At 62.9% G+C, this 111,628-nt stretch carries 107 protein-coding genes and 4 pseudogenes; 50 read left to right on the top strand and 61 right to left on the bottom strand.

Annotated elements, in window-relative coordinates:
• Positions 1-295: 295 nt before the first annotated feature.
• Complete coding sequence (locus CV102_RS21625) at positions 296-1,120, top strand: class I SAM-dependent methyltransferase (protein ID WP_148860103.1); 825 nt, start codon at positions 296-298, stop codon at positions 1,118-1,120.
• A gap of 185 nt (positions 1,121-1,305) precedes the next feature.
• On the opposite strand, the gene CV102_RS21630 is transcribed toward CV102_RS21625, so the two are convergent.
• Positions 1,306-1,848 (bottom strand): winged helix-turn-helix domain-containing protein, encoded by a 543-nt coding sequence (locus tag CV102_RS21630; RefSeq protein ID WP_148860104.1) that lies wholly within the window; start codon positions 1,846-1,848, stop codon positions 1,306-1,308.
• Between the two features lie 131 nt (positions 1,849-1,979).
• Between CV102_RS21630 and CV102_RS21635 the strand changes: the two genes are divergently transcribed.
• Entirely contained in the window at positions 1,980-4,256 is a 2,277-nt protein-coding gene (locus tag CV102_RS21635) for a heavy metal translocating P-type ATPase (protein ID WP_148860105.1), read from the top strand.
• Here CV102_RS21635 and CV102_RS21640 read toward each other — a convergent pair.
• The 9 genes from CV102_RS21640 to nosZ all read right to left on the bottom strand — a co-directional run bounded on the left by CV102_RS21640 (position 4,253) and on the right by nosZ (position 12,774).
• Positions 4,253-4,459, bottom strand: a complete 207-nt coding sequence (locus tag CV102_RS21640; RefSeq protein WP_148860106.1) for a heavy-metal-associated domain-containing protein — start codon at positions 4,457-4,459, stop codon at positions 4,253-4,255. The genes CV102_RS21635 and CV102_RS21640 overlap by 4 nt on opposite strands.
• Positions 4,460-4,647: 188 nt before the next feature.
• Positions 4,648-5,472, bottom strand: coding sequence for an ABC transporter permease (locus CV102_RS21645; protein WP_148860107.1), 825 nt, complete (start codon positions 5,470-5,472; stop codon positions 4,648-4,650).
• A complete protein-coding gene (locus tag CV102_RS21650; protein ID WP_148860108.1) occupies positions 5,469-6,140 on the bottom strand; it encodes an ABC transporter ATP-binding protein in 672 nt (223 codons plus the stop codon). The genes CV102_RS21645 and CV102_RS21650 overlap by 4 nt, the downstream gene beginning before the upstream one ends.
• 111 nt (positions 6,141-6,251) lie before the next feature.
• On the bottom strand, positions 6,252-6,836 hold the full coding sequence (locus tag CV102_RS21655; protein WP_148860109.1) for a nitrous oxide reductase accessory protein NosL: 585 nt from the start codon (positions 6,834-6,836) through the stop codon (positions 6,252-6,254).
• Positions 6,833-7,744 carry an ABC transporter permease gene (locus CV102_RS21660; RefSeq protein ID WP_148860110.1) on the bottom strand — a complete coding sequence of 304 codons (912 nt, stop codon included), beginning with the start codon at positions 7,742-7,744 and terminating at the stop codon, positions 6,833-6,835. Before CV102_RS21660 ends, CV102_RS21655 begins: the two co-directional genes overlap by 4 nt.
• Positions 7,744-8,706 carry an ABC transporter ATP-binding protein gene (locus CV102_RS21665; protein ID WP_148860111.1) on the bottom strand — a complete coding sequence of 321 codons (963 nt, stop codon included), beginning with the start codon at positions 8,704-8,706 and terminating at the stop codon, positions 7,744-7,746. The genes CV102_RS21660 and CV102_RS21665 overlap by 1 nt, the downstream gene beginning before the upstream one ends.
• Entirely contained in the window at positions 8,687-10,087 is a 1,401-nt protein-coding gene (gene nosD / locus CV102_RS21670) for a nitrous oxide reductase family maturation protein NosD (RefSeq protein WP_148860112.1), read from the bottom strand. The genes CV102_RS21665 and nosD overlap by 20 nt, the downstream gene beginning before the upstream one ends.
• Positions 10,080-10,844: a hypothetical protein gene (locus CV102_RS21675; RefSeq protein ID WP_148860113.1), complete on the bottom strand. Its 765-nt coding sequence runs from the start codon at positions 10,842-10,844 to the stop codon at positions 10,080-10,082. The genes nosD and CV102_RS21675 overlap by 8 nt, the downstream gene beginning before the upstream one ends.
• 28 nt (positions 10,845-10,872) lie before the next feature.
• Positions 10,873-12,774: a TAT-dependent nitrous-oxide reductase gene (gene nosZ, locus CV102_RS21680; RefSeq protein ID WP_148860114.1), complete on the bottom strand. Its 1,902-nt coding sequence runs from the start codon at positions 12,772-12,774 to the stop codon at positions 10,873-10,875.
• 336 nt (positions 12,775-13,110) lie between these two features.
• Between nosZ and CV102_RS21685 the strand changes: the two genes are divergently transcribed.
• From CV102_RS21685 to mobB, 8 genes are all read left to right on the top strand, one after another.
• Positions 13,111-13,443: a cupin domain-containing protein gene (locus CV102_RS21685; RefSeq protein ID WP_148860115.1), complete on the top strand. Its 333-nt coding sequence runs from the start codon at positions 13,111-13,113 to the stop codon at positions 13,441-13,443.
• A gap of 68 nt (positions 13,444-13,511) precedes the next feature.
• Positions 13,512-14,795 carry a P-loop NTPase gene (locus tag CV102_RS21690; protein ID WP_148860116.1) on the top strand — a complete coding sequence of 428 codons (1,284 nt, stop codon included), beginning with the start codon at positions 13,512-13,514 and terminating at the stop codon, positions 14,793-14,795.
• A gap of 265 nt (positions 14,796-15,060) precedes the next feature.
• Positions 15,061-18,579 (top strand): molybdopterin-dependent oxidoreductase, encoded by a 3,519-nt coding sequence (locus CV102_RS21695; protein ID WP_148860117.1) that lies wholly within the window; start codon positions 15,061-15,063, stop codon positions 18,577-18,579.
• 15 nt (positions 18,580-18,594) lie between these two features.
• The gene (locus CV102_RS21700) at positions 18,595-19,803 is read left to right on the top strand and encodes a 4Fe-4S dicluster domain-containing protein (protein ID WP_148860118.1); all 1,209 of its coding nucleotides are present in this window, start codon (positions 18,595-18,597) and stop codon (positions 19,801-19,803) included.
• 2 nt (positions 19,804-19,805) lie between these two features.
• Positions 19,806-20,594 carry a TorD/DmsD family molecular chaperone gene (locus CV102_RS21705; protein WP_148860119.1) on the top strand — a complete coding sequence of 263 codons (789 nt, stop codon included), beginning with the start codon at positions 19,806-19,808 and terminating at the stop codon, positions 20,592-20,594.
• A gap of 319 nt (positions 20,595-20,913) precedes the next feature.
• Positions 20,914-21,159 carry a DUF2061 domain-containing protein gene (locus CV102_RS21710; RefSeq protein WP_148860120.1) on the top strand — a complete coding sequence of 82 codons (246 nt, stop codon included), beginning with the start codon at positions 20,914-20,916 and terminating at the stop codon, positions 21,157-21,159.
• A gap of 2 nt (positions 21,160-21,161) precedes the next feature.
• Positions 21,162-21,785 (top strand): molybdenum cofactor guanylyltransferase, encoded by a 624-nt coding sequence (gene mobA / locus CV102_RS21715; protein ID WP_148860121.1) that lies wholly within the window; start codon positions 21,162-21,164, stop codon positions 21,783-21,785.
• On the top strand, positions 21,782-22,267 hold the full coding sequence (gene mobB / locus CV102_RS21720; protein ID WP_148860122.1) for a molybdopterin-guanine dinucleotide biosynthesis protein B: 486 nt from the start codon (positions 21,782-21,784) through the stop codon (positions 22,265-22,267). Before mobA ends, mobB begins: the two co-directional genes overlap by 4 nt.
• Before the next feature lie 46 nt (positions 22,268-22,313).
• On the opposite strand, the gene CV102_RS27430 is transcribed toward mobB, so the two are convergent.
• Positions 22,314-22,475, bottom strand: a complete 162-nt coding sequence (locus CV102_RS27430) for a DUF7560 family zinc ribbon protein (protein WP_148860123.1) — start codon at positions 22,473-22,475, stop codon at positions 22,314-22,316.
• A 326-nt stretch (positions 22,476-22,801) separates the two neighbouring features.
• On the opposite strand from CV102_RS27430, the gene CV102_RS21730 reads away from it, so the two are divergent.
• The 3 genes from CV102_RS21730 to CV102_RS21745 all read left to right on the top strand — a co-directional run bounded on the left by CV102_RS21730 (position 22,802) and on the right by CV102_RS21745 (position 25,891).
• Positions 22,802-23,197 carry an ArsR/SmtB family transcription factor gene (locus tag CV102_RS21730; protein ID WP_148860124.1) on the top strand — a complete coding sequence of 132 codons (396 nt, stop codon included), beginning with the start codon at positions 22,802-22,804 and terminating at the stop codon, positions 23,195-23,197.
• A gap of 486 nt (positions 23,198-23,683) precedes the next feature.
• Positions 23,684-24,751: a type I glyceraldehyde-3-phosphate dehydrogenase gene (gene gap, locus CV102_RS21735; protein ID WP_148860125.1), complete on the top strand. Its 1,068-nt coding sequence runs from the start codon at positions 23,684-23,686 to the stop codon at positions 24,749-24,751.
• A gap of 579 nt (positions 24,752-25,330) precedes the next feature.
• A complete protein-coding gene (locus CV102_RS21745) occupies positions 25,331-25,891 on the top strand; it encodes an HTH domain-containing protein (RefSeq protein WP_148860126.1) in 561 nt (186 codons plus the stop codon).
• 152 nt (positions 25,892-26,043) lie between these two features.
• On the opposite strand, the gene CV102_RS21750 is transcribed toward CV102_RS21745, so the two are convergent.
• The gene (locus tag CV102_RS21750; RefSeq protein WP_306438865.1) at positions 26,044-26,589 is read right to left on the bottom strand and encodes a universal stress protein; all 546 of its coding nucleotides are present in this window, start codon (positions 26,587-26,589) and stop codon (positions 26,044-26,046) included.
• Between the two features lie 30 nt (positions 26,590-26,619).
• Between CV102_RS21750 and CV102_RS21755 the strand changes: the two genes are divergently transcribed.
• Complete coding sequence (locus CV102_RS21755) at positions 26,620-27,066, top strand: universal stress protein (RefSeq protein WP_148860127.1); 447 nt, start codon at positions 26,620-26,622, stop codon at positions 27,064-27,066.
• Positions 27,067-27,120: 54 nt separating this feature from the next.
• Here the strand turns inward: CV102_RS21755 and CV102_RS21760 are convergent, their stop codons facing one another.
• Positions 27,121-27,567, bottom strand: a complete 447-nt coding sequence (locus CV102_RS21760; protein ID WP_148860128.1) for a universal stress protein — start codon at positions 27,565-27,567, stop codon at positions 27,121-27,123.
• 95 nt (positions 27,568-27,662) lie between these two features.
• On the opposite strand from CV102_RS21760, the gene CV102_RS21765 reads away from it, so the two are divergent.
• On the top strand, positions 27,663-28,286 hold the full coding sequence (locus CV102_RS21765) for a SagB/ThcOx family dehydrogenase (RefSeq protein WP_148860129.1): 624 nt from the start codon (positions 27,663-27,665) through the stop codon (positions 28,284-28,286).
• Here the strand turns inward: CV102_RS21765 and CV102_RS21770 are convergent.
• Positions 28,254-28,736 (bottom strand): Hsp20/alpha crystallin family protein, encoded by a 483-nt coding sequence (locus CV102_RS21770; protein ID WP_148860130.1) that lies wholly within the window; start codon positions 28,734-28,736, stop codon positions 28,254-28,256. The genes CV102_RS21765 and CV102_RS21770 overlap by 33 nt on opposite strands.
• 86 nt (positions 28,737-28,822) lie before the next feature.
• Here CV102_RS21770 and CV102_RS21775 point away from each other — a divergent pair, with 86 nt between their 5' ends.
• Both CV102_RS21775 and CV102_RS21780 read left to right on the top strand, forming a co-directional pair.
• Positions 28,823-29,695 carry a coenzyme F420-0:L-glutamate ligase gene (locus tag CV102_RS21775; protein ID WP_187433070.1) on the top strand — a complete coding sequence of 291 codons (873 nt, stop codon included), beginning with the start codon at positions 28,823-28,825 and terminating at the stop codon, positions 29,693-29,695.
• A gap of 91 nt (positions 29,696-29,786) precedes the next feature.
• Positions 29,787-31,265: an AMP phosphorylase gene (locus CV102_RS21780; RefSeq protein ID WP_148860132.1), complete on the top strand. Its 1,479-nt coding sequence runs from the start codon at positions 29,787-29,789 to the stop codon at positions 31,263-31,265.
• 411 nt (positions 31,266-31,676) lie between these two features.
• Here the strand turns inward: CV102_RS21780 and CV102_RS21785 are convergent, their stop codons facing one another.
• Positions 31,677-32,282: a metal-dependent hydrolase gene (locus tag CV102_RS21785; protein WP_187433071.1), complete on the bottom strand. Its 606-nt coding sequence runs from the start codon at positions 32,280-32,282 to the stop codon at positions 31,677-31,679.
• A gap of 121 nt (positions 32,283-32,403) precedes the next feature.
• On the opposite strand from CV102_RS21785, the gene CV102_RS21790 reads away from it, so the two are divergent.
• On the top strand, positions 32,404-33,699 hold the full coding sequence (locus CV102_RS21790; RefSeq protein ID WP_148860200.1) for a hypothetical protein: 1,296 nt from the start codon (positions 32,404-32,406) through the stop codon (positions 33,697-33,699).
• A gap of 368 nt (positions 33,700-34,067) precedes the next feature.
• Here the strand turns inward: CV102_RS21790 and CV102_RS21795 are convergent, their stop codons facing one another.
• The 4 genes from CV102_RS21795 to CV102_RS21810 all read right to left on the bottom strand — a co-directional run bounded on the left by CV102_RS21795 (position 34,068) and on the right by CV102_RS21810 (position 38,307).
• Positions 34,068-35,252 carry a methionine adenosyltransferase gene (locus tag CV102_RS21795; RefSeq protein ID WP_148860134.1) on the bottom strand — a complete coding sequence of 395 codons (1,185 nt, stop codon included), beginning with the start codon at positions 35,250-35,252 and terminating at the stop codon, positions 34,068-34,070.
• A 303-nt stretch (positions 35,253-35,555) separates the two neighbouring features.
• Positions 35,556-36,650 carry a glycerol dehydrogenase gene (locus tag CV102_RS21800; protein ID WP_148860135.1) on the bottom strand — a complete coding sequence of 365 codons (1,095 nt, stop codon included), beginning with the start codon at positions 36,648-36,650 and terminating at the stop codon, positions 35,556-35,558.
• Between the two features lie 97 nt (positions 36,651-36,747).
• Positions 36,748-37,704 (bottom strand): diacylglycerol/lipid kinase family protein, encoded by a 957-nt coding sequence (locus CV102_RS21805; RefSeq protein ID WP_148860136.1) that lies wholly within the window; start codon positions 37,702-37,704, stop codon positions 36,748-36,750.
• Positions 37,705-37,845: 141 nt separating this feature from the next.
• The gene (locus CV102_RS21810; RefSeq protein ID WP_148860137.1) at positions 37,846-38,307 is read right to left on the bottom strand and encodes a universal stress protein; all 462 of its coding nucleotides are present in this window, start codon (positions 38,305-38,307) and stop codon (positions 37,846-37,848) included.
• A 398-nt stretch (positions 38,308-38,705) separates the two neighbouring features.
• Here CV102_RS21810 and CV102_RS21815 point away from each other — a divergent pair, with 398 nt between their 5' ends.
• Both CV102_RS21815 and CV102_RS21820 read left to right on the top strand, forming a co-directional pair.
• Positions 38,706-39,950 carry a glycosyltransferase gene (locus CV102_RS21815; RefSeq protein WP_148860138.1) on the top strand — a complete coding sequence of 415 codons (1,245 nt, stop codon included), beginning with the start codon at positions 38,706-38,708 and terminating at the stop codon, positions 39,948-39,950.
• A 159-nt stretch (positions 39,951-40,109) separates the two neighbouring features.
• Positions 40,110-41,006: a universal stress protein gene (locus CV102_RS21820; RefSeq protein WP_148860139.1), complete on the top strand. Its 897-nt coding sequence runs from the start codon at positions 40,110-40,112 to the stop codon at positions 41,004-41,006.
• A 158-nt stretch (positions 41,007-41,164) separates the two neighbouring features.
• Here CV102_RS21820 and CV102_RS21825 read toward each other — a convergent pair whose 3' ends face one another.
• Positions 41,165-42,139: a sugar phosphate nucleotidyltransferase gene (locus CV102_RS21825; protein WP_148860140.1), complete on the bottom strand. Its 975-nt coding sequence runs from the start codon at positions 42,137-42,139 to the stop codon at positions 41,165-41,167.
• Between the two features lie 509 nt (positions 42,140-42,648).
• Between CV102_RS21825 and CV102_RS21830 the strand changes: the two genes are divergently transcribed.
• From CV102_RS21830 to CV102_RS21840, 3 genes are all read left to right on the top strand, one after another.
• Complete coding sequence (locus CV102_RS21830; protein WP_148860141.1) at positions 42,649-43,554, top strand: glycosyltransferase; 906 nt, start codon at positions 42,649-42,651, stop codon at positions 43,552-43,554.
• A 521-nt stretch (positions 43,555-44,075) separates the two neighbouring features.
• Positions 44,076-44,513, top strand: coding sequence for a universal stress protein (locus tag CV102_RS21835; protein ID WP_148860142.1), 438 nt, complete (start codon positions 44,076-44,078; stop codon positions 44,511-44,513).
• Positions 44,514-45,107: 594 nt separating this feature from the next.
• A complete protein-coding gene (locus CV102_RS21840; protein ID WP_148860143.1) occupies positions 45,108-45,932 on the top strand; it encodes a universal stress protein in 825 nt (274 codons plus the stop codon).
• 84 nt (positions 45,933-46,016) lie between these two features.
• Here the strand turns inward: CV102_RS21840 and CV102_RS26815 are convergent, their stop codons facing one another.
• The 3 genes and pseudogenes from CV102_RS26815 to CV102_RS26230 form a co-directional block, all read right to left on the bottom strand.
• Complete coding sequence (locus tag CV102_RS26815; RefSeq protein ID WP_148860144.1) at positions 46,017-46,373, bottom strand: MaoC family dehydratase; 357 nt, start codon at positions 46,371-46,373, stop codon at positions 46,017-46,019.
• Between the two features lie 155 nt (positions 46,374-46,528).
• Positions 46,529-46,648 (bottom strand): annotated as a pseudogene (locus CV102_RS27090) (YHS domain-containing protein); the annotation flags it as partial.
• Positions 46,649-46,846: 198 nt separating this feature from the next.
• On the bottom strand, positions 46,847-47,005 hold the full coding sequence (locus CV102_RS26230; RefSeq protein ID WP_187433072.1) for a hypothetical protein: 159 nt from the start codon (positions 47,003-47,005) through the stop codon (positions 46,847-46,849).
• A 420-nt stretch (positions 47,006-47,425) separates the two neighbouring features.
• On the opposite strand from CV102_RS26230, the gene CV102_RS21855 reads away from it, so the two are divergent.
• Positions 47,426-47,860 (top strand): universal stress protein, encoded by a 435-nt coding sequence (locus tag CV102_RS21855; RefSeq protein WP_148860145.1) that lies wholly within the window; start codon positions 47,426-47,428, stop codon positions 47,858-47,860.
• Between the two features lie 110 nt (positions 47,861-47,970).
• The gene (locus CV102_RS21860; RefSeq protein WP_148860146.1) at positions 47,971-48,630 is read left to right on the top strand and encodes a hypothetical protein; all 660 of its coding nucleotides are present in this window, start codon (positions 47,971-47,973) and stop codon (positions 48,628-48,630) included.
• A gap of 134 nt (positions 48,631-48,764) precedes the next feature.
• Here the strand turns inward: CV102_RS21860 and CV102_RS21865 are convergent, their stop codons facing one another.
• Positions 48,765-49,274: an HAD-IC family P-type ATPase gene (locus tag CV102_RS21865; RefSeq protein ID WP_306438866.1), complete on the bottom strand. Its 510-nt coding sequence runs from the start codon at positions 49,272-49,274 to the stop codon at positions 48,765-48,767.
• Positions 49,275-49,369: 95 nt separating this feature from the next.
• Positions 49,370-49,777, bottom strand: a complete 408-nt coding sequence (locus tag CV102_RS27185; RefSeq protein ID WP_342765783.1) for a heavy-metal-associated domain-containing protein — start codon at positions 49,775-49,777, stop codon at positions 49,370-49,372.
• Positions 49,778-49,899: 122 nt separating this feature from the next.
• Here CV102_RS27185 and CV102_RS21875 point away from each other — a divergent pair, with 122 nt between their 5' ends.
• Both CV102_RS21875 and CV102_RS21880 read left to right on the top strand, forming a co-directional pair.
• Positions 49,900-50,703: a universal stress protein gene (locus CV102_RS21875; protein WP_148860148.1), complete on the top strand. Its 804-nt coding sequence runs from the start codon at positions 49,900-49,902 to the stop codon at positions 50,701-50,703.
• Positions 50,704-50,778: 75 nt separating this feature from the next.
• Positions 50,779-51,540 (top strand): CPBP family intramembrane glutamic endopeptidase, encoded by a 762-nt coding sequence (locus CV102_RS21880; protein WP_148860149.1) that lies wholly within the window; start codon positions 50,779-50,781, stop codon positions 51,538-51,540.
• Between the two features lie 202 nt (positions 51,541-51,742).
• Here CV102_RS21880 and CV102_RS21885 read toward each other — a convergent pair whose 3' ends face one another.
• The 3 genes from CV102_RS21885 to CV102_RS21895 all read right to left on the bottom strand — a co-directional run bounded on the left by CV102_RS21885 (position 51,743) and on the right by CV102_RS21895 (position 53,738).
• Positions 51,743-52,135: a secondary thiamine-phosphate synthase enzyme YjbQ gene (locus CV102_RS21885; protein ID WP_148860150.1), complete on the bottom strand. Its 393-nt coding sequence runs from the start codon at positions 52,133-52,135 to the stop codon at positions 51,743-51,745.
• A 513-nt stretch (positions 52,136-52,648) separates the two neighbouring features.
• A complete protein-coding gene (locus CV102_RS21890) occupies positions 52,649-53,113 on the bottom strand; it encodes a pyridoxamine 5'-phosphate oxidase family protein (protein ID WP_187433073.1) in 465 nt (154 codons plus the stop codon).
• Positions 53,114-53,525: 412 nt separating this feature from the next.
• Positions 53,526-53,738 (bottom strand): YgaP family membrane protein, encoded by a 213-nt coding sequence (locus tag CV102_RS21895; RefSeq protein ID WP_148860152.1) that lies wholly within the window; start codon positions 53,736-53,738, stop codon positions 53,526-53,528.
• Between the two features lie 79 nt (positions 53,739-53,817).
• Here CV102_RS21895 and CV102_RS27095 point away from each other — a divergent pair, with 79 nt between their 5' ends.
• Together CV102_RS27095 and CV102_RS21900 are read left to right on the top strand one after the other, a co-directional pair.
• Positions 53,818-53,940, top strand: coding sequence for a hypothetical protein (locus tag CV102_RS27095; RefSeq protein ID WP_267903140.1), 123 nt, complete (start codon positions 53,818-53,820; stop codon positions 53,938-53,940).
• 25 nt (positions 53,941-53,965) lie between these two features.
• A complete protein-coding gene (locus CV102_RS21900; protein ID WP_148860153.1) occupies positions 53,966-54,415 on the top strand; it encodes a universal stress protein in 450 nt (149 codons plus the stop codon).
• Positions 54,416-54,448: 33 nt separating this feature from the next.
• On the opposite strand, the gene CV102_RS21905 is transcribed toward CV102_RS21900, so the two are convergent.
• Positions 54,449-55,666, bottom strand: coding sequence for a CBS domain-containing protein (locus tag CV102_RS21905; protein WP_148860154.1), 1,218 nt, complete (start codon positions 55,664-55,666; stop codon positions 54,449-54,451).
• 121 nt (positions 55,667-55,787) lie between these two features.
• Entirely contained in the window at positions 55,788-56,426 is a 639-nt protein-coding gene (locus CV102_RS21910) for a phosphoribosyltransferase (protein WP_148860155.1), read from the bottom strand.
• A 144-nt stretch (positions 56,427-56,570) separates the two neighbouring features.
• Here CV102_RS21910 and CV102_RS21915 point away from each other — a divergent pair, with 144 nt between their 5' ends.
• Positions 56,571-57,089, top strand: a complete 519-nt coding sequence (locus tag CV102_RS21915) for a DUF2267 domain-containing protein (protein ID WP_148860156.1) — start codon at positions 56,571-56,573, stop codon at positions 57,087-57,089.
• 58 nt (positions 57,090-57,147) lie between these two features.
• Here CV102_RS21915 and CV102_RS21920 read toward each other — a convergent pair whose 3' ends face one another.
• Entirely contained in the window at positions 57,148-58,410 is a 1,263-nt protein-coding gene (locus CV102_RS21920; protein WP_148860157.1) for an MgtC/SapB family protein, read from the bottom strand.
• 168 nt (positions 58,411-58,578) lie between these two features.
• A complete protein-coding gene (locus CV102_RS21925) occupies positions 58,579-58,893 on the bottom strand; it encodes a hypothetical protein (RefSeq protein WP_148860158.1) in 315 nt (104 codons plus the stop codon).
• Positions 58,894-59,106: 213 nt separating this feature from the next.
• Here CV102_RS21925 and CV102_RS21930 point away from each other — a divergent pair, with 213 nt between their 5' ends.
• Complete coding sequence (locus CV102_RS21930) at positions 59,107-59,547, top strand: DUF7539 family protein (RefSeq protein ID WP_148860159.1); 441 nt, start codon at positions 59,107-59,109, stop codon at positions 59,545-59,547.
• 9 nt (positions 59,548-59,556) lie between these two features.
• Complete coding sequence (locus CV102_RS21935) at positions 59,557-60,006, top strand: universal stress protein (protein WP_148860160.1); 450 nt, start codon at positions 59,557-59,559, stop codon at positions 60,004-60,006.
• A gap of 126 nt (positions 60,007-60,132) precedes the next feature.
• Here CV102_RS21935 and CV102_RS27285 read toward each other — a convergent pair.
• Together CV102_RS27285 and CV102_RS21945 are read right to left on the bottom strand one after the other, a co-directional pair.
• Positions 60,133-60,252 (bottom strand): annotated as a pseudogene (locus CV102_RS27285) (chloride channel protein); the annotation flags it as partial.
• Positions 60,253-60,588: 336 nt separating this feature from the next.
• Positions 60,589-61,398 carry a HesA/MoeB/ThiF family protein gene (locus CV102_RS21945; RefSeq protein ID WP_148860161.1) on the bottom strand — a complete coding sequence of 270 codons (810 nt, stop codon included), beginning with the start codon at positions 61,396-61,398 and terminating at the stop codon, positions 60,589-60,591.
• Between the two features lie 130 nt (positions 61,399-61,528).
• On the opposite strand from CV102_RS21945, the gene CV102_RS21950 reads away from it, so the two are divergent.
• The gene (locus tag CV102_RS21950) at positions 61,529-62,437 is read left to right on the top strand and encodes a universal stress protein (RefSeq protein WP_148860162.1); all 909 of its coding nucleotides are present in this window, start codon (positions 61,529-61,531) and stop codon (positions 62,435-62,437) included.
• A gap of 197 nt (positions 62,438-62,634) precedes the next feature.
• On the opposite strand, the gene CV102_RS21955 is transcribed toward CV102_RS21950, so the two are convergent.
• Together CV102_RS21955 and CV102_RS21960 are read right to left on the bottom strand one after the other, a co-directional pair.
• Positions 62,635-63,975: a TIGR00341 family protein gene (locus CV102_RS21955; protein ID WP_148860163.1), complete on the bottom strand. Its 1,341-nt coding sequence runs from the start codon at positions 63,973-63,975 to the stop codon at positions 62,635-62,637.
• A 78-nt stretch (positions 63,976-64,053) separates the two neighbouring features.
• Positions 64,054-64,488 carry a pyridoxamine 5'-phosphate oxidase family protein gene (locus CV102_RS21960; RefSeq protein WP_233710773.1) on the bottom strand — a complete coding sequence of 145 codons (435 nt, stop codon included), beginning with the start codon at positions 64,486-64,488 and terminating at the stop codon, positions 64,054-64,056.
• Positions 64,489-64,677: 189 nt separating this feature from the next.
• Between CV102_RS21960 and CV102_RS21965 the strand changes: the two genes are divergently transcribed.
• Together CV102_RS21965 and CV102_RS21970 are read left to right on the top strand one after the other, a co-directional pair.
• Entirely contained in the window at positions 64,678-66,075 is a 1,398-nt protein-coding gene (locus CV102_RS21965; RefSeq protein WP_148860164.1) for a hemolysin family protein, read from the top strand.
• Positions 66,076-66,252: 177 nt separating this feature from the next.
• Complete coding sequence (locus CV102_RS21970) at positions 66,253-66,609, top strand: DUF7344 domain-containing protein (RefSeq protein WP_148860165.1); 357 nt, start codon at positions 66,253-66,255, stop codon at positions 66,607-66,609.
• Positions 66,610-66,719: 110 nt separating this feature from the next.
• Here CV102_RS21970 and CV102_RS21975 read toward each other — a convergent pair whose 3' ends face one another.
• The gene (locus tag CV102_RS21975) at positions 66,720-67,598 is read right to left on the bottom strand and encodes a universal stress protein (protein ID WP_148860166.1); all 879 of its coding nucleotides are present in this window, start codon (positions 67,596-67,598) and stop codon (positions 66,720-66,722) included.
• A gap of 85 nt (positions 67,599-67,683) precedes the next feature.
• On the opposite strand from CV102_RS21975, the gene CV102_RS26440 reads away from it, so the two are divergent.
• The 3 genes from CV102_RS26440 to CV102_RS21985 all read left to right on the top strand — a co-directional run bounded on the left by CV102_RS26440 (position 67,684) and on the right by CV102_RS21985 (position 68,893).
• Complete coding sequence (locus CV102_RS26440) at positions 67,684-67,959, top strand: hypothetical protein (RefSeq protein WP_222863724.1); 276 nt, start codon at positions 67,684-67,686, stop codon at positions 67,957-67,959.
• A 36-nt stretch (positions 67,960-67,995) separates the two neighbouring features.
• Positions 67,996-68,400, top strand: a complete 405-nt coding sequence (locus CV102_RS21980; protein ID WP_148860167.1) for a universal stress protein — start codon at positions 67,996-67,998, stop codon at positions 68,398-68,400.
• A gap of 73 nt (positions 68,401-68,473) precedes the next feature.
• Entirely contained in the window at positions 68,474-68,893 is a 420-nt protein-coding gene (locus tag CV102_RS21985; protein ID WP_148860168.1) for a universal stress protein, read from the top strand.
• A gap of 111 nt (positions 68,894-69,004) precedes the next feature.
• On the opposite strand, the gene CV102_RS21990 is transcribed toward CV102_RS21985, so the two are convergent.
• From CV102_RS21990 to CV102_RS22005, 4 genes are all read right to left on the bottom strand, one after another.
• Complete coding sequence (locus tag CV102_RS21990; RefSeq protein ID WP_148860169.1) at positions 69,005-69,418, bottom strand: hypothetical protein; 414 nt, start codon at positions 69,416-69,418, stop codon at positions 69,005-69,007.
• Positions 69,415-71,181 carry a serine hydrolase domain-containing protein gene (locus tag CV102_RS21995; protein ID WP_148860170.1) on the bottom strand — a complete coding sequence of 589 codons (1,767 nt, stop codon included), beginning with the start codon at positions 71,179-71,181 and terminating at the stop codon, positions 69,415-69,417. Before CV102_RS21995 ends, CV102_RS21990 begins: the two co-directional genes overlap by 4 nt.
• Positions 71,182-71,257: 76 nt before the next feature.
• Positions 71,258-72,019, bottom strand: a complete 762-nt coding sequence (locus tag CV102_RS22000; RefSeq protein WP_148860171.1) for a proteasome assembly chaperone family protein — start codon at positions 72,017-72,019, stop codon at positions 71,258-71,260.
• Between the two features lie 86 nt (positions 72,020-72,105).
• On the bottom strand, positions 72,106-72,357 hold the full coding sequence (locus tag CV102_RS22005; RefSeq protein WP_148860172.1) for a hypothetical protein: 252 nt from the start codon (positions 72,355-72,357) through the stop codon (positions 72,106-72,108).
• Between the two features lie 143 nt (positions 72,358-72,500).
• Between CV102_RS22005 and CV102_RS22010 the strand changes: the two genes are divergently transcribed.
• Positions 72,501-72,971, top strand: coding sequence for a universal stress protein (locus CV102_RS22010; RefSeq protein ID WP_148860173.1), 471 nt, complete (start codon positions 72,501-72,503; stop codon positions 72,969-72,971).
• 9 nt (positions 72,972-72,980) lie between these two features.
• On the opposite strand, the gene CV102_RS22015 is transcribed toward CV102_RS22010, so the two are convergent.
• Positions 72,981-73,223, bottom strand: coding sequence for a hypothetical protein (locus tag CV102_RS22015; protein WP_148860174.1), 243 nt, complete (start codon positions 73,221-73,223; stop codon positions 72,981-72,983).
• A 121-nt stretch (positions 73,224-73,344) separates the two neighbouring features.
• Here CV102_RS22015 and CV102_RS22020 point away from each other — a divergent pair, with 121 nt between their 5' ends.
• A complete protein-coding gene (locus CV102_RS22020) occupies positions 73,345-75,168 on the top strand; it encodes an SLC13 family permease (protein ID WP_148860202.1) in 1,824 nt (607 codons plus the stop codon).
• Positions 75,169-75,197: 29 nt separating this feature from the next.
• On the opposite strand, the gene CV102_RS22025 is transcribed toward CV102_RS22020, so the two are convergent.
• Complete coding sequence (locus tag CV102_RS22025) at positions 75,198-75,614, bottom strand: pyridoxamine 5'-phosphate oxidase family protein (protein WP_148860175.1); 417 nt, start codon at positions 75,612-75,614, stop codon at positions 75,198-75,200.
• A 216-nt stretch (positions 75,615-75,830) separates the two neighbouring features.
• Here CV102_RS22025 and fer point away from each other — a divergent pair, with 216 nt between their 5' ends.
• Entirely contained in the window at positions 75,831-77,072 is a 1,242-nt protein-coding gene (gene fer, locus CV102_RS26825; RefSeq protein WP_148860176.1) for a ferredoxin Fer, read from the top strand.
• Between the two features lie 73 nt (positions 77,073-77,145).
• Positions 77,146-77,796, top strand: coding sequence for a hypothetical protein (locus CV102_RS22035; protein WP_148860177.1), 651 nt, complete (start codon positions 77,146-77,148; stop codon positions 77,794-77,796).
• A 325-nt stretch (positions 77,797-78,121) separates the two neighbouring features.
• Here CV102_RS22035 and CV102_RS22040 read toward each other — a convergent pair whose 3' ends face one another.
• The 4 genes from CV102_RS22040 to CV102_RS22055 form a co-directional block, all read right to left on the bottom strand.
• Entirely contained in the window at positions 78,122-78,880 is a 759-nt protein-coding gene (locus CV102_RS22040; protein WP_148860178.1) for a sugar phosphate isomerase/epimerase family protein, read from the bottom strand.
• Positions 78,881-78,953: 73 nt separating this feature from the next.
• A complete protein-coding gene (locus CV102_RS22045; RefSeq protein WP_148860179.1) occupies positions 78,954-81,758 on the bottom strand; it encodes a cation-translocating P-type ATPase in 2,805 nt (934 codons plus the stop codon).
• Positions 81,759-81,876: 118 nt separating this feature from the next.
• A complete protein-coding gene (locus tag CV102_RS22050; protein WP_148860203.1) occupies positions 81,877-82,248 on the bottom strand; it encodes a Zn-ribbon domain-containing OB-fold protein in 372 nt (123 codons plus the stop codon).
• 2 nt (positions 82,249-82,250) lie between these two features.
• Entirely contained in the window at positions 82,251-83,411 is a 1,161-nt protein-coding gene (locus CV102_RS22055; RefSeq protein ID WP_148860180.1) for a thiolase domain-containing protein, read from the bottom strand.
• 138 nt (positions 83,412-83,549) lie between these two features.
• On the opposite strand from CV102_RS22055, the gene CV102_RS22060 reads away from it, so the two are divergent.
• A complete protein-coding gene (locus CV102_RS22060; protein ID WP_148860181.1) occupies positions 83,550-84,278 on the top strand; it encodes an SDR family NAD(P)-dependent oxidoreductase in 729 nt (242 codons plus the stop codon).
• Positions 84,279-85,033: 755 nt separating this feature from the next.
• Here CV102_RS22060 and CV102_RS22065 read toward each other — a convergent pair.
• Positions 85,034-85,429, bottom strand: coding sequence for a DUF7522 family protein (locus CV102_RS22065; protein WP_148860182.1), 396 nt, complete (start codon positions 85,427-85,429; stop codon positions 85,034-85,036).
• Positions 85,430-85,832: 403 nt separating this feature from the next.
• Here CV102_RS22065 and CV102_RS22070 point away from each other — a divergent pair, with 403 nt between their 5' ends.
• The 6 genes from CV102_RS22070 (at position 85,833) to CV102_RS22100 (ending at position 90,075) form a co-directional block, all read left to right on the top strand.
• A complete protein-coding gene (locus tag CV102_RS22070; RefSeq protein WP_148860183.1) occupies positions 85,833-86,309 on the top strand; it encodes a pyridoxamine 5'-phosphate oxidase family protein in 477 nt (158 codons plus the stop codon).
• Between the two features lie 327 nt (positions 86,310-86,636).
• The gene (locus CV102_RS22080; protein ID WP_148860184.1) at positions 86,637-87,062 is read left to right on the top strand and encodes a universal stress protein; all 426 of its coding nucleotides are present in this window, start codon (positions 86,637-86,639) and stop codon (positions 87,060-87,062) included.
• Between the two features lie 74 nt (positions 87,063-87,136).
• Complete coding sequence (locus tag CV102_RS22085; RefSeq protein ID WP_148860185.1) at positions 87,137-87,625, top strand: universal stress protein; 489 nt, start codon at positions 87,137-87,139, stop codon at positions 87,623-87,625.
• 182 nt (positions 87,626-87,807) lie between these two features.
• On the top strand, positions 87,808-88,608 hold the full coding sequence (locus CV102_RS22090) for a ZIP family metal transporter (protein ID WP_148860186.1): 801 nt from the start codon (positions 87,808-87,810) through the stop codon (positions 88,606-88,608).
• A 319-nt stretch (positions 88,609-88,927) separates the two neighbouring features.
• Positions 88,928-89,317, top strand: coding sequence for a DUF2267 domain-containing protein (locus CV102_RS22095; RefSeq protein WP_148860187.1), 390 nt, complete (start codon positions 88,928-88,930; stop codon positions 89,315-89,317).
• Entirely contained in the window at positions 89,314-90,075 is a 762-nt protein-coding gene (locus tag CV102_RS22100; protein WP_148860188.1) for a class I SAM-dependent methyltransferase, read from the top strand. Before CV102_RS22095 ends, CV102_RS22100 begins: the two co-directional genes overlap by 4 nt.
• A 14-nt stretch (positions 90,076-90,089) precedes the next feature.
• Here CV102_RS22100 and CV102_RS22105 read toward each other — a convergent pair whose 3' ends face one another.
• Positions 90,090-90,977 (bottom strand): universal stress protein, encoded by an 888-nt coding sequence (locus CV102_RS22105; RefSeq protein WP_148860189.1) that lies wholly within the window; start codon positions 90,975-90,977, stop codon positions 90,090-90,092.
• A gap of 383 nt (positions 90,978-91,360) precedes the next feature.
• Here CV102_RS22105 and CV102_RS22110 point away from each other — a divergent pair, with 383 nt between their 5' ends.
• Complete coding sequence (locus tag CV102_RS22110; protein ID WP_222863725.1) at positions 91,361-93,514, top strand: hypothetical protein; 2,154 nt, start codon at positions 91,361-91,363, stop codon at positions 93,512-93,514.
• On the opposite strand, the gene CV102_RS26235 is transcribed toward CV102_RS22110, so the two are convergent.
• The 12 genes and pseudogenes from CV102_RS26235 to CV102_RS22165 all read right to left on the bottom strand — a co-directional run.
• Complete coding sequence (locus CV102_RS26235) at positions 93,515-93,661, bottom strand: DUF7503 family protein (protein WP_187433074.1); 147 nt, start codon at positions 93,659-93,661, stop codon at positions 93,515-93,517. It lies immediately after the preceding gene.
• A gap of 598 nt (positions 93,662-94,259) precedes the next feature.
• Positions 94,260-96,530: a bacterio-opsin activator domain-containing protein gene (locus tag CV102_RS22115; protein ID WP_233710778.1), complete on the bottom strand. Its 2,271-nt coding sequence runs from the start codon at positions 96,528-96,530 to the stop codon at positions 94,260-94,262.
• A 363-nt stretch (positions 96,531-96,893) separates the two neighbouring features.
• Positions 96,894-97,265 (bottom strand): annotated as a pseudogene (locus tag CV102_RS26840) (PAS domain S-box protein); the annotation flags it as partial.
• Between the two features lie 698 nt (positions 97,266-97,963).
• Positions 97,964-98,758, bottom strand: a complete 795-nt coding sequence (locus tag CV102_RS22125; protein WP_233710775.1) for a hypothetical protein — start codon at positions 98,756-98,758, stop codon at positions 97,964-97,966.
• A 1-nt stretch (position 98,759) separates the two neighbouring features.
• Positions 98,760-99,710 (bottom strand): NAD-dependent epimerase/dehydratase family protein, encoded by a 951-nt coding sequence (locus CV102_RS22130; RefSeq protein WP_148860192.1) that lies wholly within the window; start codon positions 99,708-99,710, stop codon positions 98,760-98,762.
• A 68-nt stretch (positions 99,711-99,778) separates the two neighbouring features.
• The gene (locus tag CV102_RS22135; RefSeq protein WP_148860193.1) at positions 99,779-101,068 is read right to left on the bottom strand and encodes a nucleotide sugar dehydrogenase; all 1,290 of its coding nucleotides are present in this window, start codon (positions 101,066-101,068) and stop codon (positions 99,779-99,781) included.
• A gap of 624 nt (positions 101,069-101,692) precedes the next feature.
• Positions 101,693-102,127 carry a hypothetical protein gene (locus tag CV102_RS22140; RefSeq protein ID WP_148860194.1) on the bottom strand — a complete coding sequence of 145 codons (435 nt, stop codon included), beginning with the start codon at positions 102,125-102,127 and terminating at the stop codon, positions 101,693-101,695.
• Complete coding sequence (locus CV102_RS22145; protein ID WP_148860195.1) at positions 102,124-103,011, bottom strand: ParA family protein; 888 nt, start codon at positions 103,009-103,011, stop codon at positions 102,124-102,126. Before CV102_RS22145 ends, CV102_RS22140 begins: the two co-directional genes overlap by 4 nt.
• A gap of 755 nt (positions 103,012-103,766) precedes the next feature.
• Positions 103,767-106,653: pseudogene (locus CV102_RS22150) on the bottom strand (UvrD-helicase domain-containing protein).
• Entirely contained in the window at positions 106,650-109,328 is a 2,679-nt protein-coding gene (locus tag CV102_RS22155; protein ID WP_148860196.1) for a PD-(D/E)XK nuclease family protein, read from the bottom strand. The pseudogene CV102_RS22150 and the gene CV102_RS22155 overlap by 4 nt, the downstream one beginning before the upstream one ends.
• Before the next feature lie 1,050 nt (positions 109,329-110,378).
• A complete protein-coding gene (locus CV102_RS26445) occupies positions 110,379-111,113 on the bottom strand; it encodes a hypothetical protein (protein ID WP_222863726.1) in 735 nt (244 codons plus the stop codon).
• Between the two features lie 218 nt (positions 111,114-111,331).
• The coding region (locus CV102_RS22165; protein ID WP_148860197.1) for a transposase at positions 111,332-111,628 on the bottom strand (297 nt) is incomplete at its 5' end.

The following is a 111,628-nucleotide window of genomic DNA, read 5'->3' on the forward strand; positions in this document are numbered from 1 at the left end:
GCCATATGCGTCGCTTCCTCACTCAACTCCACATAATCCCGGTCGAGACGGCAACTGAGCGGCGTCTAAACATGGCCCACAGCGTGTAGTTGTCAGTTGCAGATATTGTTATCAGCTAGATGGTTGTTCTAGACCACGTGACACACAGCGACGTATCCGGAACTGTTATGCTATTTGATAGCGTGTATCATTCAGCGTCTTCTCTAGGGTCTCCATGGTCACGTGGGCGGATCACCGGGACGAGAAGATGTACCACGACTGGCGACCGAAGTCGCTCGCAAAGAAGGTAAGATAAATGAAAGAAACAGAGTATGCTGGCGTAACGAAGCGTCAGAAAGAGACGTGGGCAACTGGCGATTTCAACGAGATCGCCCGCCAGAACGTGGTCATGGCAGAGGCGCTCTGCGAGGCGGCTGATCCACATCCCGGACAACGCGTGCTGGACGTGGCCTGTGGCAGCGGAACAGCGGCCCTGGTTGCGGAACGACGGTACTGTGAGGTCACAGGCGTCGATTACGTACCAGGATTGATCGAACGTGCGAAGACGCGTGCACGGGCCAACGGGCAAGCCGTCGACTTCCACGTTGGCGATGCCCAAGAGATGCCGTTTCCCGACGACAGCTTCGATGTGGTGCTCTCGGTGTACGGAGTGCAGTTCGCACCCGATCAGGAGCAGGCGGCACGCGAGATGCTTCGAGTTTGCAGACCGGGAGGCAAAATCGGCCTGGCGGGTCCGATTCCCGAGGGGTGGAGCGGTGACTGGTTCGCTGCTCACGCCCAGTACGTCCCTCCGCCGCCCGGCGTACAGTCACCCCTTCGGTGGGGCACGAACGAGGGACTCGACGAACTCCTCGGCGCTGGCACTCGATCGATCGAAAGTGAACGACGGACGGCGCTCCAATACTACCGATCGATCGACCATGCAGTGGACGTGTTCAGCACCTACTTCGGCCCGACGATCCGTGCGTTAGAGACGAGTGATTCGGATGCAAAAGAGCGCCTTCGGAACGACCTCAGGGATGTATTCAGCCGCTACAACCGTGCGACGGATGGGACCGCGATCATCGAGAACCAGTATCTCCAGACCGTTGCAACCAGTGCGCAACGAGCCCGAAAATAGCGAGAAACTCGACACCGCATATCCACAGGCGAAATCTGCACTCGAGCGAGATCTCGCACCTCGACTGAGCCGCCCCTGTGGGCAGTTGAAATGAAACGGGTTAGAAGTCGACCTGAGCGAGCCTGTACCCGCGAGAGAGACCGAATCACAGTTCCGACAGAGAACGGATCAGCCGGTACGGAGAGTCAGCGCAACTCGTCGAATCCCTCACCCTCGCTCAGTTCGATGAACGCACGGTTGAGGAGTTCTCGAACGACGAACTCCTCGTAGTGTTGGGTCTCACAGTACTCGCACGGCTTCATCTCTCGAGCGACCGCCTCGATCTCGTCGCCGTGTGCTCGACGGAGCGTCTCGACCAGTGCAGCCGTTTCTTCGGTGGCCGTTTCCTGCGCCGGAGCGAGCGTCTCCTCGGCGTCGTCCGGGAGTTCGTACGAGAAGATCCGCGTATTCGACCGGTAGTACTTCCTCGTCCCGCCACCGGCGTCTTCCAGCCGTGCGATCTCGACCATGTCGGCGTCTCGCAGCACGTTCACGTGATGGCGAACCGTCGTTTCGGCCTTGTCTTCGCCGCGACGGTGGAGTTCCTCGGTGATCGCCTCGATCGTCATTTCGTCGTCGGCCAGCATGTCGAGAACCTTGGCTCGGACATCGTTCTCGAGCGCCTTCGCTTTCTCCGGATCGGTCGTAATTACGTCCCGGATCGGCACCTCGGATTCGAGCAACGTCATCGTGGACGGATGCTACGGATACGACGGTAGTAAGAGTGTCGTTAGCTGTTTGATACTGGTCTTACGATTGGAATACCGCTATAATATTCGTCGTAACGGTTTCCCGTCCGAAGGACGAAAGCGAGGACACGATGGCGAACACCCAGGCACAGTACAACGTCGGCGGAATGTCCTGCTCGTTCTGTGCGGAGAGCATCCGCAAGGCCTACGAGCGGACGGACGGCGTCGAAGACGTCGACGTGAGCCTCGCCCACGAAGAGGTGCTGGTGTCGTACGACGACGAACTCGTGGACGAGGTGCAGATCAAAGACACGCTTCGCGACCTCGGGTACACGATCCGCGATCCGGACAAACGAACGCGGTTCGAGGAGCAACGGGCCGAACTCGACGATGCGAAGCGTAAACTCGTTCTCAGCGGCGCGGCCTCGCTCGTCCTCGCCGGCCTGATGCTCTACATGATCGGCAGGTACCGAATGCTCGAGCACGACTCGCTCTGGTACGATCTCCCGACGCTCGCCCTCACGCTGGGAGTGATGTTCGGCCCCGGACGGTACATCAAAGAGAAGGCCTACCACAGCCTCCGCCGCGGCATCCTCAACCAGCACGTGTTGCTGGAAGCGGGCGCGTTCGCCGGACTGCTGGGCGGGGTGCTCGGACTGACGGTCTTCCCGCAGTTTCCGACCGTCCACTTCTTCGCCGTCTCCGTGTTCGTTACCGCGTACCACATCCTCTCGGAGTACACCAGCCTCGTCGTCCGGACGCGGGCCTCTCGATCCGTCCAGGAGTTGCTCGACCTCCGGCCCGAGACCGCACGACGTGTGACAGAAGATGGTGACGTCGAAGAGGTCCCCGTCGAGGAACTCGACGTGGGCGACCGCGTGCGGATCAAGCCCGGCGAGAGTATCCCCGTCGACGGGAGCGTCCTCGAGGGAACGTCGACCGTCGACGAATCGGTAGCGACTGGCGAATCCATCCCCCAAGAGAAGGGGTCCGGAGACGAGGTCATCGGCGGGAGCGTCAACGAAACCGGAACGCTGCTGCTCGAAGTGACCGCGACCGGGGAGGACGCCTTCCTGAACCAGGTCGCCCGCGAGATCGAGGAAGCGCGGGCGATGAAGCCCGGGATCGTGCAACTCGCCGACCGCGTACTCGAGTACTTCGTCCCCGGCGTGCTGGTGATCGCCCTCCTCTCGTTCCTGTTCTGGCTGGTCGCACCGATCGCGTGGGGCGGCGAGCCGACCGTCCAGCGAGGTGCGTTCGCCGCCCTCGCCGTCCTCGTCCTCGGCTATCCGTGCGCGCTGGGGATGGCGACCCCCCTCGCGTTGATCCGCGGCGGCGGCAAGGCCGCCAACCGCGGAATTCTGATGCGAAGCGGCGACGCCTTCCAGCTCTTCACGGACGTCGACCGCCTCGTCCTCGACAAGACCGGCACGATCACCGTCGGCGAGCCGGCGGTCTCGGCGGTCGTCGCGGTCACCGACCGGAGCGAGCAGGCGGTGCTGCGAACGGCAGCGAGTGCGGAGGCCTTCTCCGAACACCCGCTCGCCGACGCGATCCTCGATCGCGCCGAGGAGCGGGGCGTCGAGTACGACGATCCGGAGACGTTCGAGAGCGTGACCGGGAAGGGTGTCCGCGCCACGGTCGACGAGAGGGACGTCGCGGTAGGAAAGCCCGGCTGGCTGTCCGAAGAAGGGATCGACCTCACGAGCGCTGCCGGCGAAGTCGATCGGCTCCAGCGGCGCGGGCTCACGGTCTCGGGCGTCGTGCGTGATGGCGAGGTGATCGGCCTGATCGGTATCGGCGACGAGATCAAAGCAGATGCCACAGCAACCGTCCGGCGGGCGACGGACGCCGGAATCGAACCCGTAATGATCACCGGAGACAACGAACGCACCGCGAAAGCGGTCGCCGACGAGGTGGGAATCGACCGCGTGATGGCCGGCGTGTTACCCGACGAGAAACGCGCCGAAATCGGCCGGCTGCAGGAAGCCGGCCACAGAGTTGCGATGGTCGGCGACGGGATCAACGACGCGCCCGCGTTGACGCAATCCGACGTCGGCGTCGCTATCGGCGCCGGAACGGACATCGCGATCGAGTCGGCGGACGTCGTGTTGATGGGCGAGCGACTCGGCGGCGTGATGGACGCCCACGAAATCGGAACGGAGAGTTATCGAAAGACGCGTCAGAACCTCCTGGCGGCGTTCTCGTTCAACGGGATCGGCGTCGCCGTCGCCACGACGGGCCTCGTCCACCCGATCTGGGCGATGATCGCGATGGTGCTCTCCGTCTCCGCCGTCCTCGCCAACAGCTTCGCCGGGCAACTCCTCTCGGGGGAGGGCGTCAGTACGGACTTCACCGTCCAGGAGCAGGACGTGGAGTCGCGGATCGAGGAAGCGCCGTTGGATTAGGCGGTAGCCTCGTACCCCGCGTCGCGGATCGCCGCGGCGAGCTCGTCGTCGGCGACGTCCTCTCCGGCGACGACTTCGACCGTGTCGGTCTCGTGGTCGGCTTCGACCCGAGTCACGTCCTCTAGCGCTCTAAGAGCACTCGTGACGTGCCGCTCGCAGCCGTCGCACGACATCCCCGTGACGGTGAGCGTCTTGCGTTCCATATTCGGAATGTAGCTGCCGAAAAGCAAGACTGTTGTGTCGAGACCCGATCACGATCCCTGCGAAATCTTCGGCTTCCCAGTCGATCTACCCCTCGAGAGGAGAGCCGATAGCCACCGTTAGCGGTACGAGTTGTATCGGCCTCGAAGTGATACTCAGAGTATAATTCCGCGAAAATATCATCTACCAGTTACGTCTCTATCGCGTCAAGAACGCTATCGTCCAACTGTTTCGCGTCGGTGAACACGCGGCGACTGATCAGCATCGTATTCACCACGACGGTCAGCCCGCCGGCGGCGAAGATCATGAGCATGATCACGAACTGGTACTGGGCCGCGTAGATCGGGTTCGCTCCGGCGATGATCATCCCCGCCATCAGCCCCGGAATCTGGACGATCCCCAGACTCTTGATACTGTCGAGGATCGGGATAATCGACGCGTAGACGCTGGTCGACACGTACTGATTGATCGCCCGGTCGGGCGAGCCGCCGACGCTCAGCATCGCCTCGATCTCCGGCCGGTTCGCCGCCAGTTCGCCCGTGAATCGATCCAGCACCAGCGAGTTCGTCTTCATCGCGTTCGCGATGATCATACTGCCGATGACGATGAGATCGCGCATCGTCGTCTCGATGGCCCCTGCAACCGTCATCATCACGATCACGAGCCCCGCACCGAATCCGATGGAAAGCACGGAGGTGCGAAAGACGCCGGGGATCGCGTCACCGCGTTTGTGCGAGATCCACCCCGCGACGCAGATCATGAACGCGAGGACGACCGTCGCCCACGCGAGGTGTGCTGCCAGCAACACGCCGATCACTGCGCCGGCCGCGACGACCTGCACCAGTCCCCGACCGGACGTGGTGAGGACCTCGCGCTCGAAGTCGAGTTCGCGGGCGTACACGACGCCCAGTACGATCGCAGCGAGCACGGTCGCCGTGAGGATCTGGACGAATCCGGTGATCACGACGGGATCGGTCGCCTGTTCGACGAACGTGTCGATCGTCGCTTCGGTCATCCGATCACGTCCGCCGGCGTCCCTTCCGCGGCGACGCGTCCGTCCACGAACTCGACGATGCGATCACCGAGCCGTTTCGCCTGCGCCGTGTCGTGCGTGACGAGCACGCAGGTCAGATCGTCCTCGCGAATCAGTTCGGCGAGCAGGTCCTCGATCTGGGCTTCAGTCGTCGTATCGAGGTGCGCGGTCGGCTCGTCGAGGAGCAACACCTCGGGGTCGACGTAGAGCGTCCGGGCGATGGACACGCGCTGTCGTTCCCCGCCCGAAAGGTCGTCGACGGCGCGGTCTTCGTACCCCTCGAGTCCCATCCGCTCGAGCAGCGCCGCAACGCGCTCCTCATCGACGGGTTCGTCGCGGACGCGCGCCCCGAGCGCGACGTTTTCCGCGACGGTGCCGCGGCTGAGGGCCGCGTCCTGCGGGATCAGCCCGATCCGCCGGCGTAATTCCTGGGGATCGATCTCCCGGTAGTCGGTGCCGTCGAGAAACACCGTACCGTCGGTCGGTTCGTCCAGCCGATTGAGGAGCCGGAGGAACGAGGACTTCCCCGATCCGGAGGGGCCGATGATCGCGACGACGTCGGACGTCGGAACGCGTAGCGAGACCGCGTCGACGATCCGATCGCCGTCGACGACCCGCGTGAGAGACTCCGCTTCGAGTTTCGGGACCATCGTGGTGGAGTACGTCGGCGCTCGGCCAAAAGCAACCGCTTTCGAACGAAATCGGGCGCTTATCGATCGGGTACTCCCGTTCGAGGGCAGTCACGTCGCGACCGACGGGATTCAGGCGTGTTCCGTAGACGAGAGTTCGTCCCACGCCCGGAGTTCGCCGCCGTGCTCCTCGACGAACGCTGTCGCGTCGTCTCGCCGCGAGAACGGGAAGAAATCCGCACCCATGGCGCCCTCGACGTCGCTGCCGACGACGTAGGAGAGGTCCGTCGCGTCGGCGAACGCGTCCGCCCCGACGTGACTCGAGATGTACGTCGTCCCGTCTCGCTCCTCGAGCCGGTAGTCGACGCTCGAGTAGTCGGTGACGAACGCCTCGCGGAGTTCCCACCCGCGGTCGAGACGCTCCTCGTGGGAGGCGACGAGTTCGACGAGACTGTCGAACCGGGCCGGGCCGTCGCGGTCGTCGGGGTTGCCGTCGGCGTAAAAGAGCTGGCCGGCGGGGCCGTAGTGGTCCTCGATCACCATTCCGCAGACGTCGCACGTCGCCCCGTCCGAGAGATCGATCGGGTCGGCCGGCTCCTCGGCGGCGTCGTCGTCCTCGAGACAGCCGGCTAGACCGACCGCGACGCCCGCGCCGATGGCGGCGAGGACGCGACGCCGGAGACACCGTCGATCGTGGGCGCAGCGCGAACTGGTCATAGTCGTCGTCTCCGTATCGCGAACGCAGCGAGCGCGATCGGAACGACGATCCAGGCCACCAGCGCCCCGACGAGGACCCCCGTCGAGAGGCCGGACTCGGCAAGCACTGTAGCGAATCCGGCGTCGCCGGCGGCCCCCAGCGCGCCGAGGACGAGCGCGCGGAAGATGCCGGTCGGGTTCGCGAGCAGCATGGCCGAGACGGCGCCCGCCGAGAGGTCGAACGCCGCGACGAGGCCGAGGCCGAGCAGGTCGTGGACGAGGACGAACCACGCCCAGACGAGCAGCGAAATCCCGAGCGCGTGGGTCTTCTCGCGGGCCAGCGTCGACACGAGGACGCCGACCGCGAGGAAGACGAGCCCGAGGCCGACGCTCGCGAGCAGAAACGTCACGTAGGCGTCGAATCCGGCGAGTCCGAACTCCCACAGCAGGAAGCCGCCGGCGATCCCGAACCCGACGACCGTCGCGCTCGCGAGCACGACCGCTCGCCCGAGCGCCGTCCCGACGACGATCCAGGCCCGCTCGACCGGCAGGGCGAACAGCGCGTGGAGCCAGCCGTTCTCCTCGCGGCCGACGACGGCGTCGTACCCGAACGCGAGCGCGACCAGCGGGACGAGGTAGACGGCGAGCACCGCGAGACTCGCAACGGTCCGCTCGAAGCCCTCGGGGCCGACGCTCGAGCCGCTGAACGTCGTTAGCCCGAGCGCGAACGCGGCGAAGATGGCGGTGAGCGCGACGGCCCACCGCCCCCGGACCGCGAGCCGGTACTCCGTCTCGGCGACGACGAGCAGCTGGCGGTACCAGATCCCGGAATCGCTCGCCCGGGACAGCTCGGCGTCCGTAGCCGACGCGTAGCCACCGTCCGGTTTCGGGGTCTGCTCGTCGGTCGCGGTCCGCTTGCGGTCGGTCATCACGTACTCACCTCCGTTGCGCCGGCGATCTCGTCGGGCGAATTCTCCGGCTCGCTCTCCTCCCGCTCGAGCGCCTCGTGGAACGCCGCCTCGAGCCCGGGTTCCCGGACCTCGAAGCGATCGACGAGGTCGGACTCGAACGCGGCGCAGAGCTCGAGCGCAGCGTCGCGCTCGCAGGCGACCGCGATCTCGCCGGCCGTCTCCGTCACGTCGCCGTACCGCTGAGCGGTCTCGAGGAGCCTCGTGCGGTCGCGGTCTGCCGACGGACGGACGGCCACGGTGACGCGCCCGTCGCCCGCCGTCCGCAACTCGTCGACGGAGCCGACCGCGCGGAGTTCCCCGTCCTCGAGGATAGCGACCGAGTCGCAGAGCCGTTCTACCTCCCCCAGGACGTGCGAAGAGAGGACGACTGTCGCGTCCGTCTCGCGGTCGATCCGTTCGATGATCCGGTGGAAAGTTGCGACGCCGCGCGGATCCAGCCCCGCCGTCGGCTCGTCGAGGACGAGCACGGGCGGTTCGGCGAGCAGCGCCGACGCGAGGCCGAGGCGTCGTCCCATTCCGTTCGAGTAGCCGGAGACGGCGCGGTCGGCCGCGTCGGTCAGCCCGACCGTCTCGAGGGCGTCGTCGATGCGCTCCTCGCGGGCTGCGATCCCGCGGATGCGGGCGTGGACCGAGAGGACCTCTCGGCCGGTCATCGCCGGCGGGAAGCCGGCGTGTTCGGGCAGGAACGCGACGCGCTCGCGGACGCGGTGGCCCGCTCGCTCGACGTCGACCCCGCCGACTTCGATCCGCCCCGAGTCCGGTCTGTCGTGCCCCACGAGGAGCTCGAAGAGGGTCGTCTTTCCCGCGCCGTTCGTCCCGAGGACGCCGAACGTCGATCCGGACGGGATCTCGAACGATGGCCCGTCCAGGGCGACGACGTCGCCGTAGCGTTTGTGGACGTCAGTTATCGTGATCTTCATAGTACTCCCTCCATTCGTCGTGGGCTGGTTCGGCGAGCGGTCGGTGGTCGACGACGCCGGGCGATTCGATGACGGGGAACGAGCTCTCGGCCATCCGGACGGCGTCGAACGCCGGGCTCTCCGCGAAGACGGCCGCCTGCGGGCGGTCGTGAACGACCGCCTCGACGGCGCCCGCGGGCTGGTGGCGGGTTTCGCTGGTGCCGTCGCCGTCGAGGTCGATCGCGCGGGCGTCGGACCAGTAGTTGCCCCGCTCGGAGTCGTTCCAGGTGATCTGTGCGGTCGTCGGCGCGTAGGCGGACTGATCGTTCGCGACGAAGCTGTTACCGACGACCAGTTCGTCGGAGCTGCCGGCCGTGAACTGGACCCCGACCTCGTTCTCGAGGATCAGATTGTCCGTGAGTTCGTTGCCGTGGGCGTTGTAGACGTAGAACCCGTTCCCGTTGGCGACGACGGCGTTGTCGCGGATCTCGCTGCGGTCGACGTCCTTGACGAGGATGCCCTGGCCGCTCGGCCCGTCGTTGTTCACCGCGACGTTGTCGACGATAGTCAAGTTCTGCGAGACCATCAGCGCGAAGCCGACGTCGTTGTCGAAAGCGACGTTCCCCTCGAGGCGGTTGTCGTCGGAGTACATGTAGTGGACGCCGTACCGGAGGTCCCACATCACGTTGCCCGTGGCGTCGACGCCCTCGGACCACGAGAAGTAGATCCCGTCGCGAACCGTCGTAATCTCGTTGTCCCGCAGTTCGGCCCCGTCGGCGCGGTCGAGGTGGATCCCGTTGCCCCGTTCGGACTGGGAGACCTCTTCGCGGCCGACGATCGTCGCACTCTCGACGGTGACGTCCTCGGCCTCGCCGATCCAGACGCCGTAGGTGGTGTCGGTGATCCGGACGTCCGCGAGGGTCGATCCGGAACCGTTGACGAGGACGCCGGCGTCCTCGTTACCGCGGTCGTGTCCCGACTCGCGGATCCACAGCTCCTCGAGCGTCACGTTCTCGGCCGCGACGTGCACGACGGTCCCCTCGCCACCCCCGTCGATCAGCGCGCCCTCACCGGCCGCCTCGAGCGCGAGATCGGCCGTCTCGACCGTGACGTGCTCTTCGAACTGGCCCTCGAGGACGACGGTATCGCCCGGCTCGGCGGCGTCGACGGCTGCCTGGACGGAGTCGAACTCCTCGCCGTCGACCGTCGCGACGCCGGGTTCGGCCGGCGGTTCCGCGTCGTGCGGATCCGCGACGTCGGGCGTCCAGCCCTCGACGGTCGCCTCGCGGTCGTCGGAGCCGTCGCTCGCTGCGACGGCAGCCGCCGCGAGCGAGACGACGAGCACTGCCACGGCGGCGACGACGAACCACGTTTCGCGGTCGACCCCCGCGCGGTCAGTCATCGCGGCTCACCTCCGCGTCGGGGTCGTCCGCGGCCGGCCGGGGCCCGTCGCTCCGATCGCGTCGGGTTCGGATCCACGTCCGGGTCCGCTCGAGGCGGTCCGAGACGATCGCCGGCACGTCGCCAACGGTCGCCGTCGAGTCCCGGAATGCGTAGGCCGCGACCAGCAGCGTGATCGCGACCAGCGCGAGGTAGCCGCCGGGACCGAACCAGGCGAGGCCGCTGATGTTGGCGATCTCGTAGGTGCCGAGCAGCGGCGGCGTAAACCCGTCGATGCCGCGCATCGGCGCGTCGGGATCGAGCGCGTGGCCGGCCTGGTAGAGCCGGTACTGGATCAGCGCGAACATCGTGACGAACACCGCCATCGTGCCGACCAGCTGGCAGGTCAGCCCGAGCTTCAGCTTGCGGACCGTCGGCGCGAGCGCGACGAAGACGCCGGCCGCGGCGACGGCGACGAACGCGAGCGGCCCGATCGACCACTCGGGTACCTCGATCGCCTTCGGGTGGACATCGTAGTTGGGATCGAGGTAGACCGGATCCGGATAGTAGAACCCGACGTACCGGTTGAGACCCTGCGTTTCGGCGACGTCGCCCTCGAGACGGGGGTAGGCGTACAGTTCGACGAACAGTCCGTCGGGGTACTGGGGTGCCTCGAGCGTGATCCGCCACATCGGGAGCGCGATCGCGACGAGCAACAGCGCCGCCGCTGCGAGCGGGAGCGCGCGACGGAGTTCGGTAAGTTTGTTGAGTTTTGACATGGCGGATGGGTGGGGTAGGGGTGTGTGGTCAGTCGGCCGGTTCGACCAGCAGCCGCGAGCGCATCTCGAGGTGGAGCGCGCTACAGAAGTACGCGCAGTACATCCAGTAGACGCCGGGCTGGTCGGCGGTGAACGTCACCTCGCGGGTCTCTTGCGGCGCGACCTTCACGTTGACGTCGTGCTGGGGGATCGCCAGCGAGTGGAGGATGTCCTCCTCCTGTTCGATGTTCGTGGTCCGAATCGTCACCTCGTCGCCCTCCTGGACGGTGATGTCCTCGAAGCCGAAGTGGTTGCGCTGGTTGTACATCTCGACGTGGACCTGATCGCCGTCGCGGTCGATGAAGTTCTCGTCGTCGTCGGGCGAGATGAAGTCCAGTTCGAGGTCGTCGGGGTCGTACACCGACGCGGGATCGAGCCGGTCGGCCCGGACGATCGACGCGTCGTGGGGTTCGGGGTACGCCGGCGTGTCCTTGACCAGTTCCATCCCGGCGTCGTCGTCGCCGATGTAGAACAGCTGGTCGTTCTCGGGGAAGACCGGTCCCACCGGGAGGAACCGGTCCTTCGAGAGCTTGTTGAGCACGATCAGCCAGTCTCCCTGCGGATTTCCGGTGTACGATTCGGCGGCGATCAGGTGGCCAGGGCTGTAGTGGACGTCGTGTTTCTCGATCACCGGGTCTTCGGAGCCCATCTCGGCGTCGACCGCGGCCTCGATGTCCCACTTGACGACCTGGGAGTCGACGAACAGCGTCGTGTAGGCGTGACCGCGGTCGTCGTAGGCTGTGTGCAGCGGGCCGTTGCCGACGTTGACGCGGCCGACGACGGCGTCGTTCGGATCGTCGGCCTCGTCGAGGCGGTCGATCTCGATAACCGTACAGGTCGGGTCGAGCTTTCCGGAGGCGATCGCGTACTGGCCGTCCGGGGTGACGCTCACGCCGTGGGGGTTCGTCGGCACGTCGATGTACCGGACGAGCGGCTCGCCGCCGTCGTTGAGCGGGCTGTCTTCGGTCCCGTCGACGACCGGAACGCCGTTTATCTCCTCGTACTCCCCGGCGTCGACGGCTTCCTCGATGGCTGGGACGTTGAACGCGACCACGTAGTCGGTGTCGGCCGACGTCATCTCCTGCTCGGTCACGCCCTCCTCGGTGTTGTAACTCGTCGTAAAGAACCACTTCCCATCCTTGCCGGAGTCGCCGTTGTCGAGGTTGCAGTCGACTCTGACGTCCCACTGGTGGTCGAACGACTCGGCTTCGATCGCCGACAGCACCGAACCGTACTCCTCGGGATCGTCGAGGTCCCGACCGTCGTTGGGGATCGGCACGCGGAGTTCGCCGACGCCGAAGACGAGCCGGGTGTCGGGCATCAGCGCGCAGGCGCCGTGGGTCCCTTGCTGGTTCGGCAGGTCGACGATCGCGTCCGTCTCGAAGTACGTCAGGTCGATCCGGGCCATCCGGCCGTTGGCCTTGTCGTTGACGAACATCCACTCGCCGTCGTAGGTGTTGTCGGTCTGGCTCGGCCGCGGGTGGTGGGTGTCCCCCCACGTGTAGCCGCCGGCCTCCTCGAGCATCGCCCGCGTCTCGTCGTCGTGGCCGTACCCGCGCGCGCTCTCGATGTTGAACACGGGAATGCGCATGAGCTGGCGCATCGACGGCACGCCGTAGACGCGAATGTCGCCGGAGTGGCCGCCCGACAGGAACGCGTAGTAGTCGTCGTGCTCGCCGGGCGGGACCTCGGTGTCGACGTCGGCCGCCGACTGCCTGTCGTCGTCGCTCAACAACCCCGTACAGCCCGCGAGCGCACTCATCGTGCCGGCCGCAGCGCCCGCTTTCATGAAATCGCGTCGTGGGATCCGCGCGAAGAGGGGATCCCGGTCGTCTGCCGTAGCTATCTCGGTCGGTCGGTCGCCGGATTCGGATGCGTGTGTATCTGTCATCGTCCTGGATCGGACAGGTCGCCGTTCAGTTCGGGTACTGCACCGTTTTCAGCACCGTCTCATTACAGATGATACTGGGAGGGACGCGACGTTAGGGCTGTTTCACATTCCCACCTGCCAGTAAAGCACGGGAACAGGTTCGGCCGAAACGTTACCTTCGATGACACGGTAGTTCTGTATCCACGAACGGACGATCCCCGTCTAGTACTGCCGGAGAAAGGTGATGTCTATGGAACCGCGGGCTGCCAGTTTTTCGTCTCCGTCCGACGATCCGAGGGCGCAGTCGAACTCCTTCGGGTCAATCCCCTTCTGTCCCTACCGAGAACGACGAATGAGATGGCCACTAACGACGACCACTCCGTGACGGAGACCGAACGCGCGACCCTCGAGGAACTAGAGGGATCATCACGCGTACAAGTGTTCGACGGGGAGCCCCGGACGATCAAACTCGCCCTCGACGCAGGAGAGCGCATCCCACCGCACCAGCACCCCGATCGACAGATCGTTCTGCATCTCCTCGAGGGGCGACTGCGGCTTACGGTCGGTGACGACGACCACGAGGTCGAAGCGGGCGAACTCGTCAGGTTCGACGGGGACCAGGAGATATCGCCGGAAGCGCTCGAGGAAAGTACCGCAGTGTTGGTCCTCGCGAAGCGCAGCGAAGAGTGACGACCCCGTGTTCCCACGCGTTGGGAACAGCCGCTGGGTGAAATACCGACCGCGCTGAACTACCGGCCATGAGCGCGGAGACACCACGTTCCGACGACGAGATCAAACGCGCGGTGATCGACCGGACGCGAGAGGTACAGATTCCCGGCGGCGACCCGGTCAGCGAACAGTTGCTCGAGGAGGTACGGGTCGAGGACGGAGTCGTGACGTTCACGATCGTCTTCGACCGACTCGATCAGCGGCTGAGCGAGCGCGTCACCGATCAGTTGCGAGGTGCCGGGCTCGCGACGGAAGGCGTCGAGCACGTCCGGCTCGAGGCCGCGAACGCCGAGGCACCGGAAACCGGGCTACCGGTCACCGGGGTCGACTCGCTGATCGCCGTCGGGAGCGCGAAAGGCGGCGTCGGCAAGACGCTCGTCACGGCTTCGCTCGCCCGGGCGCTCGACGAGGCTGGCCTCGACGTGGCCGTCTTCGACGCGAACGTCTACGCCCCCGACGTCCCGGATCTGCTCGGGGCGGAGGGGCCGGTCCAGCAGACGCCCTCGGGCCGGCCGGAGCCCGTCGAGGTCGACGGCATCGAGGTCGTGAGCCTGGAACTGATCGCCGAGGACGGGCCGGTCGCCTGGCGCGGGGCGATGGTCCACGACGTCCTCAAGGACCTGCTCGGGAACGCGACGTGGACCGACCGGGACGTCCTCCTCGTCGATCTCCCGCCGGGGATCGGCGACGCCGTCTACACCATCGTCGAGCAGGCGCCACTCGACGGCGCATTGCTGGTCAGCACGCCGACCGACGCGGGTGCGCGGGCGACGGAGCGGACCGGCGCGCTGTTCACCGCGAACGACGTCGAGACGCTCGGTGTCGTGCCGAACATGGCCGCACCCGAGGAGGGCAGCGGGCCGTTCGGTGACGACGGCCGGTCCCTCGAGGAGCAGGTGAACGAGGAGGCCACCGCGTCGATCGACCCGATCCCGTTCGATCCGGCGCTCCGGGAGCCGACGGCGTGTTCGTTCGCCGACCCGACGACGCCGGGCGAGGCGGCGATCGCCGCGCTCGGAGAGACCGTGGCGTCGTTCGTCGCGGAGCAAGATGGGTCCCAGGCGCCCGACGACGCGGTCGACCTGCGCGGGCTCCCGCCCGAGACGGGCCGCCGACAGGCGATCACCGAACTCGGGGTCGCCGACGAGCTCTCGGCGCTCCTTCGACACGACCCCGAGAAATTGGTTTCGGTCGTCGGAGACGCCCTCGAGTCGGACGGCCAACGGCTCGTCCGGGCGGACGTCGACGATCTCGGCCGCGACGGATGGCTCGTCGAACTCGAGTGCGAGCGCGCGGCGGAGCCGGCCGTCTGAGACGGCGGCTTTTCTCGATTCGCAGCGAGTGCATCACACGCTGGTGTCTCCAATTTTCCGACCCGATATAAATTCCCCCTATACCGTGGTTTCAGCGCCTGAGATACCCAGCGGCTGGGAACAGCCTCGTTCGGTTAAACGATAGCCGTCCCACAATCGACGTGTATGGAACACGGACGACCGACATCCGAACGGCGAAACCCGAGACTACGTACGGCCGTATCGTCCGCTCGACCCTCCATGGCTGCCCCCGTGGGGTGGGATCATGAGTGACAGCGAGGCGAGTGACAGCGAGGCGGAGTTCGAACTGACCCGCCGCGAGCTCGGTGCCGCGGCTGCCGGCCTCGCTGGTGCATCCGGACTCGGGCTCCTCGGCTACCGTCGGCTGACGGGAAGCGCCGAGGCCGACGACGCGATGAACCCGCTCGAGGAGTATCCGAATCGCGACTGGGAGGACCACTACCGCGACGTGTGGGAGCCCGACTCCTCCTACATGCTCACCTGTACGCCCAACGACACGCACAACTGCTACCTCGAGGCCAGCGTAAAAAACGGGCAGGTGACGCGGCTGGGTCCCTCGATGAACTACGGCGAGGCGACCGACCTCGACGGTAACCAGGCAACCAGTCGCTGGGACCCGCGCGTCTGTAACAAGGGCCTCGCGATGATCGAGCGCTTCTACAGCGAGCGTCGCGTAAAAGCGCCGATGGTCCGCGAGGGCTTCATGGAGTGGTACGACGAGGGCTTCCCCCGTGACGAGGACGGCTCGATGCCCGAGGAGTACGCCAACCGCGGGGAAGACGACTGGATCGAGGTCGACCACGAGGAGGCCTACGAGATCGCCGCCGAAACGTTCCTCGAGGTCGCCCAGCAGTACAGCGGCCAGAGCGGTATGGACGCGTTGCTCGAACAGGGCTACGACGAAGCAGTCGTCGAGCAGACCCAGGGTGCTGGCGTCCGCTCGATGAAGTTCCGCGGCGGGATGCCGCTTCTGGGCCCGATCAAACTGTTCGGCCAGTATCGCAACGCCAACTCGATGGCACTGCTGGACAACTACGTCCGTGACACGGGCGAGGACGACGCACTCGGCGCTGTCGGACTGGACAACTACTCGTTCCACACCGACCTCCCGCCGGGTCACCCGATGGTCACCGGCCAGCAGACGGTCGACTTCGACCTGGCAAACGTCGAGTATGCCGACCACGTGATCCTCTGTGGGATCAACTACCTGACGACGAAGATGGCCGACTGTCACTGGCTGACCGAGGCCCGTCTCAAAGGCACCAAGGTCACTGGTATCTTCACCGACTACAACGCGACGGCCTCGAAGTGTGACGAACTCGTCACGGTCCGGCCGGCGACCGACTCCGCACTCTTCCTCGGGGCTGCCCGGATCCTGATGGAAGAAGAACTCTACGACGAGGAGTTCGTCCGGAAGTACACGGACCTCCCGATGCTGGTCCGGCTAGACGAGGGCGAATTCCTCCGTGCGAGCGACGTCATCGAGGACCACGAACTCGGCGAACTCGAAAAGACGGCGACCGTCGCCGACGAGAGCGATCGGCCCGGCGTCGACGTCACGAACATCGACGAGCAGTTCATCACCGAGGAGATGCGCGAAGCGTGGGGTGACTTCGTCGTTCGGGACGACGAGACTGGCCAACTCGAGGCCGTCACGCGCGAGGAGGTCGGCGACGAATTCGACGTCGCCGCAACGCTCGAGGGGACGTTCGAGGTCGAACTCGCTAACGGTGAGACCGTCGAGGTCCGTCCGGTGTTCGATCTGATCCAGGAACACCTCATCGAGACGTGGGACACCGAATCGACCGCGGAGGTGACGGGGACGGCTCCCGAGGCCGTCGAGAATCTCGCCCACGACCTCGCCGACAACCAGGAGGAGACGCTCATCCTGACCGGGATGGGGCCGAACCACTACACGAACCAGGACAACAAGGACCGGGCCGCCTTCCTGGTCGCGTCGCTTACCCAGAACGTCGGAAGTTTCAGCGGGAACATCGGCAGCTACGCGGGCAACTACCGGGCGGCGTACTTCAACGGCGTCTGGCAGTACACCCAGGAAAACCCCTTCGACCCCGAACTGGATCCCGACGAGGACGCCGAGGTCGACGGGCGGTTCGACATGCAGTCGGCTCACTGGTACGCCAACCTCGACGAACCGCTGAGGGTCGAGGGCGAGTATTTCCAGGGCGACTCCCACATGCACACGCCGACGAAGTCGGTGTGGCTGTCGGGGTCGAACTCCTTCCTCGGCAACGCGAAGGGCGCCTACAAGATCATCGAGCAGATGCTCCGGAACGGCCGGATGGAGGCGTTCTTCGTCAACGAGTGGTGGTGGACGATGACCTGCGAGTACGCGGACATCGTCTTCCCGGCGGATTCGTGGGCCGAGCACAACGTCCACGACATCACGGCCTCCGTGACGAACCCGTTCATCGTCACGATGCCCGAGACGGGAATCGACCGGATCTACAACACCCGCAACGACGCCCAGCACTACAAGGGCGTCGCCGAAAAGCTCGCCGAGGTCACCGGCGACGACCGCTTCGAGGAGTACTGGCAGTTCATCGACGAGGACGAGTACAAGGCCAAGCCGTACCTCCAGCGGATCCTCGATCACTCGAACATGGCAAAGGGGTACGACATCGAGGAGTTGCTCGACGACGCCGAGGACGGCACCCCGGCGCTGATCATGTCCCGGACGTACCCCAAGTACGTCGGAAGCCGGCAGATCCAGGAGGACGAGCCGTGGTACACGAAGACCGGCCGGATGGAGTTCTTCCGGGAGGAAGAGGAGTTCGCGCAGGCGGGTGAGAACATCCCGCTGCACCGCGAGCCGATGGACTCGACGCCGTACGAGCCAAACGTCATCGTCGACGACAGCGACAGCCCGGTGATCGACCCCGACACTCCCGAGGACCTGGGCTGGAGCGACGACGGTGTCGGTGACACGAAAGCCCGACAGGTCCGGAACATGATCCGGACACCTGCCGAGTTACTCGACACCAACCACCCGCTGACCGAACTCGGCGAGGGGTACGATTACATCTACATGACGCCGAAGTACCGTCACGGCGCACACACGTTCTCGAACTCCCTGCCGAACATCGCGGTCTGGTGGGGACCCTACGGCGACATGGAGCGCAACGACGAGCGGATGCCGTTCTTCGGCGAGGGATACGTCGAGATGAACCCCGAGGACGCGAGATCCGAAGGATTCTCCGACGGAGATTACGTGTGGGTCGACGCCGATCCACAGGATCGTCCCTACCCCGAGTACGATCCGGACGACGAGGAAGGCGAGTACACCCGCGCGATGATGCGGGTCCGATACCAGCCCGGTCTCCCCAGCGGCGTCACCCGAAGCTGGATGAACCTGAACCAGACCTCCCACAAGAGCTACGAAGCGCAGGAGGAACGCGAGGACGGGATGGCCAAAGCCGAGGACACCGACTACGTGTCGCTGTACCGCAGCGGCGGCCACCAGTCGGCCACGACGTCGTTCTTCCGGCCGACCCGGCTGACGGACAACATGCCCCGGAAGGACATGGCCGGACAGAACATCGACCTCGGGTTCGGAGCCGACGTCCACTGTGCCAACGGCGCACCCAAGGAGGCGTTCGTCAAGATCGAGAAGGCCGAAGACGGCGGCACGGACGGCGAAGGAGAGTGGGAGCCCGTCGATAAGGGCATTCGACCGACCAACGAAGACGAAACGATGGACGAGTACCTGAGCGGCAACTTCGTGAGCACATCGGACGACTAACGAGAGTGAATTACAATGGCTGAAGTATACAACTGGCAGATCGGACGCGAGATGGAGTACCCCTACGGCGAGTCCCGACCGGAGAAACAGTGGGGGGCCGTCTTCGACATCAACAAGTGTATCGCATGCCAGACATGTACGCTGTCGTGCAAGACGACCTGGACCCACGGCGAGGGCCAGGAGCACATGTTCTGGAACAACGTCGAGACCAAACCCTACGGCTCCCACCCCATCGGCTGGGACAAGGAGATCCTCGACCGACTCGGCGTCCAGGAGTGGGGGAAAGAAGACGGCGAGTACGTCTACCAGGGCGACACCATCTTCGAGGCCAACGACGTCGACTGGGACGAGATGGCGCCCGACGACGATCCGGAGAACATGCACGGGCAGGACATCGAGGGCTACCACCCCGACAGCGAGGACTGGGCCCACCCCAACCTCGGCGAGGACGAGCCGGCAGGTGAGGACTTCGAAGCCGACACCCACATCCCGGAAGACGAAGAGACCCACCCGATGTGGTTCTTCTACCTGCCCCGGGTGTGCAACCACTGCACGTTCGCGGGCTGTGCCGGCGGCTGTCCGGTCCAGGCGGTCTACAAGCGCCAGGAGGACGGCATCGTTCTGATCGACGAGGAGAACTGCGAGGCGTTCCAGGAGTGCGTGCGAGCCTGTCCGTACGGCAAATCCGTCTTCAACCCGGAAGAGAACATCTCACAGAAGTGTGTGGGCTGCTACCCGAAGGTCGAGGAAGGGCTGGTCCCGCAGTGTTTCGAGAACTGCCTCGGGAAGATCCGCCAGCACGGCTGGGTCAACCCACCCGAAGAGGCCGACTCCTCGAACCCGATCGACTACCTGGTCCACGACGCCGAGGTCGCGCTCCCGCTGTACCCCCAGCTCGGCCTCGAGCCCAACGTCTACTACATCCCGCCGATCAACGTCCCCGACGACTACCTCGTACAGATGTTCGGTCCCCGGGTCACGGAGGCCAAAGAGACCTACCAGGCCGCCCGCCGCGGCGACGAGGAGTACCGCAAACTGCGCGGACTCCTCCACCTGATGGGGTCGACCGAGTGGCGCGTCGAGGAGTTCGAAGTGACCGAGGAGGAAGCGATCGGCTACGACGAGGACGGGTCGACGGTCGCCCGCGTCCCGATGGAAGAACCGCAGTACGAACGCGAGCGCTTCGACGAAGAGAACGACGCCTACCGCCTCGACATCACGTAACCATGACCGCAACCCAACACGTTCACCGCGCACGACTGTACAAGCTCGCCTCGCTGGCGTTCGACCGCCCGGACGAGGCCCTCGAGGAGGCGCTGCTCTCGGGAGCCTTCGACGAGCAACTGCTCGAGTCGGCCGCGGCACTCGGCAACGACGAACTCCACGAACACGCAGCGGCGGTCGTCGAGGAGAGTCCGACCGACTCGGACGCCATCGACGAACTCTACTCGAACTGGGCCGCTCTGTTCGGCTTCGAGGGGGGTGGCGATATCGACCAGTACCAGATCGAGTACAGTCCGGGGACGCTCGTCACGAGCACGGACGTGCTGGCGGACATCGCCGGCTTCTACAAAGCGTTCGATCTGTCGATGGACGAAGGTAACCACGAGCGCGTCGACCACCTCTGTATCCAACTCGAGTTCGTCTCGCATCTGGCCCTGCAGACGGCCTATCTCGAGGAGAGCGGCGACGAAACCGGTGTCGAAGTCGTCACCAACGCCCAGGGTGACTTCCTCGAGGACCACCTCGGTCGCTGGACCGGTCGGTACCGAGAGACGATCGAGGATGAGACCGACGTCGCGTTCTATCAGGCACTCGCCGCGCTGGTCGATACGCTCGTCGACGACGACGTCGACCGGTTCGACGTCGAGCCCAAGGAGTTCAAGGAGACACCACCGTCGCCGCTCGAGGGGCTCCACGACGATGACGGCGACTTCCGGTGTGGGACCTGTGGGTCGACGCCGTCCCCGTCGACCGGAGAGATGCCGATGGGTGATCGGGACGGACCCTACTGAGCGCCCCTCACCCCTCCCAGCCCGGTCTGCCTCGAGGACGACCGGCCCGACGAACCGCTCGATCGTCGGATCGTCGAACGCGATCGATCGTCGACCGGACCCGTCGCTCGCCCGGCTCGTGGCCGGCGAATTCCCGACGCGCGGGACCGTCCATCGGCTGCGTTACTGGCACCAGTTCAACGACCGAATAGAGACAGTGGCGTACCGATGACCGAACTTCGCTACCGAAGAAATCGATGGTGCCCGCGACCTCGTTAGCGAGCAGTTCGCACCACACGCCCGACCACCGGCATACTCTCCAACAATGACTGAACGACGTATGGTATCGACGACACTGACCGCGATCGTCTCCCGGTCCGCGATGCAGGCACACTCGCGAACGCTGGTGAAGACGCTCACCTACCGGGTGCTGATGCTGCTCGTCACGATCTCCGTGGCGTTTTTCGTCACCGGTAGCGCCGGGGACGCGATCAATATCGGCATCGCAGCGAACCTCCTGAAGACGGGAACGTACTACGGCTACGAACGGCTGTGGGCGCACGTCTCGTGGGGGGTGGAGGAGTAACGATGACGACCGGAATCGTCCTCGCGGGCGGTCGATCTCGGCGGTTCGGCACGCAGGACAAACTCACGGCAACCGTCGACGGTCGCCCGCTGATCCACCACGCTGCGAGCGGGTTCCCGACGGCGGTCGACGACCTCGTCGTCGCCTGTCGGACCGAACAGATCCCGAGGCTCGAGAGCGCGCTCGACGGGATTTCCCGTCCGATCGCATTCGTCCCCGATCGCGTTCCGGACCGCGGCCCGCTCGGCGGGCTCGCGTCGGCGCTGGACGCGACCACCAGCCGCTGCTGCGTCGTCGTCGCGGGAGACATGCCGCTCGTGACGGACGACTTCCTCGAGGTGCTCTGCTCGAATCACGAAGACCACGAGACGGAGTGCACCGTTCCCGTCACGAACGAGGGGCGGCTGCAGCCGCTCTGTGCGGCGTATCGCCGACAGCCGGCGAGTGGGGCCGTCGAATCCGCTCTCGAGGCGGGTGAGCCGTCCGTCTCGGCGGTTCTCGAGCGGCTCGAGGTAGAGACGATCCGGATCCCGGTGGCGACGGATCATCCGGAGCCGTTGACCAACGTCAACACCCCTGACGACCTTCGGCGAATCGCGGACCACGCGTCCGGTGAGAGCAAATGAACGTCCTTGGAATCGTCGGGCACAGCGATTCCGGGAAGACGACGCTCCTCGAGCGGCTGATTCCCGCGTTCGGCGCCCACGGACGCGTCGCGACCGTCAAGTCGATCCACCACGACATCGAGGTCGACACGCCCGGAACGGACACGCACCGACACGCGACCGCGGGAGCGGACACCGTCGTCGGAATAACGCCCTCACGAACGTTCGAGATTTCGCGCCAGGGGAAAGGAGACGACGAGTCGGCGGGAGAGCTCCCTGCACTCCGCCGCCAACTGCGGCGGTTCGAGCGCCGCGGCTACGACCTCGTGCTCGTCGAAGGATTCCGCCAGGCGCGATGCCCGAAGATCGTCGTCGGTGAGACCGTTCCCGACGGGACGGCGCCACAGATCATCGCCCACGTCGACGGGCCCGACGCGATCGATCCCGACGCGTTCGCCGCATCGTTCGGCGCGGCGGCGAAAACGGTCTCGTCCGCCGACTGATTCGGTTCGAACAATCTCGTTTCTGCGGATAAGATGGTATCGGAGACTACTGTGGCAGGTGAGACCGCTGCGACCGTGGCGCAAAGTCCGTCATCGAGACTGCCGAAGCGCAGACGGGACAGCCGTACGAAAGCACGGCGTCGCGTATCGCTTCGTCGACGTCGATCTGTTGGCTACACCCGGAACACGTGAACTGGAAGTGGGTCATGGTACTGTCGGTGGCTGGTGGTTGGTCGGAGCAGGGAGCAGGGACGCCGCGGATCGGAACGGGTGGCGTCTCGCGCCTGCGCGGTACGTCTGCCGCTCGTTACGTCTAGATGGATTCGAGCGCCCGAAGGTCTACGGCCCCGATATCCGGGGAGAGTTATAGTCGGGGTGGAGCGCACTCGAGTCGCCGTCCAGTCGAACGGCGATCCACCCACCTCGCGGTCGGCCCTTCGTCTGGCACCGCGGCGGTCGATACGGCCGGAGTATATAAACTACCCAGTATATTTTGGGTCCTAATTGGTGCCCGTCGACGCCAAAGTACGGAGTATGTCGAACACGTCTGTGACGCTGTCAGCCCGCGACGATTCCCCGACCGCTCGGCCGGCCCGATCCGACCGACAGACCGCCGATCCGCAAGCGATTCTCGCGGCGCTCGACGACGCCGACTGTCGGGACATCCTCGAGGAGACGGCGGACGAATCGTTGACCGCGTCCGAGCTCTCCGACCGGTGTGACGTTCCGCTGTCGACGCTGTACCGGAAGCTCGAGTTGCTAGCCGAGGCCGGACTCGTCGAGGAGCGGATCCAGATTCGGAAGAACGGGAAGCACACGAGCGAGTATCGGCAGGATTTCGACGACATCACCCTCTCCGTCACTGACGAGAGCCAGGTGGCCGTGAGCGTTTCACAGCTACAGACGGAGCGAACGATAGCCACCCGGTAAGTCGAAACGAGCGCTGCAAGACAGCCCGGTCTCGTTCGGAATCGAGCCGCTCGAGAAGCGTAGCGTTTCTCCGCGTCGAGGTCGGGAGTCGTGGCGCAGTTTCGAGCCGCCTGAAACTGGAGGCCGCGCTTGGGGACATCACGTCTCTCGACGAGTTCGAGACGGACCTGGAGTACGAACCGTCGGCGAAGGGCCGAGAGGCGATCACACTCCTCTCGGATCACCTCGACGAGATGGCCGAAGACAGCGTCCTCTGTACCCCGACGGTCGGCGCCTGTCCCAACCCCGTCGTCGAAGATCTCGCGGGAACGGTCGGGGTCGGCGACGTCGTCTCGGCTTCACGCTCGCCGTTGCTACCGGCCACGACGGTCAGCGATCGGTCGAACAGCGATTCGTTTTCGGCGACACATCCGTCATACGGAAACGATCCGGCTAGCCGACGGGTCCGGGCTAAGAACTTTATCAATGGCAGTGGCCCGCCTACCTATGAGCCACCGAACACACGACAGCACAGCAACGGATCCAGTTCGGATCGGCCTCAACGGCTTCGGACGGATTGGACGGAACGTCCTTCGAGCGTCCCTCGAAGACGACCACGTCGAAATCGTCGCCATCAACGATGTGATGGACGACGACGACATGGCGTATCTGCTTCGGTACGACTCCGTCCACGGCCACCTTGAAGACGTCTCCCGCGACGGTGACACTCTCGTCGTCGAGGGCCAGGAGATTCACCTCTACACCGAACGTGACCCCACGGCGCTGCCGTGGGACGAGTACGATGTCGACGTCGCCTTCGAGGCGACCGGCCTCTTTCGGACGCACGACGAGGCTAGCCAGCACCTCGAGGCCGGGGCCGACAAAGTGATCATCTCGGCGCCGCCGAAAGGCGAGAAACCGGTCCCGATGTTCGTCTATGGGGTCAATCACGAGACGTACGACGGTGCGGACGTCGTCTCAAACGCCTCCTGTACCACGAACTCGGTCGCGCCGGTCGCCCAGGTGCTCGACGAGGAGTTCGGCATCGAGACCGGCCTGCTGACGACCGTCCACGCCTACACGGGGAGCCAGAATTTGGTCGACGGGCCCAGCAGCAAGCGGCGACGCGGCCGTGCCGCCGCCGCGAACATCGTTCCGACGACGACGGGTGCCGCGATCGCCACTACGGAAATTCTTCCCGAACTCGATGGGAAACTCGACGGGATGGCAATGCGCGTCCCCGTCTTGAACGGTTCGATCACCGACCTCACCGTCGATCTCGAAGCCGACGTGACGAAAGACGACCTCGCCGATGCCGTCCGCGAGGCGGCCGACGGCGACCTTGCGGGAATCCTCGGCTACACCGACGAGGAAATTGTCTCCCAGGATATCGTCGGGTTGCCGTACTCCGCGTACGTCGACCTCGAGGGATCGATGGTGCTGGAGGACGGTCTCGTGAAGGTGCTGGTCTGGTACGACAACGAATACGGGTTCTCGGCGCAGATGTTATCGCTGGCGACGCATGTCGCCGCCGAAACAGGGCTCATCGATGCCGAGACGTCGGCGGTTCGATAACGGGACCGAAAACACGCCGGCGATCGAACTCGAGCGATACTGCCACGGCTGTCCGATCGCCGTCGCTCTATCCGGATTCATCGTTCTCGCGAATCGGTACGGCTACGGTCCGAGAGGAAGGTTCCAATCGGCCAATCGCTGGCTGTACTACTAGTCATACCCTGGCCCCTTACAGTACGCCACCACACGTTGTTCTGCGTTCGAGAGTGGTCTACTATCCGCTCCCGAAGAGATGGCGGCGGAGCCGTTCGTCGAGAAGCGGTCCGAGTTCGTTATCGCTCCAGATAGGTGCATCCCACCGGTCGACCGCTCTCGCGTGGTGTATGTGGACAGTATTCATTCAATCTTTATATTACCAGCCGGTGGCGCTTTCGTTGATGGCTACAACTCAACAGCGACCAGCAGTGCCAGACGGGTTCGGATCACCACAGACGAAACTCGTCTACTTGGCCCTCCGTACGACAGAAGCGTCGACGGTGAGCGAACTCCAACAGTTGCTGGGGTTGTCGAAACTCACGCTCCTTCCGATACTCTCGTCGCTCGTCGAGAACGATCTCGCTCGGCGTACGGAGGGAGGCTATGTCAGTCGATAACGTTGCTGGCGTCCCGGCCGTCGACGTCAGTTTCTCGGACGACGTCCGCGTCGACTGTTACGTCCGGACGTCCCTCCCGGGCGCGCTCGTCGAGACGGTCAGCGACGTCGTCCGGCGTCTGGAGCGAATTTGCGAACACGGCCCGCTCACCGAGTGTCGAATCTCGCAATGGCCGCGCGAACACCACACGACCGTCGCAGACGACGAGCACAGTCCGGCGCGAGACGAGCTCGTAACCGAGTTCGAGCGATGGGCGGATCGACGCGGATACACGCTCGAGCCGGCGTTTCGTCGAGAAGAGACCCCACCGCCGCCGCTCAGTATCGGCTCCGACGAACCGGAAGAACGGATTCGGGTCCCGATCCTGGCGCTCGCGCTCTACGAGAACGATCATGAGATGGAGCACGGAACGCTGCGTGGAGTGATCCCGTGCACGAAACGTTCAGCCACGGGCGAACAACGAACGTACTCCGTCGACGAGTGGCTTTCCGCGGTCGAAACGAGAGACGAAAGCGGATTCGATCGGACGCCCAACGTAGTCAAGTAACGTAACGGTCCGCCGACGCGGTTCCTAGATCTACTTACCGGGGCCAGTGGTCCGGGGATGTGGACAGCGTACGACCGCCGGAGCGGCGTCCTCGAGGAGCTATCGATCGTTCGGCGGGTACGGGGTGGGCCGGACGAGAAATTCGAGTCGCGTTAGGGTTCGTCGATTCCACGGTACGATCCATCTTCCAGCCGAACCTCGGGAATCGACGGCGGCGCGTAGTACCGGACGATGTGGACGTCGTACGTCGCGTTTTCGGCGACGCCGCCGGCGACGCTGGTTATCGGTTCGGCGATCTCGCCGACGTTGTCCGTCCCGAGGAAGACGACGGACGGGCGGATCTCCTCGGCGGTCTGTTTGATCCGGTTCGCGATCGCCGCAGGCGTTCGATCGTCGATTTGCTCGTGCCGGAACGTCGCTCCGGGTGCGATATCGTCCACTCCCTCTCGAAGCTTTGCAGCGACGTACGGGACGCTGAACGGTTCGTCTTCTCGAGTCTCGTACCAGCCGACGTCGATCGCGTACCCCTCGTGGTCCGGAACGACGGTCAGGGCGATCACGTCCTCCTCGAGCGCCTCGCCGTACTCGGAGGCCCGCATCAGTGCAGCTTCCGCCAGGTAGGTCCCGTCGAAGGGAACGAGAAACGCCATTTCGTCGGAGTCTTTGCTTCCGCTGGTGAACAATCTTTGGGGCGTCATCAATAAGAACGCTACCCACGTTGTGTGCTCATGAGCGATCGGATCCTCGTTCCACACGACGGAAGCGAGCAAGCGGACGCAGCACTTCGGTTTGCACTCGATACGTTTCCCGACGCGTCGGTCGTCGTCCTCCACGTCGTCGAACCGTTCGCGGAACACACCGACGCCGGCGTCGAAAACGGCGGGCGGTGGCGCGAGCGGGCCCGCGAGTTCGCGGAGTCGGTTTTCGACGACGTCCGGGACCTCGCCGCGGAGTACGAGACGACCGTGGACACGGAGTGGCGCTACGGACGCCCGCGACACGTGATCGTCCGGTACGCGACGGAAACCGACGTCGACCACGTCGTGATGGGAAGCCACGGTCGCGACGGAATCGACCGAATCCTGCTCGGCAGTGTTGCCGAAATCGTCGTTCGCCGGGCGCCGGTCCCCGTTACCGTCGTTCGAACGGAACAGCTAGACGAAGAGGAGAAGTAACAATCGGCTCCGTTCCGGGCAGTAACACGGAGTTCATCGCCGCAGATCGGTTCTTCATCGAACGATCGTAACGGGAACCTGTGCGCGGCGGACGACGGTCTCGGCGACGCTGCCGAAGATCGACCGCGACTCGTCGATCCGGCCGTGCGCGCCGAGCACGATGTGGTCGACGGGTTCGTCCGTCGCGTACTCGAGGACGAGTCGAGACGGATCGCCGATATCGGATTCAGTCGCGATCGATCGGTCGTAGTCGGCGGCGATCTCGGAGAGCTCCGCGAAGAGCCGGTCCGTCGCTTCGCTGACGGAAGCGAACCACTCGTCGGAACCGAGCATCGGTTCGTACGGCGACTCGAGATCGTCGTACGCGCCGGTGTCGGGTTCGAACAGGTCGACGACGTGGTAGGCCACGATCTCCGCGTCCGGAAACTCGCGCAGCGCGTACCGAAGCGCGCGCGACGACAGCGGTGATCCGTCGACGGGAACGAGAACCGTTCGTGACATAGGATCGGCTTCCATCCGGAGCGCCATAGCCTCTCGGGCGGGCGGCGGCCCCGATCGGGGGACGGTATTTTTTAGACCGGCGTGGCACTGGCGCTATGGCACCAGTCGAACTTCCCGAGCCCGAACCGGACGGACCGACGAGCGTCGAGCGAGCGATCGCGAGGCGAGCGAGCCGTCGGTCGTTCGCCCAGGCGCCGGTGACGATCGAGGATATTTCCCAGCTCCTGTGGGCGGCACAGGGGTTCACCCACGTCAGAGACGGCGTCCAGATGCGCGCCGCGCCGAGCGCCGGGGCGACGTACCCGCTCACCGCGTTTCTCGAGGTTCCCTCCGGCGGGAACCCCGAGCTGGAGCCGGGGCTGTACCGGTACGATCCGGGAAACCACGCGCTCGAAGCGACGCTGGATGAGCCCGTCCACGGCGAACTCACGGAGGCCGCGCTCGGACAGGAGGGCGTGCGGGATGCGCCGGCGACGATCGTGCTGGCGGCGAACTACGACCGAACGCGCGAGCAGTATCCGGACCACGGCGATCGATACGTCCACATGGAGGCCGGCCACGCCGCGGAGAACGTCCACCTCGTCTGCGAATCGCGCGAGCTACGCACCTGTCCGGTCGGGGCGTTTTCCGACGCCGAGGTCGCGAACGCACTCGAGCTTCCGGACCGACTCGACCCGCTATACCTGTTACCGTTCGGTCGGCGACCGACCGACTTGTAGCCGTACTCGGTCACGAACACGAGGGTCGCCCAGGTAACTCCACGGGAGTACGTCCACGTGCGTCGAGTGATCCGTCGGCCTTCGCTCGGGGGCGAGCCGAGCGCTGGAGCGGCACCGGACGCGGTCGGCCTTTATATCGATCATCTGTCCGTCGACCTCCGACGGCTCTATCTTCGGAAGCATAACCGTGAGCACGCCGTTCTTGTACGTCGCCTCGACCGCATCCGCGTCGACGGACTCCGGGAGCCGGACGGAACGGCTCAGCGATCGGCGTTCGCGTTCGCTTTTGATGGAGAATTCCTCGCGCTCTTCGGTCTCCGCTTCCCCATGCTCAGCGGTGATGTGGACCGTGGTATCAGCGAGTCGAAGATCGATGTCATCCCGCTCGAAGCCCGGGACGTCCGCCGTCAGGTCGAACTCGGCGCCGTGGTCCGCCAGGTCGATTCCCATTCCCGTCGGTCGTCGGGACGTCGAACTAGTTCATGTCCCACAGCCCCCATCCAGATATACGGGGCTCGCCGTGGTTCGTCGAGAGTGTGACCGAGCTAACGTACCACGGAGTCGATATCGGATTGCTAGAGGGCGGCGAAGACCTCGTCGAGCTGATTCTCGAGTCGACGTCCGACTCCCTGGGGCTGCAAGACGACGACGTGCTCGTCGTCTCGTCGAAAGTCGTCTCGCTCGCCGAAGAACGGATCGTCGACCTCGAGGGGGTCCCGGTCTCCGAGCGCGCGGAGCGGATCGCCGACGTGACGGGCATCGATCCCCGGGAGGTCGAACTCATTCTTCGGGAGTCGACGGTACTCGGAGTGATTCCGGTCGCGGAGATCGCCCCCGGGCGGCTGGAATCGTACGCAGTGAGTTCCGAGGCGGCGGCAGAAGCGCTCGAGTCGCTGCCGTCGCTGCTCGTGACGAACTGGAACGGGCGACTCTGTACGAACGCCGGGATCGACCTCTCGAACTCGCCGGCGGAAACCGCCACGCTGCTCCCGGCCGATCCAAACGAGAGTGCACGCCAGCTTCGCGAAGAGATCCGCGAGCGATCGGGAACGGATGTCGCGGTCGTGATCGCGGATACGGAGGTCAGTCACCGTGGCGGGAGCGTCGACATCGCGATCGGCTGTGCCGGTATCGATCCCGTCGACAGCAGTTTCGGCGCCACCGACCTCTTCGGTAACCCGAAAGTCGGCGGGGTGGACCTGATCGCCGACGAGCTCGCAGCCGGGGCCGCCCTGCTCTCGGGCCAGGCAGCGGAACGGACGCCGGTCGTCGTGGTCCGGGGCCTGGAGTACGAACCGAACGGCGGTATCGAGACGGACGCCGAACTGATCCGGTCGGGAATCTGGCTGACGTTCAAGCGGACCGTGCAGGTGAAGCTGGCCGAGTACGTGCCGTTTCGACGCTCCTGAAAACCCGCGGGCGAGCGACTCGCGCGATCCCTCCGGACGGAGCGCGGTCGCCCGCTACCGTTTTGGCCGCACGGGGTGTCCGAACGGACGAATGCAACTCGAGGCAGTTACGATAGACATCGGGACGAGCAGACCGCTCGTCCTGTTGAACACCGTCGACGCGGACGAACTGGGTGCACATCCGCTCGATCGCGTCCGGATAGAACACGACGAGGAGACGACGACAGGTATCGTGAAGCGAACAGACGAACTGGTCGAGCCGGGAACCATCGGTGTAACCGAGCCGCTCAGTCGCGTGCGCGGCACCGTCGACGTGACGCTCGCCGGGAAACCCAGGTCGGTCCGGTACATTCGCAGGAAGCTAGACGACGTCGAACTCCAGCCACACGAACTCGAGACGATCGTCCGGCACATCCACGAAGATCGACTGTCGGACATCGAGTTGGGCGCCTACGCCTCGGCCGTCTACACGAACGGCTTCTCGCTGGACGAGACGAAACACCTGACGGAAGCGATGAGCGACGTCGGCCAGCGGCTGACGTGGGATGCGCCCGTCATCGCGGACAAACACTCGGTCGGCGGCGTCGCGGGCAACTGCGTGACGCCAGTCATGGTCGCCATCGTTACGGCGGCGGGATTGACGATGCCAAAGACCTCCTCTCGAGCGGTGACGTCGCCGGCGGGAACGGCCGACGTCATGGAAGTTTTCTGTGACGTCGAGTTTACGACGGACGAAATCGAGTCGATCGTCACGGAGACGAACGGTTGTCTCGTCTGGGGCGGCGGCGTCGACCTCTCACCGGTCGACGACAAGATCATCCGCGCTGAGAACCCGCTGTCGATCGATCCGCCGGGTCAGCTCATGGCCTCAGTGCTCTCGAAAAAACGCAGCGCCGGCTCGACGCACGTCGTGATCGACATTCCCTACGGCGAGGGGTCGAAAGTCGAAAGCCTCGTCGCGGCGCGCAAACTCGCGGACGACCTCAAGCGAGTCGGCGATCACCTCGACATGGACGTCAGCTGTGCGATTACCCACGGGGCAGATCCGATCGGCCGCGGCATCGGCCCGGTGCTCGAGGCCCGAGATGTGCTCGCGGTGCTCGAGGGAGACGGACCCGAATCGCTCCGGTTAAAGTCCGTCCGCCTCGCGAACATACTGCTCGAGCACTGCGGCGTCGACGCATCGGCGGTCGACGCCCTCGAGTCGGGCCGCGCACTCGAGCAGTTCGGGCGGATCGTCGCCGCCCAGAACGGCGATCCGGACATAAAGTCGAGCGACCTGGAACCTGGAGCGGAGTCGACGACCGTCCGTGCGGAACGGTCCGGAATCGCAACCCGCGTCGACAACAGACAGCTCTGTGACCTCGCGCGACGGGCGGGCGCGCCCCTGGATACCCGCGCCGGACTCGTGATCCACCGAACCGCGAGTGAGCGGGTCGAAGACGACGACCCGCTGTATACGATCCACGCCGAAACGCCGGCCAAACTCGCGGAGGCGGAGGCCCTGGCCGACCGACTCGAGCCGATCCAGGTCCGGAGCAAAGCGGATGCGCTCGTCGAGCGCCGGTGAGAACCAAGGACCAGATAGCGCTTGGTTCGTCGGGTTCGCGAGCGTTCCTGTGTTCGCCGTGGAGGGCCTCGAGCCGAGACCGTGACGATCGAGTATCTCGATTACACGACCGTCGTCCCGTAGTCGTCGCCAGTTCTGCGATCTCTGCGAACAACTCGTCCGTCTCCGTTTGCAGCTTTTTTGGAACCGCTACCGCCACGATAGCGCCGTGACGGTGGTCTCGGACGGATCGATCACGTTGAGCGCGGTGATATCCGCGTCGGAAATTCGGTCGCGGCGAACTCGAGGGCACCCGCGCCGGGTCGGAATCGTCGACTGGAACGAGAACGTGCATAGCGCTCCGTTGACCTCCGAATTACAAAAAGCCAGCAGGTGGGCCACCCGGCGGGCGGTTCGTCGGTTTCGAGTCGATCACGTTCCCCGATAACGGGCGGGGACGTACGGAAGCAGTGGATCCGGGAGCAGCCCGACGAGGAACTCGGCGATGCCCGCGAGGCGTTTACGCAACAGCACGTAAACGGTCGACACGGCGACGAGTGCGAGCGCAACACCAGTGACGGCTTCGTTGCCGACCGCGACCAGCGCGACCGCCGCGAGGCCGCCGAGCAGCAAATCCTCGGGTGCACCGTCGTAGCGGATCACGCGGCGAGGAGAGAGCCAGCGGTCGTGGTAATGGCTGTAGACCGCCCGGTCGGAGGTTCCGTGCCAGGGTCGCAACTCGAGTCCACCCCCGAAGACGTCGGCGACAGCATGCAGCGACGCAGCGGCGAGTCCCACGGCGAGCGCGACCGTCCACGTCGACGGCGCAAAGAGGGCGAGCACGAGCGCCGGAGCCGTCACAATCGACGCGTAGACGGGGTAGTGAAGCGTCTTCCGGTGACCGGTATAGAGATCGAGATCCGGCGCCAGTCCGCCGACAAACCCCGCAGCGAACGCGACCGGGGCGGACTCGGGGTAAACTGCAAGCACGGGAAGCGCCAGCACTAGCCCCCAGAGCGCGTGCGTCGTCGCCATCATTGTGACCCGACGTAAGCGACGAAACCGTAAATACGTTTCTCGCAGGCAACGACTCACACATCGAGCGACCGAACGCCGGTCGAGGGGTAGGAACTTGGGTCTCCTCGACGAACGAGCGAACATGGAGTACACGGACGACCTCGGCGGGATGCTCTCGGAAACGGGGCCGAACGCGATCGTCGGCTGGCTTCTCGTCGGCGTCCTCTGTCTCACCGTTGTCGTGACCGTCCTCCAGGGAGCGTTCGACTGGGCGTTCATCGCGGTCTTCGTCGTCGCGATCGTCCTGCTGCCCGCGCTCGCGTTCCACGACCCGCTCGTGATGCCGCCGTGGGAACTCGTGGTGATCGCCGCCGTTCCGGTGCTATGGCAGGGGCTCCTCGGTCACGCGTTCTTGACCGACGTAGCGACGTACCTCGCGGTCGCCGCAGTGGCACTGCTGATCGCCGTCGAACTCCACCAGTTCACGGCCGTTCGAATGAACCACGGCGTCGCAATCGTCCTCGTCGTGCTCACGACGCTCGCGGTCGCCGGCGTCTGGAACGTCTTGCAGTGGCTCGCCGACGTCGTCCTCGGAACGTCGCTGCTGCTCGACGGCCGCTCCCAGAACGCGATCAACGCCAGCGTGATGATCGAGTTCATCTACGCCGGGGTCGCCGGAATCGGCGGTGGAATAGTCTTCGACCTGTACTTTCGGACCCGGGACCGATCACCGACCGAACGGACGTACGTCCCGCCGAAGCCGCTTCCGGACGACCACAAAGAGCCCAAGTCGGTGAAGCTCAGGGACCGACTCGGCATCCCTCCGCACCGACAGCGCCAGGCCAGTCGGGCGATGCAGTTCGTGCTCGTCGGCGTGTTCCTCTTCGGCCTCTACGCACGGGATCTGCCGACGATCGCCAACGCCGCCGTCGCACTCGCGATCACCTTCGTTCCGGCGATCCTCGAGCGCGAGTACGACCTACCGATGGACGCCGGGCTGGTCCTCTGGATTACCGCCGCGGTCTTCCTGCACGCGCTCGGTTCGGCCGGGTTGTACGACGCGGTCGATCCGTGGGACCACCTCACCCACGCGCTATCGGCGTCGGTCGTCGCCGCCGCCGGATACGCGTTCTTCCGGGCACTTCACGTCCACACGGATCACGTGTATCTCCCGCCGAAGGTGATGGCCGTGTTCATCCTGATTTTCGTGCTCGCGGCCGGCGTCGTCTGGGAGATCCTCGAGTTCGTCATCGACCAGAGCGCGATGGTTCTCGGACTCGAGGCCATCCTCGCCCAGCACGGGATCGACGACACGATTGTCGATCTGATCTTCAACGTCGTCGGCGCCGTGATCGTCACCCTGTGGGGGACGGCCTATCTCACCGACGTCTCCGATTCGCTCTCCGAGCGGCTCGAGTCCCGGTTCAAAACGGAGTAGCGGAGTTGCGGCGATCGAGGCGATCCGGGTTCGGCCGAGCGGTCGTCTCGGGGCGGGACCAGCCTACCGGACTGGGAGCTTCCACCGTAGCCGATTCGCAGGGTTTCGTGCGATCGAATCGGCCCTCTCGAGACCCGACCTCACGCATCGACGACTTGTTCACCTTGCGACAACTCCACATTTAATCGCCGTGGGAAACGGCAACGCGATATTTTCTCTCGAAACGTATTACAGTCATACAGTCGTAACGGAGCCAAAAGAGAGAGACGAGAAACGGTCACTCCGCTGGATGTAATCAGCTACTACTGGCTTCCGTGGAGATCGACTCTCCAAGTAACCGTTCTTTGAACCGATCGGTAACTCATAGGTTACCCGGAGTAGTCAGGAATGATCTCCAAGAACGATCCGATGTCCTCCCCGAGTATTTGCTCGGTCGCGTCCTCCGTCCGATCGACCTCCTCCCGAACGATCGTCTCGACGGCATCGGTGGCTCGAGTCGACGTTTTCACGTCGACCGCACGAGGCTGTCCGACGGGGGTTCCGATTTCGGATAGCAGCAGGACTTCGGCAAAGTCCGCGGAGAGGTCGGTAGCGATCCGATCAGCGGTTCGAGTTGCGACGACGTTATACAATTTGCCGACGTGAGTGACCGGATTCTTTCCAGCCGTCGCCTCGATGCTCATCGGCCGGTGGGGCGTAATCAACCCGTTGATTCGATTTCCACGACCGACGCCGCCGTCGTCTCCACTCTCGGCGGATAATCCGGTCTCGGAAATGCATACGTCCCCCTCGTCCGGATCGTCCGCCGCGTTCACGTCGATACGAACGTCTCGATCCGTTCGGGAGCGCACGTGCGAGTCGACGAGTCGTCGAATCTCCTCCTTCACGGCGAGGTACTCGTCGATATCTGCGACCTTCGAAGAGAGGATCGCCGTCGCGACGATTACGTGGAGTTCATCGGACGTCCGCGAGGCCATGATCTTGACGTCCTTTCCGGCCGCGTCGATCTCTTGCCATATCCGCGGCTCCAGCGTCTTGACGATCCGTTCCGTCTCCGAGAGCGGCGCGTACCCGACGCCGACGCTCGTATCGTTGGCGAGTACGTGTTCTCGTTCGAATAGCGCTCGAAGATCGCTCGACGTCTCGTTGAGATCGGCCGTGATCTCGACGAAGTCCATCGGTAAGCGGTCGAAGTGCGACTCGAGATAATCGGAGGCGGCACCCCGGGCGATATCGTTCACGGGAATAGTCGTCCCGTTCACGCGTGTCGTGGCCTGTCCGCCGAGGTGAACGGAAATCAGTTCGGTGAGCTCACCGCCGCCGAAGCGTGGCGTCGTATCGCCGGCGATGAGTAGCACGCTGTCGGTGTTGTGATGCAGGATGTGACCGACAGCCTCCCGATACCGGCGCGAGAGGGCGCGCGAAATCGCTTCCGCGATTCCATCGCAGATCGTGTCGGGATGGCCGATCCCCCTCCGTTCGACGAATTCCGACGGCCGAGACTGTATCGGATCTTCGTCCACCGACGCGATATTCACCGGATATTCGCTCATGGGTTGTCAAACGGGACCATTTACCTTCCCCGAGCGTCCGGTTAGAGAGGTTGACCATCGCGTCAGAGATGAGGTCTACGGGAGCGAGAGCCACGCGAGATGTATGGTCGAGGACGAATCGACGAGACCAAGTCCCGTCTTTGGCTCGTGCTTTCGATTACTGGTCCAGCCGTTCGCTTCGTCGTCCTGGAGACGAATACGCATCCGGATGTCGAGACCGTCCGCTCGCATTAGCCGCTACTGGCGGACGAACGAAACCGCCGATTCTATCGCCATCACGGCAGTTTGACGAGACGGCGTAGACTACTCGAGCCGGCGGCCGATCGCATCAGCACCGACGAGCGAGTCGCGAACGTCGTCCGGCGTCACCGGGACGGGCTCGTTGTGAATCGTCTCCTCCTCGGCACAGGCTGCCTCCGCGACGACCGCGAGGTCCTCGGTGGAGGGGTCCTCGAGACCGATCTCGGCGAGCGTCGTCGGAAGCCCGACCGCGTTCGCGAAGCCGGCGACATCCTCGACGAACGCGTCCTCACGTCCCTCGAGTACGAGCTGTGCCAGCGTCCCGATAGTGACTTTTTCGCCGTGTGTCGCCTCGTGCGTCGCCTCGAGCTGGGTCAGCCCGTTGTGGATCGCGTGGGCCGCAGCCAGGCCGCCGCTTTCGAAGCCGAGGCCGCTGAGCAGCGTATTCGCCTCGACGACGGCTTCGACGCTCTCGGTGACGGCGTCTCGTTCGACGGCCTCGACCGCCGATCGGCCGTGGTCGCGCAGCGTCGTGTACGCGAGCTTCGCGATCTCCTGTGCCGTTCGCGTCGATCGCGTCCCGAATATCGTCGTCGCGCCGGATCGATACGCGGCGTCGGCCTCGAACCACGTCGCCAGCGCGTCGCCGATCCCGCCCCGAAAGAGGCGAGTCGGTGCGCTGGCGATGACCTCGGTGTCGATCAACACGAGTTCCGGATGCCGTTCGTAAACGTGGAATTCGACGAACTCGCCCGCCTCGGTGTAGATAACCGCGACCGAACTCGTCGGTGCGTCCGTTGAGGCGACGGTCGGCAACGAGACGAGCGCGCCGTCGGTGTGCTCGCGAGCGGCTCTCGCCGTATCGATCGCTTTCCCGCCACCCATCCCGACGATGACGTCGGCGTCGTGGTCGGCGTGCACGTCGGCGACGCGCTCGATCTCTCGTTCGGAACACTCGCCCCGGAACTCCTCGAGTGCGACCTCGAGCCCGGCGGCCTCGAGACTGTCGCGAACGCGGTCGCCGAAGAGGTCGAGTACGAGTTCGTCGGCGAGGACGACGACCGTCTCCCCGAGCGGTTCGGCGTGCGTTCCGAGATCGTCGATGACGTTCCGTCCCTGTACGTACCCTGCCGGAGATCTGAATATCTGTGTCGTCACGTGTGGTCACCGTCCGGATGGTGATCGATCCGGACACCCGTCGTACACCTGCGGTCGACATATATCCCATCCTGTGTGAACGTCTGTCATTCGATTTTCACAGCGTGAGCGCGTTGGACGATTCCACGTACATCGAGAGACACCGTTCGCGAACGCCGATCTCGAGCGTCGCCGCGGCTAGCAGTTCGCCGTCGAGGCTAAACGCCACGGGTTCGTCTTCGAGTCCCTCGATCGACAGCGCCGACGCCTCGATCCGGGTGACGGGCGTCAACTCTCCCTCCAAAAGCTTCGAGATCATCCCCTCGTTGAACGACTCGATCGACGGCCGCTCCTCGAGAATCGTCACCTCGAGCAGGCCGTCGGTGACGGTCGAGCGGTCCCGACGGCCGACGTTCGGCAGCCGGAACGCGTTGCCGACCAGGACCAGCAGCGCACTGCCGCGCCACTCTTCGGTCGAACTGCCGGCTGACTCGCCCTGCTCGATCGTCACCCGGAGCGGAACTCCCTCGTATTCGGGAAGCAACCGGAGCGTCGTCAGCACGTACGCGAACACGCCGAGCCGTCGTTTCAGTTCGCCCGGCGTCGCCGTGTTCGCTTCGGCCGAGAGGCCGGCCAGACAGGTGTTCACGAAGGGGCGCCCATCGACGAACCCGACGTCGATCCGCCGGCGGACCCCGCCGTCGAGCACCTCGAACGCGCTGTCGACGTCGTCGACGCCGAGACTCCGCGCGAAGAGGTTGGCGGTCCCTGTCGGGATCACCGCCAGATCGACCGCCTCGAGCGTGTCCGCGTCGGCAAGTCCGGAGACGACCTCGTTGACCGTTCCGTCACCGCCGGCGACCGCTAACAGCGGGACGTCTTCGGCCGCCGCGTCGCGAGCGAATTCTCTCGCGTCACCCGCTGCTTCCGTCTCGCGAACGTCGAAGCCGCGCTCGAGCGCTCGCGATCGGATCGCGGGAGCGTGATCGCCAGACCCGCTTACAGGGTTGCAGATGAGCACTCGGTCGGGACCGTCGGCGGAGCCGGGGTGTCGTTCGTCAGTCCGTCGATTCATGCTGGGTAATCGAACTCGAGTCGCGACCGGATGTCATAATTTGGTGCATCGTCTCGGACGAAAGCGGCTGCGCTGTCGGAACGTCACGTACCCGTTCGTTTCGGTCCAGAAGGCCCAGTGAGCACGGCAGACGGGTAGATCTCACTCAGACGGCCGAACCGTGAGAACGGGAACGGGAGACGTCCGGACGACCCGTTCAGCGATGCTCCCGATCAAGACGTGGTCGAGTCCGGTCCGACCGTGGGTCCCCATCACGATCATATCGACGTCGTTTTCCAGCGCGTACTCGTTGATCGTTTCGTGCGGAATGCCCAGTTCGACGGCAGTCACTACGTCGACACCCATGCGTTCGGCTTCGTCCACGACTTGGTCGACGGATTTCTCCGCTTCCTGTTCCGCGTTTACGCGGAGCTGATCGCGCTTCAGTGTAGCCGATCCCTCGACTACCGAAAGCGCGTGAACCGTCGCATCGAGAGCGGCAGCGATCTCGATCCCGCGTTCGGCTGCCTGTTGCGATTCGTTGCTCCCGTCCGTCGGAACGAGGATGTCCTGATAGTTTTCGCGGGCACTGCTGTTGCCCTGTTCGGCATCTTCGCTTGTCATACTTTCACCCCATCATCGGATAACGACGCGACTGGTCTAAAAGGGATAGGGAGCCACGAGCGATCCGGATAAGGCGCCGGCGAGTTCGTGGGCGGTAGATGCGTATCGAGACCAGGAGGGACCGGGCGTTCGCTCGTATGTCGGCGAAGACGCACCAATTCCTTCTCCACGAGGACTCCAGTACAAAACCGATAGTAGCCAACGTTGGCTGGCTGGTCGTTCGGGATCCGGACGTCGGAGCCGGCAAACGAGAAGATTGACGCCCCGACGAGGGCGTTGTGACGGCCACGATTTGACGCGGTTTCCACCCGGACGAGCCGTCTTTCGTCCCCGTCTCTCGCGATCTCACATCCCCGCAACTGATACCATCGTCGTCGTTGTACCAACGGGTACGGACGATGCACGCTCCATCACTCCCGGATCGATCGATCGAGACGTACGCTGACGTGACCGGGCGCGACCGACTCGAGCGGCTCCGGTCGCTTGCCGACGCCCTGGGAGACGTCCGGATCCTCCACGTCAATTCGACCGCGACCGGCGGCGGCGTCGCGGAACTGCTCCGATCGATCGTGCCGGTGTGCAACGATCTCGGCATCGACACCGACTGGCTCGTCATGGACGCCAGCGACGACTTCTTCGAGGTGACCAAGGCGATCCACAACGGGCTCCAGGGTGAGGGAATCGAGTTGACCGAGGAGATGAAAGCGACCTACCGGGCAGTGAACGATCGAAACGCAGCCGAGATCGAGGACGAGTACGATATCGTCGTGATCCACGATCCGCAACCGCTGGGGCTGCTCGATCGGCTCGAGAAGACGGTGCCGAACGCGCCGATCGTCTGGCGCTGTCACGTCGACCTCACCGAGCCGGACGACGAGTACCTCGCGTTCGTTTCCGAGTACACGAGGCGGGTCGATCACGCGATCTTCAGCCGGTCGGCGTACGCAGACGAGATCGACGTTCCGACCACGAGCATCGTGTACCCCTCGATCGATCCGCTAACGGAGAAAAATCGCTCGCTCGACGAGGAGACGATGGCGGCCGAATGCGATCACTTGGATCCCCTCTCGTTCGAGGCACCAGTCGTCACGCAGGTCTCCCGGTTCGACCCGTGGAAGGACCAGTTCGGCACCCTGGACGCGTACCGGCGCGCTCGCGAGGAGGTCCCGAATCTCCAGCTGGTACTGGCCGGCGGGATGGCCGGCGACGATCCGGAGGGGCTCGAGTTGTACGAACGAGTCGCCGCGGAGGCGGTCGACGATCCGAACGTACACGTGCTGACCGATCTCCCGGACGCTACGGTAAACGTCCTGCAGCGTCGCTCGGACGTCGTCGTACAGAAGTCGCTGCGCGAGGGGTTCGGACTGGTCGTCTCGGAGGCCCTCTGGAAACGCACGCCGGTCGTCGGCTCGAGCGTCGGGGGCATCCCGCTGCAGGTCGAAGACGGGCGGAACGGCTATCTCGTCGAGCCGGACGACACGGCGGGCGCCGCGGATCGCGTCGTCGACCTGCTCGAGGACGAGGACCGTCGAACGGCGTTCGGAGCGAACGGTCGGGAGCACGTTCGCGAACGATTTCTGCTTCCACGTCAGCTCGCAGACCTCCTCGACATCTTCGTCGAGGTTTTGAACATCGATTCCTGACCGCCACGGAAAGCGCAATACCGGGCAACGGAAAGCTGACGCCGGACGGACGGACGGTCGTCGGTGACTGACGATCCGAATGCCACACCGCACGTTCGAGGTGGCGACGGTCGACGGCCCCACACCATTATCCGCTGCGACGGTGAAGGGAGTACTCCCATGAGCCGGTTCATCGACTCGATACTGATACCGACGGACGACAGCGACGGGGCCCTCGCCGGGGCAAAACTGGGGATCGCGCTCGCATCGCGGGTCGACGCCGACGTGCACGTCCTCTCGATCGTCCCTGCGCAGGACGACGAGCCGGCCGATGCCGACGACGTGCTGTTCGCGCACCTCGAAAAGGAGGCGGAGGAGGCGGTCGAAACCGTCGCGGAGATGGTCCGTTCGTCCGACGAGGAGCGAAACGTCACGACCGCGGTCAGGCGGGGGACTCCGTTCCAGTCGATCAGGGAGTACGCCAACCGGCGCGAAATAGACGTCATCGCGATGGGGACGAAAGGTCGGACGGGGCTCGACAGGTTCCTCCTCGGTAGTGTCACCGAGAACGTGCTCCGGACGGCGCGAACGCCCGTGCTCGCCGTGCCCCCGAACGCCGCCGTTTCTGCGATCGACGAGGTCGCGTTCGAACGACTGCTGCTGCCGACCGACGGCAGCGACGGCGCCGTGATCGCGACCGAGTGGGGAATCGCACTTGCGACCCACCTGGAATCGGAGATAAACACCATCTACGCCGTCGATACGAGCCCCTTCTCCGAGATTCAGGAGCCTGGCGATGTCCTCGACGAACTCGAACACCGGGGCAGAGAAGCGATCGAAACCGTACAGGACCATGCCGAAGACGCTGGCGTCACCGTCTCCGGATCGATCGCGAGCGGTTCTCCGGCGAACGTGATCCTCACGTACGCGACCGACCACGACGTCGATCTGATCGTCATGGGAACCCACGGCCAGACGGGGGTCGGGCAGTGGTTTCTCGGGAGCGTCACCGAAAACGTCGTCCGCCAGGCCGACGTGCCGGTGTTTTGTGTCCCGGTCAGCTCCGAGTCGCCGTGACCTCCAATCGGTCGCGGGCGGCGTCTCGTCGATCGAAAGGGGTCGACCATCCCTCCAGCGGCGAACACGGCACCGTAACTTTCCCACAGACCCGCGAACGAGTCGTTCGGCGGTCGTTCATCCAGGACAACGAATCAATGATGTGCGAAACAACGATCTCACTCGAGCGAACCGTCCGGAATCCGAGTGTACGCCCCGATCATCGCGTCGCGAAGGTCGAGGCCGCCGAGGGTAGCACCTTCGTCGATAACGGAGTCGCGCACAGTCGTCGATTCGACCGTCGCGTCTGGAAAGATCACCGCTCGCTCGACATCGGTATCGACGAGCCTCGCCTCGGGCATCACGTGAACGTTACTCCCGATCGTCGCGTTCTCGAGCGACGCCGTTTCGGCGATCCGCGACTCGTCGCCGAGGTACCAGGCGACGGCGTCGAGGTAACTCTCCCGAGTGCCGATGTCGAACCAGGTCCCCGTGAACGTGTACGCGTACGTCGGTTCCCGAGACTGGAGCCACTGAACGAACCAGCCAGGTTCGTCCGGATCGTTCCCCGCCTCGAGATACGTCGAGAACAGGGACAGCGTCTCTCGAGGGAAGGCATAGCAGCCGACGGAAACGCGCGTTCCCTCCGGTTCATCGGGTTTTTCCTGGAAGTCGACCACGCGATCGTCCTCGAGGTCGACTACTCCGTACGATGTGGCCCGATCCGGGGAACCGACGTCGTAGACGGCGACCGTCGGCGCTTCCCGTCGATCGAAAAAGTCGAGAAACGTACCGATAGCGAAATCGAAGAGATTGTCGCCGGCGATCACGAGCAGATCGTCGTCGATCCCTTCGCGATCGATCAGTTCCCCGAGAGCACCGACGACGCCGAACTTTTCGTCTTCTTCGCGCGTTTCTTCGACCGACAGGCGAGGTTTGTCGTACGCGCTGTCTTCCAGATGCGCTTCGAAGTCGGCGGCGAACCGTTCGTTGGTGCTGACGTATACCGCTTCGATTCTATCCTCCGTCTCGAGTTCGGCGTAGATCCGATCGATGACGGTGGTATCCCCGAGCGGGAGGAACATCTTCGGCCGGTGTCTCGTGATCGGCCACAGTCGAGTCGCGTACCCGCCGGCAAGTACGACGGCTTTCATCGATTCGGATCCCCGTTGAAGAGCGTTCGTTCGTCTCCGTCTCGACGGCCACCCACCGCCGGCCGAGCGGTGAATCGACGAAGCGATTGCTCACGCCTGTGTCGGTCGCGAGCACGGGGAGGAAGGATCGCTATCGAATCCTCGAACCGCCGGCGCGACCGTCCGCCCCGTTGCTCGAGCCCAGTAAACGGATTTCGATTCGTGCTCATATGTATTCGGGATAGGTCCCACCCATTGCCTCCCACGACGCCGATGGTAAACCTTTCATCGAGAGCGGCCGGCTCGAGCGGTCGGCTACAACTCGTCCGCACGTCAGATATCGTGACGCCGAGTCGGAGAATCGTGCCAGCGGATACCGGTCGAAGCCCGGGAGTAGAGCGTATATCGCCGCGTGAACCGGACGTCTCGGCGAACCTCCAGCCGAATCCGGCCAGCATTCGTATCGATTCCGCTACCAGGGTTTTATCAAGCGATCCGTCGACGAATACACTCCGCTATCGGTGATCAGAATGGCGAGTATCATTCTCCCGACGTTCGAATGGACGACCTCGTGCGAACAGCTGGCACGCCAGCTCGAGCCCGACGACGAACTCCTGGTGATCTGTGACAGCGACGACGATCCGATCGCGAGCGTCGACCTCCCTGACGAGGCGGAGCTTCTCGTCGCGGGCGAACCGGACGGCTGTTCGGGGAAAGCGAACGCCGTCGCCCTCGGGCTTGAGCACGCGTCCCAGGACCGGATCGTTCTGACCGACGACGACGTCGACCGGGACGACGAGTGGCTGGCGACGATCAAACGACTCGGCGAAGAACACGGGACGGTGACAGCGATTCCGGTCTTCCGCAGCGAGGGATACCCGTTCAAACTGTTCGAACCGCTGTGTCTTGTCGTCGGGTCGTTCGTCGTCGATCGAACCAACTGGTTGCTGTGGGGCGGCGGCGTCACGTTCGATCGACGGGAGATCGACCTCGAGGCCTACGTCGAAGACCTGCGACGGACCGTCTCGGACGACGCGTTGCTGGCCGAATACGTCGACGAAATCGTCGCGCCACGAGAACTCGTCAGCGAGGTCAGGGTACCGGGCGGGCCCCGCGTGACGTTCGAGCGGATCACCCGGTTCGTCAAGATCTTTTACCGGTTCGATCCGATCCGGACGCTATCGACGCTCGCGGTATTTCTCGCTGTCATCGCCGTCGGACTGTTCTTCCCGGTCGCCGTCGCCGTCGGCGTGACCGCCTTCGCGTACACCCGCTACCGGGCGCTCGGGGTCGAACGGTGGACGTGGTTGTTCGCAGTTCCGTCACTCGTCCTTGCTCCCGTCTTCGGCATCACTGGCATCGTTCGACCGACGTTCGTCTGGGGCGGTCGGCGCTATCGGTGGGACGACACGTTCGACGTGACCGTTATCGACTGACCGAAACTGGGGGACCGTTTTATCATCGGTCGCAACGACCAGTCGAGTATGGCACTGGACGAACTCGCGATCACCATGCGTCGCTTACGCTTATCGATCATGCATCGACCTACGCGGGGGGACGGGATGAATCCCGTCGCTCCGCCCACTCCGGGAACGGATGCGACCGCTTCGTGACGCCGGTGAGGGATCGTGACGCACAGGCTCGCAGATGCGGTTTCGACGGCCGCCGACACCTCCTCGACGCGTGGGATCGACGAATCCCGGACCAGATCCGACGGGTCGCCCTCGTTCGGATCGACGTAGGCAGTCGTGATGGTTTCGACCGCCGTTCGTGCTGGTTCCACGTTGAGCGTCGTCGCGGTTTCCGCGTCGACGTCGTCCACGCGTTCTCCCGCTCCGAGACTGTCGAGCAGTTCGAACGCTTGCCACCACCGCGAGCGACTGATGTTGACCGTACCAAGGTCACCGAAAATGCACGAAACGTCTTTGCACTTCGTAGCGTAGGTACGAAGCGGTCCATGTTCCAGAACATCCTGTGTCCGGTCGACGGCAGTGATGCGGCTCGAAACGCGGCCGACCAGGCGATCGAGATGGCCACGGAAATCGATGCGTCGGTTCACTTCCTGTACGTCATCGAGTCGAAGCCAACGTTTACCAGAGTTGGGTTAGCCGGACTGGAAGACGAATCGGTGTCCGAAAAATACGAATCACACGCCGAGCAGACCGTTCGAGACCTCGTTCACCGAGCGGATGAGAGTGGGGTAGAGGCCGTTTCCGCGGTCAAAAGCGGCCAGCCATACGCAAAAATCGTTGAATACGCGGAGAACAACGCGATCGATGTGATTGTAATCGGAGCCCATGGATACGATTGGGGAGGCGTGTCCGATGCGGTTCTCGGAAGTACCACCGAACGGGTGGCTCGTCGTGCGCCCGTCTCGGTCCTGGTGGCTCGGTAATCTGGCCCGGTCGCGGTTTGCTCGAACGGGTTTCGTATTACGCGTCCACCCACAATTCGAGTTGCCATCGTATTGGAACTACCCCGGCTCGTTTTAGTTCGACAGGGTGTCCTCAGACGTGTATGACCGAACCGAATCCGAAATCAGCTCGTGACGAGATGGCGCGGTCAGAGGCGAGTCGCGAACCCGGGCAGTGCTATGCCTGTGGCACCATCAACGATCCTCATTACACCTACTGTCGGGAGTGTATCCGCGACTTCCGAAATCTCCCCAGTGAATTCCGTCCTTCGACGCACGCTTCCTGGTGAATTGTGTGGATCCTTTCCGATATGGAGTGTAGCGTAATCGCGTGGAGCGGCCCACCCGGCAAACGCCTCCTCACAGGCACCCTCCCGAAGGATCTCCATGAGTTCCCGTCGGCGGACGGGTACAGTGGTCCGTGACTTCCTGGAATAGATATCTGCTACCGTGATGGCAGTCGCAATGCGCCCATGCGTCGGTTCCGTTCTCGAGGAAGGGCGTTCGTTCGACCGGTCGGTCTCCCGGAAACGACCCCGCTATATTACGCCGGTCGGGATCATACGTCGTGATACGATGTACGATCGGATACTGATCCCGACCGACGGAAGCGACGTCGCAGTCGCAGCGGCGGAGACCGGATTCGCGTTCGCACGACGGTTCGACTCGACGCTCCACGCCGTCCACGTGCTCGACGACGGCGATCCGGATCGAGGCGATCAGCTGGTAACGGCCGTAGAAGAAGCGAGCGTCGACCTCGATATCGAGACGACGACGGCCGTGCTCGAGGAGTCGCCGTCCGTTCACGATACGATCGTGGACTACGTTCGAGACAACGAGATCGATTGCGTCGTGATGGGAACGCACGGCACCGCACACCCGGACCGACCCGTGTTAGGTAGCGTCGCCGAGCGGACGATCAGGACGGCCCCAGTCCCGGTCGTGACCGTAAACGAGCAGACGGTGCCGCCGTCGGTGTTGGAGACGGTTCTCGTCCCGACCGACGGGAGCGAACACGCGCTGGAAGCCGCCGGTCACGGGACCGCTCTCGCGGCGAACGTCGGCGCGTCGCTTCACATCGTCAACGTCGTTCGCTTGAGGCTCGACGACCTGACCGAGACCGTCGAGGAACGCGAGGAGCGCGGTCGAGAGGCGATCGACGAGGTAATCGACGTGGCGAGCCGAGCGGGCGTGTCTCCGGTCGAAGCGTCGCTCCTGACGGGCGTCCCGTATCAATCGATCGTCGATTACGTGCGTACCCACGACGTCGATCTCGTCGTCATGGGAACACACGGGCGGACGGGTGTGGGACGACACTTCATCGGGAGCGTAACGGAGCGAGTCATGCGGCGAGCCGACGTCCCGGTCGTCGCGGTGAAAGACGACGAGCAACTCGAGTAGCGGAGTCCGTGCGCCCGACGGCGTCCGACGAGAGCGACGCGGCGTCTCCACATCGCGAGTACATTGCCCGCGTAGACTCCGGAGTCACTCGGGAAGATCGTCGAAAACGACCGTCGCCGTCCCGTGGACCACGAGTTTCTCCGCCTCGTTTTCGATACGGGTCGTGAGCCGATACTCGTCATCGCCGAGCGACTCGACGATTTCGCAGCTCGCGGTCAACGTCTCGTCGATGCCGACGGGACGTTCGAACTCGGGGGTCTGTAGGGTGTAGATCGTCACGCCGGGAAAACAGGCGAGCGCGGAACTGATCAGCCCGGAGACGAGCGTGCCGTGGACGATTCGACCACCGAACCGCGTTCGCTCGGCGAACTCCTCGTTGAGGTGGAGCGCGTTCGTGTCGCTCGTCGCTTCGGCGAACCGCCGAACATCGTCGTCGGTGATCGTCTTGGTAAACGCACCCGATCGCCGACGCCGACCGCCGCCGAATCGTCGATTTCAATCTCGAAGTCCCCTGCCGCCCGACCCGCCGGGAGACGCGAAACGGTCACACCCTGTCGCTCCTCGAGGTGCGGGTGCGGCTCGGCGAGGAAGCGATCCGGCTCCTGCTCGAACAGCTCACGACAGGTCTCCGAACAGAAGTAGTACGTCTCGTCGTTCCGGGTGACGGTAGCGTCCGCATCGTCGACGGTCATACTGCAAACGGGATCGACAGGCATCGTCTCAGGCGGAAATCGTTTCGAGTGCGGTTCGAAGCGCCGTCGATCGAGTCGGGAGCAGCGGACGGCCGAGCGTTCGAGTCGTCACGGGTCGCAACGAGACCGGTGGGAGCCGAGTCATAGCTCGAGGGAGGATCCCCAGTCCATATAGCTCGGGCCCTCTCCGGCGAACTACGAACGGTTACCCTGGTGTCGCGCTCACTGCCCCGTGTCTCGGCCGACTTCGATCCGGCGGCCGCTCAGTTCAATCGGCTCGAGCCTGTAGAGTCTGATATTGAGGTCGTTCTTCGGCCGCCCCCGGATTTCGAAGAGTGGGCGTTTCGCGGCCCCGTACTGCTCGATATCCTCGACCGTCAACTCCTCAGGTCGAATCTCCTCGAGTGAGCCGACCGCGATGTTACTCCGGTCGGCAGGTCACCCTTGAGCCGGACCGCGTCGGGGGTAATCGCGCGGACCGAATCCAGGCTCATCCGTCGTGGCCGGTCGGAGGCCTCATCGGTCGGCCGGACGAAAACGACGGGCTCCGCTACCGAGGTGACGACGCCGACCACTTCCCCATCGTCGTTCTCGACGTCCTCGTCTGTAAACGGTGCACATATAGCTGGATCTACCAGCAGTCGGTGCAAGCCGGTACTGCCTGCGTTCGTCGAGGGATTCGAAGCGCGCGAGGGCGACTGCGACGGGTATTCGTCCGGCGGTGCGGTTCGCGTCTCCGCCGCTCTCGGGGTACCCAGGGGGCCGAAGGACTATGACGACGCGTCTGGTACGTGTCACCTGATGTACGAGACCGTTCTGGTCCCGACCGACGGCGGAGAGATATCGATCACTGCGGCAGAGGAAGGCATCGAACTCGCAGACGGCACTGGAACCGTCCACATCCTGTCCGTGGTCGAGGAGTTACCCATGTACAAGCAGTCGGGAAAGGGAGCGAAAATCGACGACGAGGACAAATCGGAGGTGCGGGAGTATCTCGCAGAGGCCACCGACCGGATCGAAGCGCTGGCCGCGGATGCCGGGGTGGAGTCCACGACGACGATCACTGAAGGCGTCCCACATCGGGAGATCCTCTCGTACGCGGAGGAAACCGACGTAGATGCGATCGTTATGGGAAAACGAGGTCAGGGTGCCGCTGCGGACGATATACTCGGAAGTACGACGGAACGGGTCATCAAGGGCGCCTCCTCGACTATCATCGCCGTTCCCGAATCGTAACTGAAGCGTGGATTCGCGAGAACCGGCCGCGACCGACAGATGATCGCGCGTCGCCTCGAGTCACGAGCGGCGAATGAAGCGTTTTCAGCACCCGGCGCATCCGTCTACCTGTGACCGGGTCAGACTTCGACCGCGCCGCGACGCCGACGACGTGGTCGCTCGCTCTCGGCGGCCTCCGCGATCACGTCCTCGTCACCGTCGCCGTCCTCGCGGTCGCGCCCAGGTGGCTCTGGACGTGGGTCGTCCTCGTCCAGCCGGCGATCGCGCTCGTCGCTACGGCGTGGATCGGAACCGTTGCACTCGCCGTCTTCGCGGCAGTCGCTCTCGCACCTGCCGCAGTCGCGTGGTGGCTGGCGATCAGACAGCGACGGCTAGGATACACCGTGTCGCCGACGAGAGCCACGCTTCGAATTCGTCACCTGGGGACTGAATCCGAGGCCGCCCCCGAAACCGACGTCGTCGACCTTCGCGGCGTCGGCGGGATTGCCGCCGTGCCGCTTCGCGGCCGGGTCGCAGTGCGATTCCACCGGGGGAGGACTCGAGAGTCGGAGCCGCGTTCGGTGCCGAGAGTCGTCGTTGTTCCGGCCGACCGCTGGCCGGCGTTCGCGGCCGCCCTCGATCGCGCCGGCGTCTCCCTGCCCTGGGGAGAGCCGGCGGATCCGCAACCGCCTCTCGGAGTGGTGGCGATCGTCGCCGTCAGCGTGATCGTCCCGATAGCGGGGGCCACGGTCGGAGTCGTGCTCGCGTTCCGGTGGCTGATTCTTTTCTGAACCGCGGCGGAACCGGTCGAGAGCGGTTTCGGTTCCACACCGGATCCGGTCGTTCTCGCGGACGGTCCGGCTCGCACGCAACGAGTCCGTTCGGTTGGGCTGCCGAGAAAGCGGAGTTGAGGAGGGGTGAGCGATTACAGGTCGATCTTCCCGAGGCGCGTCGAGTTCGTAATGACCGAGAGACTCGAGGTGAATATCGCCACAACGGCGATCAGCGGGTGGAGGAGCCCGAAGAACGCGATCGGGAGGGCGAGCGTGTTATAAATGAACGCCCAGAAAAGGTTCTGCCTGATCTTCGCGAGGATTTTCTCGGAGAGCGTGAAGGCGTCGACGAGCGCGTCGAGCGACCCCCGAACGAGGCTGACATCGCTGACCTGGATGGCTATATTGGTTCCGGTACCGATGGCGACGCCGACGTTCGCCTGTTTCAGCGCTGGCGCGTCGTTGATCCCGTCGCCGACCATCGCGACGTCATGTCCCGCGTCCTGCAGCCCGCGGACCTTGTCGATCTTATTCTCTGGGAGCACGTTGGCCATGACGCGGTCGTGGTCGATGTCGACCTCGTCGGCGATCGCCCTGGCGGTCCGCTCGTTGTCGTCGGAGATCGTCCAGAGCTCGAACTCCAGGTCGTGTAACTCCTGGATCGCCTTGGGAGATCACTCCTTGATCGTATCGGCCGTATGATGAGGACGATAATCTCGTCTTCGACGCCGATGAGGACGATCGGTGCGGTGACAATCTACGCCCGGATCGCCAGCTGCCGGTGATCGCGGCGTTCCGCGTCCGCTTCTTCCGCCGCGAGCTCGTCCTCGACCGATGCGTCTCTGACGTCGTATCCGGCCGACTCGACGGCGTCGGTGAACTGATCGACGGAGACATCCGGGTCGTGGCGAACCTCCGCCCGTTCGGTGCCGAAGTTGACGGACGCTTCCTCGACCCCCACCACGTCTTCGAGCCGCTCCTCGATCGAGGAGGCGCACGTCGTACACGTCATTTCGGATACTTCGAGTTGCGTTCTCGTATGGTTATAACTTCTCGACGGGAAATTGGATTGAGAGGGTAGTAACTGCGCGGCCAAACCCCATCGATTGGGAATACACCACACGGTGCGAACGTCCACGGAACACCGCTCTAGGCGACTGTACACCCGGCCACGAACCGAACCCGAGGGCGACGGTGTCTGACGAGAGGATCGCCGTCAGCCGAACCTAGAGGTCGGACAACACTATGAAGGTCCTTGCAGTACCACGTCGTAGGGAGTGAGAACGGATGTATCAGGTTCTGGACCCGATCGACGGATCGGACGAGGCGTTCGACGCCCTGGCGTACAGTTTCGAGACGTTCCCCGACGCGGCCCACGTGCCGATTCACGTGATCAATCCGACCAAGAAGCGCTACGAGGGACCGGGACGGGCCGAGGGGTGGTTGGCGAAGGCCGAGCGAGAGGCCGAAGCGCTACACGAAAGGGCACACGAGATGGCCGATGATCGCGGAGTAACGATCGCAGAGACAGTGACCGAACGAGGGCCGCCGGCCCGAGAGATCGTCGCGTACGCCGATCGAAACGACGTCGATCACGTCGTCCTCGGCAGCAGGGGCCGCTCGAGAATCGATACCATCTTCGTCGGAAGCGTTGCGGAGACCGTTACCCAGCGAGCACCGACGCCCGTTACCGTGGTGCGAAACGTCGGTGACGACGACGCGCCGCCCGAACGGATACTCGTCGGCGTCGACGGATCCGAGCAGTCCTACGACGCGTTAGCGCTCGTCCTGAGCGAGTTTCCGACCGGGGACGTCACTGCGTTGCACGTCAGCGAGACGTCAGAGCGCGACGCCGACGCGATCCTGGACGAGGCACGACGGCGCGCGGACGAACGCGGAGCGACGATCAGGACCGAGGTGGAACGCGGCGACCCGTCTCGGACGATCGCCGAGTACGTCGCCGAACACGAGTTCGACCACCTGGTCGTCGGCCGTGCGGGCCGTTCGGGGTGGCCGCGAATACTGCTCGGCAGCGTGGCTGAATCTGTCGTGCACCGAGCCCCGGTTCCCGTCACTGTCGGTGACGGCTGACGGCGCCGGCTTCGCGGTGCGACGTTCACTCCGGCGACGAAAATACAAAAGGTTCCGAACGGAGTATCGTCCCGTATGGGGACGCCGAGTTACCGCCGCGACAGTTCGACGCGGGCGCTTTTCGAGGTTATCACCGTCACGATCGGCGCGATCGTCGCCGCGACGATCGTCGCGACGCCGATGCTGCTGGTCGCCGATCCGACGACGCGCGGCGGGTTCGTCGGACTGTTCGTGTTGAACTTCGTCGGGATGGCGCTGGCCGGCTGGGCTTACCTCGTCTACACCGGTCGCGGCCTCGAGTTCGTCGACATTCGGTGGCCGACGCGCCAGGATCTGGGCTACGCCGTGGGCGGGTCGCTGGCCGGCATCGGACTGATCGTCGGGTTCGGCGTCCTGCTCTGGGCCCTCGAGTTGCCAGCCGCCTCGAACGAGGTCATCGTCTTGATCGGGGACGATACGTCGCTGCTGCTCGCGTTGATTCCGTTGATCGTCCTGTTTAACGCACCCGTCGAGGAGTTCGTCTTCCGCAACGTCGTTCAAAAGCGACTCTACGCGGCGTACGGGCGCACCACGGCGATCGTCGTCGCCAGCGTCATCTTCACTCTCGTCCACACTCCCGTGTTCGCCCACCCGGAACCGTTCGCGACGGTCCTCTCACTGCTCGTCATCTTCCTCGGCTCCTGTCTCTTCGGCTACGTTTACGCGAAAACTGACAGCCTCTTCGCGCCGACGGTCGCCCACGCCGCGGTGAACGTCTTCCAGGTCGCCGGTCTCTACGTCTACCTCGAGTTCATGAACGGCGAGGTGCCCGCCGCGAGTGCGCTGTTGGGTCTGTGATCCCCACGGTGTGTCCCGGGACACGCGTCGGGAAGACCCCGGTAGGGCTTGCCGCCGCGGTGCTGGATGCCGACGAGCGCGTCACCTAGGTGAGCGAGGCGGCCGGCGATAGCGAGAGCACCATCCGGAACCCGCACGAGGAAGTGCTCGCGATCGCGGAAGAGCCTCGGCTCTTTCGCGGCGAACGGGGTTTCGAGCCCGATCAGTCGGCGACGGTGACGACCCTGAGCTGACGCGAGCGAGGGCCGTCGCACTCGACGAACAGAATCGACTGCCAGGTCCCGAGATCGAGGTCGCCGTCGGCGACCGGCACCGTGACGCTCTCACCGAGCAGCGTCGCGCGCAGGTGGGCGTCCGCGTTGTCGTCGATGGTGTCGTGCTCGTACCCCTCGCCGCGGGGGACGAGTCGCTCGAGGGCAGTCTCAACGTCCGACAGCAGTTTTCCCTCGGCTTCGTTGACGATGACGCCGGCGGTCGTGTGCGGTACGTAGACGGTGCAGATGCCGCGCTCGAGGTCGGTGGGAACGGCGTTCGAAACCTTCGACGTAACGTCGACAACGTCGACGCGATCGCTCGTTCGTACTTCGATCGGCATACCGCGTCTGCGCGGCCGAGAGACGTAACTGTTACCCCGGAACCCCGCCGGTCGTCTTCCTCGGCAGCGACGACGCGGGCCGGATCGTGACGCCGGTCACGACCGAGGGGCCGAGTTCCGAGACGAACCGACCCACATCGCTCTCGGGATCGGCGGGTTCCTCGTCACCGCGCTGACTCTCGTTCCCGACTTCGGCGGATCGTTACGACCGTTTCCTCCTTCAGTCTCCGATTACACCCGTTATTTGACGGGACATTATATTCTTTTTTACAGCAGTACATTTGTAACCGTTCGACGGTCTAAAATAGATCGTTACCGGCCGTGGAAAGCCGATCGTGGAGTTGCCAATAAATAGTATACCGCGACGATGACGAAGTTACAGGGCCCCAGAGAGGGAGCTGATGGCGTTCCGTTCTCGGAAGCGATACGATCCGCGAAGAGACGTCGGACTCTCGTCACCCGTCTCTGGAATAGTGATCAACCGAATGCTCCCCGAGGTTGTTCGGAAACCCATTAGACGACGCTCTCTCTGGATCCGACGAACTGACCGCGGCCCGTGATTTCGCTGATATCCAGTTCGTACCACACCGTCTCGTACTCGGAGAGCGGTTCGTTAAACACCTCGAGGGTCGCCTCTTCGCCCACCACCGAGAATAGCGTCGCCGCTTCGGCCAGGTCGGCGTCCGGAACCTGTCGGATTCGGCCCCGGATGACGACGCTTTTCCACTGATTTGGCGTGGCCCACTCGTAGACGGTGAGACTCGCGAGTTCCGTTTCCGAGACGAGAGATTGTTTCATGCTTTCCTCCCCAATTACAAATCGGAAAAAACACCGGTGGGAATCGCCGTCGTAGGCGAACGCGATCGGGATCGTGTACGCTTCGCCTTCCTTCGCGATGCCCAGGACGCCGAGCCCCTGCTCCTGGAGGAACGATTCGATCTCGTCAGCCTCTAACTCTACCCCGATATCCTGTGACATACCGATGCGTAGGATGGGCGATGACAAAAAATACGGCCTTGGGTTATCCCCCGCGGTAGCGGACGGCACGACCTCGAGTCGCATACCGTCGCTCGCGTCGGAACGGTAGCTTTTCGGCTCCGACTGAGAGCGTTATCTACGCTGCTCTCGGCACAATAGCGTATGTCGGTGACAGAATTCGCCAGGAAAGCGAGTGAGCGCAGCGCTGATCGACCCGGAGACAGGTGTTCCGTAAACGGCTCCGGCTCGACCGGCGAATCGCGTTTTCCCGTCAGATTCCTCGTCCGGGTGAAGGACGTTCGCGTCACTCATCGCGTCGCCGAACCGTCGAGCGTCGGTGATCGTTACCGCGACGTGAGTCGCGTACGCCCGGATCGGCGAGCTCGAGGTCGAACACCCCGTCGTGGCGAAACTACTCGCTCGTATCGATCCCGGCTGCTTCGTTGATCGGACACTTTCGAGTTGCACCCGTCACGAGCAGGACGGCGCCGACCAGCAGTGCCACACCGGTGACGATCAGGCCGATCTCCCAGAACCCGACTAACGTCGCGATTCCGGCCAGCACGAGGACGGTTCCGATGACGATTCGCGCATTTCGGTCCATTCCGCCGACGTTCGGTTGCACGGTGGTCCCCTCGATTACAGAAAGTGCCGCAGTAACAAAAAACCGATCAGCCGCTCTTCGACCAGTTGCCGGTACTGCCGTGCGACCCGTTGCATTCGGCGCCGAGATCGTCCGCACGCTCGGCCGGCGCACCCGCGAGGAGGCTGCCGTCCGGACGAACGCGATCGAAAACCGCGTCGATCGGTCTACCGCACCGATTTAACTCGCTCGGGACCGAACTACCGCTCATGAAGTTCCTCGTAGCCGTCGACGGATCCGAGGAAGCAGAGCGCGCCATCGCCTACGCCGCCGACATCGCGGACGCGATGGACAGGCCGATCACGATCGTCCACGCGATCGACCCGAACGTCTACGAGGAGGGGGGTAGCGACCCGATCTCGTCACTCGCGGACGCCGACCAGCGGCTAGTTCTCGAGAGTGTCGAAGACGCCGAACGCCGAGCGATGGACCTTCTCGAGAACGCAGGCGAACTCGCCGACGAATTCGGCGCCGACGCCGAGACCGAACTGCTCTACGGCGATCCGGTCACGACGATCGCCGACTACGCCGAGGACGGTGAGTTCGACGGCGTCTTCGTCGGTCACCGTGGACGATCGGAACGAACCGATCTCATGATCGGCAGCGTCGCGAAGGCGCTCGTCGAACGAGCGAGCGTTCCGGTGACCGTCGTTCGCTGAGGGCGTCGACTCGCGTCCGCCGACTGGCGGCGATCACTCCTCGAGTAGCCAGCCGAAGCGTTTCTCCCAGAACGCTTCGTCCGGCGGCTTCTTGGTCCGTCCGTGGGTTTTCTGGTCCCGGATCTGCCGTTCCAGCACGTCGCGCGCCTCGTTGAGCGCGTGGCTCGCACCGTATCCCTCCCCGGAGCCCACGTACAGTCCCTGGTCGGTGTGGAGCCGGATGCGAGCGAGAAGCAGCGGTACCCCTCGGCGTTTCTCGTCGTGCTCGTGGAGGTGAACCTTCGCGTCCAGCACGGTCATTCCGTGGTCCCGGTCGTCGAAGGTGTCGATCATCGCCACGATATCCTCGTAGGACGTGTCGTCTATCAGGTCGGTACCGTAGACCTGAACGGCCCGGTTCCCGCCGGCCTCCCACGTGAGCGACTCGAGTACGTCGGTCTTCGTAACGATGCCGTGTGGCGAGCCGTCGTCGGTGACGACCAGCGACGACCCGTCGATCTCGAACATTTCCTCGACGGCCGTCTCGAGGGTTTCGCTCGGCGCGATCGTCCGTACCGGGGCGACCATCACGTCCCGGACCGGGAGGTCGAGGATCCGCTCGAGTTCCCCCTCCCGGGCGCCGTAGCCGCCGCGGCGGGCGCGCGCGGTGCTGGAGGAGATCTCGCCGCCGAACGGGTCTGTTCCGCCCGCGTCACCACCCTGGCTCTGTACCTCGGACCTGACCGTCAGGGCGGTCACGTCGTACAGACTGAGGATCCCGGCCGCCGTGTCGTCCTCGACGACTGGCAGGTGCGTGATGCGGTCCTCGCGGAAGCGGTTGAGCGCGTCGCCGAGAGTCGAGCCAGGATGCAGCGAGACGAGGTCCTCGGAGTAGGCCTCGGCGACGGTCGCCGCGTCGAGATACGGCGCGACTTTCTCGAGGATCCCGTCGACGGTGACGGTCCCGATCAGGTCTCGACCTTCGAAGACGGGGAGCAGTCGCGAATCACTGTCGATCATGAGCTGTGCGACCTTTCGGATATCTTCGTCGGGGGTCAGTCGAGGGACGTGCCAGACCAGGGAGCCGAGCTTTTCGTTCGGCTGGCGGTGCGAGGTAGCGAGTTGCCGCCTGGTAACGACGCCCTCGAACTCGTCACCGCGGACGACGACTCCTCTGACGTCGGAATCCGCGAACGTCCCGACGAGCTTGGAGACGGTGGTTTCCGGTGAAAATTCGACGTACTCCTCCGAAACGATATCATCGATGTTCATGGTTTGTGTGGTATTGCCGGTCGGGTTCTCGACGTCGAACCCGCGCTGTTTGCGAGTGCATTCGTTGCTGAAGTTCAAATACTCGGTCGTCGTTCTCGAGGGCTGACTCTTCGCACGGCGGTCACGTCTCGAGATACGCCATTGCCTCCTCGTCGGACACCTGCTCGAAGTTCGTGTAGAACTGTCCGACGCCCCTGAAGTCGACGGGCGTCTCGAGACAGACGACCTCGTCGACCTCCGCTTCGAGTTCGTCGATGGTGTCGGGCGGGCCGACCGGTACCGCGAGGACGAGGCGCTCGGCGTCCGTCCGCTTGAGCCTCTCGAGGCAGGCCCTGACGGTCGACCCCGTCGCCACGCCGTCGTCGACGACGACGACGGTTTTGTCGGTCAGGTCGGGTTCCGATCGCTCTCCCCGGTAGCGGTCGGCCTTCCGACGGGCGTTCTCCGCTTCCACCTCGCGCTGTTGCTGGAAGTACTCGTCGTCGCCACCCGTACCGCGGAACGCCGCTTCGTTTCGCCAGACGCTGCCGTCGCTCGCGACGGCGCCGATGGCGTACTCCGGGTTACCGGGCGCCCCGATCTTCTTCGCGACGACAATGTCGAGCGGCACGTCGAGCGCGTCGGCCACCGCGCGCCCGAGCGGAAGTCCGCCCCGTGGAATGGCGAGCGCGATATCCGCGTCGATATCCCGTTCTCGAAGAGCCTCCACGAGTCGCTCCCCCGCTTCTGTCCGGTCTCTGAATCGTCGAGTCTCGTCCATCGAACAGTGGTGGAGGACGTGACGCAACTATATATAATTCCAAGGGTGCTTCCGAGAAGCAGACTGTCGTCGTCCCGGGACGTTCTCGCGACGGAGGACGTAACATGTAGCTTGACGTCTCTGGTCGACGACCGCGCTAGTACGATGAACTTCGACGAGTTCACGGGCAAAGTACAGCACCGACTCGAACTACCAGATACCGGCCGGACCGTCCGGGCGATCCGGGCGACGCTTATGACTTTGGGACAGCGGATTCCGGAGGGTGCAGCCGAGGACCTCGCCGCTTCGCTCCCGATGGAAATCAAGTGGTACATGACCGGCGCCGTCCAGGAGCACGGGCAGCGATTCGACTGGCAGGAGTTCATCTCGCGCGTCAGTGAGATCGAGGGCGACCGGACCGATCCGACGGAAGCCGCGTACCACGCCCGAATCATCGTCGACCTCGTTGAGTCGCTGGTGCCGCCGTCGGACTTTCAGCAGCTCCGCAACCAGCTTCCGGAGAGCGAAGACGACGAGAACTGGCGCAAGCTGTTCGAGGTGGTCGACGCCGGCGGGTGGAGCGACGCACAGGAATCCCAGACCGGCGGCGGTCCGCAACCCGAGACCGAGGCACAGCTCGACTCCGGAGCTGCGGGCGACGAACCGTACGACACAGAAGAGTAGCGACCCCCCGGACGAGATGCGACGGGCCCGGTGGGACGGTGCGCAACGCGGACACTGGTCACGCGAGAACGAAGACGACGAGTCCAGTGATGGCGACCACGGCCATCGGCGCTGCAGCCTTCGACCTCATCCGTCCGCTGACGAGTTCGACCAGTACTATTTTCGCGGCCAGGCTCGCGGTGATTCCCAGCACGACCATTCCGGCCGCCTGTTCGGCGCCGGCGGTCCCGTCGTTGAAAACCGTCGCTGCACTCACCGCGACGGCGGCCGACGACACGAGTCCACCTGCGAACGCCGTTGCGTACAACCCGAGGTTCCCGAACCACATCTCGGCGAACACCGAGCCGAGCAGGATAGCTGCGTACGCGACCGAGAACTTGGCAGCCGCCGTCAGCGAGAGCGGTGACTCGAGATCGAGGTCGAACTGCTCGTAGATGTTTCCCCTGTGCCACAGGACGGCAGCGATCGCGACGGTCAGTACGATCATCACGACGACCGGCTGCCAGAGGGCCCAGAGCAGTCCGGCCGCGAGGACGACGGCAATGGCAGTGTTTCGTACGATCATCGAGACGGTCGCCAACAACAACGCGCTCGAGGCCGCATCGAGCGTGTCGCGAGACTGGTTCGCGATCCTGGCGAGGACGCCGGCCGTCGCGAACGAGTTCGCGCCGCCCGCGAGCAGCCCGGTGACGGCCAGTCCCTTCGAGCCGCCCAGTTGACGCATCGATACGTACGAGGTGAACTCGATCAGTAATACGAAGATCGCGAACAGGAGCACCTCGCGGAGCACCAGGACGCCGAACGGGTCGATCGGGTCGTCCGGGGTGATCGGATACAGGATGAACACCAGCGCGCCGAGTTTCAACGAGTCCTGGAGTTCCTCGTCGGAGACCTCTTCGACGTAGCCGTGGAGCCGTTCTTTCTCTGCCAGGAGCACGACCAGCACGATGGCGATCGACGTCGACTCGAAAAACCGCCCGTAGCCGACGAGGAGTCCGAGCAACGCGACGAGAAAGACAGTGACGGAGGTCGTGAATCCGACCTCGGATTCCTCGGATCCGGACAGGGTGACCCGAACGTACACGATAGCCAGCGCGAACGCGGCGGCGAGCCCGAGATAGATGGCGAGAAACGCCGGAGACCCCTCCCGGTGGCCGACGTGTACCACGATCGGACCGGCGCCACACAGGAGTGCCAGCGTGCGCAGCCCTGCGAATTTCCGCGTCGGACGTCGCTCCCGTTCCAGGCCGATCAGCCCGCCCGTCGCGATCGCCACGAACACCCGAACCAGTAGCACCGGGACCGCGATCATGTCCGTCATCGGCGCTCCACTCGGCGAACCCGTCCCCGTCGACGTTCGTCCTCGCTCGCCCGTCGAGACATTCGTTCGTCAGTCACGTGGCGCTCCACGGACAAACAGGTCGCCGAACGATCGGGGACCTCGACGGGTCGGTCCATCGCCGGTGGTGGGGCCGGCTCCAGGGCGCGTTCACTCGTAGCTGATCCCCTGGATTTCGTACCGGTAGACCTTCGGCTCCGCCTTGACGAGGAGATACTGCGTGTCCCCTTCCTGTTCGAACCCGTGAAAGCGCGAGCGGGGGTTACCCGGATTCAACGAAGCCGACTGGTCCCCGAGACCGAACCGAAGCATCGCGTTTCGCTGGCGGACGTCGTCCGTCTGTTTCGCCTCGACCGCTATAATCTCCCCGGTGTTCCCGACGTCGACCGTGCCGGTGAGTTCCCACGTGTGATCGCCGTACTCCAGTTCCTTGCCCTTGATCTCGGGCCACTCCGTTTCGGCCATATCGACGAGTACTGTACAGAACCCAATCCTTCTTTCGAGTGTAAGAGAGATTACGTGTTTCTCGGCGGTCTCGGAGCTTCCGGTCCGCAAGAGGCGTCAGCGGGGAGGACGGGTCCGAACAGTCCTTCGAGACGAAGCGCGTTCGCGGGGGCGAGCGGTCGCCGTCGCGCTCGAGGACGTAGATTGATTACGCGCCTCGGAGACGCTCCACCTATGCCGACGTTTGCAACCGAACTGGAGGTGCTGGAAGAAGTCCGAGACCGGCTCGACGGCTGGCTGTACCGCGCTCGGGAACGCGCGTTCTCGGAACTCTTCGAGGGCGAAGACGCGTTGCTCACCGAAGAAGAGCTACGATTGCTCGACGAACTCGATTCCCGACTGAGCCGGGAACAGGGACGGGGGCTGTGGGACGCCGACGACTACGGCATCGTTCCGACTGGCACGATCGACGAGGAGAGCACGCCGCGCGTCGTCTGTACGACCCACCCACAGCTGCCGGCGGACGGCTACCCGGGCGAGGAGACCCTCGATGCGACGACGAAAAAGAAGCTGAACGACGCCCTATGGGAGTACTCGCAGCGAGTCGTCGAACTCACACAGCAGGAACTCGAGGAGTTCGTCTGGTCGGCGGACGTCGAAACGTGGGGGGAGTAACGAGCGCCGATGTACGACACGATCCTCATCCCGACCGACGGCAGCGCCACCGCAGAACGGGCGCTCAACGACGGGCTCGACATCGCGCGACGGTACGGCGCCACCGTTCACGCGCTGTCCGTGATCGACGTCGCCGAGCTGCTGGAAGTCGACTACCTCGGAGACCGGTCCGATTTCGAGGCGACGATCGAGCCCCTCGAGGACGAGGCCAAGCGCGCGGTCTCGACCGTCGAGGAGTACGCACGTCAACTGGACGACGTGGAGGTGATCACGGTGGTTCGCGAGGGCGATCCATACGAGACGATCGTAGCGTACGCCGACGACGTCGACGCCGACCTGATCGTCATGGGAACCCACGGACGGCGCGGGCTGCCCCGGTATCTGCTCGGGAGCACGACCGAACGCGTCATCCGCACGGTCGACGTCCCGGTGATGGCGGTGCGAACCCCCGAGGAGTGAGGACGCCCCGGTCGTGAAGAGCCGTCCGAGACGGGATCGGAACGACCGTCTCGGCTTGATGTCGACGCCGCGCTCGAGCAGCCCGGGCACGTAGATACTTCGTTCGTTGACCCGTCTCGAGACCGACCTGCTGAGGCGACAGGCGACGGCGAGCGATAGAACAATTCGGACGTCGACGGTCAACCTGTAGCTGATAACGATGGCGGAGAGGGGTGCGTGAGCGGCGCCAGCGGAGACTGCGCCCATTCCGACGGATGCCTAAGTGTGGGGGCTGGCGATCACGCCCGGAAACGCGCCGACGAGAATCTCGGGAAGGCAAACAACGACACGACCCCGACGTCGGTGCTCGAGGGTATTCTCGAGGCGCTTCGTCCAGTTCCAGATCGACGTTTCGCCGGGCGAACCGTTCCAGGTCCTCGAAGACGTCGTCGTGGAACCCCCAGATGCTCACCTCCACCCCCTTGATCTTGTCTTCGTACGGATGGTTGCCGCTCGTCAGCCACGTCCAGTCGAACTGTCCGGGACACCGGCTGGAAAGGTGTAATCACTTGCTGTGTTCATCGTCAGTGACCGATAGTCCGGCTACTCGCTGATTCGACAGCGATCGTCGTAGTCGACGTCGTCGACGGCTGTTATTCCGTCGGGTCCACAGACGGGACACTCGGGACGGCGTTCGAGCGGCGTCCTGGTAAACGTCGCGTCCGACGCGTCGTATCGCAACAGCCGATCGTCGAGCACCTCGCCGACTTCAAGGCAGTGCTTGAGTGTCTCCGTCGCCTGGAGACAGCCGATCGTCCCCGGAAGGGTGGGGAAGATTCCCATCGGTTCGCCAGAGGGGATCGCGTCGTCGTCCGGAGCTGCCGGCAGCAGGCACCGGTAGCAGGGTCCGCCGGGACGGAACGCCATCATCTGTCCCTCGAACCCGTACACCGCGCCGTGGACGAACGGGATCCCGGCGAGTCGAGCGGCGTCGTTGACGAGGAAGCGTGCGGGAAAGTTATCCAGTGCGTCGACGACCGCGTCGTATCCCTCGAGGAGCGACTCGACCGTCTCGGACGTCACTCGAACGGGATGTTTCTCGACGGTGACGTCGGGGTTGAGCGCGTCGACGAACCGGGCCGCACTGTCGACTTTCGGCTCTCCGATGTCGTCGACGCCGTGGACGATCTGCCGCTGCAGGTTCGATCGTTTGACGCGCCCCTCGTCGACGATCCCGATCGTCCCGACCCCGGCCGCCGCCAGGTACTGGATCGCCGCCGAGCCGAGGCCGCCCGCTCCGACGACGAGCACGCGACTCGAGAGCAGCGTTCGCTGATCTGACTCGTCGAACCCGTCGATCATGAGCTGTCGCGAGTATCGGTCTAACTGGCGAGAATCGAGCGAATCGCTCATACGGAGGGGTACGACGAGCGAGGAAATAAACGACCGCACCGGAGGCGGTCGACGCGGTACTCGATGGACGGACGTGTAACGGACCGTGGCTTTCCACAGAGCCAAGACGGCCGTCGTCGTAGGGGGCGCCATGTACGATGACGTTCTCATCGCCACCGACGGCAGCGACGTCGCAGCGAACGCCGCGACGGTCGGCATCTCGCTCGCACGGACGCTCGGGGCGACGGTCCACGCCCTGTCGGTCGTCGACGAACAGCGAGGGGACGACGCGGCGCGTCGCGATCGGCGCGAGGCGGACGCGGAATCGATTGCGACCGACGCGGCCGATGCGGGCCGCAACGCCGACTCGATCGTCCGGAGCGGCCGCCCCGCGACCGAGATTCTAACGTGTGCCGACGAAATCGGCGCCGGCCTGATCGTCGTCGGAACCCACGGGCGGACCGGGATCCGACAGGTAGTGCTCGGGAGCGTCGCACTCGAGGTGATCCGCGAGGCGCGCCAGCCCGTCCTCTCGGTTGCCCCGGACGCGTCGTGGGACGAGGGAGCGCGAGTCGACAACGTCTGTCTCGCGACCGACGGCTGGAAGGGATCGAGGGCCGCAACCGATCACGCGCTCTCGGTGGCCGAGGCCGCCGATGCAGAGCTGCACGCACTGTACGCCGTGGACGTACCGTCCAGCGTCCCAGAGATGCGGGACGGGTTCGAGGAACACGGCGAGAAAACGACGACGGACGTCGTAACCCGGGCCGAGGAGCGCGATCTCGAGGCGACTGGCACGGTCGTACACGGAACGGCCCACGAGACCATCCTCGAGTACGTCGAGGACGAAGCCGTCGACGTACTCGTTATGGGGACGGAGGGGAAATCGAACCTCGAGCGACTCGTCATCGGGAGCGTCTCCCAGCGCGTGGTTCCCAACGCGACCGTTCCCGTCCTTACCGTGCGAGCGACTCGTAACCGCCGAGCGGGCTCCGCCGCTCTCGTCGCGTTCGGGCCGGTACCGTTTCATCCACTCGCGGCTCCCGTAAGACAGCGTTAACGACGGCAACAACTGCTTGAAACACCGTTCTCCTATTACGTTCGTACATTCGTAACTATACCTCTCTCGAGAAAATGTACTCGTCGAGGGAACGAAACGGTCGTAACGGTCCGAGCAATGAGACGTATCGACCGACGAGGCGACCGCGCGGCCGCGCCGAGCGAAGCGGCGGTCGCTCGAGACGAGATGCCAGCGGCTCACCGATCGGCAGGTGCGGTGTGAACGACCACTCGATCGCCCGAACTCTCATCCCGCTGTTCGGCGACGACGTACTGGACTTCGACGACGACCGGATCATCCACGTGTGCGGCGATGCGCTCGTAGATCCGATCGCTGAGTTCCGGCTCCGGCCCCGGATCGTGTCCACTGATCCTGACGACGACGCGATCGATCGACCGAATCGGGTAATCGTCGTCGAGGATCACCTCGACGCTTTCCTCCCTGACGTCGTCGTATTCCGGATCCTCGAGCACCGCCGCGACTTCCTCGTCAGCGGTCGATTTCAGCTGGGTCGTCTGGAACTCGAGCAGCGTAATGCCCCCGAGAGGTGCCGCAAGCACCAGCAACGCGATCCCGAAGATCGTCGCGTATCTGATCGTCGGCTTCCGGGTCGGAGACACTTCGAACAGTCCCTGCGGTCGGTAGCCAGCGACCCACAGCGTGACCAGTGCAGCGGCGTTGATCGACAGGACGTTGACGACGACGAGGACGAACGCGCCCGCAGCCGCACCGTACATCCCCCAGCCAGCCGTGATCCCGACGGCTGCCGCGGGCGGGATGAGTGCCGCGGCGATCATCACACCGACGATCGCCTCCGAGAACCCCCGCGTGAGACTCAGGATGCCGGCGACGCCGGCACCCAGCGCGACCGCAAGCGAGAGGAGGTTCGGCGAGACGCGCTCTTCCAGTTCGGCGACGACCACGATGTCGACCCCTGCCGGCTCGAGCCCCCCCAGGCGAGCGAGAACGGCGATTCCGATCGACGCGGCGATGACGATGGCGACACCGACAACCTGGTACCTGAACCCGGTCGATCGGAGTTCGTCGTCGCCGGTGACGATACCGACGTTTGCAGCCAGGGCCGGTCCGATCAGGGGGGCGATGACCATCGAGCCGACTACCACCGCAGGCGAGTCCGACAGCAGCCCTGCCGTAGCGACGACCGAACTGATCAGCAACATCACGATATAGATCGAAAACGTCGGCGTGAGTTCGTCGGCTCTCGTCCGAAGTACCTGCCTCGAGGTTCGTTCTCCCCGCTGTCCACCCTGGCTATACCGATCTATCAGTTCGTCGAACTCCCGAGAAATGACCGTCTCGGCGTTAATGACGACGACGCGTGCGTCGTCGAGTCCAGCTTCGTTCAGTCGGTCGAGCACCGACTCGACGGCACGTGTCGGAAGTGGGAACCTGACGACCGCGTCGGCCCCGCTGGCGCTCGTTTCGTCGCTTACGACGTACTCGATTCCCTCCGCGTCGAGGACGTTGAGGACGGCCTGTCGTCGTCCCTCCGGCACCGTGATCTCGAGATACCGCATGGGACGATGCGACAACGGACGGAGGTATAACTCTACGTCGTCCCGTCCGATCGGGCGGTCCGAGAGTCAACAGGATCGTCACTCGGAGAGCGCCACGCCCGACAGCTCCTCCGCCCGGAGTTCGTACCACTCGAGGTCGACGTCGCCGGCGGCAACGTCGATGTCTTTCGCCACGCGATAGTACCACGCTTCGACGTCGTCGTCGATCTCGTCCTCGGAGAGCGGTTCGAACGATCCGCTCAGAACCACGCTCGTCCAGTCGTGCGGACCGTCCCACTCGTAGACGGTGAGACAGACCTCGTCGGTCGTCTCGATGAACTCGCGCTTCTTGCTGTCTTCGGCGAACCCGAGGTCCATGATCGCTCGCTCTTCGTCCGCGTCGTACGCGAACGACATCGGGATGCCGTACGCCCGGCGCTCCTTCGAGAGACAGAGCACACCCGTCGCCTGCTCGTTCAGGAACTCGGTGATCTCGTCCGCTGCCATCGTGTGGCCGTACCACGGATCGGTCATTGGTGACACCACTGGTACAGACCATGGAGACGCTTATAGAAGATACAGGAACCCGTCGACCGAACGGAAAGAGCGGTCGAGACGAGTATCATCAGTCGAGATGCTGTACTGGCATCGTAATTTGGTAGGGACGGCGTACGGCGCCCGCCCGTCACGCCGTTTTTTTATTACCCTCTCGTACAGCGACCGATGGGACTGGCAACTGCAGGAGCGCTCGAGCAAGCGGCGTCGTTCGCGCCAGTCGGACCGGAGCCGGCGGTCACGACCGTCGCGACGATCGGGCTGGCGACGCCCGCTCCAGAGCTACCGCTATGGCTCGTGACCGCTGCTGGCGTGCTCACGATCGCGATACTGATGGGAGTCTCGGGATTCTTTTCGTCGTCCGAAATCGCGATGTTCGCGCTGCCGAAACACAGGCTCGACGTACTCCTCGAGAGCGGAGCGCCGAACGCGCCCGTCGTCAAAGGTCTCCGCGAAAATCCCCACCGGCTACTCGTCACGATTCTGGTGGGGAACAACGTTGCGAACGTCGCCATGTCGAGTGTCGCGACGGCGCTGCTCGGGCTCTACGTCACCGAAGGGCAGGCCGTCCTGATCGCGACGTTCGGGATCACGTCGCTCGTGTTGCTCTTCAGCGAGAGCGCGCCGAAGTCCTATGCCGTCGAAAACACCGAGTCGTGGGCGCTCCGCGTCGCCCGGCCGATACGCTACGCGGAGTACCTCCTGTACCCCTTCGTCGTCCTGTTCGATAAGCTGACCCGCATCGTCAACGGGCTCGTCGGCGCCGAGACGTCGATCGAGTCCGCCTACGTCACCCGCAGCGAACTCCAGGAACTGATCGAGGCCGGAGAGCGCGCCGGGGCCATCGAACCCGACGAACGCGACCGGTTGCGCCGCACGTTCAGATTCGACGAGACGCCGGTGAGCGCGATCATGGTCCCTCGTCCGGACGTCGTGGCCGTCTCGACGACGGACTCGCTCGAGACCGCGCTCCAGACCTGTGCACACTGCGGGTTTACTCACCTCCCCGTGTACGAGGGGAGCCTCGACACCATCGTCGGGACGGTCCACGTCTGCGACCTGCTCCGGGAGCGGGACTACGGCGAGCGCGAATCGGACGAGATAGAGCTCACGGACGTGATGCGGCCGACGATCCACGTCCCCGAGACCATGCCAGCCGACGAGGTGCTCGCGGAGATGCAACGCGCACAGGTCCACCTGGCAGTCGTCATCGACGAGTTCGGGACCACGGAGGGGATCGTCACCACGGAGGATCCGACCGAGGTGATCACCGGCGAGATTCTCAGACCGGACGAACCGTCTCCGATTCGGATCGTCGACGAGCGGACGGCGATCGTTCGCGGCGACGCCTCCGTCGCGATGGTCAACGAAGCGCTCGATCTCACCCTTCCCGAAACGCCGAACATCGACACCATCGCCGGACTCGTTCTCGATCGAGCCGGACGCCTCCCCGAAGCGGGCGACCGAATCGCTTGCGACGACACCACGATCACTATCGAGGACGTCGACGACAGGCGGATCGTCAGCGTCCGGCTCACTCGGTCGGCGGCGGGCGACGAGCGATAGCACGGCCTTGGCGCCGACCCGATCCAGTTTCGTACGGCGCCGGACGGGTTCGTATACCGCCGGGTTCGGACCGCCTCCGACATCGGTCATCTCAGTAAACTGTTCGAGAGCTGCGGTGGTTTCACCCGGTGGGAATCGGATCAGGGAACTTTATCAAATCCACACGACGTACGAGACATGAGCGAGTGTCCAATCGTGGACGAAGATGGAAACGTACGTTGCACGTGTGACGTGGACGACCTTCTTCGACTCCTTGCAGACTCTCGTCGTCGGGAGATCGTCTCCGCGCTGGAAACACACGACGACAACTGGACCGATGTCGAGAACCTGCAGGGAACCGTACTCACCACGAGCGGGAAGGCAAACAGCAGCGACTTGAAAACGGAGATCCACCACGTCCATTTACCGATGCTCGAGGACCGGGGACTCATCGATTACGATAGACACAGCGAGACGATACGTTACTATCGCTGTGATTTCGTTTCGAACATGCTCGAGGCGATCGATGTGAGACGATCGCCCGTCGAGGGATAGCGTCGTCGCCTCGCCGCCGTTCGACCGGGTGGCCCTCTCGAGCGCGACGGTCGATCGGCTCCGTACTCGAGTTTGCGGCCGAGAGCAGTCGGTCGATCCCACTCCGGAACCTAGCTGACTGCCAGGACCGGGATCGCCGATCGACGGACGACGCGAGCCGTGGTGCTTCCCAGCAACCGGTCGGCGTCGACGGTCCGTCCCCGCGTCCCCATGGCCACGAGGTCGGCGTCGACTGCCGACGCACACTCGAGCAGTTCCTCGGCCGGGATGCCCCGACGGACCTCGGTCGTCACGGAGAGCCCCCGTTCGCGCGCCATGTCCGCGACCGTCTCCGTCGCGTTGCGTCCGCCCTCGGTGAGCAACCCGACGATGCTCCGCGGCGCGTCCTCGAGGTCGTACGGTGTCGAATCGACCACGTAGACGGCGTGGACGTCGGCGTCGTATCGCGCCGCGATCTCGAGTGCGTTCTCCGCGGCGCGCTCGGCGGCGTCGCTCCCGTCGGTCGGGATCAGCACCTGCTCGTACAGTCCGTCTTCTGACGCGGGTTCCTCGTCGTCTTCGGACAGTCGAACTGAGAGGACCGGCACGTCCGCGAGCGTGATCACGCGTTCGGTGGTACTGCCCAGCCGGGCGCGCTCGGCGCCGGTCCGACCGTGCGTCCCCATCACGATCGCGTCGACGTCGTGTTCGTCGGCGTACGCGAGAATCTCGCTGTGGGGGACTCCCTCACGCACCTCGCGGGCGGCCCGCAGGTCGTGCGCTTCGGCCCGATCCGTGATCCGGATCGTCGCTTCGAGCCCCCGTCTCTCGGAGGGGGCCCGGAACGCTTCACGGTCGTCGGCGCGCATCTCGTTCGGCTCGCTTCCGGTGTCGACGACGTAGAGGGCGTGAACGGTTCCACCGTACGTCCAGGCGAGGTCGGTCGCGTGCGCGATTGCCGCTTCGGAACCGGCGCTGCCATCCGTCGGAACGAGGATGGTCGTGAACATACTGGTTCGCTCGGTCCGAGCCCCTATCAAAAGCACTCCTACGTTCATCGAACGTGATCGATCCCCGTCCGAACGGAGCCGCGCGATGGTAGTCCTCGCCGTCGTCGCAACCGCGGATTCGGCGGGAACCGCTCGAGCCAAACGGTGCCTCCACGATCGACCTCAGAACGAGACGCACCTCGACTCGTTGGACGCCGTCGGTGTAATCGAGCGTCCGCCGAGTTCGCAGTCCCGCCGGCGTGATACCGGCCAGGAGCTGTTCCGGGATGCCGTCGAACCCTCTCCAGAAACACCCTCGGACGGCTCGAGCCGGGTCAGCTTCGACCAACGCAAACGGGCTCCGAGCGCGACGGGACTGTAACTTATTTGTCCCGGTCAGTGGTGGAATCCTCACAGTATGTACGAGACCATTCTCGTCGCGACGGACGGCAGCAGCCCGGCAAACCGCGCGGTCGACGCCGCGGTCGATATCGCGTCGACGTTCGACGCCGACCTGCACGTGGTTTCCGTCGTCGATACCAGCAGATACGGCGACTCGATGCTATCGGGCACGGAGGACGTCATCGACGAGCTCCGAGGGCGGGCCGAAGAGATCCTCGAGGACGTGGAGACGCGAGCAGACGTCGACGTGACTACCGAGATACGGCGCGGCCGGCCCCACGAGGAGATCGTCGGATACGCCGACTCGACTGACGCCGACCTGCTCGTGGTCGGGAATCGAGGCCTCGGCGCCAGCGGCCAGATCGGCAGCACCGCGGAACGCGTCGTCAGGTACGTCGACCGGCCAGTGCTCACAGTCTGATGCCTTCGATACCGACCTATCAACTCGATCGGTACTAGCTATTTGGCAGCTTTCGACGTGGATTTCGACGCCAATGTACGACACGATTCTCGTTCCGACCGACGGAAGTGATCCGGCAAACCGTGCGGTAGAACACGCACTGACCCTCGCAGACAAGTACGACGCCGACGTGCACACGATGTACTGCGTCGAGACTCACCGATACGGCGAACCCGCGCTGAGCAGCGCCGAAATCGTCCTCGACAACCTCGAGGACCGCGGTGCCGCGATGCTCGAGGAGATCAGCGACCGGGCCGACAACGCCGGGATCGAGTGTAACTGGAACGTGTGCCACGGCCAGCCCTGGGAGGAGGTCCAGGAAAAGGCGGCGGAACTCGACGCAGACCTGATCGTGATCGGCTATCAGGGACAGAGTCACACACGAACGAACAGGATCGGTAGCGTCGCCGAACGAATCGTGCGAACCGCGGATCGACCGGTCCTGACCGCCTGACCACATCTCGTCTCACTCACCTCGAGGGTGCGACGCCGAGCGGTCGTCGCTGCAGTCGTCGTGATCGGCGAAATGCCCGGCGGAGACGGACCGGGACTCCACACGGAGTGACTAGTAGCCAGGCGGGAGGAACCCAAGCGCGGAGAGCTGCCAGACGAATAACACGCCGAGAACCGCCAGGATCGTCTGATGGATCCGACCGGCCAGCGACCAGTAGCCGTTGTACCAGGCGACGGCGGCGCCGGCGACGGTGGCGGCGGCGAACGCGGCGATGAACGGCGGGAGCCAGAGCGCGAGGCGAAGCGGGAACGGCTCGGTTACGACTGCGAGTTCTCCACCACCGATGGCGAAGCCACCGACGAAGAGCGCGACGAACGCGAGCGAACTCACGCAGAGGGCGACCGCGGCTGCCCGCGAGAGCCACGCGGGAGCGGTGAGCCGACGACCGACCCCGCGAACGAGCCGTTCGAAGCGATCCCCGAACCCGTCACGGAACGACCGCGAGTCGTCCGGTCGAGCCGTCATTCCGATCCCTCCGTCTCGCTCTCGGAGGCCTCGGCGTCGCTCTGAGAAGCGATGTTCGTCGCTCGATCCTCGTCGTCGTGACGTCCTCGCCACCATCGCCACGCACCGAGGCCGCCCCAGCCGATCGTCGACAGCAAGAATCCGCCGAGAGCGATACCGGTCGCGCCGCCCGCGACACGCTGCCGCTCGTGAACCGGAACCGGCTCCCAGGAGAACTCCGCGTCCGAACTCCGGTATCCACGCACGACGCCACCGTCCTCGACCTCGAACGCCAGGGCGTCGTATCCGTCGACCTCGTGATAGACGTACGGCTCGGTTTCGACGAAGCGCTGCTGATCCTCGCCAGCGACGTCGAAGACGAGTTCTCCGTCACCGGCCGACTCGATGGTCGCCTGGCTCAGCCGGACGATGACCTTCCCGAGTTCGGATTCGGGTTGCCAGGTCGGCCCATACTCGTCCGCGACGCGTTCGGCTCGCTCTCCCGCATCCGGATCGGTCGGGGGATCGGCGGTGGACGCGTCGAATCCCAGGTCGTACTCGTCGACGAGTTCCGCGATCACCCTGCGTACGGCTTCCGCTTCGGTCTCCCCGCCTCGAGCGTTGTACCCGACGAAGATACCGACGTCGTGCTCGACGGAGAGGACGAGGTCGCTGAGAAAGTAGATCGTCGCTCCCGTGTGGGCCAGGGCGTCGTCCTCGGGTCTGCCATCCTCCCAGAGTCCGTACGCCCATCCGTTGATCGCCGGGTGTCGCTCGTACTGCCGTTCGTGCATCGTCCGAACCGTCTCCGGTTCGAGAAGCCGCGTATCACCGACCGTTCCGTCCTCGAGGTGAGCGCTCACGAAGGCCGCCACGTCGGTCGCGGTCGCGCTCATCGATCCCGCCGGCCGCCAGTTGATGTAGACCGGATCGGCGACCGCGAATCGGTCGCCGTCAGGCGTATGCGGGCTCGCGAGTTCACCGGGGTGGGTATCGGGAACCGGCTGGACGAACGTGCTGTGGTCCATCCCGAGCGGCTCGAAGATCTCCGACCGGGCGTACTCCTCGAACGTCGTCTCGTGGGCCTCCGCGACGACGTGACCGGCGAGCATGGCCCCGTAGTTGGAGTAGGCAACGGCTTCTCCCGGCGGTCGCCGCCGCTCGGGACGGTTCTCGAGCAGTGCGGTTTCCAGCGACGTGAGTTCGTCTCGGTGGTCCACGACGCCGGGATTTGGAACCCAGCCGAAGCCGGCGGTGTGCGTTCCGAGGTGACGGAGCGTCACCGGCTCCTGGTAGGTGTCCGGAATCTCGACCGCAGAGTCCGCGAGATACGCGTTCACGTCCTCGTCGAGATCGAGCGTTCCTCGTTCGACCCCCTGCATGACGGCCGTGAAGGTCACGACCTTGGAAACCGAGCCGAGCCGAAACAGCGTCTCGTCCGCTCGAACTGGCACGTCGGAATCGGCCGCGACGGTACCGTATCCCTTCGAGACGACCGTCTCTTCGCCGTCGACAACGGCGACGACCGCGCCAGGAGTTTCGTCGCCGATCCGTTCCGCCACGAGGTCGTCGACGAACTCCTCGAGCGCCGCCGGATCGTCGAACGTCCGCTCGCTCGTCCCCGAGAGCGCGCTCGGTGACGCGTCCGTGGGCTGTGATCCCCCGGACACTGTCCCGGCCCCGACGATTCCACTCCCCCCGAGGGCCGCGAGGAGGCGCCGCCTCGAGACGGAACGAGAGCGGCCACCGTCGAAAGCAGCCCCTTTCGGACGATTCGGAGCCATTTGTCCACATCCACGACGCTGAAACGGAAAAGTGTCACACCGGGAGTCGAGGGACGACCCACGCACGTATCACGGGTTACTGAAACATTCCGGTCGGCGTCGGCTGTTGCTGTCCTCCCTGCTCTTCGGCCATCTGCTGGTACTGCTGTGCGACCTGTTGCATTCGTTGCTGGACCTCGTCGGCCTGCTCGTCGAGCGCCGTCGTATCGATATCGAACTCGACGAGCGGCTCGAGCGCGGTCTCGATGACGGATTTGGCCGCCTGCGGATCCGGCAAGAACGGGTGGGAGCGAACGATCAGCAGGGCCGCCGGGATGTCCGCCTGGTAGCACTCCCGCACGAGCGAGCCGGTGACGCCGCCGACGAGACCCGGTTCGTCGGGAACCGGAATGTCAGCGTCGACGAGATCCCGCTTGATCGCTTCGGTCGTCCCGACGCCGGTTACCGAACCGATCTCGCCCTCGGATTCGGCGGGTGCCCCGGCGAGGAAGATCGCCCGGCTGAACTCGTCGGCGAGGTCCTCGAGCACGCACCGGGATAGCGGTTCGAACGCCGGTTGCGGGAGCGCGAGGTCGCTCTCGAGGGTCATCACCGCCGGATCGGAGCCGGCGTAGACGCGAACGAGGTCCTGGACGAGTCCGTTCTCGAACGTGACGACGGGTGGGAACTCCTCGGACGCGATGTTCCCGTAGTGGTCGAGCTCGAGCTGGTCGGTGATCTGATCGACGGCGATCGCCGCGACCAGCCCGTGGCCGGGCAATCCTTCGACGAGTGTCGGGGAGTTCGCCGAAACCTCTGCGACCTGTTCGAACGATGCTGATGGAGTATGGTCGGTCATCTGCCCCACGCTACACCGTCGGTCGTAGTATAAACCCGTTCCCGATCAGTTGATGCGTGCCGGACCCCCGGTCGTGACGAGAGAAGCTACCCGAAGTAGACGGCGAGCGCCAGCACGAACAGGACCGCGTGCCAGACGATCGCCGCCGCCATCCGTTTCGGCTGCCCGGTCGGCAGAGGCGGATTCCGAAACATCGCGTCGTAGACGAACACGGTCGCGACGAGCGCGCCGAAAAATATCCCGATGTGGAACTGGAGCGTCGTCACGAGGCCGAGCACCACCCCTCCTAGGAGGCTCGCCGCAATACCGATGAGTATCTTGTCGTGGCGGCTGATCATTTTCATCCCCTCTATCAGACGGTAACGGCTCGACCGGCCAAGAACCCTCGACCGTTCTCAGGAACCGGGAACGTAGCCGAACGGATCGCCCCGTTTGCACGAACGCCCGGTGGCTATTTGCTCGAACCCGAGGTACAGGACGTATGACGCGGACCGTCCTAGTCCCGACGGAAGGATCACCGCTCTCGATGAAGGCGCTCGAGACGGCGCTGACCGACTACCCGGACGCCGACGTCGTCGTCTGTCACGTCATGGATCCGATCGGCTCGGGTCTCAGTCTCATCGACGTCATGCGGCCGACGTTCGACGACGGCTCCCCTCCGGGGTCGGTGTCGCCGGAGTACTGGCGCGAGTGGCACGAGAAAGCGGAATCGAAGGCCCAGGCGGTCTTCGACGACGCGCGGGAGATCGCGGCGGAACACGACCGGAGCGTCGAGACCGTCCTCGAGTTCGGCGAACCCGACGACGTCATCCTCGAGTATGCCGAGGAGCACGACGTCGACCGGATCGTGATGGGTAGTCACTGTCGAACCGGCGCCGAACGGTTCCTGCTGGGCAGCGTCGCGGAGACCGTAGTCAAACGAGCACCGGTCCCCGTCATGATCGTCCGGTGACGCGACGGTTCAGTACCGACGTGGCGACTCCTCTTTCGCGTCGAACTCGAGGGCCTGCTCGTGGATCGACGGTCCGTCCTCGTCGTCGGGGTGCCAGCTAGTTCCCTCGCGGTCGAGGAGTTGTACGTCGGCACAGCGGACGCACCGGAGCGGGTAGACCGGACCGACCGCCTCCGTGACGACGACCTCGTGGTCCCACGGGTGGTGCCAGTCGTGGCCGTACAGCCGGCACTGCCAGTTCAGGAAGCTCATATATTGGCATACGGTCTCACGATGATTAAGCGACTCGGCGAGCGCTCGTCTCGGCGGGACGGAACTCCCTCGATCTCTGAATCTGGACAGCTTCATGTCCGATTCGGTAGACGAGGACGGTATGGACGTCTCGTTGGCGGCAGCACCCCCGGTCGAGACGGACATGCTCGTCGTCTTCGCGATTCTGTTCGTGACGCTCGTCCTGTTCGTCTTCGAGCCGATCCCGATCGATATCGCCGCCATATCGATCCTCGTCGTCCTCGTCGCGCTCGAGCCCTGGACGCAGGTCACCCCGGAGCTCGGCCTCTCTGGATTCGCAAACCAGGCGACGCTGACGGTTCTCGCGATGTTCGTCCTGAGCGACGGGATCCAGCGGACCGGCGCGATCCGCATTCTCGGGGACTGGCTGATCTCGCTAACGGGAGACGACGAGCGAAAACAGCTAGCCGCGACGATCGGCCTCGCCGGGAGTACTGCGGGCTTCATCAACAACACGCCGGTGGTCGCCATGTTGATCCCGATGGTGACCGACATCGCCGAACGAACGAACACGTCCCCGTCGAAGCTTCTCATTCCGCTCTCGTATGCAGCCATGCTCGGAGGGATGCTCACGCTCATCGGCACGTCGCCGAACCTCCTCGCGAGCGACATCTCCGGCCGTATCATCGACCGTTCGTTCACGATGTTCGAGTTCACGCAGCTCGGGATTCTCGTGCTGATAACCGGGGCGATCTACCTATTGACGATCGGGCACCGTCTCATCCCCGAACGGATCGACCTGGACACGGACCTCGCCGACCAGTTCCAGCTGCGGGAGTACGTCTCCACGATTCGGGTCACTGCGGACTCCCCGTTCGTCGGCGCTACCGTCGGCGAGATCGAGAACCGGATCGGCCGAGACCTCGAGATACTCCGCATCCTCCGCCGAGGGAAGATCATCCACCGGGATCTCGAGGACAGGACCGTCCGGGCCGGGGACCGGCTGCTGCTTCGCTCGAGCCGACGAACGCTGCTCGAGGTCACCACCGTTCCGGGCCTCGAGTTCGCGGCCGAACCCATCGCGGAAGAGTCGAACCCGGCCGTGGAAGGCGACCGGACGCTCGTTGAAGTCATCGTCGTTCCGGAGTCGGCGATAGCGGGCGAATCGATGACCGCAAACGAGTTCGGGCGGCGATTCGATAGCCCGATACTCGCGATTCGTCGCCAGGGAGAGCTCCTGGAGCAGCGACTCTCGACGACGGTGTTGCGCGGCGGAGACACGTTGCTGGTGCAGGCGGCGAGCGAAGCCCGCGAACAACTCATGACCGACCCGAACTTCGTCCTGGCCCAGGAAGTCGAACGACCCGACTATCGCCGGTCGAAGATACCGATCGCCGTCGGGATCGTCGCGTCCGTCGTGATCGTGGCCGCACTCGGCGTTCTCCCGATCGTCGTCACGGCGCTCGCGGGAATGGCGGGGATGGTGATCTCGGGCTGCGTGAAACCCGAAGAGGTGTACGACTCGATCGACTGGCAGGTCATCTTCCTGCTCGCCGGCGTGATCCCGCTCGGAATCTCGATGGAAGCGACCGGCGCCGCCGAATACCTCGCCTACCAGATAACGCCGTTAGCGGACGTCGTCCCGCTACTCGTCTTCGTGATGGCGTTCTACATGCTCACGGCGATCATCACCGAAGTCATCACTAACCTCGCGAGCGTCGCCCTGATGGTGCCGATCGCGGTCGACGTCGCCACCGAGATCGGGTCGGAACCGTTCTCGTTCGTCCTGGTCGTGACCTTCGCCGCGAGCACGGCGCTCATGACCCCGGTCGGCTACCAGACGAATCTCATGGTGTACGGTCGCGGCGGCTACGAGTTCACGGACTTCATCCGCGTCGGCCTCCCACTCCAGTTGCTCCTGGCGGTCGTCACGTCGCTGGGGATCGCCGCCTTCTGGGGCGTGTAACCGCACTCTGTCAGCAGGTTGGGCGACTGCTATCTCGAGGATCTACCGGTTAGTTCGTCGATTTCGAGCGTGTACCACTGCAGTTCGACCTCCTCGGGCGGATGGTCGAACACCGAGATCTCGACGTCTTTCGCGTACTCGTAGTAGAGTTCCTCGAGGTCGTGATCGATTCCATCGCTCAGTTCGTCGAGTTCTCCGGTCGCGACCACGCTCCGCCAGTCGGTGGGAGCGGTCCACTCGTAGACCGTCAGACAGCTTCGCTCCGTCGTCTCCAGGAACGATCGTTTCTTGCTTTCCGGGCCGAAGCCGAGATCGAGAACGAACCGGCCGTGGTCGCTGTCGTACCCGTACGACACCGGGATTCCGTAGGAGTGGCCCCCCTGGGAAAGCGAGAGAACGCCGGTTCCGCGTCCGTACAGGAACGCCTCGAGTTCGTCGTCGGTCATACTCGTCCCGTAACCATGTTCTGACATCGTTATCCCGTCTACCTCGAGTTTCCGTGCTAGACCGCGGGGATCGGCGTTGCTGACGAGGGTACCCTACGCGAACCGTGAGTATTAATCCGGGGGTGTATCACCCGTCGGTGGGACAGCCGATCCCGGAGCCGGTCCGGAAAGACACTAGAACTACTTCCGAACGGGTGTGGAAGAAGGTCAACCGAGATGTACGACACGATCCTCGTGCCGACAGACGGGAGTGCAGTCGCAGAGCGCGCAGGCGAGTACGCGATCGAACTCGCAGACCGGTTCGGTGCGACGCTTCACGCGGTTCACGTGGCCGAAGACGAGGGACTCATCGGCGGCAACGACGATGACGGAGAACAGGCCGTCGACGCGTTCGCCGACCGCGCAGCGAAACGAGATCTCGAGGTGACGACGGAGCACCGCGACCAGGACGCGCCGATCCACCAAGAAATACTCGACGCCGCAGACGGCTGTGACGCGGACCTCGTCGTGATGGGAACCCACGGCCGGAGCGGTCTCGATCGGTTCATCGTGGGGAGCGTCGCCCAGCGAACGTTGCGGGAGTCGTCCGTTCCGGTCGCGACCGTCCACGAGGAGACCGCCCTCGAGGCCGACGTCGAGCGACTCCTGGTTCCGACCGACGGCAGTCGCAGCGCGACGACCGCGCTCGAGCACGCCATCGATCTCGCGGTCGAGACCGGCGGGCGGCTCCACCTCGTTCACGTCGCCGACGAGACGCCGCTCGACGACGAATCGACGACCGTCGACGTCTCGAGTCCGGACGATGGCGACGAGATCGGGCTCGAGGCCGTCGACGATGCCGTGGCACGCGTTCGCGACTCGGAGCTAGACCGGGTCGACGTCTCGGTCCCCGGCGGCAGGGTCGACCAGCAGATCCTCGCAGCGGCGGCAGAACGCGACGCCGACTGCATCGTGATGGGAACTCACGGCGAGACCGGCCTGCGGCGCTACCTCCTCGGGAGCACGACCGAACGCGTCGTCCGCTTCGCCGGCGTCCCGGTGATCGGTATCAGCGCGCCCCGGGCAGAGACTGCGACGGTCGAATACCTCGATTACCAGGTCGTCGACGAACGGGGCTGGTCGCTCGAGGACGACGATCTCCTCGAGCGTGCTGCAGAAGCCGACCTCGACGCGGAAGCCCACGGCACGTTCGAGGTAGCACGTGACGAGTACGTACTGGATGCGGCCGAGGCTGCCGGCCACGACTGGCCGTTTCACTGCCGGGCCGGCGGCTGCGTGAACTGTACCGCGGTGCTGCTCGAGGGAGACCTCGAGATGGACGTCCAGCGGAGCCTTTCGGAGGAAGAGGTGGAAGAAAAGGGCTTCCGGCTGACCTGCGTTGCGACGCCAGCGAGCGATTCGCTCAAGCTCGTATACGGGGCAAAACACCTCGACGAACTGCGTGATCGCGTCGTATAGGGCACCTACCAGCAATAGCTTTATTTGAGCGATCGGTGTCCGTGTGGTCACAATTACGTGACACGACGATACCATGACAGCAGACACCAACAACGAACTCACCCATCATCTGGGCGTAGCGATCGGAAGCATCGTCGTGGCGGTCCTGTTGTGGGGCGTCGGATACCGCGGTCAGCGAGTCGTCGCCGCCGTTCCCTTTTTTATACTGTTCTTCGTGATGATTATCGGCCCGCTGGTGCGTATCAGGCCGTCGATCAGGCGTCGGTTTTCGGGGAACGTTCCCGTGAACTGGCGGTCGGAACTCGGAATCTGGTTCGCCATCTGGTCCGTCGTCCACGTGTTGTTCGTCTTTTGGGCCCGCGATTGGGACGTAATTGGGTACCTCGTCGACATGAGTCCGTGGGCGTTCGGTGCCAGCGTAGCCGTCCTCATCGCGATCGTGCTGGCGTTTACGTCCAACAACAGAGCCTACGACTATCTCGGGCCGAAAGCCTGGAAGTGGCACCAGAGTCACGGAACGTACGTCATCTTCTGGCTCGTGGCCGTCCACGGCTACGATCGGGCGTACCTCCGTCCGTACGAGGAGATGGGGTTTCCCTCGGACGATCCGCTCCACCTGCTCTATCTCGCGATGATCGTCGTGGTAGTCGTCCTCCACGTGGCCGCGTTCGCGGCAGTCGTCTCCGAGTACCGGAAGACCGGCGAGTATCCACCGGACCTGTGATCGGACGCCTCGGCGTGTCGCACCTCGGAGTCGTCCCGAAGACTCCTGCGGTGACACGCCGGCGGCGCGTTCTCACGTCCGGTCAGCACAGCCGCCTCGAGTCGATGTCGAGCCGTGCTCGAGGACCCCGTCTGTAGATGCTCCCCTGGTGAACGTGTCGTCTGGATTAGGATAGGCGTTTAGCAGAGCCGCTCCGAGGAGGATGTCGAGGTGGAGAACGTCCGGCTGACCTGCGTCGGGGAGCCGGCCAGCGACTCGCTCAGACACGTCTACAACGCGAAGTATCTCGATCGGCCAGGATCGGGTCGTCCGATGCGGTTCGGTGTTACAGGGCGCTGTCGTCCTCGAGCACCTCCCTCGCCCGCCCCGCCGTGTCCCGGAGCAGCGGGACATCGTCGGTAAAGACCTCGACCGCCACGGTACCATCGAAGCCGGCGAGGTGGTCGGCGACGACGTCGTAATCGATCTCGCCGGCGCCGATCGGCAGGTGGGTGTCGCCCCGGCTCCGCGCGTCGTGGACGTGGAGGTGCGAGACGAGGTCGCCGTAGCCCGAGAGGAACCGGTCGATGCCGTCGTTTCCGTCCTCCATGTACGCGTGACCGACGTCGAAGCAGACGGCCGTTCCCGTCTCGCGCGCGCTATCGCCGAGCACCGACAGCGGCAGGCCGCGCTTCTGGTGGCCGACGTTCTCGACGACGAGTTCCACGCCCGCGTCGGAAGCGGCCGCGTCGATCGCTTCGAGCTGGTCGACAAAGAGCGGCCGGAGATCCGTATCGTGTGGGTTCCGTGCCGTCCCATGGAGGACCGCCTTCCGTGCGCCCGCGTCGCCGGCCCACTCGAGCAGCCGCGTCAGGTAGTCGACGATCGCGTCGTTGATCTCGGAAACCGGCGTCACGACGACCTGCTTGAACGGGAGGTGTACGCAGAGGTCGGCGTCCGCGTCGCCGAGCGTCGTCTCGAGCCGAGTCGTGTCGATGGCGGCGGGATCGCTCCCTTCGGCGATCGAAAGCTCGGCCAGATCGAAGCCGTCGATCGTGTCGTCCAGTCGCTCGAGCGAATCGCCCACGGTGAGGCCAACGTCCATACGGACGCATACGGTGCCACCGACATAATGGCGATGACAGCCGGCGACGAAACGGGGACGAGCTGCGTCCTGCTCAGTACTGCTCGAAGTACCGATCCTGTACCTTCACGAAGACGGCCATCAGCAGCGCGAAGACCACCGCGGCGACGCCGATCTGGGCCCAGTGAACGAGGGCGAGCGGTTCGACGTCGAACAGGAGCTGGCCGGTCGGGGTGTAGAGCACGAGTAGCTGGAGCGTGACCGCGACGGCGACGGCGAGCACGAGCCACGGGTTCGAGAACAGCCCGAGCCCGTACCGGAACCGGATCGCCTGAATGCGGACGATTTCGAAGACGACGAACCCGGTGAACACCATGGTCTGTGCGAGTTCCCTGCCCGGTTCGTAGCCGGGACTCCAGCCGAGCAGCGCCCCCGTCACGTCGTAGCCCGGGATCAGCTCGCCGAAGAAGTTGAGGGTGAACAGCGGGAGCAGGCAGACCGTCATGAAGATCGCGATGCCGACGATCGACGTCACGATGCGTTTCGTGATGACGCCCTCCTCGGGCGGTCTGGGATCCCGCTCCATGATGTCCTCGGCCGGCGGGTCGACGCCCATCGACAGGGCGGGGATGCCGTCGGTGACCACGTTGATCCAGAGGATCTGGATCGGCGTGATGACGAGCCCGAAACCGACCATCGAACCCGTAAAGATCATCGTCACCTCGCCGCCGTTGCCCGACAGCAGGTAGTTGACGAACTTGCGGACGTTGTCGAAGATGCGTCGGCCGCCCCGCACGGCGTCTCGGATCGTCGCGAAGTTGTCGTCGAGCAGGACGATGTCCGACGCCTGTTCGGTGACGTCCGTCCCGCGGATCCCCATCGCGACGCCGACGTCGGCGTTTTTCACAGCGGGCGCGTCGTTGACCCCGTCGCCGGTCATTGACACCGTGTGGCCCTTCGCCTGTAACGTCTGCAGGATGCGCGTCTTGTGATCCGGCGAGGTGCGCGCGAAGATGTCGACGTCGTCGACGACCTCGGCGAGTTCCTCGTCGCTCATCTCCTCGAGTTCGGGACCCGTGATCACCCGCGTCGAGCGGAGGCCGACCTCCTCGCCGACGGCTCGCGCCGTCACCGCGTTGTCGCCGGTGATCATCACGACGTTGATTCCGGCGTCGAGACAGCCCGCGAGCGCGCCCGGCACCTCCGGGCGGGGCGGATCGAGCATTCCCTGCAGCCCGAGGAAGACCATCTCTCGCTCGAGGTCCTCGTCCGGATTCTCGGTCTGATCGTCCGGGACGTCGGGCCTGTAGGCGAAGCCCATCACGCGCAGCGCATCCTCGGCGAACGCCTCGTTTCTGTCCTCGATCTCCGCGCGGCGCTCCTCGGTCAACGCGACGATCTCGCCGTCGACGAGTTCACGGTTACAACGCTCGACGACCGTCTCCGGCGCGCCTTTCATGTAGGCGGCGGTCCCCCCGTCCGGCGTCCGGTGGACCGTCGTCATCCGCTTTCGCGCGGAAGTGAACTCGACCTCGCCGAGCCGGGGGTACTCCTCGGCGAGGTCCCGGTGGTCGAAGCCGGCCTTCTGGGCGGCGACGAACAGCGCGATTTCGGTCGGATCCCCGAGATACGCACGCTCTCCCTCGCCGGATTCCGCGGCCTCGGTCTCGTTCTCGTCGCGCTCTCGAGTTCCGACGTCGACGTTGTTACAGAGCAGCCCGCAGCGCAACACTTCGGCGACGCGTTCAGTTTCGACGGGGTCGCCGTCCCGGAGGAACTCGCCGTCGGTGTCGTAGCCGGTACCGGTCACCTCGACGGTCTCGCGGTTGGCGACGATCCGCTGGACGGTCATCTCCTCCTCGGTGAGCGTCCCCGTCTTATCGGTGCAGATGACGTCGACCGAGCCCAGCGCCTCGACGATCGGGAGCCGGCGGACGAGCGCGTTCTGCTCGGCCATCCGCCGCGCCCCGAGCGCGAGCGAGAGGGTGACGACTGCAGGGAGGCCCTCCGGGACCGCGGAGACCGCGATCCCCACCGCGGTCAGGAACACCTGTAGTGGCGGTGTGTCCCCGATGACGAGTTCCGCGACCGCGATGATCGCGACCGCGCCGACGACGCCGAGCGCGATGATCTTTCCCAGCCGGTCCATCTCGGACTGGAACGGCGTCTCTCGCTCTTCTGCTTCCTCGAGGGCAGTCGCGATCTGGCCGATTTCGGACTCGGGGCCGGTCTCGACGACGACCGCCGTCCCGGAGCCGCGCTCGACGACGGTGTCCTTGTAGAGCATGTTCTCGCGCTCGGCGAGCGAGGTGTCTTCGCCGACTTCACCGACCTCCTTCGAGACGCCGACGCTCTCCCCGGTCAGCGCCGCCTCGTCGACGCTCAGGTTCGACTCCTCGAGGATGCGGGCGTCGGCCGGAACGATGTCCCCCGACTCGACGAAGATCACGTCGCCGGGCACGAGTTTCGTGGCGTCGATCTCCCGCTTCTCGCCGTTGCGGCGAACCAGCGCGTACGTCGTCGACATCTCCTTGAGGGCCTGAATGCTCTGTTCGGCCCGGTAGTCCTGGACGAACCCGAACAGCGTGATGAAGACGACGATGCCCGCGATGACCCCCGCGTCGATCGTGTGTCCGACGCCGGCCATCACGATCGCGGCGACGATCAGCACCCAGATCAGCGCCGACGTGTACTGCTCGACGAGGATTCGAAGGGGGGAGGTTCCCTCTTCTCCTTCGATCTCGTTCGGCCCCTCGCGCTCGAGGCGGGCCCCGGCCTCCTCGGCCGCTAACCCTTGCGCCGACGTTTCGAGGTCTGCGTAGACGTCCTCGAGCGAGCGCGAGTGCCAGTCGGTGGCCGTCTCGGGCTCGGTTCGCTCGTATTGTTCTGACCGTGACACGTGTAGAGAGTTGCTTCCGGTAGGGTAGTGTTCAGTGACGATCCTCAGGGGGTGGGAACCACGATACTGTCGCCGAGTCTCAGCCGCCGGTCGGGCAGGTCTCGACGGCGGTAGCCGGTCAGTCCGTCGGCGAGAAGGTGACGAGCCACTCGTCGTCACCTCGTTGCTCGACGCCGACCGCGACCGTCTCGCCGAGTTCGACCTCGTCGGCGTCCCGGAGCTGCCCGGTGAGGCGGACTCCTTCGTCGAACGTCGCGATGACCACCGTGTACGGCGTCTCGTCGGCGAACGCCGGAATCGAGCTGAAGATTCGGGTCGACGACGTCACCGTCGCCGTCTCCGAAAGCGGTCGCTCCTCGAGCGTCCGGGTTCCACACTCCGGACAGACCGCTCGCGGCGGCAGCGCGACCTGATCGCAGTCCTCGCAGGCGAGGTAGACGGGCTCTCCGTCGGCGATCCCCTCCGCGAAGTCGACGAACCACGGCTGCACGATCACTCACCCCCTCGCAGCACGTTGACGACACAGCTCGCGCCGCTGCCCCCCACGGTGTGCGTGAGACCGACGGTCGGATCCTCGACCTGATTCGGGTGCCGTCCCTCGAGTTGTTTCGTGATCTCGACGATCTGGGCGACTCCCGTCGCGCCGACGGGATGGCCCTTCGCGAGCAGCCCGCCGGAGGTGTTGACCGGAATCCGGCCGTCGACGGCCGTCTCGCCCTCGACCGCACCGCGGGTACCCTGTCCGCGCTCGAAGAAGCCGAGCGCCTCGATCGCGAGGATCTCCGCGATCGTGAAGCAGTCGTGGAGTTCGACGACGTCGACGTCATCGGGTCCGATGCCGGCGCGCTCGTAGGCGTCCTCGGCCGCCCGTTCGGCGGCCCGCGTTCGTGCGAGGTCCGGCCGGTCCTGCAGCGCCAGCGAGTCGCTCGCCTGGCCGCTCCCGACGAACGAGACCGTCGTCTCGAGGCCGCGTTCCTCGGCGTAGCTCTCCGAGACGAGGACGGCCGCGCTCGCGCCGTCGGTGATCGGACAGCAGTCCTGCAGGTTTAGCGGCGTCGCGACCGGCGGCGAGTCCAGGACGCTCTCGACGTCGGTCTCCTCCTGGCGCTGGGAGATCGGGTTGGAGACGCCGTTCTCGTAGTTCTTCACCGCGACGGCGGCGAGTTCCTCCTGCGTCGCGTCGAACTCGTTCACGTAGGCCTGGGCCATCAGCGCGTAGATGCCCGGAAACGTGAGTCCGGCCTCGTTCTCGTACTCGTTGTCCGCGGCGTTGGCCAGCGCGTCGGTGACTTCCTCGATCCCGCTCGCGGACATCATCTCGACGCCACCGACGAGCGCGACGTCGGCATCGCCGGCCCCGATCGCCTGGGCGCCCGATCGGGCGGCCGAACTCGCCGACGCACACGCGCTCTCGGTTCGCATGGAGGCGGCCTGTCGCGCGCCGAGGTAGTCAGCGAGCATCGCCCCCACGTGGCCCTGATCGTCGGTGACGTCGCCGATGAAGTTCCCCGCGTACAGTTCCTCGACGTCGTGTACCGACAGGGAGGCGTCCTCGAGTGCCTCGAGTGCGGCGTCGGTGAACAGTTCTCGAGTTGACGAGTCGGGGTGTTCGCCGAACGGCGTGCTGGCGACGCCAGCGATCTGAACGGTCATGCGGCGGTCCCTACGACGATTTCGCTCTTAATCCCCCCAGCAATAGGTACTCGGTCTAACTGGTACGCGGCGAAGACGTATCGATTACCGAGCCGATGCCAATCGCTTTATTTGTACTGGGTGTAGCCAGCGATCACAATGCTCGAAGACGATATTGCGATCGTTACCGGTGGCGCTATCGGTATCGGAAAGGCGATCGCCGAACGGTTCATCGAGGACGGAGCAACGGTCGTCATCGCCGACGTCGACGAAGAGCAGGGGACGGCGGTAGCCGACGAACTCGGCTGCCAGTTCCACCGCTGTGACGTGCGCGAGTTCGACCAGGTCGAGTCGCTCGTCGAGGAGACCGTCGACGAGTACGGTCGGCTCGACGTCATGGTGAACAATGCCGGCGTCGGGAGCGAGACGTCGGTCGAGGAGATGGAACTCGAGGAGTGGAACGCGGTGCTCGAGACGAACCTCGACGGCGTCATGCACGGAACGAAAGCCGCGTTGCCGCACCTCACGGAGTCGAACGGCTGTATCATCAACCTCGGCTCCATCTACGGGCTCGTCGGCGGGAAAGGCGCCGCCTCCTACTCCGCGGCGAAAGGCGGCGTCGTCAACTTCACCCAGCAGGTCGCGATCGACTACGCCGACCAGGGCGTTCGCGTCAACAGTATCTGCCCCGGCTTCGTCGAGACGCCGATGACCGAAGATCTGCTGGAGTCCGAACGGTTCTACAGCTTTCTCGAGCAAAAAACGCCGATGGATCGTCACGGACAGCCAGAGGAGATCGCGCCCATGGCCGCGTTCCTGGCCTCTGACGACGCGTCGTACATTACCGGCGCGAACATTCCGGTCGATGGCGGGTGGACCGCGTTCTGACGAGTTCGCTACCGTGTTCGAATCGGACAGTTGACGTGGTCACATGCCGTTCCGAACACAGTCGGGCCGACAAGAGCAGTCGCTTCCGCCCTCGTTCATGCGGGCTGTTCTCGGTTTTCGATAGCAAAGAGATAGAGAAAGGTTACGATAAGACCGAGTTGAACGATCCCGTCGACAACCCCGAGAGCGGACAATCGGGTTCCGTTGAGTATCCATACTGTTACTAACGTTGTTACGTAGATTACACCGATCAGATACAGTACTGGATTCCAGAAGACCGTAAAAAAGACGATGACTCCTGCAAACAAGCCCGCGCCCATAAGCAGAAATTCCGTCTGTCCCGTCACGAATCCGGCGTAAACGTGGAGTCCGCTCGTAATCACGCCGAGAACGACGACGAGAACGCGTGCGGGTGTCCACTCGATCGGGCGCCGGACCGGTCGCGTCGGTGTGATATCGTTTCGGCTCACACACTATTTTCGACTTCCGCTCCAAAGAACGATGGGGCGGTCTCTCGGGATACCGTTCTGTGTCTCGAGACTGACGGTACACCGACGAACCCATAGTACCAACTGAAACGGTTTACACACCGATCGCACTGTCCGCGGTTCTCGCTTGCGTCGCTCACGGGTCGTTCCTCCCCGTTCGCGTTCCCATCGTGCGACCGGGTGTGCACTGACGTTCAGTGGCTACTATATCGAACCGGTTTCGGGGAATCTCGCTTTTTCAGGCCGCTACACTCCGTGATAGCGTTTTCAACTCGATCCATCAGGTATCGTTTCTTCGAGCACGGTCCTGATAGCAGTTGCCACCTCGTGAAACTCGTTCATGTTTAGCGGATCGGTCGTCACGTAGACACCGTGTTCGCCGACGATAGTCCGGGTTACGTATCCCCACTCGAAGACGCGAATCGTGAACTCGTAGTCTCCGAGTTCGGAGTTGCCGTACGTCTGCTGTGACGTGAATCCGAGTCGTTCGTTCGCGACGAACCTATCGATGTCAGCGTCGCGTTCGAGATCGTCGCGCAAGTAGAGTTGCTCGTGATCATCGGCCGTGAAGTACGTGATGCTTCGAAGTTCATCGCCGATCGCAGTCCGACAGACGCTGACCAGTTCTTCTCCAAGGTCGTCAGTGGATACGGACGACGACATGTGATCACATACCGTCGTGGGGGATATATAACCGGGAGGCGACTGCCGAGGGGTGGGTGAAGACGACGATCGAAAGTGGGAGTCGACCACACGAAGAGCGTGTCTTGGCGGGTGTTGTTGTCATGGATGTTCAGTAGTTTGTACGAACGGAGTGCCGGAAGCCGGCCGTGGAGTACCGCTGTGAGGATCCCGAGCCGTACGAGGTCCGAACCAGTGACGAGTCGGCGGCCGAGACGGACGACCTTCGATCGATGCTCGAGTTTCGGATTCCGAAGTGAGGGTGGGACTCTCGGTTGCGAGCCAAAAGAGAGGATCGTCGGCGAGCCGTTCCGTCCACACCGGTGACTCTCGTCGCGAGCGACGCGTGTAAGCCTTTTTCGTGTCAGCCGGAGTCTACCAGGACATGTCAGTCGACGAACTGCAGGAGTACGGACTGGTCGAGATGGACGACAGAGAAGTTCAGGGCTTCCTGTCCAGCCAGAAGACGGGGGTACTCGGCCTCCCGGAGGAGAACGGTCCCTATCTCCTCCCGCTCTCGTTCGGGTACGATGGCGACAGCCGTCTCTACTTCACGTTCCTCCTCGGATCTACGAGTCGAAAAGAGACGCTGAGCGAGGACGCAGACGCCGCCAGCTTCCTCGTGTTCAAAGTCGATACGATGTACAACTGGGAGAGCGTCCTCCTATCCGGAACGATCGCGTCCGTCCCCGAATCGGAGTGGGACGACCTCGAGGAGATCCTGAGCGACGCGTGGCGCCCGAGCCTGTTCGAGACAGCCACCCTGTCCGGCGCAATCAAGGTCTACGAGTTCCGGATCGACGATCGAACCGGGATCAAACACCAGGGGCTACCACCCTCCTTCGAACCGGACAGCGAGTAGTGTCGAGACGAAACCGAACACCCGACTTAGGTGACTCTCAGGACGGGAACGTTCGATCGGCGAACGACCCGCGCCGTCGCGCTCCCCAGCAACGGGCCGAAGCCAACCGATCGCCCGCGAGTGCCCACCGCGACGACGTGGGCACGCGTTCGGTAGTGCTCCCGACCCAGCGGGGCACGATCGTCACACGATCGTCGTCGCTGTCGACGACCCGTGGACGGTATCTCCATTATCGGTAGCGATCTCGGAAAGTTGTGTCTGGATCGAATTCCCGGAAACTGGTTTTCGTGTTGGCGTATTATACTGGCAGGCAACGTACCATCGGACATGAGCCAGCAAATCCTCGTACCGTACGACGGCTCGCCACCATCGAAGAAAGCGCTCGAGTACACCTTCGAAACGTTCCCTGATGCGAACGTAAGCGCGCTGTACGTCGTTCCAGCTCCCGAAGGGTACTGGGCCGCATTCGAGGATCCGGAAGAGCGGATTCCGAACGCCGACAAGGCCCAGGATAGAGGACGCGACATCCTCGACGAAGCGACGGAGATCGCCGCCGAGCACGACCGCGAGCTCGATACCGGGTTCGAACTCGGCCAGCCGGATCACGTGATCGTCGAGAAAGCAGCGGACGAACAGTACGACACGATCGTCATCGGGAGCCACGGCCGGGAGGGGATCTCGCGAATCCTGCTCGGCAGCGTCGCCGAAAAAGTCGTCCGGCGATCGCCGACGCCCGTCGTCGTCGTCCGCTAACCGCTCGCGAGGGCGATTCGACCGGTCAGAACAGCGGTACGCTTCGCCAACCAGTAGTCAATTCACGATCGAAGATGTCCGCAGACGATCACGCCGCCGACCCGATCCGAACGATTCTCGTCCCGACCGATGGGAGCGACGCCGCCGGCACGGCGCTCGAGCGAGCGCTCCAGTTCGCCGAACCCGACGACGCGACCGTTCACGTGCTCTCCGTCGTCGATACCACGACCAATCCGATGCGATTCGGCGTGGCGGAAGTCGCCGAACTCGATCGAGCCACAGAAGAACTCGTCGACGAGATCGTCGACGCCTACGGCGACCGCGACGTCGAGATCCGCGGGGCGATCCGGCGCGGTCGGCCCGCCAGCACGATCCTCGCGTACGCCGAGGAGAACGAGATCGATCTCCTCGTCGTCGGACGGACGGGGCGTGACGGAGTGGCGGACGCGCTCCTCGGAAGCACTACCGACCGCCTGGTCCGTCAGGCGTCGATCCCCGTGATCGTCGTCCCGGCGAGCGGGACCGTCGGCAACGAGAACCGGGAGATCCATTCTCGAGACTGACCGACGGTCCGTCGAGAAACCGCCCCGATGATCGAGAAACGGGACCGAAATCGACCAGTTCACAGCGTTCGAAACGCTGTATCGACACAGTCGATCGGACCGCCGACTTCGTTGGCACGCGAGTTGGCGTTCATACGTGGTGAAATCAACAGCCGTAAGCCGAGCTATCGACGAAACACAGTATGATCGGGCAGGAACTCGGACTGGTGGTTGCTGCAGGGGTGTTTACCGCGATCGTCTGCGGGTTCGGGACCCTGCCGTTCTTTTTCGTCGACGAGATCAGCGATCGGGTGACCGTCGCACTGTGGGGACTCGCGGGCGGAATCATGCTGTTCGCGTCCGTGTTCGGATTCATCGTGGAAGGACTCGGAGAGGGGACGATCGCGCAGGTCAGTACCGGCCTCGTCGTCGGGATTGCGCTGGTCATCGTGGCTGATCACCTCATCAACGATTACGAGTTCCAGCCGCGGGAGATGCCCGACGCAGACTTCCGGAAACTCGTCCTGATCGTCGGCGTGCTGACCGTCCACAGCTTCCCCGAGGGGGTCGCACTCGGGGTCGCGTTCGCCGACCTCGGCGTCGAGGGCGATCTGATCCTCGGCGGACTCGCGATTCCAGCGCTCGCCGTCTTCATCACGATCGCAATCTCCATCCAGAACATCCCCGAAGGGTTGGCCGTCGCAATTCCGCTGCACACCTACGGCGTGCCGAACTGGAAGATCTTCGGCTGGGCCGTCTTCTCGAGTATTCCACAACCGATCGGTGCCGGAATCGCGTACGTGTTCGTCACGATCGCACGCGAGTTTCTGCCGTTCGGCTTCGGGTTCGCTGCCGGAGCGATGATCTACCTCGTCCTGCACGACATCTTCCCGGAAGCTCTCGATCACGGGTCGGAGCTCCCCGGCAGAGGGCGCCGCGAACTGGTGGTCGGAATCGGCTTCGGAATCGCGATTATGGTCCCTATCCTGCTTCTCACGGAGTAGGGGGGCGAATCGTGACGCCGCGTCGCTTCTGATCGGCGAAGGTGACAGCGGGTCGCTGTCACCACGCCTACCTTTATTTCGACCGGGGGTGTATCTCGCAGCGTCTCGAACGCGAAACCCACCGGACGCGTCGATCGAACCGCCTGACGACTCGGAGCCAGATGCCGATCACACCGCTCGAACCGGCGTGCTACTCGAGCCGGCGTGTTCGTTCTCACGTCCGCGCGTACTCGGCCGTACGCACTACGTCCGTACCGGTCGCCGTCCGATACGCGCTGGAACGGCAAGCGTCCGAACCCCACCGACGGAGGATCCCACCATGAACTACAAGGAATTCATCGGACAGGTCCAGCACAGACTCGAGTACGCACAGTTCGGCCAGGCCGTCCGGGCGACCCGGGCCGTCCTGACGACACTCGGTGAGCGACTCCAGGAGGGCGAAGCGACCGACCTCGCCAGCCCGCTCCCGATGGAGATCGACCGCTACCTGACCACGGCGGACCACGGACAGCGCTTCGACTACCAGGAGTTCCTCGATCGGGTCGCCGACCGGGAAGGCGTCGACCGGCCGGACGCCAACTACCACGCCCAGCAACTCGTCGCACTCGTCGCCGAGATCGTTCCACCCGGAAACATCGAGAAAGCCCACAACGGCCTTCCCGAGGACTTCGACCCGCTTTTCGAACTCGCCGAGGCAGCCGAAGAGTGACCGACGGACCCGCGCCGGGGACGGACAGCGAATCGGGCTTCCGACGCGCGGAGAGTGAGACGACGACCGGCGCGCCGCCGGGACCGATCACCCGCGTCCCCAGACCGAAAGAAGCCGCCCGCGACAGGTACGACGCGCTCAGTCGCTGGTACGACACGGTCGCCGACCCGTTCGAGGCGCCGGCGCGGACGACGGGACTCGAGTTGCTCGCCCCTGCGCCGGGCGAGCGCGTCCTCGACGTCGGCTGCGGAACCGGGACCGCCCTCGTCGCGATCGCTCGAGCCGTCGGAGCGAACGGGAGCGCCGTTGGGACGGACGGAACCGCCGTCGGAATCGATCTCGCCGACGGGATGTGTCGCGCCTCGCGACGGGCGCTCGCCGACGCCGGCCTCGATCCCGGTACCGTGATCGCTGGTGACGGCTCGACCCTGCCGTTCAGGGACGACACCTTCGACGCCCTCTTCGCGAGTTTCGTCCTCGAACTCTTCGATACGCCCGAGCTCTCGGTCGTTCTCGAGGAGTGGAAACGCGTGCTCGCTCCGGACGGGCGACTCTGCGTCGTTTCGCTGTCCCGTCGGGGGGACGGTCCGACCACGTGGCTCTACGAGCGACTCCACGATCTGGCGCCGGCGTCCCTCGACTGCCGGCCGATCTACGTCCGTGAGACGCTGCTCGAGACCGGATTCCAGATCGTCGAGACGCGGGACGAGTTCGTTTGGCGTCTGCCGGTCGAAATCGTCCGCTGCCGAGTGTCGTAGGATTCGGGAGCCGCTCAGTTGGACGCGGGAGCGCCGCGAACCAGGGTAACGGTCCGCTGCGACCGGCGGGCGACCCGTTCCGCGACCGATCCCGTGATTAGCCGGTCCGCGAGCGAGCGCCCGTGACTGCCCATGACGATCTGATCGTAGCCGTTCGCCTCGGCGAAGTCGACGATCTCCGCTGCCGGCTTTCCGGACACAGTCTCAGTAGCGATCGTCGGCCCGAGTTCGTCGGCCAGCGTCGCCGCCGACTCGAGAATTCCCTCGGCGCGTTCCTCGTGATCGCGTAGCACCGCCTCGAGGTAGGTCCCCTGAACCGCCTCCCGCGGACGATCGAACGGCAGTGTCAGGACGTGAAGCGCAGTGTGTGAGGCGTCGGGGAACGTCTCGAGTGCGTACGCGAGCGCCGCTTCGGCCTGTTCCGACCCGTCGACCGGGACCAGAATCTTGCCGGGGAGTTCGCGGTCGCGAATCACCGTGGTCGTCTCGGGGACAATCGTCGTCGAAACCGGCGACCGACGCACGATCGCTTCGCTCACGTGTCCGAGAAACGGACGCGTGATGGGCGATTCGCCGTGACTCCCGAGCGAGACGTGATCGACATCGTTCTCCGTAATGGCCTCGAGAATCTCGGTGTGTGGCGTGCCGGTTCGACGGACCGTCCGTAGCTCGCGATTGTGCTCGTCAGCGCGGTCGGCCGCGCTCTCGAGAACCCGCTCGGCGCGCTTTTGCGCGCGCTCTACCGGTGACTCGGGCGACCCGACGGTCGCGGCGTGATCGTGCGTGGGATCGACGACCGAGAGCGCGGTGAGTGACGCGTCGGGAAACGACGCGAGGCAGTACTCCAGACCGGCGAATCCGTGATCCGAGCCGTCGACTGGAACGAGGACGTGCTGTGGCATGGTATCTTCTCCGTGGACGGTGGCGAGCGCTGACTCGCCCACTTCGGAGTGTTACGTATCACGTCGATTCGCATAAAGCCAGAAGGGGGATTCCGTCGCTTCGAGAGGAGCCGCGGTCACCGGGAGAGCGTCATGCGCACCCCCTCCACGATGCCGAGAGCGTCGTCGGGAGTGAGAAGCGCGACGTCTCGAGATAGCGTGTTCGATCGCGGATCAGCCACAAACTCGACGTACTCTGCGCTGCAAGCCGATACCGGGTTCGTGTCCCGCAGTTCGAGACCGGAGTTGGAACTGTCTGAAGAGTAAATTGAATTGATTTCTTATACATAGATATCCGTTATTATAGAATAGTACATTTACCTTGCTGGTTCCTTACGTAGGTAATGAGTATGCCGAACGAGTCGTATACTAAACAAGATGGAACTGACCTGCCGAAAGACGTGTTGTTTGGGTCAGTGAAAAGCGGCTACGGCGTCGAGGTTCTCGATCGAATCGATCGTAATCGATATCTTCTCTGGACGGCTGACACCGTCGCCCCCGAAGCAGTAGCCCCAAACCACTTTTCGTTCCCAGTTGACGCGGCTATTTCAGTAGCGACAGAGGGCATCACACTGCCGACCGTCGTGCCAGTATGCGTTCGAGACGGGGCGGGATCGTTTATAACAAGCATAGAGCAGTCTGCGTCGGAAACACTTTCCGAAGGGGTCTATAGCCTCGAACTCGCCGCCCCAATCAAGCTCTATCTCCGGGTAGACAGTCCCGTCACCGTTTCGTCGAATTTGATGCAGACCTATATCCATTTCAGCGACGAGACCGAGGTGTTGATCGGAGCGCGCTCGCTTCACGAAGAGCCAGCCGCAACCATTACCACGACCGACGACCCGCGAGACATGATAGCTGCCGTGTCGACGTTCGCGTCGGCGCTCAAGACCCAGAGCCCCGAACGCTCGTTCCCTTCGAACCGCGGTCATCCTCCGATGGTCGAGCGCGGGGAGAAGTTACATATTCCGGCCGGTATGGAGACCCCAGACGCGAGTATTCGGCTCGAAATCCCGCCCGATTATCGGTCGATTTACGCGGCCGCACCGCTGGTATACTATCTCGGCGCAGACCTCGTTCCGGCAGACACACCGCGATTGGTTACCGAAACCGGATTCGAGTACGCGCTCGCCGAGGAGCGCTGTTTCGAGGAGACGCTCGAGCGAGTCCTGAAACGGGTGTTCTTCCTCGATTGCGTAGTCCGAACGGAGGGAATGCATCCGGTGGATCTGTACGAGCGTCAAAAGGTAGAGGAGGGCATCGACCACGATCTCACTTCGTTGTACAGCTGTCCGCCAGCCGAACGGATCGAAGCCTACTTCGACGTCCCGTTTTCGGTGCTCGAACCGCAGATGCCCGACTGGAAAGTTACCGCGCACATCGAGCCGAATCCCAAGAACGTCGAAATGCTCCCGTTTATCGCCCATCGTCTCGCCGTCGTGCGTACCTCCCGGGGGAACGAAATTTCGCCGCCGAACGAACAGAAAGCGATCATCAACGAGTATCTTCGAAACGATAGCACTACATCAAATGAACAAACTGTAACGACAACTGGATCGTATGTTCAGCCGAAACGAACAGATTCGCTTGAAGAGATATGGATTGGTGGCGGTATACCACTTGGTGCAAACAAAGCATTACTCGAAGCGTATCAGAATCGGATCGGGCGGCAGCCAACCGAGAGCGATATCGAAATTACCATAGTTTATAATGATATAGATCTGTCAAGCAGCCTTGTTGATGTCGAGACTAGTATGAATGCTGAACGGGATGTTGTCGACAACGTTTATGGTTCTCGTAGTGACCTCCCATTTGACACCACTATCCATCAAGACCTCACGGTTGACGAACTACGATCGATCCTTCGCACCTCGACCGACTTTCTTCACTACATCGGCCATATCGATAACGAAGGAATGCGATGCGTAGACGGCAAACTCGATACCGCTACCGTTGAGTCGGTTGGCGCCGATGCGTTCTTTTTGAACGCTTGCCAATCTTACAGACAGGGTTATCATCTTATCCGAGGCGGTAGCATTGGCGGGATCGCGACGCTTGGTGACCTTGTCAACAGCGAAGCAATCAAAATGGGCCAGACAATCGCTCGGTTGCTAAACCGTGGTTTCCCACTCTATGCTGCTCACGAGATCGCTCGCGATGTAACGCTTCTTGGAGGACAGTACGTCGTTCTTGGTGACGGAGGATTCGCTATCACCCAGACTGAGAGTGGTGTAGCAAACCTCTGCGAAATCGAATCTATCGATGGGGAATATTTCGGAATTGATATTAAAACGTATCCGACCGCACGACGAGGAATGGGTACTATATTTATCCCATATATTAAGTCGAACAACGAGTACTTTTTAAGCGGGGGATCGCTCAGTTCTTTCCGTCTCTCGATAGACGAACTTCAACGTTTCTTCGAGCTAGAAGAGATCCCTGTTCGGATAAACGAAGAACTACGTTGGAGTCACGACATCGATGTCACAACTCTCTAATTACGAGATGGTGCCGCCGTTCGCTGCAGCCACATTTCCTGCCTGCGTCAAGAACAGACAGAGCGTGAACAGCACGCCCATCATGCGTGGGTGGTCTTTGAGGAACTCTGCAACTTGACTGCCGGACCGAGTCTGGGTTTCGGACATTGCAAATGTACATGTGTCGCCGGATTTATTAAATATTTCTAAAAGTTTCTGCCTAAATATAGAAAATTATAATTGGCCATATTACACAGAAGCTAGTAAAATATATATCGTCTGAAATTATACTAATAGGGGAAGGGCGTTATTTCAATCCCAGGCCAGAATATCTGAATAGTCGGTGGTTCAGGCACCGAAACTCGTTTCGATTACTGTCACACACCGTCATTGATCTTTGGGAAAAGTCAGGATCACTGGAACAGTAATCGTAAGCGTTCCCTCTCAAGGGGATTAATAAGCAAATGGAAAACGCCGGGTAAAACCGTCCTAAGTACAGGGATGGCTGTCCCAGTATCAGAAACTACGATATCGGCTGTCCGATCCCGCTCGACGATCCGCGTTTCCAATTCCGTGGTCGTTCTTCCGTCCCGCACGAAGTGATTGGTCCGCGCGTCGAACGACACACGCTTACCGGAGTCCTCCTCGAGTTGCAGTCCAACTGGTCACCGAGTAGGAACGGCGGCTCTTCGGTTCGAGGATACACGTACACCTCGAGGGATAATGCACATCCCTCGTTGCGCGCGAGTTATCTTCCTGTCGACCGCTATAAATTATCGAAGAAGGTCGATAACAGGCGATGGTTCCCCTTTCGGAGGTGTTGGTGGAGTGTCGCCGGTGCGATTTCCATCGATTCGGCGAGTTCTTCGGCGGTAATCTCTCGGGGCCAGTCGTAGTAGCCGGCGAAGTATGCGGATTCGAGTGCTGTGTACTGCTTCTCCGTAAGCTGATTTACGACCGACTCCCGGAATTTGTCCTTCGTCAGCTGCGAGTGTTCACGCTCGCGCTTTGCGGCGAGTTCGAGCGGTTCGTACTCGCGCTCGAATTCCGTAACGATCTTGCGAACGTCTGCAGACGGCGGCGCTTCGATGACGACCGTTCCCTCGCCCTCCGCTGCCGTCATGGTTCGAACCGTCGTTCCCAGTTTGGATGCGAGTTGAACGATCGAGTTCGAGGTCACAGTCTGAAGAACGAAACTACCGGTCCGGTTCGAGACCACTCGAGCGCTCTCGATAGCGGGCACCTCCTCTGCTCTCTCGAGAAGCGGTTCAGGGTCAGTGCCGGAGATCGTATGGTACGTGAGGAGCCGTCCGTTCTCGATCAGAATAGCGCGCTCGAACTCGCTACAGCAATCGAGTTCATCCGTGATCCGGACGTGGAATACGGATGGATCGCTCAGGATGAACTCGAGTTCGATGACGCTCTCGGAAAGGAGCAACTCCTTACTTTTGAGCGCGTTCTTTGCGAATCCGACAATCTTTCCGAGCACCTGGAAGGCGTCGATCGCGTTCTCGCTGAAGACGTCTTCGTGAACGCTGTTGATGACGAGAACACCGATCGTTCGGTCGTCGTACGTCAACGGGACCGCCGCAATCGCCTCGACATCTCCGTCGAATTCGGCTCTACTCGTCCCGCTGACAGCGGTCTGGTACCGATGAATAACCTGTATCTCTTTCGTCTCGATCGCCTGCTCGACGATCCCGTCAGCGATTTCAGAGAGGGGCGTTTCGGAGACGCCGTCGAAATAGCTGTCCGCAACTCCGACACCAACGGTCGTCTCGATACGATCCGTCACGCTCTCGATAGTGCCGATCCAGGCGCTCCGATAAAGATCCGACGACGCTAGACGTTCGCAGATCGTTCGGTCGAGTTCTTCACGGGTCGTCGTCGTAATGAGACTGGTGATGATTTCGTTGTTGACGTCGTTGATTTGGTTCAGCGTCTTCAGTTGGCTATACTGCTGTGAGAGCTTCCGTTCTTGCGTGGAAAGCAGGCGTATCTGGTCCGCCTGCACGAGAGCGACTCTGATACCCACCGCCAGTATCTCTATGAGGGAGATATCGCTGTCGGTGACCTCTTCGCTGCCGCGAACGAGAAGGCTAAGAACCCCGTACGATCCGATCGGAACGTGGATGCTCGAACGATCAAAAGCCGACGTGGACGCAGACAGACTGTCATCGGAAATGACGTTGACCACCGTTTCCTCGGTTCTAAACGCGCGGCCGGCGAGCGTCGCTTCCAGGTCGTACGCGGTTCGTGTCTCGAAGAGCTCTCGGGCCTCGTCGGTAAGCGCGGCCGGCTCGAGTTGGTTCGCACTCTGGTCGAATGTTCGGATACACGCGATTTCAAAGTCGAATACGTCTTTGATCGCCTCGATTCCGATCCGGATCACCTCGTCGTGCGTCTCTGCGCTTATCAGCTCGTGAGCGACCTCGTTCAGTGCTTCGAGCCGTTGCTCTCGCACTTTTCGTTGAGTGACGTCACGAACGATACACACCAGCTGATCGTCGAACGACGCGAGTGAGTGCTCTTGAAAAAACTGCGATCCGTCCGTCCGTTTCCCGATAACTTCTCCACGCCAGTGTCCCTGGTCAGCGACGACCGGAAGAATTTCTTCTTCTAAGCGTCGAACTTCATCGTCCGGGTACAGTGTCTTCCACGACGTTCCGATGAGTTCCTCGGGATCGCTGTACCCGTAAATATCGGCGAAAGCAGGGTTTACGTAGTGAAATGATCCCGTTTCGTCGGTAATTCCGATTCCATCCATCACCGACTCCATAGCCGCCGAACGGAATCGGACCGCTTCTTCGGTGTCGAAGCGGTCGAACGCCATCTGGGTGATCTGGGCGAGAACGCTGATCAGATTCTGGAACGAATCGTCGATGGTATCGTCAGTGACCAACCCAACGGTCAGCAGACCGTGCGCTCCGAGTGAGATCACGAGCCGCGTCTCGAGTCCCAGTTCGGGATGAGCCGGCCGGTCCACTCGTCGATAATTCTCGAGGAGTCGCGTCTGCTCGTCATAGAAAAGCTCCATCTCGACCGTGTCGGGAAAAATTGGATCGACTCCTGTCGACTCTCCATTGTCGTCTACCGTCGAGGTCATCGGTTCGCTTACAGCCAGCGGTTCGAGTCTCTCTTCGTCCGCACTGGAGAGCCACACAGCGGTATACGCCCGGCTAAAAATCGTTTGTGTGAAAGCGACAGCCGTTCGGGCGACGTCAGTTCTCGTATCAGCAAGAGACAGTTGCCGGCTCACACCATCGAGCGTTTCGAGGTGTTTCGTATAAACATCGTGTTGAAAACTACTACCGGGATTGGTGGAGTTGTGGGGAGCACTGGCCGCTATTTCCGCCGAAGCGTACTGCTGGCCCCGTAGAATCGTTCGGCTTTGATTCGTTCGGTCAGCGACATCCTGGAACGTCACGGCGAGATAGCAGCGTTCTTCCTCGAGTTCTGTCGCACTCAGCGTAGCCGGAATCTCGTCACCCGTCTTGTGAATGAGCGAGCAGGTGACGCCGCTAGCACCGTCACCACTATTCGAAGTTGCGTGTTCGAGGATCGTTTCGAACGGGTCCGACCAGTCGTCTGGAAAGAGATATTCGATCGACTGACCGCGTAACTCTTCCGAGCGATATCCGAGAAGATCGGTGAGGTACGAATTCGTGAAGACAATCGTTCCGGAGTCATCGAGAAACGCAATACCGTTGGTGACGGTGGCGACTACGTCTCTCAAAGCGGAATCTCTGAGTGGAGACGGTAAATCAGTCATCGTACTCACACGTATGGAATGAAACTATATAACACATCTTCATATGTCGCCTACATAGCGCTGTACTAATTAAACAGCTCCACTAATATTGAGAAAGAGGTCACGTGCATTATTAAAAGACCGTATATTTTGTTAGATTTTGATTTCTACTTCACTTTTATTCGTAGAGATAGCTCCTCACGTCGCTCTCATCAGAGACGTCCGGATGTATCGGCTCCTCGTTCATTTTATTGACACAGCAAGAGAGACACAGAAGTTGATAGTATCTCAATCCCTGTTCCGTTTTTCGCTCCAGCCACCATCCTTCCGTTTCGTCACCGTCGACGGGAATCTCACAGAGTTGGCAGGGTTTCGGGTGGCAGGGGGGATTTGGATTCGGAAAGTAGGGATCCATACGGAATATTCTAACGTAACCACCATTATTAATAACTTTCATTTGTAGGAGTTCATTGTATTTATGGCCGAAATTTATCGATGCTTTCGATTTTGTCCGACCGACTCTTATTTTCGTGTTTTTGCTAAATTTTCATCGTTCCAGTGTTGCTTCAACCCTGATTAAACCTACGCGGAGAGTGCTCCGATCGATTGCGGGAATTCAAGGGGAAAGCCCGCCCTTTAGGGCGGGGAGGATGTCAACAACTGCGGCCGAGTAATTCGCTGTAGAGTATCCCCGGATGGGCAACGAAACCGACCAAGTGCTACGTTAGTTCGATCGTCCAGTCACCAACTGCCGTTATGTCGATGTATCCGACGTCCTCCGTATTAATCGAGGTAACCCCGGCAAACGGACCGATCGCATCGAAGACGAGTTCACTTCCGTTCCAGACGAATTCGGTATCGTCGATTCCTTGTGGAACGACCTCGACACGAATATTCGAGTTATCTTCGTAGAATGCGGCGATGCGAGTTGTCTCTTCGAAGAGAATCGGACCGCTCCAGTTCGATCCCGTTCCTTCGATCGTGAGCGGGGGTCGTTCAGCGTCGTCGTCGGATACTCTCGGTTGTCGAACGACGACGTCCCACGCCCCATCGGCGTCGACGTAGATGACGTACGATCCTTCTTCGACGAAGGCGCCTGCGGATCCGTCGAACTCACCGGTATGTTCGAGCAACCGATAATCGACGCCGTCTTCCAGAGGAACGAACTGGATCACGAACGTCGAGTTGCCATCGTGTGTCGCCTCTATCACCGTAGGTCCCCCGTCGATGCTGAACTCATCGGTTACGGAGACACCCTCGCCGTCGAACTCGAGCGGTTCCGGTTCTTCTCTCTCATCGCTTTCGGCTGCTGTAGCACCGATGGATCCGCCTGTAAGTGCCGCCCCGACGATGATGCCGCTACTCCGGAGTAGTGTCCGACGACGCACGGTGAGTCGTCCCACGATCGGTTCCACCCCCGATTCCGAAAAAATCGCGAGCGGCGATTTCATCAGAGAGGCGACTATCCCGAGGACGATCGAGAAGTTGGAGAGGAACGATGTCACGTAACTCATATTATGCCTCGTATCGACGCGGTTGCGGCCGACCGGCCGAGTCGGTCATCTTTTCGATCCCCCGCGAGAGCGAAGTACGCGGCGTGTATCCAAGAAGGGTTTTCGCCTTCGAAATGTCCGAGCAACGGCGTTTGACCGTGTATGGTCGAGGGTGCTCGACGTACTCGACTTTTCCGTCACCGACTTCTTTGACGACGCATTCGGCGAGATCGCGTATCGCTAGCTCCGATCCGCTCCCGACGTTGAACACCTCGTTTCTGCCCGCGGGACTCAACGCGCTAATCGTACAGTCGATCGCGTCGTCGATATACGTGAAGTCTCTCGTCTGATCGCCATCACCGTGAACTCGTAGCGACTCGTCGGCCAGAGCGTTGCGAACGAAAATCGGGACGACGTACCCGTACCCTGAAGAATCCTGTCGCGGTCCGTATACGTTGAAGTACCGGACGATGGTGTAATCGAGGTCGGACGCCGCCTGGTACGCCTGTGTGAATCGTTCGTCCGCTAGCTTCGCGACCGCGTAGTTCGTCTTTGGAGCCTGCTCGTCGTCCTCACCGTACGGTGGGTCCGGCGCGTCGCCGTACACTTCCGAGGTCGACGCGACCAGAACGCGTTCGACGCCCGAATTCGAAGCAGCGTCGAGGACGGTTCTGGTGCCGTCGACGTTCACTTCGAGAACCTCGAGCGGTCGCTCGAGAGTGCGTCTGACCCCCATCACGGCGGCCATGTGTACGACGATGTCGTGGTTCGCGACGACACGTTCGACGAGATCCCGATCCGTAACGCTTCCGTCAATCACCGCATTCACGGGTATGGAATCGATATTCGAGCCCGATCCCGTCGAGAAATTATCCAGAACCGTCACGTAATTGTGTTTCGTTAGCTGTTCAGCCAGGTGACTCCCGATGAACCCCGCTCCGCCGGTTATCAGTATTTGTTTGTTCGTAATCATGATTTCCAGACTGTGTTGTTGCTCCAGGTCACTTTTGTGTGATATCGTTCGATCGTCGGTTCCCCTTCCTACAGTCGCTGATAGATAATGTCGGAACGAATCGGCTCCTCGAACGTCCCTGCGATGTCGATTATCGCGGTATGCTCCGGTGTCCTTTCCACGACTTCGTCCAGCGTGAGGTCACCGAACGTGCTGTGATTAGTGAGGAACAAAAGGCCCGACACGTCTCCAATATCGATCGAGGGCCACATCTCGAGGTCGAACGTGTCTGCCGCTTCCTCTGGGTTTACGTACGGATCGTATCCGACGAGGTCGATCCCGGCTGTACGTAGCTTCTCGAACAGTTCCTGTTTCGCTCTGGATCGAACGTCCGCTACGTTCGGCTTGTAGGAGAGCCCGCAGACGAGCACGCGTTCTGCGTCGTCTATTACGGAGACACGTTCTCGCCGGCGATTGAGCGCTTCGATCGTCAGCTGAAACACGTGGTCGGTCACGGATTCGTTGACGGTTCGAGCTTCTCGCATGAGAGAGGCTGACGCACCGTGGTGCTCGAGTCGTTCGATCAAAAAGTAGGGATCGATCGGAATGCAGTGGCCCTCGACCAGGCCTGGATTGTACCGCTGGAAATTCCACTTCGTATCGGCGACCGAGAGTACGTCTTCGTACTCCAGGTAATCGATAGTAGCACAGGCCATCGCAAACTGGTTGATTAGCGCGATGTTGAGGTCACGCTGTGCGTTCTCGAGGCATTTGGCCGCCTCCGCCGACTCGATCGTCGGAGCGGGGTACGTCTCGTCGACGATATCGTCGTACAGATCTAAAAGCTCGGAACGGACGGAGTCGGTGCGTCCGCTAACCGGTTTAATGATGTGTCGGAGGCCGAGATCGTCGCCGGGATTGATGCGCTCCGGTGAATAACCCACCTCGAAGTCCTCACCGAGCGAAAGGTCCGATGTTCGTTCGATTTCGGGGACGAATTCCGCCCGGGTCGCACCTGGATAAACCGTCGACTCGAGGACAACCGTCGAACCGGGAGCGAGGTGTTCGCCGATCGTCCGTCCTGCTGTGCGAACCATCGAGAGATCCGGTTCTGATGACTCCGTTAGCGGCGTGGGAACCGCAGTAATGATGGTTTCACACGCTTGCAAGCACATCGGATCCGAACTGTAGGTGAGAGAACTCTCGTCGTGTTCGTCACCCGCGCTCGATACTCGGCTTCTTTCGCGTAGCATCTCGATTTTTTCGACATCGTGGTCGTATCCGACGACGTGGTGTCCCGCGCTTGCGAAGGCCGATGCGAGCGGTGATCCGACGTATCCCAGTCCAACCACACCTAGTTGTGCAGTGTTTGATTCCATCGTTTTTTGATAATTACGGTGTGAGTGCTCCGGTCGGGCTCGATGATCGGCAGTGACTGAACGATCGATTTGCGGTTGTCATAGTTGTCTGTTTCAGGGTAGCGTCGACCATTCATCACAATTCGAATAGTTCCCGAATGGGATTCCATCGGGATCGTCGCTCCCACCCACAGGGAGGCCAGTAGGCGGAATACGCTCTTTGCCCAATTGTATCGATTGATAAACAAACAAGTGCCAAGCCACGTAGGTCATGTCAAAGAAAGCCAGCTCATGAACACCAATGCACTTAGATAGAGAGATTGTCGGAAGACCGGTCATTTCATCTTGAGGATAATTGTTCATCGTCTCCCGTAACAAACCGTTCGAGGAGGTCCACGCTTCCGAAAGTGCTGACAACGTAGCAGTTTCAACTCACCGGGAAACAGTGCGATAGTACCGTCGTCGCTGTTTTAACCAAAACAATGGTCCAAGCACCGTCCCGTCGATTCCGACCGAGAAGCCCCGAGGGACATTCGTACTCCTACCTGCTTTCTATCACAGATATCAGAGAAGTGCGCTCGAATCTCCTTCAGGTTGCGACGAGGAGAGAAGTACCGTAGCGGGACTCGTTGTCTCCCCGTCGAATCACTCCGACTGACGGCGGGCCTCGAGTACCAGTTTCGCAACTCGTTCCGGTTCGGAGGCTGCAAGCCGAAGCACCGCGTCGTGTATCTCCCGGGTTTCCTCGTCGACGACGTCCTCCTTGGCCAGCGACGGGGTGATCGACGTCCGAAGCGTTTTTTCGAAGTCGTCCCACGTCTCGGAACGGGCGTACAGCGGACGCTGACGAACCGTCGAGTACTCGAATGCCGGACCGGAGTCAGCCGGCGTCGGCTCCCGTGAGCGCTGTTCGCCAGCGGTCCCCGACCGTGACTGCCGATTCGGACTCGAGGCCGGCGCCTCCTGCATCACGTCGGGTTCGGTTGCGTTCGGACTCGAACTGCGCTCTCCTTCGTCGGTTTCGTCTTCGGTTCGGTCGTCATCGTCGTCAGACTCGAGGTCGTCGAACGGATTGCTCATCGTTCGATTCCTCCGTTCGCGACGATCGACGCGAGTTCCTCGTAGCACTCGATCTGGTCGCTTTCCGGATCGTAGTCCTGGAGCGGTTGCTCGGCGCTGAGCGACCGCGAAAGCGCTGCACGATGCCGGATTCCAGGCTTCGGCGACTTTCGTTCTCTCGCGTCGATCTCCTCGAACTCTTCGGCCGTAATGCGGGCGAACGACGGCACAACCTCGGGAAGTGGCTGGCCGGGGTTGACCTCGTAGCTCGCCGTGTTCAGGTTCTCGAGTAGTTCCCGGTCTTCGGTCCGTTGATCGATCCGGTCCTCGAGTTTGTTCGGCACGATTGCGAGGACGTCGACGTCGATGTACTCGCGAGCCGGTTCGATCAACCGCTCCATCGTTCGCTTGTAGCCACCGATCGCACTCGAGCCAGGTTCGATCGGGATCATCACGTTGCCCGTCGCGACTAAGGCGTTGTTGTTGAGCATCCCCGGATAGGCCGGGCAGTCGAAGACCACGTACTCGTACTCGGTGCCGAGCAGCGGGTCGACGATCTTGGACTTGACGCGGGCTGATCCCTGCATCGCGCCGGCGAGGTCCTTTTCGACGTCCTCGAGCGTGTTCGACGACGGGAGCAGATCGAAGCCGTACTCGGTTTGCCGGATGATGTCGTCCGGTGTCGCGTTTCCCTCGAGGATAACGTCACCGAGATTCGTCTCGCTCCGGTAGGCGTCTGTAAACCCGAGGCCGTTCGTCGCGTGACCGTTCGGATCCAGGTCCGCGAACAGCGTCGGACCGCGCTCGGCGAGCTGGCGCGCGAGATTTATCGAGGTCGTTGATTTGCCGACACCACCTTTCAGGATGACCACGCTCACGGCGCGCGGCTCGTCTGTTGTTGCCATCTTGTGTGACTCCACCCGCCTCCAATTTCGATAGGTACCTATTGTACCACGAACGTCTGTTTCAGCGGACAGTACACACATCTAACGAGAGGCATATAATTCTACCGCAGGCAGATACAGTAGCTGCCATAGGTGTAATAGGTGCGGTAGGAAGAATAGCTACAATAGAAGGGTTAGATCAGACAGACCAGGGAGCTATTTCATCTATTGTAGATATTAAGCCTACCAGACCTATTTAGCCTATTGTACCCAGTATAGGGAGTAGAGGTGCTGTACATCAGTTAGCCTCGAGCGGGAGCGTAGCGACTCGAAGTTGCGAAGGTATCACTGGTGGCTTCGCTACCGGAGGACGTGGATGCTGACAGTCGGCTCGTATCGACACTCGAGCGTTGGTGCCAGTCGAATACGCTACGGCAAAAAACGCCGAACGAGAACGGCGAAGGACGAGTTCACTACCGTAAGTGGGAGTTACTCGAGCGAAAGTTACTCGAGGACTCGACGGTGTTCAGTGCGTGCGTGCGACCCGCGCCGAGTTCGTCGTTGCTCTCTCCATCCGCACCCTTTGTGCCCAGTTTGATCACGTTCTCACCCGGCGGGACTGAAATATGGCTCGAGCCCTCTCCGACAGACCCGATTCTTCGGCCGCATGTTCAACCACTGCAATTACGTCCACGAGTGGAGTCATCTCGTTTGCACACCCCGTTTCCGGTGAAACTAGATTCGTGTAGCCAGTTACCAATTAGAAACGCTCGTTCTCACTCGATCACGGATCTGTGATTACCTGCTAACTCTACTAACTCTGCTTCCGACAATGGTTCGATCTCGACTCGAGTATCTTCGGCCGTATAGAAGAGAGACGCAGTCACAGTGTGAGTACTGAACCACTCGTTGAGGACGTGGTAGTAGACACTGAGTTGGATTCGGTACTCGGACTCAGCGTGACGACTGAGATCCGTTTTGAAGTCGACGATCTCGACGGTATCGTCAGTCACGTGAACCAAGTCGATCACCCCTGATAGCGTAACCTGTGTCCCATCGACCCTGAGCGGAAGATAGGCGCGTTCCTCGACTCGCAGATCCCCCGAGAGCCCATCGAGGAGCGCCTTCACGTGCCGTTCGTCGTCATTGTCGGGCGTGACGTCCTTTCCAAGCGCATAGTCTTCGGCGAACTCGTGGACTCGAGAACCGAAGTCCATCCCTCGACCATCGGAACCGTCCTCGTAGATGCTGTCGTCCATGAGCGAGTGCGGCGAGTGGCCCTCGGACCCCGGTGACGCTGGCGCATCGATGCTGAACTGTGTGTGCGTCGTCTCGTCGATGTCTACTGACGAAATGCCCGGCTCGAGTGTCTCGATCTCGACTGGTAACTCCTCGAGGAAGGTATTGGGCTCCTCACCAGCGGCGAACAGCAGGTGATCCTCGGCGCGAGTCATCGCGACGTAGAGGAGGCGTCGTTCCTCGTCGTATTCGGTCGGCTGACAGCGCCGCAGGACGTCGGCTCGCCAGTTATCGTAGACGTGTGGCTCGCCGTGGGCGTCGTCGTAGCACTTCCGCTGACGGAGTCCAGCCGTTTCGGAGTAGGTGATTGTGCCGCTAGAGCCTCCCGATGGCGGGAACGCGCCGCTGTTCATGTTCCCGAGAATAACGATCGGATGTTCGAGACCCTTGACGGAGTGGATCGTCTGGACGGTGACCGAATCGGTGCCTGCGGCGGCCTGAACCTCCTGCGTGTAGCCATTCTCGACACCATCTTCGATAATTCGAATCAGGTCTCCTCGGGTCATCGTCGTCGAACTGTGAAGCGACTTGATCGTCGTGAGGACGACGTCGGACGTCGCTCCGTCGTAGCCGTAGCGATCGAACACGCGCCGCGTGACGGCCGTGTGCGTCTCGAAGGCCTCGAGCTCGGAACGAAACCGCTGCATCGTATCGGGATACGCCTCGTGTTCGAGGACGTATTCGATCGTCGAGCGCGTACCCGGCACGCTCTAAGACGACTGCCCATCCTCGCTCGGCCGCCGATCCGCCCTCGAGAATGCGCAGCCAGGCCAGCAGGAGTTTCGCCTGGTCAGTGCGGAAGAGCTCGATTCCGCCTTCGTAGGCCATGGGGAACTCGTACGCCTCGGCGGTCGAAAGTAACTCGCGGCCGAAATCGCGGGTTCGAGTGAGGACGGCGATATCACCGTACGTTGGCGGCCGCAGTTCGCCGTCTTCTTCGACTGCGTACTCGTCGTTACCGACGATCTCCTGGATTTTCGTAAGAATCGCTTCGTGTTCGTCGGCGTGCCGGAAGGCCTCGATCCGCGACTGATCCTGTTCGGTGTTCGAGAACAGGGAGACGACCTGCTCGAGAATCGACTCCCGATCGATCAATTCCCGACTACTACCCGGTGTGACGAGTGCGTTCTCGGAGAAATCCAGGATCGGCTGCGTCGAGCGATAGTTCTGCTCGAGTTCGATCCTCGTGACGGACTCGAGCGGGAACGAGACGCGGTCGGCATCGTCGTTCAACTCGGCGGCAAAGCGCTCGAGTCGGGACTCGAATCTGGTGATGTTCTCGACGGCGGCGTACTGGAACGAGTAGATGCTCTGCTTCCAGTCACCGACGGCGCAGAAATTGTCCGTCCCCGAGAGGAGCAAGGCGAGTTTGAACTGGATCTCGCTCGAGTCCTGGAACTCGTCGATCATCACGTACTCGAACGCCAGCGATTCGCGGAGGTCGTCGTCTTCACAGCACAGCACGAACGCGAACAGCTGGAGGAACGAGAAGTTCAGGTAGTTCCGTCCGAGTGCGAACTCGAGGTACTCGAAGTAGACGTCGTGGACGAACTCGATGAGATGGTCACGATTCTCGGTGAAGACTCGTTCGGCGGCGTCTTCGGGAACGGATTTCGACCCGTACTCACCGCGTAACTCGTTGCGGTCGGGCGCGTCCGGTAGGTAGCATTTGTTATTTCCATACCGACCGAGACTCGAACGGAGCTTCGACTGTTTGCTACCGCCGTTTCGGGGCCGATTCAGCTCGTCGAACGCGTCTTTGAACGCATCGAAGTCTCCCTCGAGGGCGTCTCTGGAGTCGCGATACCAGCCATCCGACGTTGGAAAGATGCCCTTCGCGGCGAGGTTGTTGATGAGACCGAGTAGCTCCGTCGGCTCGGAGAGACACCGGAGGAGATCGTCGTACTCGTCGTGTTCGTCACTGAAGCGGCCGATGAATTCGCGGAAATACTCTCGCTCGACCGTCTCGTTCTCGAGGACTTGCGTCGACCCGGTGATCGCATCATCGATCCCGAGATATGTTGGTGCGTGAAAGCCGTGCTGATCGAGAATATCGCTACACAGACTGTGAAAGGTCTGAATAGGTGCGTCGTTCAGCGCCCGCATATCGTAGTCACAGCTGGTGACGATCCTGTCTTTCATTTCCGTCGCCGCGTTTCGAGTGAACGTGATCAACAGGATATCGTCGGGCTCGATATCGTCTTGTGCAACGATGTTCGCATACCGGTGAGTGACCGTAAACGTCTTGCCGGTCCCGGCGCCGGCGTCGACGAGATACAATCCGTCCGTTCCCTCAATGAGTTCACGCTGACCCTCGTTGGGTGTCGGCGCTGCAGTAGGCGACTCGTCAGTCGGCGATGTCATCGATTCACCTCCGAGTCCACTGCATCGGCTGCGAGCGTCTCTTCGGCCTGGGTGCTCTGGGAGCCGTCTCGAGTCGGTCGGGTGTCGGTGAGTAGCATATCGCGGTTGTTCACGTAGCGGTAGTTCGGTTCGCCGGCGCGACCGTCGATCGGGAAGCGGTCTTCGCCGCGTCGGTAGCGGTTCAATTCCTCGAGTTGCTCGTCGACGAAGCGCTCGAACGCGTCGAGATCTTCCACGAAGTAGCCCGCTTTACGGTAGCTACAGAGGTGTCTGAACGCCTGCATACAGCCGTTCCTGACGTACTTGTAGTCGCCGACGTCGTCGACGAGGCGTTCGACCAGCGCCTCGCCGAAGGGTGAGTCAGCCATCTCGTCCGCGTCTCGCGTTCTGGGGACGTTGTAGGCGTCGAACACTGCCAGATACGTTTCGTAGTCGGTTTTCGAGAACGTCTTGTTGCAGTCGTTAGCGGCGTCTTCACGGAGTTCGTCGAAGACCGTCCGAGACTGCACGAACTCGTCGAACGCGACCGGGTGGTAGGTTATCGTCGTCAGACAGTCCTCGAGTGTCGCGTCGCCGGCGACGACGTCCTCGAGCGTTTCGAGGAAGTGGAAGAACGTGAACTCGAGGGACTCGTCGGGCTGTTGCCGACGCCAATAGGTGAGATAGCACAACGCCTGGAAGTTCGGCTTGTCACTCGGCTCATCGATCGATGCGTGGTTGGTTACCTGCGACGCGGAGTTTCTGTTCCCGCTCTTGAAATCGACGAGTTGTGTCGGCGACTGCACGAGATCGATCTTCCCCTTGAGTCGAAGATCACCGTCTTCGAACCACCGCTCGGTTGCCGGCGAGTCGACATCGCGATCGAAGTACTCTGCGAAGAAATTAGCTCCCCAGCCGCTCGACGGCGTCAGGAACGTCGTATCGGCTGGAGCGTGTTCGTCGAGATAGTCGCAGATCGTCTCGAGGCCGATCCGATACCGCGTTCGTTGTGTCTCGAGATCGATAGTTCGATGAAACGCACGCGTCTCCTCGATCATGGCGTCGACGACTTCCTCGAGACAGGCATCGTCGACGAATCCTGGATTGTTGACGACGAACTCGGCGAAGTCGTGAAAGAGATTCCCTTCGACGAAATAGTCCTTATCCGGGGTCTCGACGAGCCGGCCGAAGCAGTAGTCTCGTGGAGAGTTCGCGTACGTGTTCAGACTCGACTGACTGATCGTCTCGACGCGTTCGGGTTCGACGTCCGCGTCCAGCGGCTCCCGATCGAATCCATCGCCGGTCGATCGGCCAGTCCGAACGTAACGTCTCGACTCGAGATCGCTGAACCGTTCGAACTCGGCTTCGACCAACTCGTCGAAGTACAGACACGGCGTGATGGGTGAGCCACCGGCGGCGTCCTGCACGAGATAGTTCCGTTCGACACCGCTCTGGAGGAGCGACTGGAAGCCGTCGATGTTTCGCTCGTACTCCTCGTCTCGGTCGACCCACGGCCGGTTCGGCGAGTCGTGTGTCCAGTCCTCGTCGAGTCCCAGATAGAAGACGATCGGTCGGTCGACGAACGAAGCCGATTTCGCATCCGCCAGCAGGACCCCCTCGTTGTTCCGATCGATCGGCACCTCGTAGGTCTCGAGGTAGAAGCCGAGTCGATCGATCGCACCCGTCGTGATCGGTTCCGCGAGCAAGCCGAGTCGATCGAGTTCGTCGCGGAACGACTCGAGCGTTCGTCCCGTTCGATCTTCGTACGCGTTCAGCGTCTCTTCGAAGGTGAGCGTGTCCGCTCGACCGATGAACTCGCGGAGCCAGTCGGTCTCGGGGTCGTCGGCGTCAGCGAGTCGTTTTTCGTCGTGCTCGACCGGCACCGTTGCACCGAGACACGAGAGTAGCGGCTTCACGGATTGAACGCGGGTATCGGAGCCAGCTGTCGTACAGCGAAGTAGCTGGACGAACGCGCGGTGATCGCGATCGTCCATGAAGCCGGGACCACCGTAGTACGGAATCTCCGCCGTCTCGAGCGCCGACTCGATGAGCGGCGAATATTCGCTGCTCGAGTCGAGTACGATGCCGATATCGTCCGCGTTGTCCCGCGTGACGGTATCGAGAATCGCGTCGACGATCGCTGCTGGTGATTCGAAGATTCGAAACGCCGGGAGACCGAACGTGTCCTCGGTGAACCGATCGATCGAATCGTACTCGTCGGGGAGGACGGATCGCTCGAGGTTCGTCAATTGGCGCTCACCGACGACTGCGACCGACTTGGCTGCACCAACGTCGATCTCGTAGTCTTCGAGAAGTCGCGAAGACGTCTGTAGTGAACTGACGATGTCGACGACGGTTCTGGTCGCCGGCGTGTCGAACGGGTCGTACTCGAGGATCGCGTCGGCGCTTCCCCGATACTCCCAACACTGAAGCACGTTTCCGACGGTGTAGGCGATTTCCTTCCAGCTGAGATCAGTCTCGTCGATGACCTCGAGGAACGCGGTCCGGTCCTCCGCGGTCTCTCGGCGACGTGTCGCGAGGCGTCTGGGTGTGATCGCAAACGGCCCGAAATGAGGTCGCTCGAGGCGCCGATTGAGGGCGTCCGCCAGAGGTGAGTCGGGAACAATCACGAGATCGTAGTCGGCAACCTCGTGATACAGCCGACCGATCGGTTTCGACTGCCTGAATGATACGATGCATAGCGGGTTGGATTACCAGACAATAAGTCTGTATGTCGGCCGTTGAAGATGATCTCCTCTATACCAGAGGTTCGAAGGCGAGCACCCTGCGCACGGTGGCGCCGAGGTGAAGGCCGACACTGGGTCAATCTATCACCCGTCGTCCAGATCTTTACAAGACCTCAGTACCACGATTAGTATATAGAAATATTGATATATGCATCGCTGAATATACAGCGCGAACGTGGCGAGATCGGGCTAAATATCTGAAATCTGTGATCGCTCAGTACAGGTCAAGTAGGTAACGGCGCAGCAATCGGTTCCCCTGATAGCTGTCAAAAAAGCTTGCTGAATATAGAGAAGGCATACAGCACACTTAGAGAAAAATCAATTCAAACTGTCCGTCTCACTGATGGAAGCAACGCGAGAAGAATGAGGACGAATCCTAAGCTAAGATACAGCCACTGTAGCCAGTGCCCGAAGCCCACGATCAATCCTTGAACAACGATCCAGACAATTAACGCAATCCCGACTATAATCGCAGCAGGCCACGCCCAACCGCGCTCTGTACAGAGGCCGTAAAGGACAACGAGTGGGAAGAGTCCCAAAACGGTGAAGAGAATCATCCCCGGCAATAGGAAATCCGTAAACGGTGAGCCAGCTAAGACATCTACCGGCATACCGACTATGTCACCGGTTGGATCCAAGAGAAACTAACCACCACCACCGATAGCACTGATACCGAGAAACAGCAAACAGGCCATCAGCAGCCGGAGGGGACCGGACCGTTCTGAGGCTTTTGATCGCTGTTCGTGCTCATCCCTTAAACGTCCGTTAGCTCGTCCATTAGTTGTTCTGTGCGTCGAAGCGGCGAACTGTGACGAGTATACTGACTCACCAGCAAGTGCTCACTTCGTTACTCCTGACCGTCACAGCGTGATATATCCGCGCTGTGAGTTCGGTACGGATTGCTCGAACTGCTCGGCTTCTGTCAGAAGTAGCGTGACCGACTCAGAGGATGTAGCAGCAACTCTCTCTTCGGTACTCGAAGGGGTAGCTTACAGATTATCAGTCGGGAAGACTCGCACGAATCGATTTGCAGAGGGCGGGTTCTAATCCGCTATTCCGGTACCCTGCGGCGAGGTTGATGTCTACGGCCCAGAACCGGCCCTCGGCATCTTTGACGAAATCGACACCAACGCCCCGGAGATCGAGCCGGTTGACGAGGCGACGCAGACGGCGCGTAAGCATCGGTCTGGGGCGCACCTGATTCAGGAATCGTTTGGGGCCATAGAGCTTCGAAGTAACGCACTTGGCCGCCGTCTGGACTCTCGCTTCATCGTGAATGGTGTAGTACTTGTAATCGACGGGGTCCGTAACGATCAGTTCTTGATAGAAGCCTCCCTCGCCGTTCAGTTCGACGTCGCCGTCCCAGATGTAGTAGGGTTTTGCGACGTACTCGAACTCGGGCTTCTCGAAGGTTATTCGAGGGGTGCGAAATCCGACCGCCTCGAGCGCCCGGAGTCCGATGAGCCGTGAACTCAACGCAATCGTCGCGACGAGGTTGTTCCACAGGGGCGTCCCCGTTCGCCGTGCAACCCTGAGCGCGGGGACATTGCGCGGGAACACCTGCTTGTTGACGAGCAGAGCGAGATCGTCGATGTGACTTGGAGAGAGTTCGGAGCGCGGATCGAAGAACCGAACCTCGTATCCCGCGTCTCTAAGGCGGCTGGCGACGGCAGTGAACACCGGCTGGTCATCAGCACAAAGAATCCCGATTCGCTCCGCCTCAGCCGTATCCATCGATAGCGGGTGTACGTGTGTCAGGGAGGATAATGCTTTGATACAGTCTGAAACCATCGGATTCGGACGCGCGACACGATCGATGGAAGTTGTGGCAGAGCCCCACAGCGTGCAACATATGTGCCCTGTACTGACCGATCACTCCGTTCGCAGATCAAGCCGAATCTCGTGCCACATTCGCGCTATCGGGCTTGTTTAGACGCGCGATATCAGTGGTGTTAGAGTCTCACAGCTTGCTCGATGTTTCTGACGGCGGCCTTTAGGATGAGTTCTCTGAACTGGCCAAACCACGTTCTGGCTCGCAACGTCTCGCCGAACCGATGTTTCAGTGCGAAGAAGATCGCTTCGACGATCGACCGGCGGTGATAGACATCCTCGTCGTGGCGAGCGTTGTGCGCTTTATCGAGTGCGTAGAACTCACGATGTTTGATCACTGGTCGGATGCCAGCGTCTTTGAGTTCGTGCCGCAGCGCGTCCCAGTCGTAGCTTTTGTCGGCGGTGATCGTGGTCAGCTG

It is taken from the genome of Natronococcus pandeyae, assembly GCF_008122205.1.
GTDB lineage: Archaea > Halobacteriota > Halobacteria > Halobacteriales > Natrialbaceae > Natronococcus > Natronococcus pandeyae.

What these genes read in the sequence shown, in the direction of transcription:
- CV102_RS22055 (WP_148860180.1), bottom strand. Translation starts at nt 83,411, where the DNA reads ATGACCGTTCAGATCGCTGGCGTCGCCAGCACGCCGTTCGGCGAACAC.
- CV102_RS21665 (WP_148860111.1), bottom strand. Translation starts at nt 8,706, where the DNA reads ATGAAGATCACGATAACTGACGTCCACAAACGCTACGGCGACGTCGTC.
- CV102_RS22130 (WP_148860192.1), bottom strand. Translation starts at nt 99,710, where the DNA reads ATGATTACGAACAAACAAATACTGATAACCGGCGGAGCGGGGTTCATC.
- CV102_RS21955 (WP_148860163.1), bottom strand. Translation starts at nt 63,975, where the DNA reads ATGCGGTATCTCGAGATCACGGTGCCGGAGGGACGACGACAGGCCGTC.
- CV102_RS21960 (WP_233710773.1), bottom strand. Translation starts at nt 64,488, where the DNA reads ATGACCGATCCGTGGTACGGCCACACGATGGCAGCGGACGAGATCACC.
- CV102_RS21705 (WP_148860119.1), top strand. Translation starts at nt 19,806, where the DNA reads ATGACCGCAACCCAACACGTTCACCGCGCACGACTGTACAAGCTCGCC.
- CV102_RS21930 (WP_148860159.1), top strand. Translation starts at nt 59,107, where the DNA reads ATGCCGACGTTTGCAACCGAACTGGAGGTGCTGGAAGAAGTCCGAGAC.
- CV102_RS22125 (WP_233710775.1), bottom strand. Translation starts at nt 98,758, where the DNA reads ATGAGTTACGTGACATCGTTCCTCTCCAACTTCTCGATCGTCCTCGGG.
- CV102_RS21625 (WP_148860103.1), top strand. Translation starts at nt 296, where the DNA reads ATGAAAGAAACAGAGTATGCTGGCGTAACGAAGCGTCAGAAAGAGACG.
- CV102_RS21880 (WP_148860149.1), top strand. Translation starts at nt 50,779, where the DNA reads ATGGGGACGCCGAGTTACCGCCGCGACAGTTCGACGCGGGCGCTTTTC.
- CV102_RS21655 (WP_148860109.1), bottom strand. Translation starts at nt 6,836, where the DNA reads ATGACCAGTTCGCGCTGCGCCCACGATCGACGGTGTCTCCGGCGTCGC.
- CV102_RS21905 (WP_148860154.1), bottom strand. Translation starts at nt 55,666, where the DNA reads ATGAACATCGATGATATCGTTTCGGAGGAGTACGTCGAATTTTCACCG.
- CV102_RS21635 (WP_148860105.1), top strand. Translation starts at nt 1,980, where the DNA reads ATGGCGAACACCCAGGCACAGTACAACGTCGGCGGAATGTCCTGCTCG.
- CV102_RS22060 (WP_148860181.1), top strand. Translation starts at nt 83,550, where the DNA reads ATGCTCGAAGACGATATTGCGATCGTTACCGGTGGCGCTATCGGTATC.
- CV102_RS22005 (WP_148860172.1), bottom strand. Translation starts at nt 72,357, where the DNA reads ATGATCAGCCGCCACGACAAGATACTCATCGGTATTGCGGCGAGCCTC.
- gap (WP_148860125.1), top strand. Translation starts at nt 23,684, where the DNA reads ATGAGCCACCGAACACACGACAGCACAGCAACGGATCCAGTTCGGATC.
- CV102_RS21995 (WP_148860170.1), bottom strand. Translation starts at nt 71,181, where the DNA reads ATGGCTCCGAATCGTCCGAAAGGGGCTGCTTTCGACGGTGGCCGCTCT.
- CV102_RS26440 (WP_222863724.1), top strand. Translation starts at nt 67,684, where the DNA reads ATGGTAGTCCTCGCCGTCGTCGCAACCGCGGATTCGGCGGGAACCGCT.
- CV102_RS21970 (WP_148860165.1), top strand. Translation starts at nt 66,253, where the DNA reads ATGAGCGAGTGTCCAATCGTGGACGAAGATGGAAACGTACGTTGCACG.
- CV102_RS21780 (WP_148860132.1), top strand. Translation starts at nt 29,787, where the DNA reads ATGCAACTCGAGGCAGTTACGATAGACATCGGGACGAGCAGACCGCTC.
- CV102_RS26445 (WP_222863726.1), bottom strand. Translation starts at nt 111,113, where the DNA reads ATGGATACGGCTGAGGCGGAGCGAATCGGGATTCTTTGTGCTGATGAC.
- CV102_RS21650 (WP_148860108.1), bottom strand. Translation starts at nt 6,140, where the DNA reads ATGGTCCCGAAACTCGAAGCGGAGTCTCTCACGCGGGTCGTCGACGGC.
- CV102_RS22110 (WP_222863725.1), top strand. Translation starts at nt 91,361, where the DNA reads ATGAGTATGCCGAACGAGTCGTATACTAAACAAGATGGAACTGACCTG.
- CV102_RS21690 (WP_148860116.1), top strand. Translation starts at nt 13,512, where the DNA reads ATGAGCGCGGAGACACCACGTTCCGACGACGAGATCAAACGCGCGGTG.
- CV102_RS21815 (WP_148860138.1), top strand. Translation starts at nt 38,706, where the DNA reads ATGCACGCTCCATCACTCCCGGATCGATCGATCGAGACGTACGCTGAC.
- CV102_RS21890 (WP_187433073.1), bottom strand. Translation starts at nt 53,113, where the DNA reads ATGTCACAGGATATCGGGGTAGAGTTAGAGGCTGACGAGATCGAATCG.
- CV102_RS21640 (WP_148860106.1), bottom strand. Translation starts at nt 4,459, where the DNA reads ATGGAACGCAAGACGCTCACCGTCACGGGGATGTCGTGCGACGGCTGC.
- CV102_RS22070 (WP_148860183.1), top strand. Translation starts at nt 85,833, where the DNA reads ATGTCAGTCGACGAACTGCAGGAGTACGGACTGGTCGAGATGGACGAC.
- CV102_RS22080 (WP_148860184.1), top strand. Translation starts at nt 86,637, where the DNA reads ATGAGCCAGCAAATCCTCGTACCGTACGACGGCTCGCCACCATCGAAG.
- CV102_RS21875 (WP_148860148.1), top strand. Translation starts at nt 49,900, where the DNA reads ATGTATCAGGTTCTGGACCCGATCGACGGATCGGACGAGGCGTTCGAC.
- CV102_RS21645 (WP_148860107.1), bottom strand. Translation starts at nt 5,472, where the DNA reads ATGACCGAAGCGACGATCGACACGTTCGTCGAACAGGCGACCGATCCC.
- CV102_RS21840 (WP_148860143.1), top strand. Translation starts at nt 45,108, where the DNA reads ATGTACGATCGGATACTGATCCCGACCGACGGAAGCGACGTCGCAGTC.
- CV102_RS21760 (WP_148860128.1), bottom strand. Translation starts at nt 27,567, where the DNA reads ATGTCACGAACGGTTCTCGTTCCCGTCGACGGATCACCGCTGTCGTCG.
- CV102_RS22020 (WP_148860202.1), top strand. Translation starts at nt 73,345, where the DNA reads ATGGACGTCTCGTTGGCGGCAGCACCCCCGGTCGAGACGGACATGCTC.
- CV102_RS21910 (WP_148860155.1), bottom strand. Translation starts at nt 56,426, where the DNA reads ATGGACGAGACTCGACGATTCAGAGACCGGACAGAAGCGGGGGAGCGA.
- mobA (WP_148860121.1), top strand. Translation starts at nt 21,162, where the DNA reads ATGACGACCGGAATCGTCCTCGCGGGCGGTCGATCTCGGCGGTTCGGC.
- CV102_RS21915 (WP_148860156.1), top strand. Translation starts at nt 56,571, where the DNA reads ATGAACTTCGACGAGTTCACGGGCAAAGTACAGCACCGACTCGAACTA.
- CV102_RS21985 (WP_148860168.1), top strand. Translation starts at nt 68,474, where the DNA reads ATGTACGACACGATTCTCGTTCCGACCGACGGAAGTGATCCGGCAAAC.
- CV102_RS22025 (WP_148860175.1), bottom strand. Translation starts at nt 75,614, where the DNA reads ATGACCGACGACGAACTCGAGGCGTTCCTGTACGGACGCGGAACCGGC.
- CV102_RS21700 (WP_148860118.1), top strand. Translation starts at nt 18,595, where the DNA reads ATGGCTGAAGTATACAACTGGCAGATCGGACGCGAGATGGAGTACCCC.
- CV102_RS22105 (WP_148860189.1), bottom strand. Translation starts at nt 90,977, where the DNA reads ATGCCACAGCACGTCCTCGTTCCAGTCGACGGCTCGGATCACGGATTC.
- mobB (WP_148860122.1), top strand. Translation starts at nt 21,782, where the DNA reads ATGAACGTCCTTGGAATCGTCGGGCACAGCGATTCCGGGAAGACGACG.
- CV102_RS22065 (WP_148860182.1), bottom strand. Translation starts at nt 85,429, where the DNA reads ATGTCGTCGTCCGTATCCACTGACGACCTTGGAGAAGAACTGGTCAGC.
- CV102_RS21695 (WP_148860117.1), top strand. Translation starts at nt 15,061, where the DNA reads ATGAGTGACAGCGAGGCGAGTGACAGCGAGGCGGAGTTCGAACTGACC.
- CV102_RS21975 (WP_148860166.1), bottom strand. Translation starts at nt 67,598, where the DNA reads ATGTTCACGACCATCCTCGTTCCGACGGATGGCAGCGCCGGTTCCGAA.
- CV102_RS21965 (WP_148860164.1), top strand. Translation starts at nt 64,678, where the DNA reads ATGGGACTGGCAACTGCAGGAGCGCTCGAGCAAGCGGCGTCGTTCGCG.
- CV102_RS26235 (WP_187433074.1), bottom strand. Translation starts at nt 93,661, where the DNA reads ATGTCCGAAACCCAGACTCGGTCCGGCAGTCAAGTTGCAGAGTTCCTC.
- CV102_RS21660 (WP_148860110.1), bottom strand. Translation starts at nt 7,744, where the DNA reads ATGACCGACCGCAAGCGGACCGCGACCGACGAGCAGACCCCGAAACCG.
- CV102_RS21820 (WP_148860139.1), top strand. Translation starts at nt 40,110, where the DNA reads ATGAGCCGGTTCATCGACTCGATACTGATACCGACGGACGACAGCGAC.
- CV102_RS21925 (WP_148860158.1), bottom strand. Translation starts at nt 58,893, where the DNA reads ATGGCCGAAACGGAGTGGCCCGAGATCAAGGGCAAGGAACTGGAGTAC.
- CV102_RS21785 (WP_187433071.1), bottom strand. Translation starts at nt 32,282, where the DNA reads ATGATGGCGACGACGCACGCGCTCTGGGGGCTAGTGCTGGCGCTTCCC.
- CV102_RS21710 (WP_148860120.1), top strand. Translation starts at nt 20,914, where the DNA reads ATGGTATCGACGACACTGACCGCGATCGTCTCCCGGTCCGCGATGCAG.
- fer (WP_148860176.1), top strand. Translation starts at nt 75,831, where the DNA reads ATGTACGACACGATCCTCGTGCCGACAGACGGGAGTGCAGTCGCAGAG.
- CV102_RS22035 (WP_148860177.1), top strand. Translation starts at nt 77,146, where the DNA reads ATGACAGCAGACACCAACAACGAACTCACCCATCATCTGGGCGTAGCG.
- CV102_RS22135 (WP_148860193.1), bottom strand. Translation starts at nt 101,068, where the DNA reads ATGGAATCAAACACTGCACAACTAGGTGTGGTTGGACTGGGATACGTC.
- CV102_RS21790 (WP_148860200.1), top strand. Translation starts at nt 32,404, where the DNA reads ATGGAGTACACGGACGACCTCGGCGGGATGCTCTCGGAAACGGGGCCG.
- CV102_RS22040 (WP_148860178.1), bottom strand. Translation starts at nt 78,880, where the DNA reads ATGGACGTTGGCCTCACCGTGGGCGATTCGCTCGAGCGACTGGACGAC.
- CV102_RS21885 (WP_148860150.1), bottom strand. Translation starts at nt 52,135, where the DNA reads ATGCCGATCGAAGTACGAACGAGCGATCGCGTCGACGTTGTCGACGTT.
- CV102_RS22090 (WP_148860186.1), top strand. Translation starts at nt 87,808, where the DNA reads ATGATCGGGCAGGAACTCGGACTGGTGGTTGCTGCAGGGGTGTTTACC.
- CV102_RS21630 (WP_148860104.1), bottom strand. Translation starts at nt 1,848, where the DNA reads ATGACGTTGCTCGAATCCGAGGTGCCGATCCGGGACGTAATTACGACC.
- CV102_RS22085 (WP_148860185.1), top strand. Translation starts at nt 87,137, where the DNA reads ATGTCCGCAGACGATCACGCCGCCGACCCGATCCGAACGATTCTCGTC.
- CV102_RS21990 (WP_148860169.1), bottom strand. Translation starts at nt 69,418, where the DNA reads ATGACGGCTCGACCGGACGACTCGCGGTCGTTCCGTGACGGGTTCGGG.
- CV102_RS21745 (WP_148860126.1), top strand. Translation starts at nt 25,331, where the DNA reads ATGTCAGTCGATAACGTTGCTGGCGTCCCGGCCGTCGACGTCAGTTTC.
- CV102_RS22145 (WP_148860195.1), bottom strand. Translation starts at nt 103,011, where the DNA reads ATGGCAACAACAGACGAGCCGCGCGCCGTGAGCGTGGTCATCCTGAAA.
- CV102_RS21795 (WP_148860134.1), bottom strand. Translation starts at nt 35,252, where the DNA reads ATGAGCGAATATCCGGTGAATATCGCGTCGGTGGACGAAGATCCGATA.
- CV102_RS21835 (WP_148860142.1), top strand. Translation starts at nt 44,076, where the DNA reads ATGTTCCAGAACATCCTGTGTCCGGTCGACGGCAGTGATGCGGCTCGA.
- CV102_RS21675 (WP_148860113.1), bottom strand. Translation starts at nt 10,844, where the DNA reads ATGTCAAAACTCAACAAACTTACCGAACTCCGTCGCGCGCTCCCGCTC.
- nosD (WP_148860112.1), bottom strand. Translation starts at nt 10,087, where the DNA reads ATGACTGACCGCGCGGGGGTCGACCGCGAAACGTGGTTCGTCGTCGCC.
- CV102_RS22000 (WP_148860171.1), bottom strand. Translation starts at nt 72,019, where the DNA reads ATGACCGACCATACTCCATCAGCATCGTTCGAACAGGTCGCAGAGGTT.
- CV102_RS21900 (WP_148860153.1), top strand. Translation starts at nt 53,966, where the DNA reads ATGAAGTTCCTCGTAGCCGTCGACGGATCCGAGGAAGCAGAGCGCGCC.
- nosZ (WP_148860114.1), bottom strand. Translation starts at nt 12,774, where the DNA reads ATGACAGATACACACGCATCCGAATCCGGCGACCGACCGACCGAGATA.
- CV102_RS21980 (WP_148860167.1), top strand. Translation starts at nt 67,996, where the DNA reads ATGTACGAGACCATTCTCGTCGCGACGGACGGCAGCAGCCCGGCAAAC.
- CV102_RS21755 (WP_148860127.1), top strand. Translation starts at nt 26,620, where the DNA reads ATGAGCGATCGGATCCTCGTTCCACACGACGGAAGCGAGCAAGCGGAC.
- CV102_RS21770 (WP_148860130.1), bottom strand. Translation starts at nt 28,736, where the DNA reads ATGGGAATCGACCTGGCGGACCACGGCGCCGAGTTCGACCTGACGGCG.
- CV102_RS27430 (WP_148860123.1), bottom strand. Translation starts at nt 22,475, where the DNA reads ATGACCCACTTCCAGTTCACGTGTTCCGGGTGTAGCCAACAGATCGAC.
- CV102_RS22115 (WP_233710778.1), bottom strand. Translation starts at nt 96,530, where the DNA reads ATGGAGCTTTTCTATGACGAGCAGACGCGACTCCTCGAGAATTATCGA.
- CV102_RS21950 (WP_148860162.1), top strand. Translation starts at nt 61,529, where the DNA reads ATGTACGATGACGTTCTCATCGCCACCGACGGCAGCGACGTCGCAGCG.
- CV102_RS21765 (WP_148860129.1), top strand. Translation starts at nt 27,663, where the DNA reads ATGGCACCAGTCGAACTTCCCGAGCCCGAACCGGACGGACCGACGAGC.
- CV102_RS21855 (WP_148860145.1), top strand. Translation starts at nt 47,426, where the DNA reads ATGTACGAGACCGTTCTGGTCCCGACCGACGGCGGAGAGATATCGATC.
- CV102_RS21685 (WP_148860115.1), top strand. Translation starts at nt 13,111, where the DNA reads ATGGCCACTAACGACGACCACTCCGTGACGGAGACCGAACGCGCGACC.
- CV102_RS21945 (WP_148860161.1), bottom strand. Translation starts at nt 61,398, where the DNA reads ATGAGCGATTCGCTCGATTCTCGCCAGTTAGACCGATACTCGCGACAG.
- CV102_RS21750 (WP_306438865.1), bottom strand. Translation starts at nt 26,589, where the DNA reads ATGACGCCCCAAAGATTGTTCACCAGCGGAAGCAAAGACTCCGACGAA.
- CV102_RS21935 (WP_148860160.1), top strand. Translation starts at nt 59,557, where the DNA reads ATGTACGACACGATCCTCATCCCGACCGACGGCAGCGCCACCGCAGAA.
- CV102_RS22015 (WP_148860174.1), bottom strand. Translation starts at nt 73,223, where the DNA reads ATGAGCTTCCTGAACTGGCAGTGCCGGCTGTACGGCCACGACTGGCAC.
- CV102_RS21825 (WP_148860140.1), bottom strand. Translation starts at nt 42,139, where the DNA reads ATGAAAGCCGTCGTACTTGCCGGCGGGTACGCGACTCGACTGTGGCCG.
- CV102_RS22095 (WP_148860187.1), top strand. Translation starts at nt 88,928, where the DNA reads ATGAACTACAAGGAATTCATCGGACAGGTCCAGCACAGACTCGAGTAC.
- CV102_RS21920 (WP_148860157.1), bottom strand. Translation starts at nt 58,410, where the DNA reads ATGACGGACATGATCGCGGTCCCGGTGCTACTGGTTCGGGTGTTCGTG.
- CV102_RS21730 (WP_148860124.1), top strand. Translation starts at nt 22,802, where the DNA reads ATGTCGAACACGTCTGTGACGCTGTCAGCCCGCGACGATTCCCCGACC.
- CV102_RS22140 (WP_148860194.1), bottom strand. Translation starts at nt 102,127, where the DNA reads ATGAGCAATCCGTTCGACGACCTCGAGTCTGACGACGATGACGACCGA.
- CV102_RS21810 (WP_148860137.1), bottom strand. Translation starts at nt 38,307, where the DNA reads ATGACAAGCGAAGATGCCGAACAGGGCAACAGCAGTGCCCGCGAAAAC.
- CV102_RS22010 (WP_148860173.1), top strand. Translation starts at nt 72,501, where the DNA reads ATGACGCGGACCGTCCTAGTCCCGACGGAAGGATCACCGCTCTCGATG.
- CV102_RS21830 (WP_148860141.1), top strand. Translation starts at nt 42,649, where the DNA reads ATGGCGAGTATCATTCTCCCGACGTTCGAATGGACGACCTCGTGCGAA.
- CV102_RS21805 (WP_148860136.1), bottom strand. Translation starts at nt 37,704, where the DNA reads ATGAATCGACGGACTGACGAACGACACCCCGGCTCCGCCGACGGTCCC.